The 112,393-nt window shown below is 60.8% G+C and carries 109 protein-coding genes and 2 tRNA genes (2 of these 111 only partly in view); 51 read left to right on the top strand and 60 right to left on the bottom strand.

The genetic code is table 11. The annotated features are described in order from the left end of the window. Positions 1 to 836, bottom strand: the 5' portion of a protein-coding gene (locus tag WC026_RS00825; protein WP_372708895.1) for an efflux RND transporter periplasmic adaptor subunit. 331 nt of this gene lie to the left of the window's left edge; the window shows 836 of its 1,167 coding nt (coding positions 1–836); its start codon is at positions 834 to 836; the stop codon falls past the left edge of the window. An 855-nt stretch (positions 837 to 1,691) separates the two neighbouring features. Here WC026_RS00825 and WC026_RS00820 point away from each other — a divergent pair. Further along, positions 1,692 to 2,783, top strand: a complete 1,092-nt coding sequence (locus tag WC026_RS00820) for a paraquat-inducible protein A (protein ID WP_372708894.1) — start codon at positions 1,692 to 1,694, stop codon at positions 2,781 to 2,783. 72 nt (positions 2,784 to 2,855) lie between these two features. On the opposite strand, the gene WC026_RS00815 is transcribed toward WC026_RS00820, so the two are convergent. From WC026_RS00815 to WC026_RS00800, 4 genes are all read right to left on the bottom strand, one after another. Continuing rightward, positions 2,856 to 4,571 (bottom strand): MFS transporter, encoded by a 1,716-nt coding sequence (locus WC026_RS00815; RefSeq protein ID WP_372708893.1) that lies wholly within the window; start codon positions 4,569 to 4,571, stop codon positions 2,856 to 2,858. A 327-nt stretch (positions 4,572 to 4,898) separates the two neighbouring features. Then, positions 4,899 to 5,516, bottom strand: a complete 618-nt coding sequence (gene rpsD / locus WC026_RS00810; protein ID WP_372708892.1) for a 30S ribosomal protein S4 — start codon at positions 5,514 to 5,516, stop codon at positions 4,899 to 4,901. Between the two features lie 212 nt (positions 5,517 to 5,728). Then, a complete protein-coding gene (locus WC026_RS00805) occupies positions 5,729 to 6,367 on the bottom strand; it encodes a hypothetical protein (protein WP_372708891.1) in 639 nt (212 codons plus the stop codon). 135 nt (positions 6,368 to 6,502) lie between these two features. Beyond that, the gene (locus tag WC026_RS00800) at positions 6,503 to 7,795 is read right to left on the bottom strand and encodes an RNA methyltransferase (protein ID WP_372708890.1); all 1,293 of its coding nucleotides are present in this window, start codon (positions 7,793 to 7,795) and stop codon (positions 6,503 to 6,505) included. Between the two features lie 259 nt (positions 7,796 to 8,054). Here WC026_RS00800 and WC026_RS00795 point away from each other — a divergent pair, with 259 nt between their 5' ends. Together WC026_RS00795 and WC026_RS00790 are read left to right on the top strand one after the other, a co-directional pair. Next, a complete protein-coding gene (locus WC026_RS00795; protein ID WP_372708889.1) occupies positions 8,055 to 9,272 on the top strand; it encodes an NADP-dependent isocitrate dehydrogenase in 1,218 nt (405 codons plus the stop codon). A 59-nt stretch (positions 9,273 to 9,331) separates the two neighbouring features. Next, positions 9,332 to 9,916 carry a class I SAM-dependent methyltransferase gene (locus WC026_RS00790; RefSeq protein WP_372708909.1) on the top strand — a complete coding sequence of 195 codons (585 nt, stop codon included), beginning with the start codon at positions 9,332 to 9,334 and terminating at the stop codon, positions 9,914 to 9,916. A 72-nt stretch (positions 9,917 to 9,988) separates the two neighbouring features. On the opposite strand, the gene WC026_RS00785 is transcribed toward WC026_RS00790, so the two are convergent. The 3 genes from WC026_RS00785 to recA form a co-directional block, all read right to left on the bottom strand. Then, a complete protein-coding gene (locus WC026_RS00785; protein ID WP_372708888.1) occupies positions 9,989 to 10,474 on the bottom strand; it encodes a hypothetical protein in 486 nt (161 codons plus the stop codon). A gap of 337 nt (positions 10,475 to 10,811) precedes the next feature. Further along, positions 10,812 to 13,505, bottom strand: a complete 2,694-nt coding sequence (alaS, locus tag WC026_RS00780; RefSeq protein ID WP_372708887.1) for an alanine--tRNA ligase — start codon at positions 13,503 to 13,505, stop codon at positions 10,812 to 10,814. Positions 13,506 to 13,862: 357 nt separating this feature from the next. Then, positions 13,863 to 14,996, bottom strand: a complete 1,134-nt coding sequence (gene recA / locus WC026_RS00775) for a recombinase RecA (protein WP_372708886.1) — start codon at positions 14,994 to 14,996, stop codon at positions 13,863 to 13,865. A gap of 208 nt (positions 14,997 to 15,204) precedes the next feature. Here recA and WC026_RS00770 point away from each other — a divergent pair, with 208 nt between their 5' ends. Beyond that, positions 15,205 to 15,762, top strand: a complete 558-nt coding sequence (locus WC026_RS00770) for a formaldehyde-activating enzyme (RefSeq protein ID WP_372708885.1) — start codon at positions 15,205 to 15,207, stop codon at positions 15,760 to 15,762. Positions 15,763 to 16,295: 533 nt separating this feature from the next. Here WC026_RS00770 and WC026_RS00765 read toward each other — a convergent pair. Then, positions 16,296 to 18,902, bottom strand: a complete 2,607-nt coding sequence (locus WC026_RS00765; RefSeq protein WP_372708884.1) for a response regulator — start codon at positions 18,900 to 18,902, stop codon at positions 16,296 to 16,298. Positions 18,903 to 19,071: 169 nt separating this feature from the next. Between WC026_RS00765 and WC026_RS00760 the strand changes: the two genes are divergently transcribed. Further along, positions 19,072 to 19,461, top strand: coding sequence for a flagellar biosynthetic protein FliO (locus WC026_RS00760; RefSeq protein WP_372708883.1), 390 nt, complete (start codon positions 19,072 to 19,074; stop codon positions 19,459 to 19,461). A 179-nt stretch (positions 19,462 to 19,640) separates the two neighbouring features. On the opposite strand, the gene WC026_RS00755 is transcribed toward WC026_RS00760, so the two are convergent. Together WC026_RS00755 and dksA are read right to left on the bottom strand one after the other, a co-directional pair. Further along, positions 19,641 to 19,907, bottom strand: coding sequence for a hypothetical protein (locus WC026_RS00755; RefSeq protein WP_372708882.1), 267 nt, complete (start codon positions 19,905 to 19,907; stop codon positions 19,641 to 19,643). Positions 19,908 to 20,191: 284 nt separating this feature from the next. Beyond that, positions 20,192 to 20,629 carry an RNA polymerase-binding protein DksA gene (dksA, locus tag WC026_RS00750; RefSeq protein WP_372708881.1) on the bottom strand — a complete coding sequence of 146 codons (438 nt, stop codon included), beginning with the start codon at positions 20,627 to 20,629 and terminating at the stop codon, positions 20,192 to 20,194. Positions 20,630 to 20,633: 4 nt separating this feature from the next. On the opposite strand from dksA, the gene WC026_RS00745 reads away from it, so the two are divergent. The 4 genes from WC026_RS00745 (at position 20,634) to asnB (ending at position 24,906) form a co-directional block, all read left to right on the top strand. Further along, positions 20,634 to 20,837: a hypothetical protein gene (locus tag WC026_RS00745; RefSeq protein ID WP_372708880.1), complete on the top strand. Its 204-nt coding sequence runs from the start codon at positions 20,634 to 20,636 to the stop codon at positions 20,835 to 20,837. A gap of 391 nt (positions 20,838 to 21,228) precedes the next feature. Continuing rightward, a complete protein-coding gene (locus WC026_RS00740; protein ID WP_372708879.1) occupies positions 21,229 to 22,074 on the top strand; it encodes an AAA family ATPase in 846 nt (281 codons plus the stop codon). A gap of 221 nt (positions 22,075 to 22,295) precedes the next feature. Continuing rightward, entirely contained in the window at positions 22,296 to 22,580 is a 285-nt protein-coding gene (locus tag WC026_RS00735; protein ID WP_372708877.1) for a hypothetical protein, read from the top strand. Positions 22,581 to 22,866: 286 nt separating this feature from the next. Further along, a complete protein-coding gene (gene asnB, locus WC026_RS00730) occupies positions 22,867 to 24,906 on the top strand; it encodes an asparagine synthase (glutamine-hydrolyzing) (protein WP_372708876.1) in 2,040 nt (679 codons plus the stop codon). 12 nt (positions 24,907 to 24,918) lie between these two features. Here asnB and WC026_RS00725 read toward each other — a convergent pair whose 3' ends face one another. Then, positions 24,919 to 25,602 carry a TetR/AcrR family transcriptional regulator gene (locus tag WC026_RS00725; protein ID WP_372708875.1) on the bottom strand — a complete coding sequence of 228 codons (684 nt, stop codon included), beginning with the start codon at positions 25,600 to 25,602 and terminating at the stop codon, positions 24,919 to 24,921. A gap of 165 nt (positions 25,603 to 25,767) precedes the next feature. Here WC026_RS00725 and WC026_RS00720 point away from each other — a divergent pair, with 165 nt between their 5' ends. The 5 genes from WC026_RS00720 to WC026_RS00700 all read left to right on the top strand — a co-directional run bounded on the left by WC026_RS00720 (position 25,768) and on the right by WC026_RS00700 (position 31,965). After that, a complete protein-coding gene (locus WC026_RS00720; protein ID WP_372708874.1) occupies positions 25,768 to 27,060 on the top strand; it encodes an HlyD family secretion protein in 1,293 nt (430 codons plus the stop codon). Between the two features lie 34 nt (positions 27,061 to 27,094). After that, a complete protein-coding gene (locus tag WC026_RS00715; protein ID WP_372708873.1) occupies positions 27,095 to 28,696 on the top strand; it encodes a DHA2 family efflux MFS transporter permease subunit in 1,602 nt (533 codons plus the stop codon). A gap of 595 nt (positions 28,697 to 29,291) precedes the next feature. Next, on the top strand, positions 29,292 to 30,437 hold the full coding sequence (locus WC026_RS00710; RefSeq protein ID WP_372708872.1) for a patatin-like phospholipase family protein: 1,146 nt from the start codon (positions 29,292 to 29,294) through the stop codon (positions 30,435 to 30,437). After that, positions 30,434 to 31,189, top strand: coding sequence for an acetoacetate decarboxylase (locus WC026_RS00705; protein ID WP_372708871.1), 756 nt, complete (start codon positions 30,434 to 30,436; stop codon positions 31,187 to 31,189). Before WC026_RS00710 ends, WC026_RS00705 begins: the two co-directional genes overlap by 4 nt. Beyond that, on the top strand, positions 31,189 to 31,965 hold the full coding sequence (locus tag WC026_RS00700) for a 3-hydroxybutyrate dehydrogenase (RefSeq protein WP_372708870.1): 777 nt from the start codon (positions 31,189 to 31,191) through the stop codon (positions 31,963 to 31,965). The genes WC026_RS00705 and WC026_RS00700 overlap by 1 nt, the downstream gene beginning before the upstream one ends. Before the next feature lie 22 nt (positions 31,966 to 31,987). Here the strand turns inward: WC026_RS00700 and WC026_RS00695 are convergent, their stop codons facing one another. Further along, positions 31,988 to 34,270, bottom strand: a complete 2,283-nt coding sequence (locus WC026_RS00695) for a TonB-dependent receptor (RefSeq protein ID WP_372708869.1) — start codon at positions 34,268 to 34,270, stop codon at positions 31,988 to 31,990. Positions 34,271 to 34,637: 367 nt separating this feature from the next. Here WC026_RS00695 and WC026_RS00690 point away from each other — a divergent pair, with 367 nt between their 5' ends. From WC026_RS00690 to WC026_RS00675, 4 genes are all read left to right on the top strand, one after another. Then, entirely contained in the window at positions 34,638 to 35,117 is a 480-nt protein-coding gene (locus WC026_RS00690; RefSeq protein WP_372708868.1) for a hypothetical protein, read from the top strand. Positions 35,118 to 35,206: 89 nt separating this feature from the next. Then, a complete protein-coding gene (locus WC026_RS00685; RefSeq protein WP_372708867.1) occupies positions 35,207 to 35,536 on the top strand; it encodes a hypothetical protein in 330 nt (109 codons plus the stop codon). A 151-nt stretch (positions 35,537 to 35,687) separates the two neighbouring features. Next, the gene (locus WC026_RS00680) at positions 35,688 to 36,038 is read left to right on the top strand and encodes a hypothetical protein (RefSeq protein ID WP_372708866.1); all 351 of its coding nucleotides are present in this window, start codon (positions 35,688 to 35,690) and stop codon (positions 36,036 to 36,038) included. Between the two features lie 268 nt (positions 36,039 to 36,306). Next, on the top strand, positions 36,307 to 36,945 hold the full coding sequence (locus tag WC026_RS00675) for a DUF2076 domain-containing protein (RefSeq protein WP_372708865.1): 639 nt from the start codon (positions 36,307 to 36,309) through the stop codon (positions 36,943 to 36,945). Positions 36,946 to 37,297: 352 nt separating this feature from the next. On the opposite strand, the gene WC026_RS00670 is transcribed toward WC026_RS00675, so the two are convergent. Next, the gene (locus WC026_RS00670) at positions 37,298 to 38,071 is read right to left on the bottom strand and encodes an outer membrane protein (RefSeq protein WP_372708864.1); all 774 of its coding nucleotides are present in this window, start codon (positions 38,069 to 38,071) and stop codon (positions 37,298 to 37,300) included. 542 nt (positions 38,072 to 38,613) lie between these two features. Further along, positions 38,614 to 38,688, bottom strand: a tRNA-Lys gene (locus WC026_RS00665). A 353-nt stretch (positions 38,689 to 39,041) separates the two neighbouring features. On the opposite strand from WC026_RS00665, the gene WC026_RS00660 reads away from it, so the two are divergent. Beyond that, positions 39,042 to 39,947, top strand: a complete 906-nt coding sequence (locus WC026_RS00660) for a DMT family transporter (RefSeq protein ID WP_372708863.1) — start codon at positions 39,042 to 39,044, stop codon at positions 39,945 to 39,947. Here the strand turns inward: WC026_RS00660 and tgt are convergent. From tgt to WC026_RS00615, 9 genes are all read right to left on the bottom strand, one after another. Beyond that, positions 39,922 to 41,088 (bottom strand): tRNA guanosine(34) transglycosylase Tgt, encoded by a 1,167-nt coding sequence (gene tgt / locus WC026_RS00655; protein WP_372708862.1) that lies wholly within the window; start codon positions 41,086 to 41,088, stop codon positions 39,922 to 39,924. The genes WC026_RS00660 and tgt overlap by 26 nt on opposite strands. Positions 41,089 to 41,144: 56 nt before the next feature. After that, positions 41,145 to 42,254, bottom strand: a complete 1,110-nt coding sequence (queA, locus tag WC026_RS00650) for a tRNA preQ1(34) S-adenosylmethionine ribosyltransferase-isomerase QueA (protein WP_372708861.1) — start codon at positions 42,252 to 42,254, stop codon at positions 41,145 to 41,147. 9 nt (positions 42,255 to 42,263) lie between these two features. Then, on the bottom strand, positions 42,264 to 42,671 hold the full coding sequence (locus tag WC026_RS00645; RefSeq protein ID WP_372708860.1) for a DUF423 domain-containing protein: 408 nt from the start codon (positions 42,669 to 42,671) through the stop codon (positions 42,264 to 42,266). Next, positions 42,671 to 43,147, bottom strand: coding sequence for a peptidylprolyl isomerase (locus WC026_RS00640; protein ID WP_372708858.1), 477 nt, complete (start codon positions 43,145 to 43,147; stop codon positions 42,671 to 42,673). The genes WC026_RS00645 and WC026_RS00640 overlap by 1 nt, the downstream gene beginning before the upstream one ends. Positions 43,148 to 43,284: 137 nt before the next feature. Beyond that, the gene (locus WC026_RS00635) at positions 43,285 to 43,824 is read right to left on the bottom strand and encodes a peptidylprolyl isomerase (protein ID WP_372708857.1); all 540 of its coding nucleotides are present in this window, start codon (positions 43,822 to 43,824) and stop codon (positions 43,285 to 43,287) included. Between the two features lie 183 nt (positions 43,825 to 44,007). Continuing rightward, positions 44,008 to 44,400 (bottom strand): MGMT family protein, encoded by a 393-nt coding sequence (locus WC026_RS00630; RefSeq protein WP_372708856.1) that lies wholly within the window; start codon positions 44,398 to 44,400, stop codon positions 44,008 to 44,010. Between the two features lie 21 nt (positions 44,401 to 44,421). Beyond that, the gene (gene coaD, locus WC026_RS00625) at positions 44,422 to 44,925 is read right to left on the bottom strand and encodes a pantetheine-phosphate adenylyltransferase (protein WP_372708855.1); all 504 of its coding nucleotides are present in this window, start codon (positions 44,923 to 44,925) and stop codon (positions 44,422 to 44,424) included. Positions 44,926 to 44,956: 31 nt separating this feature from the next. Then, positions 44,957 to 46,036: a phosphatase PAP2 family protein gene (locus WC026_RS00620; RefSeq protein WP_372708854.1), complete on the bottom strand. Its 1,080-nt coding sequence runs from the start codon at positions 46,034 to 46,036 to the stop codon at positions 44,957 to 44,959. Between the two features lie 277 nt (positions 46,037 to 46,313). Beyond that, complete coding sequence (locus tag WC026_RS00615) at positions 46,314 to 46,994, bottom strand: OmpW family protein (RefSeq protein WP_372708853.1); 681 nt, start codon at positions 46,992 to 46,994, stop codon at positions 46,314 to 46,316. Between the two features lie 261 nt (positions 46,995 to 47,255). Between WC026_RS00615 and WC026_RS00610 the strand changes: the two genes are divergently transcribed. Further along, positions 47,256 to 47,987, top strand: a complete 732-nt coding sequence (locus tag WC026_RS00610) for a Crp/Fnr family transcriptional regulator (RefSeq protein WP_372708852.1) — start codon at positions 47,256 to 47,258, stop codon at positions 47,985 to 47,987. On the opposite strand, the gene gyrA is transcribed toward WC026_RS00610, so the two are convergent. Further along, entirely contained in the window at positions 47,977 to 50,724 is a 2,748-nt protein-coding gene (gene gyrA, locus WC026_RS00605) for a DNA gyrase subunit A (RefSeq protein WP_372708851.1), read from the bottom strand. The genes WC026_RS00610 and gyrA overlap by 11 nt on opposite strands. Before the next feature lie 322 nt (positions 50,725 to 51,046). Here gyrA and WC026_RS00600 point away from each other — a divergent pair, with 322 nt between their 5' ends. The 3 genes from WC026_RS00600 to WC026_RS00590 all read left to right on the top strand — a co-directional run bounded on the left by WC026_RS00600 (position 51,047) and on the right by WC026_RS00590 (position 53,549). Next, entirely contained in the window at positions 51,047 to 51,655 is a 609-nt protein-coding gene (locus WC026_RS00600) for a PRC-barrel domain-containing protein (RefSeq protein ID WP_372708850.1), read from the top strand. A 150-nt stretch (positions 51,656 to 51,805) separates the two neighbouring features. Next, on the top strand, positions 51,806 to 52,177 hold the full coding sequence (locus WC026_RS00595) for a cytochrome c family protein (protein WP_372708849.1): 372 nt from the start codon (positions 51,806 to 51,808) through the stop codon (positions 52,175 to 52,177). 418 nt (positions 52,178 to 52,595) lie between these two features. Continuing rightward, complete coding sequence (locus WC026_RS00590; protein ID WP_372708848.1) at positions 52,596 to 53,549, top strand: cation diffusion facilitator family transporter; 954 nt, start codon at positions 52,596 to 52,598, stop codon at positions 53,547 to 53,549. Between the two features lie 238 nt (positions 53,550 to 53,787). On the opposite strand, the gene WC026_RS00585 is transcribed toward WC026_RS00590, so the two are convergent. Next, on the bottom strand, positions 53,788 to 54,327 hold the full coding sequence (locus WC026_RS00585) for a single-stranded DNA-binding protein (protein WP_372708847.1): 540 nt from the start codon (positions 54,325 to 54,327) through the stop codon (positions 53,788 to 53,790). A 363-nt stretch (positions 54,328 to 54,690) separates the two neighbouring features. On the opposite strand from WC026_RS00585, the gene WC026_RS00580 reads away from it, so the two are divergent. After that, a complete protein-coding gene (locus tag WC026_RS00580) occupies positions 54,691 to 55,059 on the top strand; it encodes a YkgJ family cysteine cluster protein (RefSeq protein ID WP_372708846.1) in 369 nt (122 codons plus the stop codon). Positions 55,060 to 56,146: 1,087 nt separating this feature from the next. Then, positions 56,147 to 56,542 (top strand): GFA family protein, encoded by a 396-nt coding sequence (locus WC026_RS00575; RefSeq protein WP_372708845.1) that lies wholly within the window; start codon positions 56,147 to 56,149, stop codon positions 56,540 to 56,542. Positions 56,543 to 56,593: 51 nt separating this feature from the next. Here WC026_RS00575 and WC026_RS00570 read toward each other — a convergent pair whose 3' ends face one another. Next, positions 56,594 to 57,214, bottom strand: a complete 621-nt coding sequence (locus WC026_RS00570; RefSeq protein WP_372708844.1) for a hypothetical protein — start codon at positions 57,212 to 57,214, stop codon at positions 56,594 to 56,596. A gap of 594 nt (positions 57,215 to 57,808) precedes the next feature. On the opposite strand from WC026_RS00570, the gene uvrA reads away from it, so the two are divergent. The 4 genes from uvrA (at position 57,809) to WC026_RS00550 (ending at position 62,378) form a co-directional block, all read left to right on the top strand. Beyond that, a complete protein-coding gene (gene uvrA / locus WC026_RS00565) occupies positions 57,809 to 60,886 on the top strand; it encodes an excinuclease ABC subunit UvrA (protein ID WP_372708843.1) in 3,078 nt (1,025 codons plus the stop codon). Between the two features lie 187 nt (positions 60,887 to 61,073). Continuing rightward, positions 61,074 to 61,547: a VOC family protein gene (locus tag WC026_RS00560; protein ID WP_372708842.1), complete on the top strand. Its 474-nt coding sequence runs from the start codon at positions 61,074 to 61,076 to the stop codon at positions 61,545 to 61,547. A 286-nt stretch (positions 61,548 to 61,833) separates the two neighbouring features. Further along, positions 61,834 to 62,160, top strand: a complete 327-nt coding sequence (locus tag WC026_RS00555; RefSeq protein WP_372708841.1) for a DUF4258 domain-containing protein — start codon at positions 61,834 to 61,836, stop codon at positions 62,158 to 62,160. After that, a complete protein-coding gene (locus WC026_RS00550; protein WP_372708840.1) occupies positions 62,157 to 62,378 on the top strand; it encodes a hypothetical protein in 222 nt (73 codons plus the stop codon). The genes WC026_RS00555 and WC026_RS00550 overlap by 4 nt, the downstream gene beginning before the upstream one ends. 33 nt (positions 62,379 to 62,411) lie before the next feature. Here the strand turns inward: WC026_RS00550 and WC026_RS00545 are convergent, their stop codons facing one another. Both WC026_RS00545 and WC026_RS00540 read right to left on the bottom strand, forming a co-directional pair. After that, a complete protein-coding gene (locus tag WC026_RS00545; RefSeq protein WP_372708839.1) occupies positions 62,412 to 63,704 on the bottom strand; it encodes a DUF6602 domain-containing protein in 1,293 nt (430 codons plus the stop codon). 721 nt (positions 63,705 to 64,425) lie between these two features. Then, complete coding sequence (locus WC026_RS00540; protein WP_372708838.1) at positions 64,426 to 64,722, bottom strand: hypothetical protein; 297 nt, start codon at positions 64,720 to 64,722, stop codon at positions 64,426 to 64,428. A gap of 331 nt (positions 64,723 to 65,053) precedes the next feature. Between WC026_RS00540 and WC026_RS00535 the strand changes: the two genes are divergently transcribed. After that, a complete protein-coding gene (locus WC026_RS00535) occupies positions 65,054 to 65,761 on the top strand; it encodes a carbonic anhydrase family protein (RefSeq protein WP_372708837.1) in 708 nt (235 codons plus the stop codon). A 24-nt stretch (positions 65,762 to 65,785) separates the two neighbouring features. Here the strand turns inward: WC026_RS00535 and WC026_RS00530 are convergent, their stop codons facing one another. Both WC026_RS00530 and WC026_RS00525 read right to left on the bottom strand, forming a co-directional pair. Further along, positions 65,786 to 66,064, bottom strand: a complete 279-nt coding sequence (locus WC026_RS00530) for a hypothetical protein (RefSeq protein WP_372708836.1) — start codon at positions 66,062 to 66,064, stop codon at positions 65,786 to 65,788. A 128-nt stretch (positions 66,065 to 66,192) separates the two neighbouring features. After that, on the bottom strand, positions 66,193 to 66,480 hold the full coding sequence (locus WC026_RS00525; protein WP_372708835.1) for a hypothetical protein: 288 nt from the start codon (positions 66,478 to 66,480) through the stop codon (positions 66,193 to 66,195). A gap of 254 nt (positions 66,481 to 66,734) precedes the next feature. On the opposite strand from WC026_RS00525, the gene WC026_RS00520 reads away from it, so the two are divergent. The 3 genes from WC026_RS00520 (at position 66,735) to WC026_RS00510 (ending at position 69,266) form a co-directional block, all read left to right on the top strand. Then, positions 66,735 to 67,580 (top strand): SDR family NAD(P)-dependent oxidoreductase, encoded by an 846-nt coding sequence (locus WC026_RS00520; protein ID WP_372708834.1) that lies wholly within the window; start codon positions 66,735 to 66,737, stop codon positions 67,578 to 67,580. 79 nt (positions 67,581 to 67,659) lie between these two features. After that, positions 67,660 to 67,947: a hypothetical protein gene (locus WC026_RS00515; protein ID WP_372708833.1), complete on the top strand. Its 288-nt coding sequence runs from the start codon at positions 67,660 to 67,662 to the stop codon at positions 67,945 to 67,947. Positions 67,948 to 68,084: 137 nt separating this feature from the next. Beyond that, a complete protein-coding gene (locus WC026_RS00510) occupies positions 68,085 to 69,266 on the top strand; it encodes a serine hydrolase domain-containing protein (protein WP_372708832.1) in 1,182 nt (393 codons plus the stop codon). On the opposite strand, the gene WC026_RS00505 is transcribed toward WC026_RS00510, so the two are convergent. The 4 genes from WC026_RS00505 to WC026_RS00490 all read right to left on the bottom strand — a co-directional run bounded on the left by WC026_RS00505 (position 69,263) and on the right by WC026_RS00490 (position 73,071). Next, on the bottom strand, positions 69,263 to 70,576 hold the full coding sequence (locus tag WC026_RS00505; protein ID WP_372708831.1) for an MFS transporter: 1,314 nt from the start codon (positions 70,574 to 70,576) through the stop codon (positions 69,263 to 69,265). The genes WC026_RS00510 and WC026_RS00505 overlap by 4 nt on opposite strands. A 26-nt stretch (positions 70,577 to 70,602) precedes the next feature. Next, positions 70,603 to 70,893, bottom strand: coding sequence for a hypothetical protein (locus tag WC026_RS00500; RefSeq protein WP_372708830.1), 291 nt, complete (start codon positions 70,891 to 70,893; stop codon positions 70,603 to 70,605). A gap of 78 nt (positions 70,894 to 70,971) precedes the next feature. Beyond that, positions 70,972 to 71,556, bottom strand: a complete 585-nt coding sequence (locus tag WC026_RS00495) for a hypothetical protein (protein ID WP_372708829.1) — start codon at positions 71,554 to 71,556, stop codon at positions 70,972 to 70,974. A 534-nt stretch (positions 71,557 to 72,090) separates the two neighbouring features. Beyond that, positions 72,091 to 73,071, bottom strand: a complete 981-nt coding sequence (locus WC026_RS00490; protein WP_372708828.1) for an energy transducer TonB — start codon at positions 73,069 to 73,071, stop codon at positions 72,091 to 72,093. Between the two features lie 237 nt (positions 73,072 to 73,308). Between WC026_RS00490 and WC026_RS00485 the strand changes: the two genes are divergently transcribed. After that, complete coding sequence (locus WC026_RS00485; RefSeq protein ID WP_372708827.1) at positions 73,309 to 74,178, top strand: DUF72 domain-containing protein; 870 nt, start codon at positions 73,309 to 73,311, stop codon at positions 74,176 to 74,178. Here the strand turns inward: WC026_RS00485 and WC026_RS00480 are convergent. Further along, positions 74,175 to 74,438 (bottom strand): peptidase M48, encoded by a 264-nt coding sequence (locus WC026_RS00480; protein ID WP_372708826.1) that lies wholly within the window; start codon positions 74,436 to 74,438, stop codon positions 74,175 to 74,177. The genes WC026_RS00485 and WC026_RS00480 overlap by 4 nt on opposite strands. Before the next feature lie 271 nt (positions 74,439 to 74,709). Here WC026_RS00480 and WC026_RS00475 point away from each other — a divergent pair, with 271 nt between their 5' ends. Beyond that, positions 74,710 to 74,991 carry a hypothetical protein gene (locus tag WC026_RS00475; protein WP_372708825.1) on the top strand — a complete coding sequence of 94 codons (282 nt, stop codon included), beginning with the start codon at positions 74,710 to 74,712 and terminating at the stop codon, positions 74,989 to 74,991. Positions 74,992 to 75,081: 90 nt separating this feature from the next. Here WC026_RS00475 and WC026_RS00470 read toward each other — a convergent pair whose 3' ends face one another. Further along, entirely contained in the window at positions 75,082 to 75,498 is a 417-nt protein-coding gene (locus WC026_RS00470; RefSeq protein ID WP_372708824.1) for a hypothetical protein, read from the bottom strand. Between the two features lie 216 nt (positions 75,499 to 75,714). Here WC026_RS00470 and WC026_RS00465 point away from each other — a divergent pair, with 216 nt between their 5' ends. The 3 genes from WC026_RS00465 to WC026_RS00455 all read left to right on the top strand — a co-directional run bounded on the left by WC026_RS00465 (position 75,715) and on the right by WC026_RS00455 (position 77,970). Then, positions 75,715 to 76,179, top strand: a complete 465-nt coding sequence (locus WC026_RS00465) for a hypothetical protein (RefSeq protein ID WP_372708823.1) — start codon at positions 75,715 to 75,717, stop codon at positions 76,177 to 76,179. A 136-nt stretch (positions 76,180 to 76,315) separates the two neighbouring features. Beyond that, complete coding sequence (locus WC026_RS00460; RefSeq protein WP_372708822.1) at positions 76,316 to 76,726, top strand: thioesterase family protein; 411 nt, start codon at positions 76,316 to 76,318, stop codon at positions 76,724 to 76,726. Positions 76,727 to 76,809: 83 nt separating this feature from the next. Beyond that, on the top strand, positions 76,810 to 77,970 hold the full coding sequence (locus WC026_RS00455; protein ID WP_372708821.1) for a DUF1134 domain-containing protein: 1,161 nt from the start codon (positions 76,810 to 76,812) through the stop codon (positions 77,968 to 77,970). Positions 77,971 to 78,037: 67 nt separating this feature from the next. Here WC026_RS00455 and WC026_RS00450 read toward each other — a convergent pair whose 3' ends face one another. From WC026_RS00450 to WC026_RS00440, 3 genes are all read right to left on the bottom strand, one after another. Continuing rightward, positions 78,038 to 78,835, bottom strand: a complete 798-nt coding sequence (locus WC026_RS00450; protein ID WP_372708820.1) for a L,D-transpeptidase — start codon at positions 78,833 to 78,835, stop codon at positions 78,038 to 78,040. A gap of 193 nt (positions 78,836 to 79,028) precedes the next feature. Continuing rightward, positions 79,029 to 80,477 (bottom strand): deoxyribodipyrimidine photo-lyase, encoded by a 1,449-nt coding sequence (locus WC026_RS00445; RefSeq protein ID WP_372708819.1) that lies wholly within the window; start codon positions 80,475 to 80,477, stop codon positions 79,029 to 79,031. Positions 80,478 to 80,551: 74 nt separating this feature from the next. Then, positions 80,552 to 82,228: a tetratricopeptide repeat protein gene (locus WC026_RS00440; RefSeq protein WP_372708818.1), complete on the bottom strand. Its 1,677-nt coding sequence runs from the start codon at positions 82,226 to 82,228 to the stop codon at positions 80,552 to 80,554. Between the two features lie 168 nt (positions 82,229 to 82,396). Here WC026_RS00440 and WC026_RS00435 point away from each other — a divergent pair, with 168 nt between their 5' ends. Further along, a complete protein-coding gene (locus WC026_RS00435) occupies positions 82,397 to 82,951 on the top strand; it encodes a thioesterase family protein (protein ID WP_372708817.1) in 555 nt (184 codons plus the stop codon). Here WC026_RS00435 and WC026_RS00430 read toward each other — a convergent pair. Continuing rightward, a complete protein-coding gene (locus WC026_RS00430) occupies positions 82,948 to 84,510 on the bottom strand; it encodes an NAD(P)H-hydrate dehydratase (RefSeq protein ID WP_372708816.1) in 1,563 nt (520 codons plus the stop codon). The genes WC026_RS00435 and WC026_RS00430 overlap by 4 nt on opposite strands. A 258-nt stretch (positions 84,511 to 84,768) precedes the next feature. Here WC026_RS00430 and WC026_RS00425 point away from each other — a divergent pair, with 258 nt between their 5' ends. Next, positions 84,769 to 85,107, top strand: coding sequence for a P-II family nitrogen regulator (locus WC026_RS00425; RefSeq protein ID WP_013216177.1), 339 nt, complete (start codon positions 84,769 to 84,771; stop codon positions 85,105 to 85,107). 88 nt (positions 85,108 to 85,195) lie between these two features. Next, complete coding sequence (gene glnA, locus WC026_RS00420; protein ID WP_372708815.1) at positions 85,196 to 86,605, top strand: type I glutamate--ammonia ligase; 1,410 nt, start codon at positions 85,196 to 85,198, stop codon at positions 86,603 to 86,605. A gap of 75 nt (positions 86,606 to 86,680) precedes the next feature. On the opposite strand, the gene WC026_RS00415 is transcribed toward glnA, so the two are convergent. From WC026_RS00415 to WC026_RS00395, 5 genes are all read right to left on the bottom strand, one after another. Further along, a complete protein-coding gene (locus WC026_RS00415) occupies positions 86,681 to 86,986 on the bottom strand; it encodes a hypothetical protein (RefSeq protein WP_372708908.1) in 306 nt (101 codons plus the stop codon). An 88-nt stretch (positions 86,987 to 87,074) separates the two neighbouring features. Then, entirely contained in the window at positions 87,075 to 88,259 is a 1,185-nt protein-coding gene (locus tag WC026_RS00410; protein ID WP_372708814.1) for an MFS transporter, read from the bottom strand. A gap of 70 nt (positions 88,260 to 88,329) precedes the next feature. Beyond that, on the bottom strand, positions 88,330 to 89,442 hold the full coding sequence (locus WC026_RS00405; RefSeq protein WP_372708813.1) for a pyridoxal phosphate-dependent aminotransferase: 1,113 nt from the start codon (positions 89,440 to 89,442) through the stop codon (positions 88,330 to 88,332). A 19-nt stretch (positions 89,443 to 89,461) separates the two neighbouring features. Then, on the bottom strand, positions 89,462 to 89,899 hold the full coding sequence (locus tag WC026_RS00400; protein WP_372708812.1) for a DUF1489 family protein: 438 nt from the start codon (positions 89,897 to 89,899) through the stop codon (positions 89,462 to 89,464). 73 nt (positions 89,900 to 89,972) lie between these two features. Continuing rightward, a complete protein-coding gene (locus WC026_RS00395; RefSeq protein WP_372708811.1) occupies positions 89,973 to 90,404 on the bottom strand; it encodes a hypothetical protein in 432 nt (143 codons plus the stop codon). A 201-nt stretch (positions 90,405 to 90,605) separates the two neighbouring features. Between WC026_RS00395 and WC026_RS00390 the strand changes: the two genes are divergently transcribed. The 5 genes from WC026_RS00390 (at position 90,606) to WC026_RS00370 (ending at position 94,939) form a co-directional block, all read left to right on the top strand. Further along, positions 90,606 to 91,109 carry a hypothetical protein gene (locus WC026_RS00390; RefSeq protein ID WP_372708810.1) on the top strand — a complete coding sequence of 168 codons (504 nt, stop codon included), beginning with the start codon at positions 90,606 to 90,608 and terminating at the stop codon, positions 91,107 to 91,109. Between the two features lie 92 nt (positions 91,110 to 91,201). After that, positions 91,202 to 91,693 carry an isoprenylcysteine carboxylmethyltransferase family protein gene (locus WC026_RS00385; RefSeq protein WP_372708809.1) on the top strand — a complete coding sequence of 164 codons (492 nt, stop codon included), beginning with the start codon at positions 91,202 to 91,204 and terminating at the stop codon, positions 91,691 to 91,693. A 12-nt stretch (positions 91,694 to 91,705) separates the two neighbouring features. Beyond that, positions 91,706 to 92,395: a hypothetical protein gene (locus tag WC026_RS00380; protein WP_372708808.1), complete on the top strand. Its 690-nt coding sequence runs from the start codon at positions 91,706 to 91,708 to the stop codon at positions 92,393 to 92,395. A 104-nt stretch (positions 92,396 to 92,499) separates the two neighbouring features. After that, a complete protein-coding gene (locus WC026_RS00375; RefSeq protein ID WP_372708807.1) occupies positions 92,500 to 93,831 on the top strand; it encodes a hypothetical protein in 1,332 nt (443 codons plus the stop codon). Positions 93,832 to 93,922: 91 nt separating this feature from the next. Then, complete coding sequence (locus WC026_RS00370) at positions 93,923 to 94,939, top strand: hypothetical protein (protein ID WP_372708806.1); 1,017 nt, start codon at positions 93,923 to 93,925, stop codon at positions 94,937 to 94,939. A gap of 265 nt (positions 94,940 to 95,204) precedes the next feature. On the opposite strand, the gene WC026_RS00365 is transcribed toward WC026_RS00370, so the two are convergent. Beyond that, a complete protein-coding gene (locus WC026_RS00365; RefSeq protein WP_372708805.1) occupies positions 95,205 to 95,666 on the bottom strand; it encodes an N-acetyltransferase family protein in 462 nt (153 codons plus the stop codon). Between the two features lie 243 nt (positions 95,667 to 95,909). Here WC026_RS00365 and WC026_RS00360 point away from each other — a divergent pair, with 243 nt between their 5' ends. Further along, entirely contained in the window at positions 95,910 to 96,968 is a 1,059-nt protein-coding gene (locus WC026_RS00360; RefSeq protein ID WP_372708804.1) for a polysaccharide deacetylase family protein, read from the top strand. A gap of 246 nt (positions 96,969 to 97,214) precedes the next feature. Here the strand turns inward: WC026_RS00360 and WC026_RS00355 are convergent. Continuing rightward, positions 97,215 to 97,301 (bottom strand) — tRNA-Leu (locus WC026_RS00355). A 251-nt stretch (positions 97,302 to 97,552) separates the two neighbouring features. Here WC026_RS00355 and lipB point away from each other — a divergent pair. Continuing rightward, a complete protein-coding gene (lipB, locus tag WC026_RS00350; protein WP_372708803.1) occupies positions 97,553 to 98,281 on the top strand; it encodes a lipoyl(octanoyl) transferase LipB in 729 nt (242 codons plus the stop codon). A gap of 85 nt (positions 98,282 to 98,366) precedes the next feature. Here lipB and WC026_RS00345 read toward each other — a convergent pair whose 3' ends face one another. Beyond that, positions 98,367 to 98,663 carry a hypothetical protein gene (locus WC026_RS00345; protein ID WP_372708802.1) on the bottom strand — a complete coding sequence of 99 codons (297 nt, stop codon included), beginning with the start codon at positions 98,661 to 98,663 and terminating at the stop codon, positions 98,367 to 98,369. 27 nt (positions 98,664 to 98,690) lie between these two features. Here WC026_RS00345 and WC026_RS00340 point away from each other — a divergent pair, with 27 nt between their 5' ends. Both WC026_RS00340 and WC026_RS00335 read left to right on the top strand, forming a co-directional pair. Beyond that, positions 98,691 to 98,861, top strand: a complete 171-nt coding sequence (locus tag WC026_RS00340) for a hypothetical protein (protein ID WP_372708801.1) — start codon at positions 98,691 to 98,693, stop codon at positions 98,859 to 98,861. Positions 98,862 to 98,989: 128 nt separating this feature from the next. After that, positions 98,990 to 99,838, top strand: coding sequence for a LysR family transcriptional regulator (locus WC026_RS00335; protein WP_372708800.1), 849 nt, complete (start codon positions 98,990 to 98,992; stop codon positions 99,836 to 99,838). Positions 99,839 to 99,871: 33 nt separating this feature from the next. Here the strand turns inward: WC026_RS00335 and WC026_RS00330 are convergent, their stop codons facing one another. The 11 genes from WC026_RS00330 to rpoZ all read right to left on the bottom strand — a co-directional run bounded on the left by WC026_RS00330 (position 99,872) and on the right by rpoZ (position 111,736). Beyond that, positions 99,872 to 101,890: an acetyl-CoA carboxylase biotin carboxylase subunit gene (locus tag WC026_RS00330; RefSeq protein WP_372708799.1), complete on the bottom strand. Its 2,019-nt coding sequence runs from the start codon at positions 101,888 to 101,890 to the stop codon at positions 99,872 to 99,874. 176 nt (positions 101,891 to 102,066) lie between these two features. Then, positions 102,067 to 103,077, bottom strand: coding sequence for a hypothetical protein (locus WC026_RS00325; protein WP_372708798.1), 1,011 nt, complete (start codon positions 103,075 to 103,077; stop codon positions 102,067 to 102,069). A gap of 631 nt (positions 103,078 to 103,708) precedes the next feature. Beyond that, a complete protein-coding gene (gene recO / locus WC026_RS00320) occupies positions 103,709 to 104,428 on the bottom strand; it encodes a DNA repair protein RecO (protein WP_372708797.1) in 720 nt (239 codons plus the stop codon). 36 nt (positions 104,429 to 104,464) lie between these two features. Next, entirely contained in the window at positions 104,465 to 105,403 is a 939-nt protein-coding gene (gene era, locus WC026_RS00315; RefSeq protein WP_372708796.1) for a GTPase Era, read from the bottom strand. After that, a complete protein-coding gene (rnc, locus tag WC026_RS00310) occupies positions 105,390 to 106,097 on the bottom strand; it encodes a ribonuclease III (RefSeq protein ID WP_372708795.1) in 708 nt (235 codons plus the stop codon). The genes era and rnc overlap by 14 nt, the downstream gene beginning before the upstream one ends. A 20-nt stretch (positions 106,098 to 106,117) precedes the next feature. Further along, a complete protein-coding gene (gene lepB / locus WC026_RS00305; protein WP_372708794.1) occupies positions 106,118 to 106,885 on the bottom strand; it encodes a signal peptidase I in 768 nt (255 codons plus the stop codon). Positions 106,886 to 107,057: 172 nt separating this feature from the next. After that, entirely contained in the window at positions 107,058 to 107,474 is a 417-nt protein-coding gene (gene acpS / locus WC026_RS00300; RefSeq protein WP_372708793.1) for a holo-ACP synthase, read from the bottom strand. Beyond that, the gene (locus WC026_RS00295) at positions 107,471 to 108,289 is read right to left on the bottom strand and encodes a pyridoxine 5'-phosphate synthase (protein ID WP_372708792.1); all 819 of its coding nucleotides are present in this window, start codon (positions 108,287 to 108,289) and stop codon (positions 107,471 to 107,473) included. Before WC026_RS00295 ends, acpS begins: the two co-directional genes overlap by 4 nt. A gap of 47 nt (positions 108,290 to 108,336) precedes the next feature. Further along, positions 108,337 to 108,876 (bottom strand): DUF2062 domain-containing protein, encoded by a 540-nt coding sequence (locus WC026_RS00290; RefSeq protein ID WP_372708791.1) that lies wholly within the window; start codon positions 108,874 to 108,876, stop codon positions 108,337 to 108,339. A 79-nt stretch (positions 108,877 to 108,955) separates the two neighbouring features. Next, positions 108,956 to 111,175, bottom strand: a complete 2,220-nt coding sequence (locus tag WC026_RS00285) for a bifunctional (p)ppGpp synthetase/guanosine-3',5'-bis(diphosphate) 3'-pyrophosphohydrolase (protein ID WP_372708790.1) — start codon at positions 111,173 to 111,175, stop codon at positions 108,956 to 108,958. A gap of 102 nt (positions 111,176 to 111,277) precedes the next feature. Then, positions 111,278 to 111,736 carry a DNA-directed RNA polymerase subunit omega gene (gene rpoZ, locus WC026_RS00280; RefSeq protein WP_372708789.1) on the bottom strand — a complete coding sequence of 153 codons (459 nt, stop codon included), beginning with the start codon at positions 111,734 to 111,736 and terminating at the stop codon, positions 111,278 to 111,280. A 386-nt stretch (positions 111,737 to 112,122) separates the two neighbouring features. On the opposite strand from rpoZ, the gene WC026_RS00275 reads away from it, so the two are divergent. Further along, positions 112,123 to 112,393, top strand: the beginning of a protein-coding gene (locus WC026_RS00275) for an NYN domain-containing protein (RefSeq protein ID WP_372708788.1). It continues 374 nt past the right edge of the window; 271 of the gene's 645 nt are visible here — the first part of the coding sequence; it begins with the start codon at positions 112,123 to 112,125; its stop codon lies beyond the right edge, outside the window.

Below are 112,393 nucleotides of genomic sequence, written 5' to 3'. Positions count from 1 at the left end.
CCGCGCACCAGGAGCGTGCCGGTCGCCGCCGTAATCGTCGGGGCGGCATAATCGAGCGTTCCCCTGTGCGGATAGCCCTGCTCGCTCTGCAAGCCGACCTCGACGAGGATTTTTTTCAGATCGTCGCGCGTCAAGCCCTGGGCGCGCATGCTCGAGCGGATGTCCTGAACGTCGGTCTCGCTGACGGCGAAGTTCACGTAAATCGGGTCGAGTTGAACGATGGTCGCGAGCGTCGTCGGGCTCCCGGCGCCGACCAACTGGCCGAGCGACACGTCACGCGCGGTTACGATGCCGTCGAAGGGCGCTTTGACTTCCGTGTAGCTGAGGTTGAGCTTGGCCTGCTCGATATCGACCTCGGACTGGGTCTGCTTGGCGATGGCGGCATCCTTAGCGGCCGTCGACTGATCGAGTGTCGCCTGGCTCGCGATATTCTTCGCAGCAAGATCAACCTGGCGCTTGTAGTCGGCTTCCGCCTTCTTCGTGTCGGCCTGCGCGCTCGACTGGCCCGCCTCGGCCTGCTCCAGCGAAAGCTGATACGGCTTCTGCTCGATGACAAACAGCACGTCTCCGGCTTTCACCGGATCGCCGTCGTTGTATTTGATCGCCTGAATGAAGCCCTGGACGCGGGCGACGAGCGTGGTCGTATTCACCGCCGCCGTGTTGCCCGTCGCTTCGAGATAACGGGTGACGGTTTTCTTCAGCGGCTGCGCGACTTCGATTTTGGGCGGCGGCGGCGGCACGAACGTATTCTTCTCGCCGCAAGCGGTGAGCGTCAGGGCAAATGCCAATCCGCACGCCGCTAGAATTCCTGTTTTCGACCGGAAGAGCCTAGACATCGCCAGCTTCCGAGTCACACCAGCGCCTGCCGACGCCCGTGGTTGAGTAGCGCCACCCATTGAGAGCCTGCCCGTGTTTATGCGCGAATTGAGCCGTGCCGTGACAATCGCAAGTTATGTCATTTCCGAGATATCGCATAGGCCGCGCCTTGGCGTATCCCGAAAACCACCCGCGCGAATCCCCTCGCGCACTGGCGAAGAAGAAACAGGTCAGAGGTGAATATTCCGTAGCCGCCGCAAGACATTAAATTGACGAACGAAGCACTGGCGTGCGCGTGCATCTACATTTGGCCGGGGCCGGCCGCGAATGTATGGCTGACGTTGGGGTCGCCCTTGAAGGCGTAGTTCATCTCGGCGGGAGGCTCCGTCTGTCCGCGCCTGCCGCTGTAGGGACCCCAATCGCCGCCGCTTGCGGTCTTGTAAGCGGGCCGCGCGCCGGCGTTCCCCGTCGCGCTCAGAGTTGCAGTAGCCGATCGCGCATTGGACGATCCGGTCCATATTGCGCCCTGGGGCGGCAATGGTTCGTTGGAGCAGCCGGCAAGGACAAGCGCCGCACACGCGAGCAGCGATAGATATCCGCGCCTCGGCGCTTGGGGGCGGTGTCGTTCGATATGGATCGCTGCGGAAATCACCCGTCGCCACCCTCGCAAATTCCAGACCCCTATAGCGGACTTCGGGCTCAAGGTGGAAGCGAAGATGCACGCAAAATCCGCGCCCGAAAGATTTTTGATTGCGGCCCTCCGTCTGATCCAAATGTTTGCCGGGTTGCAGCGACGCCGTCCTAATTTATGCTCATTGCCGATGTTGCCTTGGGATGGTGCATCCTAGGGTGGTGCGATTTGGGCAGAACCAGCCATGAAGCTTAGCGGACGGCGGTTTTTTCTGTCGCTTACGATCCTGGCCGCGAGCGTCTGCCTCGCCCTCGGGATCACTCTGCCGATCCTGAAGCTCACGAGCTTTACGTTCTGGACGACGGAGCATTCGCTGATCTCGACGGTGCAGGTTCTGCTCCGCGACGGGCAGACGTTTCTCGGCCTGATCGTCGTCGTATTCTCGATCCTGCTGCCAATCACCAAACTTCTATATTTGCTGCTCGTCTCGACGCTGCCGCCCGTCGAGATCGTGCGCCACCATCAACGGCTCCGAGCGCTCGAATGGCTCGGCAAATGGTCGATGCATGACGTGCTCGTGCTGGCATTGACGATCTTCTTCATCAAGAGCCAGGGCGTCTACGACGCGTCGAGCCTCAACGGCGTTTACTTCTTCACGGCGGCCGTCGTGCTGATGATCCTGTCGTATGCCTGGATCAGGACCGACGGCATGGCGGCGGCGCCCGAACTCGTGCCCGTTTTGCCTGAACCGGACGTCGGACCGGCCCAGCGCTCGCACGGCTGGCGGAATTTCGCGTTGAGCTTTCTGATCATTCTCGCGACCGTCTTTTTCGCGCTCGGCATCATCATGCCGACGATCCGCTTCACGACGATCTATGTTTGGACGAACGAGCATTCCATCCTGACGATCATGTTCGCGCTGTTCGAGAACGAGGAATATTTTCTCGCGGGCGTCGTGTTCGCCGTCTCGGTGTTCTTTCCGTTTCTCAAGCTATTCTACTTGCTGACGCTGATCACGTCGCACGACATGCCGGCGGACTTCCGCAAGCGCTCGATCGCGACGATGGAGTGGCTCGGGCGCTATTCGATGACCGACGTGATGGTGCTGGCGTTGATGATCTTCTATGTCAACTCGTCGGGCTACACGGAAGCGACGGTGTTGCCGGGCGTCTATTTCTTCGCGGCGTCGGCGCTGATGACGATGCTCGCCTACGGCTGGGCGAACGTCGATCGGCCGACGCTGCGGCGGCCAGTCGGCAGCGGTCCCGCGATCTCGCCCGATCCCGGCATCGCCATCGCGCGCGATCGTGGCCCTCGGCGACGACGACCCGCGTGAAAAGCAAAAAGGCCGCCTTTGAAGCGGCCTTTTCATATCGAGAGACCAGTCGCGCGGAAGCCGCGCGCGCCGTCAGATCGTGTGGATGTCGCGATCCTTGGTTTCCGGAATGAACAGGAAACCAATGACGGCCGTCGCCGCCGCGACCACGATCGGATACCAGAGGCCGTAATAGATATCGCCCGTGGCGGCCACCATCGCGAATGCGGTAGCGGGCAGCAGTCCTCCGAACCATCCGTTGCCGATGTGATAGGGCAGCGACATCGAGGTGTAGCGGATCTTGGTCGGGAACAGTTCGACGAGCGCCGCCGCGATCGGGCCGTACACCATGGTGACATAGAGCACCAGAATGAAGAGAATGCCGACGACGGTTGCCGCCTGGCTGCGGAAGATGTCGAAGGGATGCGCCAACTTCACGATGCCCGGATCGCCCGCCTTCGGATACCCGGCGTCGTTGATTGCCTGGCTGCCGATGGTGACCTTATCCTTCGGGTCGCCAACGGCCTTCTCGACATCGGCGGCAGGAATTTCCTTGTCCCCGATCACGACCTTGGCGGATTGTCCGGCCGGTGCGGCCTCGGTCGAATATTTGACCGATGTCTTGGAGAGCCAGTCGCGCGCCTTATCGCAATCGGTCGTGTATTTGCGCGTGCCGATCGGATTGAAAAGCGATCCGCATTCGGCGGGGTTGGCGACGACCTTCACCTGCACCGTTTCGATCGCATGGGCGAGCGCCGGATTGGCCGTCTCGGCGAGGAGCTTGAAGAGCGGGAAGTACGTCAGAGCGGCGATAAGGCAGCCCGCGAGAATGACCGGCTTGCGGCCGATCTTGTCCGACAGCCAGCCGAAGAACACGAAGAACAGCGTGCCGAACAGCAGCGACCATGCGATCAGAAGGTTCGACGTGTAGCCGTCGACCTTGAGGATGCTCTGCAGGAAGAACAGCGCGTAAAACTGGCCGGTGTACCAGACGACGCCCTGGCCGGCGACGAGGCCGAGCAGCGCCAGCAGCACGTACTTGTTGTTGGGATAGTGGAGGAAGCTTTCGGTCAGCGGCGCCTTGGAGCCCTTGCCCTCCTCCTTCATCTTTTTGAAGGCGGGCGATTCCGACAGTGACAGACGGATCCAGACCGATATCCCGAGCAAAAGAATCGAGACAAGGAAGGGAATGCGCCAGCCCCAGTCCTTGAAGGCCTCCTCGCCGACGATGGTACGGACCGCGAGGATGACGATGAGCGACAGGAACAGCCCGAGCGTCGCGGTCGTCTGAATCCAACTCGTGTACAAACCGCGCCGGCCGGTCGGCGCGTGCTCGGCGACGTAGGTCGCGGCGCCGCCGTACTCGCCGCCGAGCGCCAGGCCTTGCAGCAGACGAAGCGCAATCAAAATGATCGGCGCCGCGATACCGATCGAGGCCGCACTGGGCAGCAGGCCAACGACGAACGTCGAAAGGCCCATGATCAGGATGGTTACGAGAAATGTGTTTTTGCGGCCGACGAGATCGCCGATGCGGCCAAAGATGAGGGCGCCGAACGGCCGGACGATGAAGCCGGCAGCGAAGGCCAGCAGCGCGAAGATGTTGCGCGTCGATTCATTGTAGATGAAGTTTCCGGACGGGTCTTTCAGCGAGAAGAACTGCGCGGCGATGATGGTCGCGAGCGAGCCGTATAAATAGAAATCGTACCACTCGAAGACCGTGCCGAGCGAGGAGGCGAAAATGACTCGGCGTTCCTCGGACGAGACCCCTCTCTTGCGATCCGATCGATTGATCGATCCGGCGGTTGTCATGCGTTCCCCCTTCAGCTTTCAAGCTTTGTTGTTTTGAAATCTAAGCTGAGGGCAGTGCGGGAAGCGAATGAGTGTTGCAGCTATCTATATTCCGCTTGCAACTAACGGCGCGTCTTTTCGCGACGCATAAAAAAGCCGGCGACGAGCGCCGGCTTTGCATTTTACTTGGCGCTTGGCGACTCGCGTTCCGCGAGCCGGCCGCCAAGCGCGAACTAGCCTCACTTGGCGCTTGGCGACACGCATTCCGCGAACCGGGCGCCAAGCGCGAACTAGCCTCACTTGGCGCTTGGTAACTCGCGTTCCGCGAGCCGGCCGCCAAGCTTGAAATTAGCGCGAATAGAATTCGACGACGAGGTTCGGTTCCATCTGGACCGGATACGGCACGTCCGAAAGCGCCGGAATGCGCGTCAAAGACGCCGTCATCTTGTTGTGGTCGGCGTTGACGTAATCGGGCACGTCGCGCTCGGCGCTCTTGATGGCCTCAAGGACCAGCGCAAGCTGCTTCGCCTTTTCGCTCACTTCGATCACGTCGCCGATGCGAAGGCGGTAGCTCGGAATGGTGACACGCTTGCCGTTGACGCTCACATGACCATGGCTGACGAACTGGCGCGCCGCGAAAACGGTCGGAACGAACTTGGCGCGATAGACGAGCGCGTCGATGCGGCGCTCGAGCAGGCCGATCAGGAGTTCCGAGGTCGAGCCCTTGAGGCGCGAGGCTTCGTCGTAGGCGGCACGGAACTGGCGCTCCGAAATCGAGCCGTAATAGCCTTTGAGCTTCTGCTTGGCCTTGAGCTGCTGGCCGAAGTCGGACAGCTTGCCCTGGCGGCGTTCGCCATGCTGGCCGGGACGGCTTTCGCGGCGGTTGAGCGGGCTCTTCGGGCGGCCCCAGATGTTCTCGCCGAGGCGGCGGTCGATCTTATGCTTGGCGCGAATGCGCTTCGTCATCTTCTAGCACTCCATGAGTTATAGCCCCGCTGGCCGAAATGACCGGCGCGGCCGTTGTGGAGCGCCCCCTCCTCTACCCTCCTCAGAGAGCTGACAGGCATGGACCTTCTACAGTCCCGCCACGGGTGCGCGGAAATCAAACGCGGGCCCGAAGGCCCGCGCGGAATGGTTGATAGTGGTGACCGGCCGTCCCGTCAACGGCCTATTCGCCGCTATTTCTTCTCGACGGTCGTCCCGCCGCCGACCGAGCCGGTGGCTGTCTGTGCGCCCTGCGGAGGCTGGGCCGGGGGTTTTCCGGCGACCGCGCTCACCGGCGGGCTTGCCGCAACATAAGCCGTGATCAGCTCTTTAACCTTCTTTTTCTGCTCGTCCGTGCAGCTCTGCGCCGTCTCTTTCTTATCATCGACGACGACTTCCTTGTCGCCCTGTTTCTCGACGAGGCGGATGCGGCCGGTCAACAGCATGACGGTCGTGAGGTGGAGCTGGCTGATGTAGACCATCTGCTGCGGCGTCCACTTCTTCTTGAACTCCTCGCGACGCATCAGCGCCCGGTGGTTCAGAATCTGGTCGTCGCGCAGATCGCAAATCTGCGCGTGCGCCGACAGACGGCCGGCCTTGATGACATCCCGCGCCACATCGAGCGGCACAACGACCTGATCCTTTTTCGTCTTATCGATGACGATGACAGACCCGTCGGGCTTGGAGAATTGCTGAGGCGTCAGCGACCAAGCGTATTCCATGAACGATTTGACTGCGTGTTCACTCAGATCCTGCGCGCCTGCTGACGCAACACTCCCCACAAGCGCCAGCGCGGCTACGCCCGCCAACACCACCCCCGCCTTAATATTCATCAACATCTCCAGTTGAGCCTGAATTTTCTTACCGGTTTCCGTCGAAAGTCGTTCGACGCGGCCTCTCGCAAGCCACGTTGCATGTCGCCAGTATGCCTTTTCCCTTGGCATCGCTCAGCCCAAAACATGTCCAGATCAAGGCGTCTCACCTGGCCCTTTTCGGGCCTTGCCTTTGCCCTGTGCGAGCGTGGCAACTATGCCACGAAGAGTCCGAACTTCCTGTTCTGTCGCATTCATTCGTGTCAGTAGCGTGCGCAGGTTTTGCGCCACAACGGTTTTGCGATGCGCCGGATTGAAAAAGCCGTTTACCTCCAGTTCCCGTTCCAAATGTTCAAATAGACCAATGAGTTCTTCCTTGGTCGCGGCCCGGTCGCGGCCCATGTACAGACCTTCGCTCAAGGGCTTCTCGTAGGTTGTAACGCGGCCGAGACTGCGACCGGCGTCGCCGCGCATCCATTCGTAACCGAGAAGCAGCACTGCCTGCGCAAGGTTCAGCGACGCAAAGCGCGAATTCACCGGAATCATAATCAGCGCGTCGGCGTTGGCGACCTCGTTGGTCTCCAGGCCGTTGCGCTCTCGTCCGAAAAGAATTCCGCAGCGCTCACCGCGCGCGATCCGGGCGCGAGCTTCGGCGATCGCCTGCTCGGGCGTCAGGACGGGCTTGCGCATATCGCGCTGGCGTGCGGTTGTGGCTGCCACCCAATTCAAATCCGCGATGCTGTCCTCGAGCTTCTCAAAGGGCCGGGCATCGTCGATCACGTAGTTGGCGCCCGAGGCCGCGATGCGCGCCTTCTCATTCGGCCATCCGTCACGCGGATTAACGAGACGGAGATCGTCGAGGCCAAAGTTGGCGCAGGCGCGCGCCACCATGCCGATGTTGTCGGCGAGCTGGGGCTCCATCAGGATGACCGACGGCGTCTCGCCTTCTCCGGCGACGGGCTCGCCCTTCATATGAGCCCGGCGAAGGCCGTGGCGCAGCTTGCGGATGACGCGGCGCGCCCAGAACCAGTAATTCTCACCCGACCACTGCTTGGCGAGCGACTCGAGGCAGGGCGTCGCGATCGTCTCGGTGCCTTCGCCTTTCAGGCGGACGCGGCCGTCGCCGACGACGATCTCTTTTTTGCTCAGAATGAATTGATCGAGTGTCTCGATGCCCTGCACTTCCGTGCGCCGCTTGCAGCCTGGACACGTCACTTGATCTTCGATGCACGTGAGGCTGGCGCAGTATTGCAGCACCGGCTCGAGGGTAAGGCGCGTCAATCCCGGAACGGCGAGGGTTTCGAGTCCCTGATCGATCGACACCGAATGGCAGGCGTGCACGACTTCGGCGACGCGGGTGTCGCGAGATCCGAGCACGGGCTCGCCGCCAGCGCCGATGCGCACATCGACGGCCGTCTCGCGGTTTTCAGTATCGATCCCGGCGTTCAAATCCGTCTCCGTCTCACACTCCATCCCGTACCGGCCGCCGCAGTCATACTATAGGCGGACGCCGAGCGGTCCCCAGCTTGGAACCTTGCTAAACAAATGAGCGGCGCTTGCCCAGCCTTTGGTCTAAGCCCGGCAGGGCTTGATCCGGCTCGCGAACTGCCGCACGACTGCGGCGAAGGTACGCTTCATCGGTGCGCCCGAGACCTTTAAGGTCCGGCCAGCTCGTCCATCCTCCATTTTCGCTTGCGAGATCATCCCCATGAACAAGATCAAGGTTGAAGGCACCGTCGTCGAACTCGACGGCGACGAGATGACCCGCATCATCTGGAAGCTGATCAAGGACAAGCTCATTCACCCGTACCTCGATCTCAACATCGAGTACTACGACCTCGGCGTCGAGAACCGCGACAAGACCGACGATCAGGTGACGATCGACGCCGGTAACGCCATCAAGACGCACGGCGTCGGCATCAAGTGCGCGACGATCACGCCCGACGAGGCGCGCGTCAAGGAATTCAATCTCAAGGACATGTGGAAGAGCCCGAACGGCACCGTCCGCAACATTCTCGGCGGCGTCATCTTCCGCGAGCCGATCATCTGTACGAACGTGCCGCGCCTCGTCCCCGGCTGGACGCAACCGATCGTCGTCGGCCGTCATGCCTATGGCGACATCTACCGCGCCACCGATTTCAGATTTCCGGGCAAGGGCAAGTTGACGATCAAGTTCACCGGCGACGACGGCGCGGTGATCGAAAAAGAAGTTTTCAACGCGCCGGGCGCCGGCATCGCGATGGCGATGTACAATCTCGACGAGTCCATTCGCGATTTCGCGCGCGCGTCGCTGAACTACGGCCTCGCACGCAACTATCCCGTCTATCTCTCGACCAAGAACACCATCGCGAAGATCTACGACGGGCGTTTCAAGGACATCTTCCAGGAGATCTTCGACAAGGAATTCAAGGACGAATTCGCCAAGCGCAAGATCACCTACGAGCACCGCCTGATCGACGACATGGTGGCGAGCGCGCTCAAGTGGTCGGGCGGCTATGTCTGGGCGTGCAAGAACTATGACGGCGACGTGCAGTCCGATACCGTCGCGCAGGGTTTCGGATCTCTCGGCCTGATGACCAGCGTCCTGATGACGCCGGACGGCAAGACGGTCGAAGCGGAGGCCGCGCACGGCACAGTTACACGCCATTATCGCGAGCATCAAAAGGGCAAGGAAACGTCGACGAACTCGATCGCCTCGATTTTCGCGTGGACACGCGGGCTCGCGCATCGCGCCAAGCTCGACGGCAACGAGCCGCTGTTGAACTTCTGCAAGACGCTTGAGCGTGTTTGCATCGCGACGGTCGAGTCCGGGTTCATGACGAAGGACCTGGCGCTGCTCGTCGGACCCGACCAGAAGTGGCTTTCGACGACGGGCTTCCTCGACAAGGTCGACGAGAACCTCAAGACGGCGATGACAAAAGCTTAAGCCGTCGACCGCTATCGATAATGCGAGGCTGCCCATGACGGACACCGAGGCGGGATCGCATCGTCGGGCTCTACGAGCGGCATGCGCACACCTGGGACGCGGAACGATCGCGCAGCCTGCTCGAACGCACGTGGCTGCATCGCTTTCAGGCGCTGCTTCCCGAAGGCGGCTCGGTCCTCGACATCGGCTGCGGAGCGGGCGAACCCATCGCGGGCTATTTTGTGCGGGCGGGCTACCGGGTCTACGGCGTCGACTCGTCGCCCGCGATGATCGAGCTCTGCAGGACGCGTTTCCCCGAAAGCGCATGGGACGTCGCGGACATGCGCACGTTATCTCTCGCGCGGACGTTCGACGGCCTTCTGGCGTGGGACAGTTTATTTCATCTGACGCGGGACGATCAGCGCCGAATGTTTTCTGTCTTCCGCGCGCACGCCTCGGCCAACGCCGCTCTCATGTTCACCAGCGGACCCGGCGACGGCGTGGCGATGGGGACGTTCGGCGGCGAGCCGCTCTACCATTCCAGCCTCGCTCCCGATGCCTATCGCGCACTGCTCGATGACAACGGCTTCGAGGTCGTCGCCAACGTTTTCGACGATCCGCAGACCGGCGGTCACAGCATCTGGCTTGCGAGAAGGAGTTTTTGATTGCGCATGGAGTCTTTGTTTTGCGCATGGCGACTCGCGTTCCGCGAGCCGGCCGCCATGCGCGTAAGCGCGCTACTTCTTCTGCGCTGAGATCTGCTGATCGACGTCGGCCTGCATCTTGGCCGTCATGACGTTGAAGTCGTTTTTCAGCGTCGTGCACGCATCCTTCTCGCCATCGCAAACAACCGACATCGTGATGACGAGGTTATCGCCCTGCTGGATGGGCTTGCGGCAGACGGCGGCCGGATAGGCCGGGTGGCCTTTCACCGTGAATGTGTACATGACCGAGCTGTTTTTCTCGTCGTCGCTGTAGGCGACGTACTGCTCGCTTTTGTAGACCTGTTTCAAACCGGGTTTCGCCGAATAGCGCTCGATCAACTCTTGCGCCTTGCCGGTCGGATCGCCGCAAAAGGCCTCCGCCGCGGTTACCGTCGGACCGGCTGCGGGCATCGGCGTGGGCGCGAGCTTCACGACGGGATCATCGGCTAGCGCCGGAAGCGTTAACGCGAGAAGCGTTGCGGACGAGATAACAAAACCCAGAACACGAGAGCGATGCATATGCGAGTATCCCAGCAGGAAGTTTGCCGGGCTATATACCGAAACTTCCCGATCGTCACTCGTGAATTCCCGGCAAGGTTAGGTTTCGACGCACAAGCAAATGAGCGCCGCCCATCCATCCTTTCGTCATGGCCGCGCAGGCGGCCATCTCCGACAATTCAGATTGGAGCGATCGTCATGGAATTCAGCGGTTGAGAGGCAACACTCCTCTTGTTGAACGTCGCGTGGATGGCCGCCTGCGCGGCCATGACGGTCCGGGAGACCCGTCTCATCATTGTCTTGCGTACGATGTTGTCTTGCGTCCGATAAAATCACGGGCACGCTGGAGCTGATTTCGTCAGCCTGCTAGGCGCGCTTCGATGGCTTTCAATGCATCGCCCGCCTTCGCACCATCGGGACCGCCAGCCTGCGCCATGTCGGGACGGCCGCCGCCGCCCTTGCCGCCAAGCGCTTCGGCTCCGGCCTTGACGAGATCGACGGCGCTCCATGACTTGACGAGATCGTCCGTCACGCCGACCGCGAGGCCCGCCTTGCCGTCCTCGGTCACGCCGACGATCGCGACGATGCCCGAGCCGACCTGCTTCTTGCCGTCGTCGATCAGGCCACGCAGATCCTTGGGATTGAGACCCTGTACGGTGCGCGCCAAGAGCTTCACATTGCCAATGCTGCGGATGGCGTCAGCGCCATCAGTCGCGCCGTTGACGCCGCCACCGAGGGCGAGCTGCCGCTTGGCGTCGGCCAACTGCTTTTCGAGAACCTTGCGTTCCTCGAGGAGATGCTTCAGCCGCTCGATCAGATCTTCCGGCCGCGTCTTTAAAACGCTCGCGGCTTCGTGCACGCGCTGATCCTGCTCGTCGAGATAAGCGCGCGCGCCCTCGCCCGTCAGAGCTTCGCTGCGGCGAACGCCCGCCGCGCTGCCGCTTTCGGCAACGACGCGGACGAGACCGATGTCGCCGGTGCGCGACACATGCGTGCCGCCGCAGAGTTCGACCGACCATGCCTTGTTGGCGCCGGGGCGCATCGAGCCCATCGAGACGACGCGGACTTCATCGCCATATTTTTCACCGAAGAGCGCCATTGCTCCGGAAGCGCGCGCTTCGTCGAGCGCCATCAGCCGCGTGACGACCGGCGTATTCTCGAGCAGCACAGCGTTCGCGATGTCTTCGACGGCTTTAATTTCGTCGGCCGACATCGGCTTGGTGTGCGAGAAGTCGAAACGCAGGCGGTCGGGTGAAACGAGCGAGCCTTTCTGCGCGACGTGCGTGCCGAGCACCTGTCGCAAAGCTTCATGCAGAAGGTGTGTCGCCGAGTGATTGGCGCGCGTGGCCAAGCGACGGGCGTGATCGACTTCGATCTCGACGGCATCGCCGGCCTTGAAGCTGCCGGACTCGACCTTGCCCACGTGCACGAACAGATCGCCGAGCTTCTTTTGCGTATCCGTGACGCGGAACAGCGCGCCCTTCGCACCTTTGATGACGCCCTGGTCGCCGACCTGACCGCCGCTTTCGCCGTAGAACGGCGTCTGATTGAGGACGAGCGCGCCTTCGTCGCCGGTCTTCAATTCTTTTGCTTCCTTGCCTCCCGCGACGAGTGCCACGACGATGCCTTCAGCCGTCTCGGTATCGTAGCCCAAGAATTCGCTGGCGCCGGTCTTGTCCTTGATCTCGAACCACAGGCCTTCGGTCGCCGCTTCGCCGGAGCCTTTCCAGGCGGCCTTGGCGGCTTCCTTCTGCTTTTTCATCGCGGCGTCGAACGCCTTGGTATCGACCGCGATCCCACGCGGCTTCAGCGCGTCTTCTGTCAGATCGAGCGGGAAGCCGTAGGTGTCGTAGAGCTTGAACGCGACGTCGCCGGGGAAGACCGCGCCCTTTGTCATGCTCGCGGAGCTTTCGCCCAGGAGCTTCAGGCCGTTGTCGAGCGTGCGCTTGAATTTCGTTTCTTCGAGCTTCAGCGTTTCGGTGATGAGCGGCTGCGCGCGCACGAGTTCGGGATAGGCGTCTCCCATCTCGCGCACCAGCGACGGCACGAGATGATACATCAATGGTTCGACGCAACCGATCTGCGCGGCATAGCGCATAGCGCGGCGCATGATGCGGCGGAGGACGTAGCCGCGGCCTTCGTTCGACGGCAGCACGCCGTCGGCGATCAGGAAGCTTGTCGAGCGGAGGTGATCGGCGATGACACGGCGCGCGACGTTCAGGAACTCGGGGCCTGCGTCTCCGCCCGTTTCCTTGGCGCCGGTCTTGGCGGCTTCCTGGCGGATCGATTGGATGAGATTTTCGAAGAGATCGATTTCATAGTTGTCGTGCTTGCCCTGCAGCACAGCCGCGACACGTTCGAGGCCCATGCCGGTATCGATCGACGGACGCGGAAGATCGACGCGATCGCCGGGCGACCGCTGCTCGAATTGCATGAACACGAGATTCCAGATCTCGATGAAGCGGTCGCCTTCGGAGTCTGGCGAGCCCGGGGGACCGCCGGGGATTTTATCGCCGTGGTCGAAGAAGATTTCCGAGCACGGACCGCACGGGCCGGTGTCGCCCATCTGCCAGAAGTTGTCGCTGGAGGCGATGCGAATGATACGGTCGTCGGAGAAGCCCGTGATCTTCTTCCAGATTTTGTAGGCTTCGTCGTCGGTGTGATAGATCGTGACGAGAAGGCGCTTGGCGTCGAGGCCGAATTCTTTCGTCAGCAGGTTCCAGGCCAGCTCAATGGCGCGATCTTTAAAGTAGTCGCCGAACGAGAAGTTGCCGAGCATCTCGAAGAACGTGTGGTGGCGCGCGGTATAGCCGACGTTGTCGAGGTCGTTGTGCTTGCCGCCGGCGCGGACGCATTTCTGCGACGACGCGGCGCGCGGGATGGCGCGCGTCTCCTGGCCGGTGAAAACGTTCTTGAACTGCACCATGCCGGCGTTGGTGAACATCAGCGTCGGGTCGTTGCGCGGGACGAGCGGCGACGACGGCACGATCTCGTGCCCTTGTCTGCCGAAGTAGTCGAGAAACGAAGAGCGGATTGCGCTGACGCCAGCCATGTGTGCTTTCAAGCCTTATTCGCGGATATAACCGCCCGGACGCAAGCGTCCTTGGAACGGTTCAAGGCCGCCGTTGTAGCGGCGGCCCGTGAGGGTGTCCAGAAACGGCGGGTGAGACTGAAAGGCCGCCGCGCCGCTTGAGATTTTCAGGATTGCCGTTGCCGTGGATGGCCGCCGGTGCAGCCATGACGCGGGGGGACGTTCCTTAGTCATTCATCGGCAGTCATTCTCGGCCCGGGCCGGAACTTCAATGCAAGATTTGCCGCAAGCACAATAAGGGGCCTGCGGCGCGCCTTATACTGGGTCCCCGGCCGTCGCGCGGCGACGCGCGCTCGGCCGAGGATGACGGTATATTCGTCAGCGTTTGCCCTTGGCGATTTTCTTGGTCTCCTCATCGGGCAGGACGCCGTCCTCGTCCGGCTCCTCGCCGTCGTCCTCACCCGCGTCCGGGTTGACCAGCATCTTTTCGACGATCAATCCGGCGTTGGCGCGAATCGCATTTTCGATCTCGTTGGCGGCCTTCGGGTTTTCCTTAAGATACGTCTTGGCGTTCTCGCGCCCCTGGCCGATGCGATCACCGTTATACGAAAGCCAGGCGCCCGACTTTTCGACGATGCCGGCCTTGACACCGAGATCAATCAGCTCGCCGACTTTCGAGATGCCTTCGCCGTACATGATGTCGAACTCGACCTGCTTGAAGGGCGGCGCCACCTTATTCTTCACGACCTTGACGCGCGTCTGGTTGCCGACCGCTTCTTCCCGCTCCTTGATCTGGCCGATGCGGCGGATGTCGAGGCGGACGGACGCATAAAACTTCAGGGCATTGCCGCCCGTCGTCGTTTCCGGATTGCCGAACATGACGCCGATCTTCATGCGGATCTGGTTGATGAAGATCACCATCGTATTCGACTTCGAGATCGCGGCGGTGAGCTTGCGCAACGCCTTACTCATAAGGCGCGCCTGCATGCCGGGTTGCATATCGCCCATCTCGCCTTCAAGCTCGGCCTTGGGAGTCAATGCCGCTACCGAATCGATGACCAGCACGTCGATGGCGCCGGATCTGACGAGCGTGTCAGCGATCTCAAGCGCCTGCTCGCCCGTATCGGGCTGCGAAATCAGAAGGTCCTCGATCTTGACGCCGAGCTTCTTGGCGTACCCCGGATCGATGGCGTGCTCGGCATCCACGAACGCGCAAATTCCACCCTTCTTCTGGGCCTCCGCTATCACCTGCAGTGTCAGCGTGGTCTTGCCCGAGGATTCCGGTCCATAAATTTCAACGATACGGCCCTTCGGAAGTCCGCCGATACCAAGCGCGATATCCAGACCAAGCGAGCCCGTCGAAATTGCTTCGATGTCGATTTTATCATTAGCGCCCAGGCGCATGATCGAGCCCTTGCCATGGAGCTTGTCGATCTGTTGAAGCGCATGTTCGAGCGCCTGCTTCTTGTCCATTTTGCCCCCTTCGAGCACAGTCCAATCCGGCCGTTCCATCGTCGTCACCCTCAATATGGCAAGCGCCCTGCGCCTTCAATTAAGGATATATGTACCCTATTTGTTCCAAAGTCGTCAATCACGTTTTGTTCTTATCGCGCCTAAATAAGCGCAACTTATCGAGTGGACATGCCGGACCTAGGCTATCGCTCGCCTCTACGGCGTCATAGCCGGATGATTTCAGGAAACGCAAACGAGGTATTTGGACATGAGCGCAGCAAGCGGCCGTTTCGGAATTCGTATCGGCGAGGCCCTGGTGGCCGGCGGTCCTCCAGGCACGGCGGCGGAACCCGAGGTCGCGATCGGCGAACTGGATGGCCCCTTCGGCACGGCATTCGCGACGCTTCTCGGCGACCAGACCAAGGGCCACAGCAAGGTGCTGTCGCTGCTCAACACCGACGTCATGGTGCGTCCGCCAACGCTCTGCGTCAGCAAGGTGACGGTCGAGAACGAGCGCTACACGAACATCTTGATGGGCACCGTGCAGTACGCAACGTCGATGGGCGTTCTGGACGCGGTGCGCTCGGGCGACCTGCCGCGCGATAAGGTCGACGACCTCGGCATCATCGTGTCGGTGTGGCTCAATCCGTCGGTCGCCACGATCGAGAAGCTCGACCACAAGATCCTGTTCGACATTCATCGCAAGGCGACGGCGCTCGCTATCCACAAGGCAATGACCTATCAGCCGACGATCGACTGGCTGCTCGAGAACCAGGACAAGGTCATTCACAAATACTTCGAGAAGGGTCTCAAGGGCGAGATCTGAGGTTCGGCGTCTACCGTTCGAGCCGTTCGGAAGACAAGCATCGGCATGGCGTGGATGGCCGCCTTCGCGGCCATGACGTTATGGTTTTGATGCTATGAGCGGAACTTGAGAAGCCGAGCCAAGACGAACTCTTACGGATTATCACAAATCCGTTCGTACACCCGCAAACCCGTCATGGCCGCGCAGGCGGCCATCCACGGCGTTCGGTTCGCACATGCGGGCGGTCTTCTGATGATCAGAAGACCGCCCGTATCCTACTTCGTCGGGTCGTCCTTTGCTTTCGCAATGAGTTGTATTTGCGAAGAAGCCCATCGTGTTCCCTGCTCGTTGAGGGGAGGTGATTGCGGGCCAACCACACACGTGTAGAGCGACGCTGCTCCAAATTTTGCCGTTTTATTTGGCGGCTGAGCTTGCGAAGCCGTTCGGGAACCCAGCGGAAGAATTGCGGAAGGTCCGATATCGCGTCTGCGACGAGTCTTGTGCTGATCCCCGGCCGTCGCATGGCGCTCGGCCGAGGATGACGAAGTCCGCGCCTACTTCGCGAGTTCTTCCTTCACCTTGGCGGCGAGTTGCGGCAGCGAGAATGGCTTCGGCAGGAAGGCGAAGTTGTCGGAGCCCATGCTCTCGCGGAAGGCTTCGTTCGGATAGCCCGAAACGAAGATCACCTTGATCGACGGGTTGCGCTGCCTGAGTTCCTTGAAGAGCGCCGGGCCATCCATCTCCGGCATCACGACGTCCGAGACGACGATGTCGATCATGCCCTCGTTGGCCGCCATGATTTCGAGCGCCTCGACGCCGTCCGTCGCTTCCAGAACCTGATAGCCCTGACGCTTCAGCGCCCGCACCGCGAACTGGCGCACCTCGACCTCGTCCTCGACAAGCAGCACGCGGCCGGTGCCGGTGAGATCGGTCGCATTCACATCCCCCCGGCCAGGGTTGATCGGTTGCGGCCGCACCGGCGGCGCCTCTTCGTTGTCCTCGACGACATAGCGCGGCAGGAAGATTTTAAAGGTCGTGCCTTTGCCGAGTTCGCTCTCGGGGAAAATGAAACCGCCGGACTGCTTGATGATGCCGTAGACGGAAGCGAGCCCCAGGCCCGTGCCCTTGCCGATGCCCTTGGTCGTGAAGAACGGCTCGAAGATCTTCGCCATCACTTCCGGACTCATGCCGGTGCCGGTGTCGGAGATTTCGAGCAGTACGTATTCGCCCGGCGTGAAGCCCGCGGCCGGGCTCATGCGCTGGCTTTCGCGCTCGGTGACGTTCCGCGTGCGGATCGTCAGCTTGCCGCCGTCCGACATCGCGTCGCGGGCATTGCGGGCAAGGTTCAGGATGACCTGATAAAGCTGGTTGCTGTCGGCGCGGACATACCAGAGATCGCGCCCGGCCTGAAACTGCAGATCGATTTTCTCGCGCACCTGCGTCTTGAGCATGGCACGCATATCCGACGTCAACTCGTTCAGGTCGAACACCGAGACTTGCTGCGTCTGCTTGCGGGAAAAGCCAAGCAGTCCAGCGACGAGATTGGCGGCGCGGTACGCCGCCGATTGGATGTTCTTGATATCCTTGTACGATGGATCACTCGGGCGATGCGTCTGCAGCAACAGGTCGGAAAAGCCGATGATGGCCGTCAGCACGTTGTTGAAATCGTGCGCGATACCGCCGGCCAGATTGCCGACCGCTTCCATCTTCTGAGCCTGCGAGACCCTGTCCTCGAGCTGCTTCTGCTCGGTCGCGTCGATGACGTAGAGCGCGGCGGCGGCGCCACCCGATACGGCGGCGAGCGGCGACATGAACACGCGGCACGTAAACTGTTTCTGATCGCCCGACGTAATCTCGATCGGCTGGACATTGCCGCGCCCGGCAAGGACCTCGGCGAGCCCTTCCTCGATGCGCGTGCGCTCGCTGGTGTCGCCGGTCCGGCCCAGCGCTTCGGAGGCCAGCACGTCCTGCGCCGGACGGCCGTCGAGCACCAGGCGCATGAACGCGGCGTTGCAGCTCGCGATCCGTCCTTCGCCGTCAATCGTCGCGATGCCGAATGGCGCCGATTGAAAGAACTGCGAGGCGCGAACGTCCTGATGCGTGCGATCTCCGAGTCCGGCTGTCAGCCGGTTGATGGCGGTGATCGTGAAGCCCTGATCCGGTTGATCACCAACGGGTTCGACGAGAAGCGTCAGCGGCACCATACGGCCGTCCTGACGCGTCAGGTCGAGATCGACGACGCGCTGGTCGGCTTCCGGTATCTCGGCCATGTGCTCGAGAAGACGAGCGCCGTCGCTGCCGGCCAACTCGGCCAAGCGAAGATGGTGCGATCGAAGCGAGCCGACCGGATAGCCGAGCCAATGCTCGAACGCGGCGTTGACGTGGAGGATGGTTCCGTCGCCGGCGATCGACATGAAACCGGCCGGCATCGTATCGAAGGCAGCAAGCGCGGTTTCGAGAGTACCTACGCGCTGTGCTTCCTGCGCCTTGTCTTTCGAAATGTCCCTGATCCGCCACAGCGCAAGGCGCTGACGCGTCACGGTGCCGTCGCCATTACCGGTCGATACGAACGGGCGAACCGAAATCCTGACCCATGCCGGACGCCGGCTCGGACCCGGCCGCAGGTGGACATCCTCGTTGCGTATCTCGCCGCGCTCAGCGGCGCGCGTCAGGCGGAAGAGGGCTTGCGTCGCTTCGGGTTCGGCACTCATGACGGCATCGAGAGCGGCGAACGCTCCGGCTTCGTGGCGGCCGAACATGTCGTCGAGCGCCGCATTCGCGTAGACGACCGTGCTGTCGAGATGCGCGAGAATCTGCGGCTCGTCGCTGGCGTCGGCGGCAGCCTTGAGCAGGTCGCCCGGCGCGACGCGGGCTCCGATGCGAATGTGGCCGGCGGCGACGCCGAAAATCAGGAACATGCCGAGCATCGCCAGAACCGCGATCACGGTCAGCAGAACCGGCTTGCCGGAGCTGCTCGCAAGCAGGCCAAAAACCAAGGCGCCCGCCGCGGCAACGATCAGTGCTATAGGGAGGAAACCGCCGAACCCTTCCGCTGTGTTCAGCGGATCGATCGTGGCGGCATCGATCCTCAACGCCTCGCGATCCTTCATGGGCTCGGAATCTATCTGATTCTCGATGGCCGGGGCGTCAGTCTGGAGCATGGGAACTGGAACTCAAACGCAACTGCAACTGTGCCGCAACGAGTCGGCGCTTTTCTGTTGGCTAAGACTTCCCTCAAGAGAGTTAACATGCAGTCAACTCGCGTGTATCGATCGCACTCTCTTGCAAGATTTCGACACGCGGCATTCAGGCAACCGGCGCGAGGCACGCATGCAAACTTATATTTTCTGGACGTTGCTGTTGGTCGTGCTGGGGCTGGCAAGCGCGGGAATCGCGGTTTTCGTGCGGGCTTATTTGAATGGGACCAGCCCGTCGTCGGTTCTGTTCCGGCAAAAAGGCGAGCGCCGCCTCGAAGTCGTCGATCATGCCAGTGTCGACAGCCGCAGAAAGCTGGTGCTGATCCGGCGCGATGGCGTCGAACATCTGCTCATGACCGGCGGACCTGTCGATGTCGTCATAGAAACGGGCATTACACCGCCCGCCGCGCCACCACATGCTGAAATTTCGGCGCCCCGCGAGCGCGGAGGCTTCCGGCGCCCGCCGATGTTCGGACGCGGCGCGCAAACTCCGCCTCCGTCGGATACGGGGCCGCAGTTTTAGGGATTGAGGAATAGGGAATTGGGACTAGGTGGCGGAGGCCGGTGATCGCAGGTGAGAGCAGGCTGGTTCCACCAAACGGCATGAGGCGATTCAAATATTGCGTGCAAATCCGTCATGGCGGCGAAAGAGGCCATCCACGACCGGTTTTGCTGGATTTTGTCGTAACTGCCTCAGTCAAATTACCGCGAACCGTCGACGTCGCCGAAATCAGCCAGCGTCAGCTTGCGAAGATCGAAGGGCCTGACGGCGCTCGCGACCTTATCCTGCCGAACGATCTTCGCCGCTCGTGCGAGTGTCTTGCGCGCCGCCGGCGTATTCCACATGGCGGGGCTTGCGGTCGCGTCCACATAGGGAAGCGCATTGACCCACGATGCCGACGACAGGATGGCGCTTGCCATCGTCGCTGCCGCCGCTACCGTCAGCGTAGACGAGATCGTAATCGACACGAGCGTTACCCTTCTCTTCTTGCTCTGCGCCGGGCGACTCCCCTTCGGGGAGCCGGCCGCCCGGCGCGGACGTTGCTCTGCGCCGCCGACTTCCCTCCGGGGAGCTGGCCGCCCGGCGCGGACGTTGCGCTGCGCCGGTGCCCCTCCTCCGGGGAGCCGGCCGCCCGGCGCGAACGGCCGGGCGCACAAGCTGTGGTAGAAGAGTGTCGTCCTAATCAATTAATGGCCGGTAAAGCCGTGTCGCGGAATAGGACGGCCAAGGTCAAGTCGCGCCGTGCCCAGGCTTATTCCTCGCGGTAAACGCGCTCGCGACGCTCGTGGCGCTCCTGCGCTTCGACGGAAAGCGTGGCGATCGGGCGGGCATCGAGCCGCTTCAGGCCGATCGGTTCGCCCGTATCCTCGCAATAGCCATAGGTGCCGTCCTCGATCCGGCCGAGCGCCGCATCGATCTTGGAGATCAGCTTGCGCTGGCGGTCGCGCGTCCTGAGTTCGGTCGCGCGGTCGGTTTCCGACGTCGCGCGATCGGCGAGATCGGCGTGCTGGGTCGAATCCTCGTGCAGGATGGCGAGCGTTTCGCGCGTCTGGCGCAAAATTTCGTCTTTCCAGTCAAGCAGCCGCCTGCGGAAATAAGCCTTGTGCATGTCGTTCATGAACGGCTCGTTGTCCGAGGGCTTGTAGCCAGCAGGAAGAACGATATCTGCAATCTTTACGCGCGGAGCCATCTTCTTGTTCGTACCCTCTGACTTCTTGGACGCCGGTTTTGGCGTTGCGGCCGGCCGCGCTGCAACTTTTGCTGCCGCAGCCTTCTTTACTGCTGGTTTAGCGGCCATTGCCATCTTCTCTTTGGAAGACGGAGCCGGTTTTGCCGCCGTTTTCTTTTTGTCTGCAGCAGGTTTGCCTGCCGACGTTTTGCTGGCCTTTGCCGACTGAGCGGACTTGGCAACAGCCTTCTTATCGGCGGGTTTTCTCTTCGCCGTCTTTGCCGCGATTGTCTTGCTCATCGTCCGCCTCTCCTGAGGCTTATGCGCTCGAGCTGATAATCGTTGCCGAAGGAAACTCGATCCAAATGGAATCGGGCCCCGTTTCCGGCCGATCCTTATCTATTCGAGACGGCCTTAAGTCAAGCACGCGCGGCGGCCAATCCGCGTCTAAAAGCGACTTAATTATCGATGCAAAAACAATGGCTTGAACCGAACAGTTCTGCAGCATGCCAGGATCGGGGACGTTCGTCCTACGCCTGTCGTGCGTTTCCGTCATCTTGCCCGCCCTTTCGGGCGACCCTTAGAGTGGGAGACCACAAACTCCGAGGTCACGGCATTTCATGAAATTCGAGGGCACCTCCTCCTACGTTGCGACCGACGATTTGAAGGTCGCGGTCAACGCCGCCATTCAGCTGCAGCGTCCGCTTCTCATCAAAGGCGAACCCGGGACAGGCAAATCGGTTCTCGCCGCCGAAGTTGCAAGAGCGCTTGGCGCGCCATTGATCGAATGGCACATCAAATCGACGACGAAGGCGCAGCAAGGCCTTTACGAATACGACGCCGTTTCGCGACTGCGTGACGGCCAGCTCGGCGATGAGCGCGTCAAGAACATTGCGAACTACATCAAGCGCGGCAAGCTCTGGGAGGCGTTCACGGCGGCCGAGCGGTCCGTGCTGCTGATCGACGAAATCGACAAGGCGGACATCGAATTTCCGAACGATCTGCTGCAAGAGCTCGATCGCATGGAATTCTTCGTCTACGAGACGGGCGAAACGGTGAAAGCCACGACGCGGCCGATCGTGCTCATCACGTCGAACAACGAAAAAGAATTGCCCGACGCGTTTCTCAGGCGCTGCTTTTTCCACTTCATCAAGTTCCCCGACGCCGAGACGATGCGGCGTATCGTGGACGTGCATTTCCCTGGGCTCAAAAAACAGCTGGTCGGCGACGCGCTACGGATTTTCTACGAATTGCGCGATGTCCCGGGCCTCAAGAAAAAGCCGTCGACCTCGGAATTGCTCGACTGGCTGAAGTTGCTTCTGCACGAGGATATCGATCCCGCCCTTATCCGCGAAAGCGATCCGCGCAAGCTCGTGCCGCCACTCGCCGGAGCCCTCATCAAGAACGAGCAGGACGTCCATCTGCTCGAGCGTTTGGCGTTCATGACGCGCCGGCGCAAGGACTAGCCGCCTCGCGAACGTCCGGCTCTCATGTCACCAGGACAATCATCGAACCGGCTCTCGCAACTGCGAATTAGATGAAATTCGTTCTCTTATCGCGAACCATGTTCAGTTGCCTGGCCGCATTTCCCGCCAATCGCCTTGATTTCGGCCGGTGATTGCGCCTGAATGCCCGCACACCTACTTAACTCAGCGGTGAGACTACTTTTGCGGCTAGGAGATGTGTCATGAGAAAGTTGCTAATTGCGCTGGCTGTACTCGGCGCGCTTGGGAGCGCGGCTTGCGATAGTCAGAAGGAAAAAGCCGATAACGCTGCCGACAAGGCTGCGACCGAAAGCACGACCGCCGACAAAGCGGCGGCTGACGCCGACAAGGCGGCAACGGAAGCCAAGGAAGCGGCCGATAAGGCTGCAGCAGAGAAAGCCGCCGCAGAGAAGGCCGCTGCGGAAACACCCGCCCCAGCACCCGCGGCTGGCGACAGTACGACGCCGAGCCCAGCTCCGGCGCCCTAAGCATTTCCCGTCACCATCGGCGGTTTATTTACTGCTATTCGAAAAGGGGGCTAAGCCTTCCGGCCTAGCTCCCTTAAGATATGCGTAGTGCGTATTTGACGCGAACGGCAATTACCATTCTGTGAATTGCCGGCCATATTTAAGCCTCGGAAGCCGCTGGACGGTGACCGCTGCTATTTCGTGCGCCAGAGCTTGCTCGGCGGAACTGCGGTGATGCGGCCTCGATCTCATTTCATCGGCCGCGCTTGCTGCTCAATCACTCGCCCTCAGGAAAGTTGGACGTTGTATGTGTGGCATCTTCGGTATCATCGATCTTAAAGGGCGCCGCGCGGTTCCCGCTTCCGTGCTCAAGCGCGCCGCCGATGCGATGTACCATCGCGGACCGGACGAGGACGGCTATCTGCAACGCCCCGGTGTCGGCTTCGCATCGCGACGGCTCAGCATCGTCGGATTGGCCGACGGGCAACAGCCAATGTTCAACGAGGACAAATCCGTCTCCGTCATCTTCAATGGCGAAATCTACGACCACAACGATTGGCGCAGCGATCTGACGGCGCGCGGCCACACGCTGAAAACGCATTGCGATACCGAAATTCTTCCGCACATGTGGGAAGAGCATGGCGAAGACATGTTCGAGAAGCTCAACGGCCAGTTTGCCGTCGCGCTGTTCGACGAACGCAAGCAGCAATTCATTCTGGCGCGCGATCGTTTCGGAATTTGCCCGCTCTACTGGACACGCACGACGCGCTTCGGAAACGACTGGCTGATCTTCGGATCGGAGATCAAGACGCTGCTCGCGACCGGCATGATCGAGCCGAAGCCCGACCGGCGCGGCATCGACGCGGTTTTCAATTTCCTCGCCGTTGCAGGCCCGTTCAGCTGCTTCGAAGGCATCAACATCCTGCAGCCCGGCAAGTTCTTGAAGATCGCGCGCGGGCGTCCGGGCGAGGCCGCCAGGATCAGCGAGCACGCGTATTGGACGATGGATTTTCCCGACAAGGGACAAGAAGCGCGCGGTCAGAATGAGAAGGCGCTCGTCAATGAGTTCGAAAGCGTTCTCTATGCTGCGGTGAAGCGGCGGCTCAGGGCGGACGTTCCGGTCGCGTCGTATCTGAGCGGCGGAGTCGACTCGAGCACCGTCGTCGCGATGGCGCGAGACATTCTCGGCGCGTCGCCCGCAACCTTTACCGTTAAAATCCGCGACCCGAAACTCGACGAGACCAAGCAGGCGGCGGTGATCTCGCGCCATCTCCAGGCCGATCCAACGATCGTGCCGTGCGGCTCGGACGAGATCGTCGCGAACTATCAACGGCTGCTGGTCGCGACGGAAGCGCCGGTCACGGATACGTCGTGTACGGCGTTGATGCTTCTTGCCGGAAAAGTACATGAAAAAGGCTTCAAAGTCGCGCTGACCGGCGAAGGCTCCGACGAATGGCTCGCGGGCTACCCGTGGTACAAGATCGACCGGATAGTCGAATGGCTCGGCGCCATTTCAGGCGGCACGCTCGATGCGGCCATTCGCAAACGCTTCTTCACATGGCTCGGCTGTAACAAGGATGCCGTCGCCTACCTCGACCGCTGCGCGCCATCGGCTGGAGGCGCGCATCCGTTCCAGCGCTTTTACGATCTGCTCGGCGCATCGCGCTTTCGCTTCTACAGCGCCGATATGCTCGGCGAACTCGGCGATCACGATCCCTACGCCGATTTCGCTCCCGACCTCGGACGCGCCGAGCGCTGGCATCCCATCAATCGCGCCATCTACTGGGCGGGCCGTATCCATCTTCCCGGACAGCTTTTGAGCCTCAAGGGCGACCGCATCGCGATGAGCCAGTCGGTCGAGATGCGCTACCCGTTCCTCGACAATAACGTGTTCGATTTCGTCGCCGGGCTCGATCCGAATTGGAAGATCAAAGGGCTCCGGGAGAAATATCTGCTGCGGCGCGTCGCGGAAAAATGGCTGCCGAAGTCTGTCGCGTGGCGGCCGAAGGGCATGTTCCGTGCGCCGCTCGACGGCTTCTTCCTGCAGCAGCGGCTGCCTTACGTCGACGAGCTGCTGAGCGAAGCGTCTCTGAAGAAAACCGGATATTTCGATCCTGAGGCGGTCGCGCTTTGGCGGACGAAATATACCGAGCTGTCGTCGCGCTTCTATCAGCGAAGCTCGATGGAACTCGGGCTCGTCGCGGTGCTCGCAACGCAGCTCTGGCACCATACCTTCATCGATTCCTCACTCGCGAACCTGCCCGACTGGTACACTCTCTCGGGAGTCGAGAAAGACCCTCGCGACCTGGCGTTCGCGGAGCAGACACCTGAGGCTGCCGCCGTCTGACGACCGGCTGCGTCAGCCCGCATCCTGTGCACGATAGGCCGCGAGAAACATCGTGACCGCGGAGGCGACGACCTTGTCGATCTCCTGCTCGGTCGGCCGCTCCGTGATCGCGCCGTAGAGACGCGGACGGAAGATCAGCGACTGCACAAGCTCCAGGAATTGCGCCGCGGCGAGATAGGCATCCGGCACGCTCAACCGTCCCGCCGCAATGTGGGCCTCGATGTAGGCCGCGAGCGCGGTCGCCATGCGCTTCGGGCCGGCCTCGAAAAATTCGGTGCCGATTTCCGGCATCCGTTCGGCAACGCCGATGACGATGCGATGCGCCGCGACGACGAACGGATCGGATAGAAGCCGCATCATCTCGGTGCCGAAGTGGAACAGCGTTTCTCTCACCGGCTTCTTCGGGTCGAGGAGCGAAATCAGCTCTGAAATGTTGCGATCGCGACGCTCGGCGCAGATCGACGTGAAAAGGTGCTCCTTGTCCTGGAAGTAAACATAGAGCGTCGCCTTCGACACCTTTGCCTCGCGCGCCACGTCGTTCATGCTCGCTGCATCGAAGCCGAGCGTCGAGAAAACGCGGCCTGCCCCTTCCAATATCTGCCGCCGCTTTTGCGGGTCGGTTCCGGCTGCGGGCCGGCCCCCACGGCGTTCCGAGACTTCGGGGGATGCTTCCGGGGATACGCTGCGTATTTCCATGGCTTTGTTCCTACGTGAGCCTTACCGGCCAGCATGTTGATAAGAGAAAATATGCGAACCGAACGGTTCAGTTTCCTCTTGATATTGCCTGTTGCACGCGCTATGTCAACCCCTGAACTGAACCGTTCGGTTCATATTGCCTGTTAGTGATAAGGAATTGCGATCATGGCGCGAGGGACATTGCAGTCGGTCCTCGATCAGACTCGGGACCGGAGTCCGCATAGCCAGAACCAAGATCAGGGCGGCAGCGCACGCCTTCACTCCGTCGCCAACGACGCTCCGCAGGTTCCACCGACAACAGCCGACGCCGCGCCGAGCGCCGACTCCGGCGAACCCGCGACGGCACGCGAAACCAGCAGCGCGTCTCCGGCTGCGGACAAGCAAACGTCGAAGCCCTCGTCGCGCAGAAAGCCGATTTTCATCGGCATCGGCGCGCTCGCTCTGCTCGGCGGCGTCTGGTTCGCGTATCACTACATCACCGTCGGCCGCTTCATCGTGTCGACGGACGACGCCTATGTCGGCGTGCACATGTCGATGGTTTCGCCAAAGGTTCCCGCTTACGTCGCCGACGTGCCGGTCGCCGACAACCAGTCCGTCAAAAGGGGCGACGTCCTCGTTCGCCTCGATGACGGCGACTACCGGCTGGCGCTCGAGCAGTCGAAGTCCAAGCTCGCGACGCAGAATGCCGCGATCGCGACGTTCGATGCGCAGATCAAGGCGGCGGAAGCGGCGGCGGCGCAGGCCCGCGCCCAGATCGACGCCGCGAAAGCCAACGTCATCAAGACGGAAGCCGACTACGCGCGCACAAACGCACTGACCGCGAAGGATTACGCGACAAAGGCTTCTCTCGACGCGGCGATCGCGGCGCGCGATTCCGCGCGGGCACAGGTCAAGGCCGACGAAGCCGCGATCCAGTCGGCCGATGCCAATATTGCGCTTCTGCATGCGCAGCGCGGACAGGCAACGCAGGTCGCGAAAGAACTGCAGGTCGCGGTCGATCAGGCCGCGCGCGATCTGTCGTTCACGGTCATCCGCGCCCCGTTCGACGGCATCGTCGGCAACAAAAACGTGCAGGTGGGCGACTACGTGACGCCGGCAAAGCGGCTCGCCGCCATCATCCCGCTCGATAAGGTTTATGTCGACGCCAACCTCAAGGAGACGCAGCTTGGCCTCGTCGTCGTCGGGCAGGACGCGGACGTCGAGGTCGATGCGCTTGGCGGCGCTGTGCTGAAGGGCAAGGTCGTCAGCGTGGCGCCCGCGTCGGGATCGCAGTTCTCGCTGTTGCCGCCCGAAAACGCGACCGGCAACTTCACGAAGATCGTACAGCGGGTGCCCGTGCGCATCGAAGTTCCGGCGTCGGAAGCCAAAGGCCGGTTACGGCCGGGGTTGTCGGTCGTCGTCGACATCGATACGCGCACGACGCCCAACGCCGCCGGGCAGCAGCACGCTTCGAACTAATCCTGCAGATCGCGTTACCTGAAGGTGACGGACGATGAGCCGATCAGAAACACCAAGAACCAATGCCGCTTCCGACGTGCCGCCGGGCACGCTCGCCTGGATCGGCGTCACGCCGCGCCAGCTCGCTGGCTTCATGGCGATGGTGTTCGGCATGTTCATGGCGATCCTCGATATTCAAATCGTCTCCGCATCGCTTTCGGAAATCCAGGCCGGGCTTTCGGCAAGCTCGGATGAAATTCCGTGGGTGCAGACGGCGTATCTGATCGCCGAAGTCGTGATGATCCCGCTTTCGGGATTCCTGGCGCGGGCATTGTCGACGCGCGTGCTGTTCCTTTCGGCGGCAATCGGCTTCACCGCCGCGAGCGCACTCTGCGCGACCGCAACGTCGATCGATCAGATGATCGTCTACCGGGCGCTGCAGGGCTTCATCGGCGGCGGCATGATCCCGAGCGTGTTCGCGGTGGCGTTCTCGCTCTTTCCGCCGTCGAAGCGAAACATCGTGTCACCGATCATCGGTCTTGTCGCGACGCTTGCGCCGACGATCGGCCCGACAGTCGGCGGCTACCTCAGCAATGCCTTTTCCTGGCACTGGCTGTTCCTCGTCAATGTCGGCCCCGGAATTCTCGTCGCGATTGCGGTGTATTTCCTCGTCGATTTCGACAAACCCAATCATTCGCTTCTTAGGCGTTTCGATTTCGTCGGGCTCGCCGGCATGGCGGTGATGCTCGGCTCGCTCGAGTACGTACTCGAAGAAGGCCCGCGCTACGACTGGCTCGATGACCGTACCATCGCGACGTTCGCGGCGCTGACTGTCGTCGGCGCAATCGTCTTCTTCTGGCGCGCGGCAACCGCGAGGGAACCGATTGTCGAGCTTCGCGCCTTCCGAGACCGCAACTTTGCGTTCGGGTCGGCCTTCAGCTTCACGATGGGCGTCGGGCTTTACGGCCTGACCTATCTTTATCCGGTCTATCTCGCGCAGGTGCGCGGCTACGATGCGCTCATGATCGGCGAAACGATGTTCGTCACGGGCGTCGCGATGTTCCTCACCGCACCGATCAGCGGACGGTTGGCGAGCGTTCTCGATCCACGCGTGATGATGCTGATCGGTTTTTCGGGGTTCGCCCTCGGGACCTATTGGACCACCAGCATCACGTCGGACTGGGATTTCTGGGAACTGTTCATCCCGCAGATCCTGCGCGGCTCGTCGCTGATGCTGTGCATGGTGCCAATCAACAATCTGTCGCTCGGCACGCTGCCGCCTGATCAGTTGAAGAATGCATCGGGTTTGTTCAACCTGACGCGTAACCTCGGCGGCGCGGTCGGCCTCGCGGTGATCAACACGCTGCTCAACAAGCGTCTCGACCTGCATCTTGCACGGCTGCATGAGAGCGTTTCGTGGGGCCGCGCCGTGGCGGAGGATCAGCTCGCCAACATGCAGCAGTCCATGTCGCAAATGCTGCCCGACGGCGATCTGTCGGCACTGAAGCAGCTTGCGATGCTCGTGCGCACGCAAGCCAACGTCCTGTCGTTCGCCGATGTCTTCCTGTTTCTGACGCTGCTATTTGCGAGCGCCGGTCTTTTCACGATGCTGATGCGCAAGCCTGCGGCGATCCCCGCAGGGGCAGGAGGTCACTAGGCGCGAACACCGTTATCTCTCCCGCTTCGCTGCACTCCGGGCGGGAGAGATTTAGAGTGAGGGGCTGCCGTGTGCCCCCGTCACGGCGCCCCTCACGAAATCATCGGCTCGCGTGGATGGCCGCCTTCGCGGCCATGACGGCAAGAGTGCGGTGTCGCCCAGAGAATTCCTCATCATTCACCGAAGTTGAACAGAAGGATGAACGGCTAACGAGTGTCAGCCCATGACTCCGTCATGGCCGCGAAGGCGCCCATCCACGACACGAGGCAGCCTTTCGCGCTCGACCGATGCTTCGTTCAATCGCGAGATCATTTGCTGAGATAACGGAAGATGGGGATCGGATAGCTCTCATATCATCATGGGACTTGACTAACATTCCTGCTGTGCGACTGCGCGGCATGAAGCGGGAGGGAACACTTGCCGGTGCCGACCGTTAACGGGAATTTGACTCTGCCCAAGGGTGGACGCGTGTCATCGGCTGCGGTTCCGCTTGCCACCGGCAACGATCTGACGCATTGCAACACCGCACGACTGACATCCACATCTGCCAAGCTACCTCGTCCACAGTCCTTCCCCCCAAGGTCGATCGAGGAACATGCCAAAGCCGAAAGCCAAACGCGAAAAGACCGTGCTCGTGCTGCAAGGCGGCGGTGCTCTCGGCGCCTATCAGGCGGGAGCATACGAAACTCTTTCCGCCGCGGGCATCGAGCCCGACTGGGTGGCGGGCATTTCCATCGGCGCGATCAACGCCGCAATCATCGCCGGCAATCGTCCGGAAAATCGTGGACCTCGGCTTCGCAAGTTCTGGGATCTCGTCTCAAGCCGCCTGACATTGCCGCCGCTTGCGACCGATGACAACTCACGCAAGATTTTCAATGAAACGAGCGCGGCGCTCGTCGCCACGACGGGAGCACCAGGGTTCTTCACGCCACGCTATCCGCCGGCCGTTTTCAATCTACCCGGCACGAGGGATGCGATCAGCATCTACGATACGTACCCCCTCAAAGAGACGCTGCTGGAACTTGTTGATTTCGACATTTTGAATTCGGGCGCTGTTCAGTTCAGCATCGGCGCCGTCGAGCTCGATACCGGAAATCTCAAATATTTCGACAGCCTGCATGAGGAGATCAAGCCGGAGCACATCATGGCGTCGGGGGCGCTGCCGCCAGGTTTTCCACCGGTCGAAATCGACGGCAAGCTCTATTGGGATGGTGGCATCGTCTCGAATACACCGCTGCAATACATTCTCGACGGCGGACTACCGCGCGACGACATGACGATCTTCCAGATCGATCTGTTCAGCGCGCGCGGTCCCATTCCAAAGACGCTATTCGACGTGCAGACGCGCGAAAAGGAAATCCGATATTCAAGCCGCACACGTCTCAACACGGACTACTTCAGGGTTCTGCAATCCTTGCGGCGCGCCGTGCGAAGGCTCGACGGCGTTCTTTCCGAGGAGATCAAGGCGGGCTTCGACTGGAAGCTGTTGTCGAGCTTCAGTTGCAATGCCGCCGTCACGCTGGTGCATCTCATTCACCGGCGCGCCGCCTACTCCACGCAGTCGAACGACTATGAATTCTCGCGCTACACCATCAACGAGCACTGGCAGGCCGGGCGCGCCGACGTCGAAAGCACGCTCAACAGCGATGCCTGGAAAAATCGCGAACCGCCGAAAGACGGCGTGCTCGTGCTCGATTGCACCAAAGAGCTCCTGCCGCCCCCAATGGAGACGCAAACATGAAAATCGCCGACGTCCGTAAAACCGCTTATGCGATGCCCCTCACCAGTCCGGCGTTTCCACCAGGGCCCTATCGCTTCATCGACCGCGAATATCTGATCATCACGTATCGAACCGACAAAGAGGCACTCGAAAAAGTCGTGCCGGAACCGCTGACTTTCGACGAGCCGATCGTCAAATACGAATTCATCCGGATGCCGAATTCGACGGGCTTCGGCGACTACACCGAATCGGGACAAGTCATTCCGGTCAAATTCAACGGTGTCGCTGGCGGATATACGCACGCGATGTTCCTGAACGACGGCCCGCCGATCTACGGCGGCCGCGAGCTTTGGGGATTCCCGAAAAAATACGCACAGCCATCGCTCGGCCCGGACAAGGATACGTTTGTCGGTACGCTCGATTATGGAAGCATCCGAATCGCGACCGGCACGATGGGCTACAAGCACACGGCCCTCGATCTCAAAGCGGTCGCGAAGTCGCTTGCAATTCCGAACTACCTTTTGAAAATCATCCCGCACGTCGACGGCACCCCGCGCATTCTGGAGCTTGTCGACTACCGTCTGGAAGACGTCGTCATCAAGGGCGCGTGGAGCGGCCCGGCGGCGCTCGATCTCCGGCCGCACGCGCTGGCGCCGATCGCGGACCTGCCGGTGCGCGAGATTATTTCAGCAACGCACATTCTTGCCGATCTCACGCTAGGACTCGGCAAGGTCATCTACGATTATCTCGATCCGAAAAAGGAGCGCGCGTGATGAAACTCGACGGAAAAGTCGCCCTGGTTACGGGCGCAGCAAGCGGCATCGGCCATCAGATCGCGCGACGCTACGTCGAGGCGGGCGGGCGCGTCGCCATCGCCGATCTCAACCTGGACGCGGCCAAAGCAGCGGCGAAAGAGCTTGGCGGCGAAAAGGATGCGATCGCCGTTGCGATGGATGTCACCAAGGAAGACGAAGTCAACGCCGGGGTCGAAGCGACGGTTTCGGCATTTGGCACGGTCGACATTCTCGTCTCGAACGCCGGCATTCAGATCGTGCATCCGATCGAGGACTTCCCGTTCGCGGATTGGAAGAAACTTCTCGCAATTCATCTCGACGGTGCGTTCCTGACGACGAAAGCCTGCGTCAAGCACATGTACAAGCAGGGTTCGGGCGCCCTCATCTACATGGGCTCAGTGCACAGTCATGAAGCTTCGCCGCTGAAGTCCGCCTACGTCACGGCCAAGCATGGGTTGCTCGGGCTTGCGCGGACGATGGCCAAGGAGGGCGCCAAGCATGGCGTGCGCGCCAACGTCATCTGTCCTGGTTTTGTGCGCACGCCGCTGGTCGACAAACAAATTCCAGAGCAGGCGCATGAACTCGGCATCACGGAAGAACGCGTCATCAAGGAGGTGATGCTCGGCGAGACCGTCGACAAGGAATTCACGATGGTGACGGACATCGCCGAGGTCGCGCTATTTCTCGCCGCCTTCAAGACCAACGCAATGACTGGCGAGAGCATCATCGTCAGTCACGGCTGGCACATGAACTGACAACGATAATGACGCGCCGGGCTCAGTAGACGAGCGTTCCGAACAGGCGCGCGTTCGCGCCTGGTTGCAGAACTTCGTCCTTCTTGAACGATGCACTGTTACGGATGTCATCGTTCAAGAGGTTTTCGCCCTTGAGCCCGATGATCAGCTTCGGCGCGATGCCGCCGTCGCCGTTCAAGGTCATCGTGTAGCTGATTTCGGCGTTGACAAGCGTGTATCCCGCCGTCGGCGTTTCGTGCGGGGCGATGTCGTTCTGATTGAACGCATAGAGGGACGAAACCTTCGCCTGCCACGCGTCATCGCGATAGAAAATCCCGCCGCCGATGCGGTGCGGCGGCATGCGCGGCACATACTCGCCGTTCGAGAATTCCGCATGCACGAAATCGTACTGGCCGGAGACGCCCCAGATGCCGTTCCAGATACGGGCAACGTCATATTCCGTCGCCAACTCCACGCCATAGAACGTCGCGTCCCGTTGATTGAAGATGACTTCGTCAAGCTCGCTGCCGGAGCCGCAGGATGCAATCGTGTCGTCGCATTTTCCGCCGGTGAAATCGCGGAAGATGTAGCCGTCGAATTTCGTGTAGTAGAAAGATGAATCGAACCGCCAGTGGCCTGCTGCCTTGTTGAATCCGAATTCGATCGACTTCGACGTCTCAATGCCGATGTCGGGATTGCCGATCTCGAACGTCTCCGTCGCCTCGTGGGCGCCTTTCGAAAAGAGTTCCTGCGCGACCGGCGCGCGTTCGGCATATGTCCCCGTGAGGCGCGCCACGATGCCGTGCGGCAGGTCATAAAGCAATCCGAGGCTGCCGCTGACGGGCGTGAAGGATTTCCGTTCGGCGACGAGGCTGTTGGGTAGCGGATTCAAGATATCCACGTACATCGAACCACTGACATTATCGCTCTCGACGCGGCCGCTCGCCTGCAGCCGCAGCGCGTGCGTCAGGCGTAGTTCCTCGAATAGATAGCCGCCGATGCTATCGGTCGTGTTGGGCTCGAGCAGATTGTCGCCCTCGAAACTTATGCCGGCCAGCTGGCGATTGCTGATCTGAATGCCGGCGATGCTCGTCAACGCGCCGAGCGCGGTCGCAATGGGCACGGATTCGATTTCCGCGCGGCCTTCCGTGTATCTGTTCGTAAAGCGGGACCCTACGGCGTCGGCGCCCTCGTCGGCCTCGAAAACGAGTTCGTTGTGCGCGTAGTTGGTCCAGCCGAACCAGCCGCGCACGGCGGCAATGCCGAGATCCGGCGCACGCCATTCGCCCTTGGCGTTGATCTTGTCCTGTCCCATGTCGATGCGCGATTTTTCTTCCGCCGCTTCGATTCCGGGAACGGCATAGAGACTGTCGAAGCGCGTGTAGCTGACACCGAAAAAACCATCGTGTCCGATGACGGAGCCGCCGATGGACGCGCCGTGGCTATCGAGAAATGAGTTTTCCTGACGGCCTTCCGGCGTGTCGTAATCGTCCGCATGGCGCGCGAAGCCGTCGGCGTGGATGGCGAAGCCTTGCGAACCGGCCGTTGCCTTGAACGCGCCGTCGCGCCCGTTGTCGACGGAACTTAATCCGCCCATGACTTGCGCGGTGAAGCCGCCATACGGAATATAGGTCGGGATGCGCTGGTTTTCCGCGCTGACGACGCCACCGATGGCCTGCGATCCATAACGAACGGTCGACGGCCCGCGCGTCACAGTCACGCTATCGGCGCTGTAAGGATCGATCGGAAAAGCATGGTCTTCGCTGATGTCGGAAACGTCTCCTGTCGCTATTCCGTTTTCCTGAATTCGCACGCGGTTGTTGTCGAGGCCGCGAATGATCGGACGATTTGTACCCGGCGCGAACGTCGATCCAGCTATGCCCGGCTGCTGATCCAGCGTGTCGGTGATCGTTGCGCCATGCGTCGGAATGATATCGCGGGCATTCGTTACCGTGGTCGCCTGCGTGCCTGATTGCGGGCTTATCAGTGTGCCGGGCGGCGGCAGGATCGTCGCCGCCAAGACCGCATCTTCTCCGCCGCCTTCCACGGATGGCGGCGCTTGCGGGGGCACCGGCTTCGAAGCAGCCGCCGTCGCACCGGACGGCCCGTTCCTTTTCGGCGTGCGCGCCTTCGTCTTCGATGAGACGGCTCTTTTGGGCGCAACAACGACGACGGGCGGCAACGGAGACGCCGAGGATTGCGAGGTCTGTTCTGGCTGGCTCGTAGATGCCGGAGGCGTCTCTTGTGCCTGAGGCTCTTGAGCCATTGCTTGCGACATAGACCCAAAGGCCACGGCAAACGCCGTCAATCCGATGCACGTGCGCATGATTTCCCCCAACGACATTCCCCAACTGCAGCAACCAATGCCGCTTTAATAGTTTCGTATAATATAACATATTTAATGTGTCGAGCCGGCTCATATCGCGACGCGCGGACGCGTGCCTTTCAAGCGACAGTCTGGACTGCGAAAGCGCGGCAAACCGGCGGTTTATTTGCGCTCGAAAGTCGACATGTGAGCAACTCGCGCTCCCTAAAATGAGACAACTCAGCTATGCATCGCCGCCGCGCCGCAATTTCGAGCCAAGCCGTCACTTAGATTCCGACGCCGCGAAAACCCCGCTGGCCCAGACATGCAAAGCGGCAGCGCGATCGGCGCCGAACGCAAAAGCGATGACGAACGAAGGACCGAACCGATGAACGTCTTGAAGCTCAAGGGCCGCTCGTTTCGTCTTGGTGCTGCCTTGAGTGCGGTACTGATTTCGTGCGCCGGATTTTTGAGCACGCCGTGCGCGGCCAAGCACAAACAGCAATTGTCCGTTCCGAGCGATCCGTGCCCCAAGATGAGCAGCTATCTGATGAAACGCATCAACGATATGAAGAGCCTAAAGGCGACGATCGCCAAGGAGCAGACCGTTCCCGATACGCTCGCGGGCGTCTTCGACCTGATGCAGGGCAAACCCTACGTCGATCAGCCCAAGGCTCAAAAGCTGGCGGAGATGCGGCGCGAGGCCAATAACATCAACGATGCCATGCGCGTTTCAGGCTGCACCGTCGTCGATATCGATACCGAACTCGGGAAACCCGCAACCCCTGCTCTTCCGGCTCCCGCGCGCAAGGGAAAGAGCAATGGAACAGGCCTGGAGACAAATATCCCGCTCCGATCCTCCCATTAACTTTTTGTTTACCCGAAGCATCTTGAACTTTCCCGGTAGCCGTCTCTTGCACCGGGCTGACCATCGTGAGCTTTTCCCGAAATCTGGTCGTGACTGGAGTGCTCGCCGCGACGGCGTCCGTTATACCGGGCGATCTCGCGGCTCAGAGCCTTACGATCGACGAAACGATCACCGTTCAAACGTCTTGGATGAGCGGATATATGGGTCTTGGCGGCGGCTTAGCGCGAGCGATGCCGAAACCCACCGCCGATAAAAAGACCGTTTTGGCGGCGCCGGAGCGTCGGGTTGTACGTCGCCCGCCTGCGCAGGTCGCGCGACGTCCTATCGAGTCCAAACCGCCGATCGCACTCATCGCGGAGACGCTCGATCATACGGGCGAGAACATTGCAACGCTCGGAGCACGCGCCGAGCCGCGATGATTGTAATGCTAACGCCACCGTCCGAACCAGGAGCCTCAGTTTAACGGACGACCCGCGCCAACGATCGATTAACCGGAATTACCGTTCTCGCTGCCAGCGTCGTCCGCCGAGGCTACGTTTGCGCCGATTGTTATCGCGCCGGGAGCTGGCCATGCGGAACGCGACAGTCTTATTTATTTGCATCATCGTGCCGGGCATTCTTTCGACTTCGCCGGGCGGCGCGCACTCGATTTTGCCGCTGACGGCTCTCGAGCAAAATCGCCTTCCGGTGATTGCCGTCACACATCGCCATGACGATGGCTATGATAATATCTATGAAGATGAAGACGATCTGCCCCCGCCGCGACGCGTCGATCCTTATCCTCCGCAGCCGGACGCGGCTCCCGTTTTCGAAATTCTACCGCCTCCTCCGCCTCCGAGTTGTGGCGAGTTCCGGTATTGGAACGGCGAATACTGCGCCGATGCGCGCGTTCAGCCGCCTTATACCGGACCGCGATGGTGATCTTCGGACAATCCCGAAAATCACGTTAGACGGCGCACGCCTCGGCTTAGGCCGAACGACATAAGGCGGAATAAGCCTGTTTTGCCGTATGATCAGGCAGTGCGGTGCGCGCGCTCGTGGTTTTTGAAAATCATTCTCAGCGCCTGACACTTCGTCGACCTGACGAAAAAGTAATCGTCCAGGCGGTATTTTCACGAGCATTTCAAACCTTACATATCTACCGCCGTCTCATTTCGGCGTGGCGCATAATGGCGAAGGAACACCTGACATGGAGTCACAGGAACAACGTCTCATCGAGGATCTGTTCGCCCGTTTAAGGAGCGCGAGCGGTGCACCGAAGGATCGGGATGCGGAGCAGCTCATCAGGGATCTTCTCTCTCGCTTTCCGGACGCTCCCTACTATCTGACGCAAAGCGTGCTCGTGCAGCAGCAAGCCCTTGATCGCGCCGACGTGCGCATAAGAGAGCTCGAAGCATCTACACGAGACATGCGATCCAGCGAGCCGCGTGGGTCCACCAATTTTCTCGGCGGATCATCGGTGCCACAGACAGGCCGCAGGTCCGCGGATACGCCTTCTGAAACCGCACAGCCTGCCGCGAGCCCGTGGGCGCGGCAGCCGTCGCGGGGCGGAAGCTTTCTTGGTACGGCGCTTTCGACCGCAACGGGCGTTGCCGGCGGTATGTTTCTCGCCGACAGCATTCGCAGCCTTTTTGGCGGTAGCGGCGGCGCGGCGTCGGCCAGCGAAACGCAGGCTAAACTCGATCGCGCTCAAGACGACGCGCAAGATGCGAGAGACGATGCCGATCAGGCGCGCAAGGATCTCGCTGCCGACGATGCCGCCCAGGACGACATGCAGGACGAGCAGGATGACGACTGGTCCGACGACGACGGCAGCATGGACGTGTGAATGAGGATCAGCCTGCGCAGCACGCGCTCGCCGGTCAGATCGCCGGCGAGTTGAAGGCGTGTCGCGGGCTGTCCCATCGCAGGCTCGGTCTCAATCCGCAGTCAGTTCGGAACCAGCTGTTCAGGTCGCGCCTTATCATTTTGCAGGAACGTTCCTGACAGTCTGACATTAGCCAACGGCTTGAGATTTCCGAGATGGGAAACGATAGAGCCGCGCTCAACGATCCAGTTTTGTCGCCCCGACTAGCGAATTGGATGCGGAAATCGAGAGCGTTCTTGAAACTGGGCGCTGCCGGCGCCCGTGAACTGCAATTTCTCTCGAACGAACAGCAGGCCACGGGCGTGCAAAACAATCAAAAGCGATAATTGAGTGAAGCTCGACCCTCCTGCATGCCCGGAGAAACATGCACGTCGACAAACTCGTTGAGGTTTGTACCGTCGATTGTCGGCAGCCCGACCTTGCCGCTTCCGAAGTCAGTGTAGCGGTATTCGGCTCGCAGGGACAAGTGCTCGGTAATCCGCGTTTCAGCGCCGGCGCCCACAAACACACCGGAAAGGCTCGGCACATTTATAGTCGCTGAAATATCCGGATCGGACCCAACAACGTTTAATTTCACGTCGCTCAGAGACATGCGGCTGTAACCTCCAGCCACGTACCAAAGCGTATCGGGAGAAAAGAGATATCCCAGCCGCGCTCCGACAGACGCCTTGCCCTGAACGTCGAGGCTGGCGCGCGCTGTTAAAGGAATTCCCGGAATATCGACCGAGACGTTACTCGTCATGTCTTCAAAGTCATATTCACCGAAGGCGCCGACGACCCATTGGGCATTCACTTGATAATCGGCACCGAGAACGACCGTGCCGAAGCCGCCAGATGATCCTAATCCATTAAAAGAGGCGCGCGCTCCTGCGGCGCCCGGATCCGTGACCCCGGATCCTGGCTTGCCGTCAAATTCACTGACAAGTGAGCTAAAACCGCCGCCCACGCCGACATAGATGCCGGTCCAAGAGGTCGTCTCGGGAGAGACGGGGCCATCTTTAAGGCCCTGCGCTTGGATTACGCTGGAATGAAAAAAAAACGCTGCAATCGCGGCGATCATTGCCGCTGTGAAATTACGCGCCATCATGGTGCTCCTCGGCTTAGACAAGTCCAGCCGATGACGCGCCGCTTCGGTAAAGCGAAGATTAATCCGTATACGATGCAACCAACGCATTCAGGCATTGTTGTTGAACGTGTCTCACCAGCTTCGATCGAAAGTTGGGTTCGTCTCGATCGCGCTGGTGGATCTGCACAAAAAACCATCGTGAAGCACGGGGTTTAAAGTCGCTAACAATAATTAGACGGCAAGCATCGCCTTACACCGTCGGGTGTACGTCGCAGGAGGAACGAGCCGATCCGGCGTCCATTCTCTCATCCGACCCGAGACGGTCTGCGGAGGACGGCTTCCGTTCACCGCGAGTTGCACGCGATCGGATGATCCGGATTTCCTCGAACTGCCCGGATCGCAGGCGCGAGGCCGCAGCGAACCTGAACGGAACAACCGGGCTGGCTGCTCAGCGACATCGGGATTGCAGTCGGTTTGCGAACAGTCTGACACCGAACGTCAGACTGGCTCCGCTACGGCGAAGTCAGAATGAAATTCCGACTTCGCTAAACCCCTGTTTATAATGGTGAGCCCGGTTGGGATCGAACCAACGACCCTCTGATTAAAAGTCAGATGCTCTACCGCTGAGCTACGGGCCCCCGAAGGGGTCCGGTTACCTGCCTTTTCGCCGGAGCGCAAGTGTCGGCTCGCGCGGTGCGCAAAGATCACGGCATGCGGCCCACAGGATGGTGCTTTCAGGACAGATTTACGCACCTTGCCGGAAACTTTGAGCCCGCACTTGACTGGAGGGACGTGGCTGGATGCGTTGCCGTGACGCCTCATGGGGCGTCAGCATAGCCATTGTGCGGCGATATGGTCGCAGTATCGATACGCGCTTAAGCTTACAGACTTGAATTCCGGTTTCCCCGCCAAAGTGCTTCGAGGTCCCGCGTTTCACCGGGCACCATAGGCCTCGGCTCGGAATCTCTTCCGTTTCATTTACGGCGCACCCATGCCTGACCGCCTCAAGGCCGTTCTTCTGATGTGCACGGCTGTGTCGTTGTTCTCGTGCCTCGACGCGACGGCGAAATATCTCGGCAGCTTTCAGGGCATCCCGACGTCGGAGATCGTGTGGGCGCGCTTCCTCGGCCAAGCTTTGCTGATGGTGATCATCTTCGGGCCGCGCTCGGTTCCGGGGTGGTTCAGGACGAAGCGGCCCGGGCTGCAGATTTTGCGCTCGGTGTTCATGGTGGCGACGACGGCGTTCAACTTCATCGCCATCCAATACCTGCGTCTCGACCAGACGATCTCGATCGCGTTTCTGGCGCCGCTTCTTGTGGCGGCGCTGGCCGGACCACTGCTCGGCGAATACGTGGGATGGCACCGCGCGATGGCGATCGTTTCGGGTTTTCTCGGCGTTCTGATCGTTGTCCGGCCCGGCATCGTCGAATTTCATCCGGCATTCCTGGCGTCGCTCGTCTCGATGACGGCCTATGCGCTGTTCATGATCGTGACGCGCAAGCTCTCGGGCATCGATCCGCCGCTTGTCACGCTTTTCTACGCGCTGATCGTTGGTGTCGTGGTGGGCGGATTCTTCGCGATTCCGGAGTGGGTGTGGCCTGCGACGCCGCTCAATTGGCTGTTGCTGCTTGCGACCGGCGCGCTCGGCGGGCTCGGGCATTATCTGCTGATTCACGCCTATGGGCTGGCGCCAGCCTCGTCCGTCTCGCCGTTTCTCTATTTCCAGCTGATGAGTATGGTCGCGCTGGAATACGTTGTTTTCGGCGACAGCCCGGACCGTTGGACGCTGATCGGTTCGGGAGTCGTCATCGCGTCCGGCATCTACCTCGTGCACCGGGAACGCATCGCCCATCGCGACAGCAAGGACGCTGCTATGGAGCAGCAAGCTGCCTCGTAATCCGCGATTTCGTTTCGTCGGCCCACTCTGCGAAGCGGCCGTTCGCGATGGCTTCACGCATCGCCGCCATCAGGTCCTGATAAAATACCGTGTTGACCCACGACAGGATCATGGCGCCGAGAAATTCGCCGGACTTGATCAGGTGATGCACGTAGGCCTTGGAATAGTCGCGCGCCGCAGGGCATGAACTCAGCTCATCGATCGGGCTCATGTCTTCGGCGAACTTGGCGTTGCGCATATTGAGCGCGCCATTCCAGGTGAACGCATAGCCGTGGCGGCCATTGCGCGTCGGCATCACGCAATCGAACATGTCGACGCCGAGGCGGACGGATTCGATGAGATCGAGCGGCGTGCCGACGCCCATCAGGTAGCGCGGCTTATTTGCGGGAAGCGCTGGCAGCGTTTCGCCGAGCGTCGCGATCATCGCCTCGTGACCCTCGCCGACTGCGAGCCCGCCGACGGCGTAGCCGGGAAAATCCATCGCCACGAGCGCGTCCGCCGAACGGCGGCGCAATTCCGCATCGGTGCCACCCTGCACGATGCCGAACAGCGCCTGCCCCGCGTGCGCGCCGCCCGCCGCGCGTTGTGTCTCAAACGCGCGCTTCGAGCGTTCCGCCCAGCGCAGCGACAATTCCATCGCGCGCTCGACCTCGCGACGCTCTGCTGGCAACTCGATGCATTCGTCGAACTGCATCTGGATGTCGGCGCCGAGCAGGCATTGGATTTCAATCGAGCGTTCGGGCGACAGCATATGACGCGAGCCGTCGAGATGCGACTGGAACGCGACGCCTTCCTCCGTGATCTTGCGGATCTTTCCGAGGCTCATCACCTGGAAGCCACCGGAGTCGGTCAGGATCGGGCCGTCCCAGCGCATGAATTTGTGCAGCCCGCCGAGGCGGGCGATGCGTTCGGCGCCGGGCCGCAGCATCAGATGGTACGTGTTGCCGAGAAGGATGTCGGCGCCCGCGTCGCGCACCTGATCGGGGTAGAGCGCCTTAACCGTCGCGACCGTTCCGACCGGCATGAACGCAGGCGTGCGGATGACGCCGCGCGACGTCGTGATCTCGCCGAGACGCGCCAAGCCGTCCGTTTTTTTGAGGTGGAAGGCGAAGCGGCCGTCCGGAGTGAGATTATTTTCCACGTCTGCCTTTGCAAAATGCGTCGTGATCCTATCACCCCACCCCTAACCCCTCCCCGTCAAGGAGAGGGGAATTTCGCGGGGAATAGCAGGCTGGCGTCGCCGTAGGAATAAAAGCGATAGCCAGAGTGAATGGCGTGGCCGTAGGCGGCGCGCATGGTGCCGAGGCCGGAGAAGGCCGCGACAAGCATGAACAGCGTCGAGCGCGGCAGGTGAAAGTTCGTCATCAGCACGTCGATGGCCTTGAAGCGATAGCCGGGCGTGATGAAGATCGACGTTTCGCCCGACCACGGGGGAATGCGCCCATCATCGCGGGCAGCGCTTTCGAGGACACGAAGCGACGTCGTGCCGACGGCGACGATGCGGCCGCCGCGGGCGCGCGTCTCATTGAGCGCGGCCGCCGTCTCGGATGATATTTCGCCCCACTCGCTGTGCATCTTGTGTTCATCGGTGTCGTCGACCTTCACGGGGAGGAACGTGCCCGGCCCGACGTGCAGCGTCACGAAATGGCGCGAGATGCCGCGCGCATCGAGAGCGGCCAGCAGTTCCGGGGTGAAGTGCAGCCCGGCGGTCGGCGCGGCGACGGCGCCGTCCTTTTTTGCATAAACGGTCTGATAGCTCTGACGGTCGCGATCGTCGGCACCACGCTTCAGCGCGATGTACGGCGGCAGCGGCATCACCCCGATGGCGCGGATCGCATCGTCGAGCACGCTGCCCGAAAAATCGAATGCAAGCTCGACTTCGCCCGCCTCGCCTTTCGCCGACACGGTCGCATCGAGCGCGCCGAGAAGGCAGCTTTCACCCGAATGGCCGAAGTGCACGCGGTCGCCGACCTCGAGACGTTTCGCCGGTCGCGCGAAGGCGCGCCAGGAATTGTCGCTGACATGCTTCGTCAGGTTGAAATCGACTTTCGCCTGCGTCTCACCGCGACTGCGCACGCCTGAGAGCGCCGCCGGAATAACGCGCGTATCGTTGAAAACGAGCGCATCGCCCGGGTTGAGCAAGCCCGGAAGATCGCGGACTGTCCTGTCGGAGAGATCGGCGTCGTCACGTGCGCAGCCACCCTCGACCGGATGTACGACCAGCAGACGCGCGGAATCGCGCGGCTCTGCGGGACGCAGCGCGATGCCGCTATCGGGCAGCTCGAAATCGAAAAGATCGGTACGCATCGCGACGTGTCACCTTTTGCGCCATGCTCCCGCGATCGCGAGCACCGTGACGACGAGCCAGCTCACCATCATCAGTGTACCGCCGATCGGCGCAAGCATCTGGAATGACGCGTCGTCGATGATCGTGTGGTAGGCAATTTCGCCCGAGAAAATCGAGGCTCCGGTAAGCATCAGGGCGGCAACGGCCTGCCACAGACAGGGGCGCGAGGCGCGGAACGGCAAGGCCACGAGGGCGACGGCCCCAGCGGCATGAAGCGTCAACATCGTCGCCGCCGTCGCAAGCGACGCGCTCGGGTACTTGTGCGAGGCGGCTGCGGCGAGCGCGACGCCAGCAGCGCCGGCAAGGCCCGCCCAGGCGAGAATGAGAAAAGGCGCGCCGCAAAGCGCGCCCTTGGTGGTGTCACAAGAGTCCGTCATCACGCCGCATCCGAAGCGACGCGAACCGTGATCATCTTATCCGGGCTCGCCGGCGGCTCGCCCTTGTTGAGCTTGTCGACGTTCTCCATGCCGGAGATGACCTTACCCCAGGCGGTGTATTGCTTGTCGAGGAAGCGGGCGTCGTCGAACACAATGAAGAACTGGCTGTTCGCGGAATTCGGATTCTGTGCGCGCGCCATCGAGCAGACGCCGCGAACGTGCGGCTCGGCGTTGAATTCGGCCGGAAGGTTCGGCAGCTTCGAGCTACCGGTTCCACGGCCCTGCGGGCAACCAGTCTGCGCCATGAAGCCGTCGATGACGCGATGGAACACGATGCCGTCGTAGAAGCCTTCGCGCGCCAGCGTTTTAATGCGTTCGACATGCTTCGGCGCGAGATCAGGACGGAGTTCGATCACAACCGGACCCTTGCTCGTCTCGATCAGCAGTGTGTTCTCGGGGTCTTTGTAGTCAGCCACTTGCAGTTCCTTTCAGTATTTCTTTCGCTCTCCCCGTTCGCTGGGGAGGGTCAGGGTGAGGGGCAGCCGCCTGCTCTAAGCTAGTTGCCGCCCCTCTCCCCATTCCAAGCGCAGAGGAATGGGGAGAGGGAGTTTTTCTACTCGACGTAAACTTTCACCATCGTGTCGGGAGCGTCGACTGTGCCCGAGCCCGGCTCGCCGCGCTTGATCTTGTCGACGTTCTCCATGCCCGAGACGACCTGTCCCCAGATGGTGTACTGGCCCGTCAGACCGGAGCAGCCTTGATCGTTGAAGCAGATGAAGAACTGGCTATTCGCCGAATTCGGATCCTGCGTGCGCGCCGCGCCGACCGAGCCGCGCTTATAGGGCTCCCGCGAGAATTCGGCGGGAAGATCGGGAAGCTTCGAACCGCTCATGCCGGTGCCGGTCGGATCGCCGGTCTGCGCCATGAAGCCGTCGATCACACGATGCCACTTGAGGCCGTTGTAGAAGCCTTCGCCAGCCAGCGTCTTGACGCGCTCGACGTGCTTTGGCGCGAGATCGGGCCGGAGCTGGATGACGACCTTGCCGGTCTTCAGCTCGATAACGAGTTTGTCGCCCGCCGCGCGAGCCGACGTGCCGGCGAGGCACGTCATGGCAAACACGGACGCGAGGGCAAGATATAGAAAGCGGGTCATGGCGCTCCTCATGATGTCTTGGAGGTTTTCCAGAGGCGGGCTGTTGCCGCTCTGTCGTTGCAGCCGGCAGTGTTGTCGCCCTTATGGCGATTTGACGGCCTGATCGCAACCCTTGGACAGTGTTGCGGCGCTTGCGCCGGGCTTCGGCGCCATGACGAGCGCCGCAGTTCGCGACCCTGCCGCCTATCGATGTGATTTCATGCCGCGCGAGCGACTGAGGGGTGGCGTCGGTTCCGGCGGCGCCTCGGATCGCTTCTGGCGTTCCTGCGGCGCGGCCTCGAACGTCACGAGAAAGCGCGGCATGTCGTGCACGATGCCCGCGGGCAAAACCTGCACACCTTCGCGCACGAGGCGTGCGAATTGCTGATCGCGATGCGGACCCCGGCCGATCGCGCCACCCTTCGCGACGACGCGATACCAGGGGACGAAATCGCGCTCGTCTTCCGACAAGCTCGCCAAGCGCGCCTGAACGAATGCGGGCGGCTCGCCAATCTTTTCAGCCAGTACATCGAACGTCGTCACGCGACCCGTTGGAACGGCGCGAACGAGCGTCAGCAGATCGGCTCTTTTCGACATGGCGTTGACCCGTACCAAAATCTATTTCGACTTGGTGGACTTGGCCTTCAGGCGCTTCAGCACGTCCTTGGAGACGAACGGCGAAGGATCGCCGCCCATCGAGACCACCGCGCGCACGAGGTTAGCTGCGATGTGGCGCACGTGCGGAGACGCGGCGACGTAGACAGTCTGAATGTCCGGCGCCATCTCGCCGTTCATGCCCGCCATCTGCATTTCATAGTCGAAGTCCGTGCCGTCACGCAGCCCGCGAACGATCACTTTCGCCCGGTGCAGAGCCGCAGCATCAACCGCCAATCCGGAAAAGGTCACGACCTCGATTTTCGTTTTTGTGTCGCGCGCGATGGGGCGAACTTCGTCCTCAAGCATCGCGATGCGATCGTCGGTCGAAAACATCGGGGCCTTGCCCGGATTGATGCCGATGCCGATGATCAGTTTGTCGAGCAGGCCTGCCGCCCGCCGAATGACGTCGGTGTGCCCGAGGGTCACGGGATCGAAGGAGCCGGAATAAAAGCCGATGCGGGTCATGCTCGCTTGTAAGGGCGCAACCGATCCGAGATCAAGCCGTCGCCGCTTCTTTAGAGGAAGTCTTAAGCGTCCGCTTGATCAGGGCCGAGACAATCGGCCGTTTGCGCAAGGCGGCCAAGAAACGGCGACCCTCACGCGTGCGGGTCCAAGGCTCCAGCGGGGGGATGCGGTCCGTCGCACGATAGTAGCGCTTGGCGAGGCTCAGGCTGAGCAGGGCGACGGCTGCGCCGGCGCAAAGGTCGATGATGTAGTGGCCGCCGACCGGGACAGTCGAAACGAACATGACGATGTTCAGGAGAATACCAAACACGCCGATGACCGGCACGCCGCGCCAGGCGATTGCGAACAGGAGGGCGGACGCCGCGTGATAGCTCGGGAACTCGACGATGCCGCTGAATACCATCTCGCGCGAACCGGTGCGCAAACCTTCGATGAGCTTCGGCTGCTCCCATGGCATGACGTTGATCGCGTCGGGGAAATCGGCGGGCGTGAAATGGAAGTACCAATAAGGTCCCATCGCCGGAATGAGGAAAAATCCGAACATCGTGATGGCGAGCGTGATGGCCGATGCGGTGATCATCAGGCGCAGGCGCTCGGGATCGGCGGCGGTCAGGGCAAGAAGCAACGCGACCGGCTGCCAGAGATTGCTGGCGTAGACGTGGCACAGCACGCGTGAAAGCTCAGGGTTGTCACGAAACCAGAAGGCCATCGCGATCCAATCGATCCCCATCCTGCGGTCGATCTCGGCGAGCGCCGCGTCTTGCAGCGGCATTGCCATGGCGGCGAGCGCGGAGCACAGCGGAGGAACGATCAGAAAGGTTGCGGTTAAGATCGCAGCCGTTTCCATGATCAGCGCCGGACGCAGCCAGCGCGCGCCGGTCAATCCGGCGGCAAGCGCGAGCAGAATGACGAGCTGCGCGGAGAGCAGAAACGGCGCATAATGGAAACCCATCGCAATCGACAGGATGGCGAGCAGTCCAGCGCACCCCGCCAGGACCATCCAGGCGAGACGGCTCGAGCGTTGCCACAGCTCGGGGATGCCGGCGCGAAGGTAAGCCCATGCGACTTCCCACATCGGCTTCGGCAACGCGGTGAAAGACGCAATACTCATGCACGGCCCCGCTACTGGACGGGTTGTTTGTGGCAGAGAAGCCTGAAAGGCGCGTTAAGGCTGGCGGGGTTTTTTGAAATCTTGAGAAGGTCAATAAATTCAATATCTTAAAATCACAAATCGAAGCGGACAAACGTCAGCTATCGCTGGCGTTTGTCCGGGGCGCGGCGGCTTCGTGAAGCTGGTGGCGGGCGCGACCTTGGAATGCGCAAATAAACGAGGCCCGGATTTCCCCGGGCCTCACGATTAGCAATCGCATGTTTGGCTGCGTGCCACGCTATTTAAGCGGCACGTCCGCCGAACGCGTTCCGAGGATATCAGAGAGATTGAACCGATAGCCGAGACCGACCGACACGATGAGCGGGTCGACCGTCACGTCCGCCTTGACGTTGGTGCCCTTCCAAGACGCGTCCGTGTCGAGCCAGACTTTCTTGATGTCGGCGTTGAAGTACCAGCCTTGTCCGAGCTCGACATCGACGCCCGCTTGCAGCGCGAAGCCCCAGGAATCGTCGAGCTTGATTTTGGCTCCGCCGAGGTCGCTTTTTCCGCCGTCAAAATAGTGAATGTATTGGACGCCCGCGCCGAGGTAAGGCTTGAAGCCGCCAACCGGATCGAAATGGTATTGGAGCGTCAGGATCGGGGGGAATGTCCAGAAGCTTCCGAGATCCGTGCCTTTCAAGTCCGCGCGCCCTTGAGCTTCGAAACGCGCGAAGCAGCAGAACAGTTCGGCTGCGATGTTCTTGGTGAAGAAGTGCGTCAACGTCAGAGTCGGAAGCACGTCGGTGCTGACGTCGGCATCCGCGTTCGGATCGATGTTGACCTTCGCGCTCGCGTCCGGAACCACCACGGTGCCTTGCACGCGGACGAGAGTATCTCCGCTATAATTGCCAGCTCCCGCAGGTGCCGCGATCAACGATAACCCAAGCGCAAGAAGCACGCCGATTGCTTCTCTCTGCATTGTCTAACCCCCATTTGCTTTGTCAGTCCCCACCGCGAATCGCGAGCGACCCGGCAGTCTGACGAGGGTTATCGATGCGGCGCGGCACCGTGCCTACGGCGATGCAGAGCCGACTTCTGACGGAGATCAGACGACGGGCGCGATAATCGCGCATGTGACACCCGCGCCACGGAATTTGTTGATATCGATCAAAATTTTGCGGATGCGCCCAGCCGATAACACAGGTCTCAACGAAACCCACTCGCTGCGAGTCACAGCACGATGTCGTCCTATGAGACCGCAGCGAAGATTCTCGACCGCCTGCTATCGGGCGATCGAGCAAACATTTTTGCGCCGCTGCAGAAGCGCGCCCAACTCGTCCGGCTCGGCAATCGCTATGCCATCAGCGCGCTCGGCTCGGGTTTCGTCTATATCGTCGCTCGCGGCGTCGTCTGCGTTGAGAGCACGGTGCATCCTGGCGTCCATGCCGTCACCGCGCTTCTCTATGAGGGCGACGTATTCATTCCGGAGCTTCAACCTCCGTTGCCCGAGCTGACACTGACGACGCAACGTCCTTGCGAATTCTGGAAGCTGACGCTGACGGCGCTGGCCGAGGAATCGGAACGAAACTCGCAACTTCGGAAGGCTCTCTTTCTGCTTCCGCAGATGCGGAATGCGAGATCGCAGCTGCATATTGCAGCCATGTCGGGATTAAACTCAGAAGAGCGGATCGCGGCCGTTCTCATCGAAATCGGCGCGCACATCGGCATGCAGGCAGGCGGCGCGATTTCCTTCGACCTGCCGCTCTCGCGGAACAACATCGCAGACTATCTGGCGCTCAATCCCGATACGGTCTCGCGAATCCTGTCGTCACTCGTGAATGACGGGATCATCGAGCGCCGCGGCCGGTTCCAGGTGACGATCCGCGATTGGCAGGCACTTGTTGCGAAGTGCCCGCTGAGCGACGCGATCATCCGGCTGCACGGAGCAGGGAAACCCCTGCTCACTGGCTGACGTCTTCGCGCTCCTCGTCCGACACGTCCTCGGTGATGCGCTCGACGGAGACGACTTTCTCCTCGGCTTCCGTCTTGAAGATGCGCACGCCCTGTGTGTTGCGTCCGGCGATCCGGATACCGTCGACGGGGCAGCGGATCAGCTGGCCGCCATCGGTGACGAGCATGATCTGGTCCTTCTCGTCGATCGGGAACGACGCGAGCAAGCGGCCGTTGCGATCGTTGACGACCATCGCGACAATGCCCTTGCCGCCGCGCCCCGAGGTGCGGAACTCGAACGATGATGAGCGTTTGCCGAAGCCTTTGCTCGAGACCGTCAGCACGAACTGCTCGCCAGCCTGCATCGCCGTGAACCGGTCCGGACTGAGCGTCACCGCGTCGGCGTTGACCTCCTCGGCGTCGGCCTCCGCGACGGTCTCGATCTCGTCGGCGTCCTCCGAACGGCGCAAGGCACTGGCCTGCTTCAGATAGGCGGCGCGCTCCTCGGCCGATGCTTCAAAATGGCCGAGGATCGCCATCGAGATCACTTCGTCGCCGTCGCCGAGCCGGATGCCACGAACGCCGGTCGAGTCGCGCCCCTTGAAGAGCCGGATCTCGTCGCTGATGAGAAAGCGGACGCATTGGCCGTCGCCGCTCGTCAACAGCACGTCCTGATCGGGTTTCGCGATCGCGACCTGCACGATGCTGTCGCCTTCATCGAGCTTCATCGCGATCTTGCCGTTGCGATTGATGCTCTCGAAATCCGCGAGCGCGTTGCGCCGGACGTTGCCGGAACGAGTTGCGAAGATCAGCTCCAGCTCACCCCAGGTCGAGGAATCTTCCGGCAGCGGCAGGATCGACGTGATCACCTCGTCCTGTGCCAGCGGCAACAGATTGACGAGCGCCTTACCGGGAGACTGTGGCGAGGCGGGCGGCAAGCGCCAGACCTTCATGCGGTAGCACATGCCGCGTGACGAGAAGAACAGCACCGGAGTATGCGTCGACGTCACGAACAGCTGGGTGACGAAATCCTCGTCACGCGTCGACATGCCAGAGCGACCCTTGCCGCCGCGCCGTTGCGCGCGATAGGTCGCGAGCGGCACGCGCTTGATGTAGCCCTTGTGGCTGACCGTGACGACGCAATCCTCGCGCTGGATCAAGTCCTCGTCCTCGACCTCGCCCTCGATGTCGACGATTTCGGTTTTGCGCGGCGTTGCGAACTCGTCCCTGATCGACTGAAGCTCGCCCTTGACGATATCTACGACGCGCGCGCGCGACGCGAGGATCGCGAGGTACTCGCGGATTTCGCTGGCGATCTTGTTCAGTTCGTCGGCGATCTCGTCGCGGCCGAGGGCGGTCAGGCGGGCAAGGCGCAGTTCGAGAATGGCTTTCGCCTGTTCCTCGGAAAGGCGGTAGGAACCCGTCGCAGACACTCTGTGGCGCGGGTCGGCGATCAGCTCGACCAGCGGCACCATGTCCTTCGCCGGCCAATCGCGCGCCATCAGCTGCTCTTTGGCTTCGGCGGGAGACGCGGACGTGCGAATGAGCTTGATTACCTCGTCGATGTTGGCGACGGCAATCGCCAAGCCGACGAGCACGTGGGCGCGGTCTCGCGCCTTGTTGAGCAGATGCTTGATGCGCCGCGTGACGACTTCCTGGCGGAAGCTCGTAAATGCCGAGATGAAATCCTTCAGCGTCAGGCTTTCCGGACGGCCGCCGTTGATCGCCAGCATGTTGGCGCCGAACGTCGTCTGCAGGTCGGAATACTTGTAGAGGTTGTTCAGGACGACATCGGCGACCGCATCGCGCTTCAGCTCGATGACGATGCGGATGCCTTCGCGGTTGCTCTCGTCCCAGAGATCGGAGATGCCTTCGATTTTCTTGTCGCGCACGAGATCGGCGATTTTTTCAATCAGTGTGCGCTTGTTCACCTGATAGGGAATTTCGCTGACGATGAGGGCTTCGCGATCCTTGCGGATATGCTCGACCGTCACGCGGGCGCGCATGATGATCGAGCCGCGGCCCTTGTGATAAGCTGAAAGAATTCCCCCGCGACCGAGAATGAGGCCCGCCGTCGGAAAGTCCGGGCCTTGAATGAACTGCGAGAGTTCGTCGATGCCGATCTCGGGATTGTCGAGGTCAGCGATGCACGCGTCGATGACTTCGCCGAGATTGTGCGGCGGAATGTTCGTCGCCATGCCAACCGCGATACCGCCAGCGCCATTGACGAGCAGGTTCGGAAACTTGGCGGGCAGAACGGTCGGCTCTTGAATGGTGCCGTCGTAGTTCTCGCGATAATCGACCGTATCGTTATCGAGATCGTCGAGCAGGAAGCTCGCGACCTTGGCGAGACGCGATTCCGTGTAGCGTTCGGCTGCCGGCGGATCGCCGTCGATCGAGCCGAAGTTTCCTTGACCGTCGACCAGTGGCACGCGCATCGAGAAATCTTGAGCGAGGCGTACGAGCGCGTCGTAGATCGCGAGGTTGCCGTGCGGGTGATATTTGCCCATCACCTCGCCGACGATGCGCGCCGACTTGACGTATTTCTTGTTCCAGTCGAGTCCGAGCTCGTTCATTGCGAACAGGATGCGGCGATGCACGGGCTTCAGGCCGTCGCGTACATCGGGCAGAGCGCGCGAGATGATGACGCTCATCGCGTAGTCGAGATACGACTTCTTCATCTCCTCCGCGATGGAGACGGGACGTATGTCGCTCGGCTCGCGGCCAGCCGGTCTTTCGTCGTCGCTGTTATCGGTCAAAGTCTCAACTTTCTTGGAGGCAAATCGCGGCTGCAGCGCGGACGTTCGGCTGGCGCGGGAAGATGTTCGATACTATACCGGAAACAGCGCCGGAATGCTATCGGCGCGGCGACATGACGCGAATTCATGCGGGAAAATTTTATACGCTATTTCAATATGTTATTTGAGCCATTTTAGGTGAGACCGAGCGCGAGCGGACTTCATCCGGACACAGTCGAAAGCTACTTGCTCGGCCGTGCAGATTCGGGATTTTCGTGGGTCTCGATCGAACCGGCGGCGCGGCGCCGACGAGCCACGTACTCCACCTGAAAAGGACCTTTCAATGAGCCCAAAACTCTTCGCCCTCGCCTTCCTCACGCTTTCCGCCGGAGCGCTTCCGGCACTCGCCGACGACATCTTCCTTACCGAACAGAAGCCGACGGAATATCTCGCGAAGGATCGTCTCATCGGCATCAACGTTCATAACGGCGACGGCAAGGTGATCGGCGACGTCGAGGATCTCGTCGTCGACGGCGACAACAAAATCGTCGGCGCGATCATCGGCGTCGGCGGGCTTCTCGGCGTTGGCGAGAAAAAGATTGCCGTCAGCCTTCCGTCGCTCAACATCGAGGCGACCGACAAAGGCATCGTGATCACGTTGCCAGCGGCGACGAAGGAAGCTCTGACGGCCGCTCCGGCCTACAAGCGCGCCAACCCTCCGAAGGGCTGGCTGCAACGCGCCGCCGAAAAGGGTGAAGAGATCCGCGACAAGTCAGGCCCCGCCTACGAGAAGGCGAAAGCCGCCGCCAAAGACGCCTACGAGTCGGCGAAGGAAACGGCTGGACCCGCGATCGAGAAGGCCAAGCAGGAAGCCCAGGACGCAATCGCCAAGGCGAAGGAAGCGGCGCAGCCGACGACCCAACAGCCGCCTGCCGAGGCACCAAAGAACTAAGGCGCGAAACCGAATTTCCCTTTTAAACTCCACGTTTACCCCGGCGCGGAACGGCGCCGGGTTTTTTTGCGTTCTTTTCCTATCGAACGTTACCGTTTTTGCGCGGCCGCTGTCCGCCGAATTCCCGGACGGCCGAGAAAGGAACGACGTATGCCTCTATTTGCCATAGCTGCCGCGCTGACCGTTTCAGCATGGCTCTCACAAGCTGCCTTCGCCGCCGATCAGACTTCGGGCGAGCAGTTGTTCAACAACAACTGCCGCACGTGCCATTCCTGGAAGGAAGGCGATAACCGGCTGGGCCCGAGCCTGCACGGTGTCGTCGGACGGAAATCCGGTGCTTTGCAAGGGTTCAATTATTCGCCATCGATGAAGCAAGCGAATCTGACGTGGGATGACGGCACGCTCGACAAGTTCATCGCCAATCCGGACGGCGTGGTTCAAAGCAACATTATGAAGCCGTTCAACGGCATCACAGACGCGGCGACGCGGAAGCAGATCATCGAATTTCTGAAGTCGAAGTGATTGGGCGCGTGCGGATGCGAGCATCGCGAATAGCGAACGAGCCACCACCGTCATGGCCGCGAAGGCGGCCCATCCAGGGCAACACGAAGACATTCATCGAATGATCCTGGCTGGCCAGGTTAAGCCCCGCCGCGACGTGAGAGGGCGCGCGTCAGATGGGGTTTGCGTCCGGCGCGCGCCGTTATTCTAATCTCGTCATGGCCGCGAAGGCGGCCATCCCCGACAAATTCTCCTAGCGAATTCATTAGTTCCACACCTTAAAGGGTGTTGACGGTCGCGTGGATGGCCGCCTGCGCGGCCATGACGATAGATGTGAGAGCGGGTCGACTTCAGTCCGTTAATGCAGCCGAACATTGGCAGTAGACGCCTGCGGCTGGTGTCGGCTACGCATGGCCGCCCAGATTTGTGGAGGGTGAGCGTGGCGTCGGGCGGGTCAAGATCAGTCGTTCTGATTGCACTTGGGTGCAACTTCGGGATTGCAGCCGCGAAATTCGTTGCGGCGGCCTGGACGTCCTCTTCCGCAATGCTGTCGGAAGCCATCCACTCGCTCGTCGATACCGCCAATCAGGGTTTGCTCCTATTTGGGATCTCGCGCGCCAAGCTGCCCCCCGACGAGCAGCATCCGTTCGGCTACGGCAAGGAAATTTACTTCTGGAGCTTCATCGTCGCGATGGTGCTGTTCTCGCTTGGCGCGGGCGTCGCCATCTACGAGGGCGTGCTCAAGATTCTCGATCCTCATCCGCTGCAAAACGTGAAGGTGCTGTACGCGGTCCTCGGCGTTGCGATGGCTCTTGAAGGCTATTCATTGCTGAAGGCCGTGCGCGAATTCAACGCGCGGCCGGAGCCGCGGCACGGATTTGTCGAAGCGCTGCGGCGTTCGAAAGACCCGAGCCTGTTCGCAATCGTGCTCGAAGACATAGCTGCGATGCTCGGTCTGACGATCGCTCTCGTCGGCACGCTCGTCACGCATCTCGGCGGTTTCAACAGAGCCGACGGCTTTGCTTCAATTCTGATCGGTCTGGTTCTCGCGGGCGTTGCCGCGTTCATGTCGATCGAGATCAAATCGCTGATCGTCGGAGAGGCGGCGTCGCGCGTCGTGCAGGCGGGGATCCGCGAGATCGTCGCGAGCGAGATCGGCGGCGACGGTCCGATCCGCAAGATCAACGACCTGCGCACGATGCACCTTGGACCGCATGACGTGCTCGTCACCGCGAGCGTCGATTTCCAGGACGGCATCAGCGCGCGAACGGTGGAAGACACGACCGGGCGTTTGCAGGCTGCGATCAAATCGCGTTTTCCGGAAGTGCGGCACCTGTTCATCGAGGGGCAGTCGGAGGAGGCGTTCAAGCCCGCATCCGTGACGCTGCATTAGCGCCCGGCGATGGTGCCAGCTTCGTCATTCTCGAATGGGCGAGCTTGCGACGCCGTTCGGCAATCCAGCATAAAAAGTGCCGAAGGTTCAATTTTGTGTCTTCGACGAGTCTTGCGCTGGATTCCCCGGCCTTCGACGCAGCTTCGCTGCGCTCGGCCGAGGATGACAGCGCTTGGCGACTCCGCTTTGAGTTGGCGCTTGGCGACTCGCGTTCCGCGAGCCGGCCGCCAAGCGCAAACTAAAATGGAATTTCGTCGTCGAGGGCCTTGTCGAAGCCGCCCTTGGCACCGCCGCCACCCGTCTTCGAGGAAACCCGGCGCGGCTCACTCCCACTTGAACCCTGGCTTGAACCCTGGCCAAAGCCGCCGTCGGTTCCGTAATCGGGTCCGCTTTCCTGCATGCCGACGGATGCACCACGGCCGCCGGAGGCACCATCAAGCATCGTCAGCGTGCCGTTGAACCCCTGCAGCACGACCTCGGTCGAATACTTCTCGGCGCCGCTCTGATCGGTCCACTTGCGCGTCTGCAGCGCGCCTTCGATGTAAAGCTTCGAGCCCTTCTTCACGTACTGCTCGATGACCTTGCACAGCGGCTCGCTAAAGACGACGACGCGATGCCACTCGGTCTTTTCCTTGCGCTCGCCCGTCTGCTTGTCGCGCCAGGTTTCGCTTGTCGCCAAACTCAGGTTGGCGATCGGCCGCCCGTCCTGCGTGCGGCGAATTTCGGGGTCCTTGCCGACGTTGCCGACCAGAATGACCTTGTTGACCGAACCTGCCATTCGCAGTCTCCTTGAAACTTGTTTTGAACTTCAGACGCGGGCTGCGTCAGTGGCCAGACTCATCCGACATGAACGCCGCAGCATCCTAGTTGTATCAGCTGCAGCACCGCAGAATCTCTAACCGACATTAGAGGCTAGGCCACCCAGCTTCCTCAGATCATTTGCCGTTGTCCACGATTTACACACATCTAGCGTTCTCTTTATGTTCCAATATAGGGAAGCCTTGGCAACAGCGCAAGAGGATTCGGATCGGATAGGCTCGCGGCAACCCGCGGCCGCTTGACTGGCGAAGGCTATCGGCTAAGGCGATTGTTCAGAACACACGCGCGTTCGCCGCGCACGACCGGAGCGTCAAAGCCGCAGATGGCTCACTATAATTGCCTGAAATGCCCGGGGTACTGCTGCTCGTATCCGGTGATCGCGCTCAACAAGCGCGACGTCGAACGCCTCGCGAAATATTTCAAGGTCACGTTCAACACGGCGAAGAAGCGCTACACGCGCGAGGGCCATGGCCACAAATATCTGATGCGCCGCAAGGGCGACAAGCATTACGGCCGCATCTGCCAGTTCTTCGACACGAAAGAACGCCGCTGCACGATCTATCACGGACGCCCGCGCGCCTGCCGTGAATATCCGGGCCACGGCCGCTGCGGCTACTATGATTTTCTGATGCACGAGCGCCGCTGCCAGAACGACGACACGTTCGTCGCCGTTACCAATCACAAGGATTGAAGGTTGCGTTTGCGCCGGGCGACCCTCCTTCGTCGAGCCGGCCGCCCGACGCGTTTAAATTTTTTCCTCCCGATCATTGATAGCAACACGTATGTGGGCCTCTCTTTCGTCCAGACAGAGACAGGATCGCGAACACCTGATTCCTTGAAAGCCCTGATCTGATCTTCGACGCTTGGCCATGAATGGTTCGTCGGCTGAGGCGTCGATATCTTTTTCATCTATGGCTTCGGCTTCAGCCGAGCGCCGACGGTGTGGCCCGCGAGGCAGACAACGGCGATTGGCAATAGCCAAACCCAACACAGGCGGACAAATGCCGCAACAGATTGAAACACGACGGGCGGAGATGTCTGTAGCGTGGATGGCCGCCTTCGCGGCCATGACGGGAGAGATAGGAATCGCGACTGATCTTCTATGGGCACGACAGGACAAATGTGCGCGCCGCCGCTTCGGCGACAGTCGTGCTTGGCGGCCGGCTCCGCGAAGCGGCGTCGGAAGCGACAATCGGAAAAAGATAAACCCCGCCGCATCCTCGGATGCGCGCGGGGTTCTTTTTACCTTCGATGGTTCGCCCAGACTAAAACCGGGCTTTTGATGCGAGGCTCTGGCTTGCCTTTACGGCAACCTCCCTCGTGCGATAGATCCAAATTGTGAACGTGACAGCTATCATGAACGCGGCCAAATTCTCGAGAGCGCCCGTCAAGCTGCTGACCTCGTGAACGTTAATCCTCGAGGTCCCGATATATGATCCGGTGGAGTCATCTCCCTCCTCGATTGTTTCGCCGAGTCACGCTTACTGCCTTATTCATCCGGCTCACGGGACTTTACAAACCACATGTGCCGAACAACTCGCCTTGGCGATCACTGCTCATCGACCCCATCGGCCGAGATGCCTTTGCGATCCTTGGCGACAGCAGCACCGTCACAAACTAAATCTGTGCCTCAAATGCGGTGTCGTCAAGACGTCATCTGTGTGAATGTGATTAAAAATATTCCACGCCCGCACATGATCCCTGTGCGGTGCATTTTATATTTTCAGAAGTAACAACGACATAACGACTACGACATAACGACTGAGAGGCTGCATTTGATGACGGAACATCACGCGACCGGCAGTTGCCTTTGTAAAGGCGTGGTTTTCGAAATTACCGGAACGCTCAGTCCCGTGCTCGCGTGTCATTGTTCACAGTGTGCAAAAACAAGCGGAAATTTCGCTGCAATGACCTGCTGTGCGCATGACAATCTAAAAATTCTTTCCGACGAGACATTACGTTGGTTCCGATCGTCGGAGACGGTCGAACGTGGTTTCTGCACTCGCTGCGGCGGCAATTTATTTTGGAAGCAAACTGGAAGCGGCGATGTCTACATCACCGCAGGCACGCTAGATAAACCGACCGGTCTCAAAATCGCCGAGCACATCTTCGTTGCATCGAAATCAGACTACTATGACCTGACAGACAATCTTCCGCAGAAGGACGAATGGTGACGCACGGCGGCGGATTTCGAAAAAACGCGTCGCAGTGCGCCGTCACGATCGTTATTTGATCGGACATGCCTTGTCGCACGGCACCGTTTCGCTCTTCTCGACCGAGCCGCGGAAAATCGAAACCGTTTCGCGCACGCATTGTCCGCCCGACTGCACGACGCGGATGATGTTGTCTCCGGATTTTGCCTGACAAAGAACTGACATATCTTGCGCCACCTCAAACGGCTGGCTGGCATCGGCGGCATTCTCCGATGCGAGTGCGCGCGGCACTATCAGGTCGAGCAGGCTCGCCGTATGCGACGTCAACGGCTTGGGAAGCCGGTCGAACGCAATCCACTCGTAGTTCACCTGGCCCTTCGGTCCATTGACGCGGATCGAGATGTCGCCGGTCTTCGGGCAGCTGCCGACCTCGACGCGCGCGGTGCCTTGCGTAACGAGCCCGCGGTAATCGATCTTGCATCCGAAATTCTTTTCCAGCAGCGCCGCCTGCGCGAGGCGATGATCGACCTGGCTGAACGGCACATCGTTCTTCCAGGAGAAATAGAGATTGCGCGCGGTCGGGATGGCCGCCGCAACCGAAACGGCGAGCACGAGCAGCTTGATGAGCGTCAGCGTGCGGTTCACGGGATGCGCAGGATTCGAAAGATTGAGCCGGGACGACGCGTCGCTCATTGCAAGTACCCTCATTGAAAACCAAGCCCGCGAAAGTTTCCGAAACCCATAGGATGGCGTCAAGGCTGAATGGCGTCGTTTTGCTGACAGGCGTGTGAACGCGGAGCGCAACGAACAGCGTTCTGCGGTGCGCAGCGATGCCAGGGTGCAACATTCTGCCTTCGCATCGCTCCCCCACGCCTAACCCGTCCCGCAAGGGGGAGGGAAATAGAGCGCGAACACTCGTTGCCACTTCTCCCCTCCCCTCGACGGGGAGGGGTCGGGGGTGAGGAGCTTGGCGGATTGCAGGAATTGACTTTGCGACCGGCGCGGCCGGGCTGGCTTTTGTCGAGCCGGCCGATATCGCTCCCGAACCTTTACCCCTACCCCTAACCCCTCCCCGCAAGGGGGAAGGGAACGGAGAGGCGTGTCTTCAATTCCGTCTCCGCATCCCGCAAGCGGGAGGGGAATCCCTCGCGTTTCGAAGGCGACATGCGCCATTTCCAGCACGCAAAAGGCCAAGCCCTTGAAAAGGGGGGCGTCTCGCATCATTTTCCGTCGCTTGCGTGGGGTCGCATTGCGGCGCCCCCCGCCCTTCGGGTAGACCGTTGCCCTATGAAATCACCGACAAAAAAGCTGACCGCCCGCCCCGGCTCCGAATTGATGAAGACGATTCACGTGCGCGGCGCGCGTGAGCATAATCTGAAAAACGTCGATCTCGAAATTCCGCGTGACGCGCTCGTCGTCTTCACCGGGCTCTCGGGTTCGGGAAAATCGTCGCTCGCCTTCGATACGATCTATGCGGAGGGGCAGCGCCGCTACGTCGAAAGCTTGTCGGCCTACGCGCGGCAGTTTCTCGAGATGATGCAGAAGCCGGACGTCGATCACATCGACGGGCTGTCTCCTGCGATTTCCATCGAACAGAAAACGACGTCGAAGAACCCGCGCTCGACGGTTGGCACTGTCACCGAGATTTACGACTACCTGCGTTTGCTGTTCGCGCGCGTCGGCGTTCCCTATTCTCCCGCAACGGGGCTGCCGATCGAAAGCCAAACCGTTTCGCAGATGGTCGATCGCGTACTCGCTCTCCCCGAGGGCACGCGGCTGCTGCTGCTCTCTCCCGTGGTACGCAGCCGCAAGGGCGAATACCGCAAGGAAATCGCCGAGTGGCAGAAGAAGGGTTATCAGCGCCTCAAGATCAACGGCACCGTCTACGACATCGGCGATGCACCGAAGCTCGACAAGAAATACAAGCACGACATTGACGTCGTCGTCGACCGCATCGTGGTGAAAAAGGACTTGGGAACGCGCCTCGCGGATAGCTTCGAGCAGGCGCTGAAATTATCCGATGGTCTCGCCCTCGCGGAGTTCGTCGATAAGCCGCTCTCTTCGGTTGCGCCCGGCGACTCCCCTCCGGGGAGCCGGCCGCCGGTCGCAGACAAGGAAGTCCTGCGCAACAAAAACGAGACGCATGAGCGGATCATGTTCTCGCAGCGCTTCGCGTGTCCGGTGTCGGGCTTCACGATCGAGGAGATCGAGCCGCGGCTGTTCTCGTTCAACGCGCCTGCCGGCGCCTGCCCAACGTGCGACGGCCTCGGATCGGAGCTTCGCTTCGAGCCGGATATGGTCGTGCCGGACGGATCGCTGTCGCTGGAAAAAGGCGCGGTCTATCCTTGGGCGAAGACCGGCGTTTCCTCGCCCTATTACGAGCAGACGCTGGAAAGCCTCGCCAAGCACTACAAGGTGTCGATGAAGACGCCGTGGGAAAAGCTGCCGAAGCATGTGCAGCTCGCAATCCTATTCGGTTCGGGCGACGAGGATATCGTCTTCACCTACTGGGACGGCACGCGCAACTATTCGACCGAGAAGCCGTTCGAGGGCGTCATCGGCAACATCGCGCGGCGCTTCAAGGAAACCGATTCCGATTGGGTGCGCGAAGAACTCTCGCGCTATCAGGCGGCGCATCCGTGCGAAGTGTGCGGCGGCTATCGCCTCAAACCGCAGGCGCTTGCGGTCAAGATCGGCGGCAAGCACATCGGCGAAGTCGGCGATCTCTCGATCAAGGCCGCCAACGAATGGTTCGCCAACGTCCCGAAGACCTTCACGAAGCAGCAATCGGAAATCGCGACGCGCATCCTGAAGGAAATCCGCGACCGGCTGAAATTTCTGAACGACGTCGGCTTGCAATATCTGACGCTGTCGCGCGCGTCGGGCACGCTGTCGGGCGGGGAGTCGCAGCGCATCCGCCTTGCATCGCAAATCGGCTCGGGGTTGACCGGCGTGCTCTACGTGCTCGACGAGCCGTCGATCGGGTTGCATCAACGCGACAACGACCGCCTGCTCGATACGCTGAAGCACCTCAGAGACATCGGCAACACCGTCATCGTCGTCGAGCATGACGAGGATGCGATCATGACGGCCGACCATATCGTCGACATCGGACCCGGCGCGGGCATTCACGGCGGCCGCGTCATTGCGCAGGGTTCGCCCGCCGACATCATGGAGTCGCCGGAGAGCATCACGGGCGAATACTTGTCCGGCGTGCGCTACGTACCGACACCGAAAAAGCGCCGCGCGCCGGATCCGAAGAAGCTGTTGACCGTGACGGGCGCACGCTCGAACAATCTCAAGAATGTCACCGCATCGATCCCGGTTGGGCTTTTCACGTGCATCACCGGCGTCTCGGGCGGCGGGAAATCGACGCTGCTGATCGACACGCTGTTCAAGGCCGTGGCGCGCAAGCTCAACAATGCGAAAGATCATCCGGGCGAGCACGACAAGATCACCGGCATCGAGCATTTCGACAAGATCATCGACATCGATCAGTCGCCGATCGGGCGCACGCCGCGCTCGAACCCGGCGACCTATACGGGCGCGTTCACGCCGATCCGCGAATGGTTCGCGGGCCTGCCCGAAGCGAAAACGCGCGGCTACGAGCCGGGGCGCTTTTCGTTCAACGTGAAGGGCGGGCGCTGCGAGGTCTGCCAGGGCGACGGCGTCATCAAGATCGAGATGCACTTCCTGCCGGACGTCTACGTGACGTGCGAGGAATGCAAGGGCAAGCGCTACAATCGCGAGACGCTCGCCGTCACGTTCAAGGAAAAGTCGATTGCCGATGTGCTCGACATGACGGTCGAGGAAGGCGCGGAGTTTTTCAAGGCCGTGCCGTCGATCCGCGACAAGCTTGAGACTTTAGCGCGCGTCGGCCTCGGCTACATCAAGATCGGGCAACAGGCGACGACGCTATCGGGCGGCGAAGCGCAGCGCATCAAGCTGTCGAAGGAACTGTCGCGGCGTGCAACAGGCCGCACGCTGTATATCCTCGACGAGCCGACGACGGGTCTGCATTTCCACGACGTCGCGAAGCTGCTCGAGGTGCTGCACGAGCTTGCGGATGCGGGCAACACCGTCGTCGTCATCGAGCACAATCTCGAAGTCATCAAGACGGCCGACTGGGTCGTCGACCTTGGCCCGGAAGGCGGCGACGGCGGCGGCACCATCGTCGCGGCAGGCACGCCCGAGGACGTGGTGAAGGTGAAAGAGAGCTACACCGGGCAATATCTGAAGCCGGTGCTGGCGCGCAGCAAGTCCGCGCCCGGCGGCAGGCTCGCGGAACGCGAGTCGCCGGGCGCCAACAAAAATTCGGAGTCGGAAGCCGCAAACAAAAAAGCGAAGCGGCAGGCGGCGGAGTGATCCTCCTTCTCCCCGCGAGCGTTTTTCGGCATCCTCGGCCGAGCAATGCGAAGGCCGGGGATCGAGCGTAAGATTCGTCGAAGACGCATTATTGCCTTCGGCGCTTCTTAATGCTGGCTCCGGAACGGCCTCGCACGGTCAACCGTTGAGCAATGACGAGTGTGAGCGCGAACAACGGAGGAAACTGATGGCCAAGAACACCGTTTGCGTCTGGTACGACAAGGACGCCGAGGCCGCGGCGCGCTTCTATGCCGAGACGTTCCCCGATAGTTCCGTCGGTTCCATCCACCGCGCGCCGAGCGACTTTCCATCGGGCAAGGCGGGCGACGTGATCGTCGTCAACTTCACCGTCGCGGGAATCCCGTGCATCGGGCTCAACGGCGGCCCGGCCTTCAAGCACAGCGAAGCGTTCTCGTTTCAGATCGCCACCGACGACCAGGAAGAGACCGACCGCTACTGGAACGCCATCGTCGGCAACGGCGGCCGGGAGAGCGAATGCGGCTGGTGCAAGGACAAGTGGGGCGTCAACTGGCAGATCACGCCGCGCGCACTGACCGAAGCGCTGGCCATCGGCGGCGACGAAGGCAAGCGTGCGTTCGAAGCCATGATGACAATGCGGAAGATTGATGTGGCGGAGATTGAGCGGGCGCGGAGGGGGTGATTCAGCCCCTTGAGGCTGACGTATCGGACGGTTTTGTTCGCGGCGAACAGCTTCATCCACAGAGAACCACAGTCTCACGCCCAACTGCCTGGCTACTAAACGAAAAAGACAGTTATCGCATCCGACAAAAACCGACGGTTTCCGTGTCGTGAGACTTTTAAGCTCTTGATGCGAAACGACTGACATCTGATTTTAAATCAGAGGTCATCGAAATCCGTTCCTTGAAACCTCGATCAACGTGCCTCAGACGTTCGAGCAATGGCACGGCTCTGGGGGGACATGGCGCATGGAGCAAACGACATTTAAGGCGATTTGCGAACTCATTGCACAAAGAAAGGTCCGGGTTTCAGCACATGCCTTCACCCGCTGCTCCAATCGGGGCATTCTGACGACCGACGTCATCGCCAAGGCCGCTCTGGGCTCGCCAATCGAAGACTACCCTGACTACCATGTTGGCCCCGCCGTTCTTGTGTTACAGTCCGACAGCACCAATTTACCCATTCACGCCCTTTGGGGCTTGGAAAAGGGAACGAGGGAGCCCGCTGTCTTGGTTACGGTCTATCGGCCCGATCCAGATGCGTGGATGCCGGACTTCAGGACGCGCAGACGATGAAAACAAAATCCACCATCGAACTCGTGCGCGAAGGACATTACGCCGCCGAAGTCGACGTTACGCAAATCGAGACGGATAGCGAGTGGTCGCCCTACTACGCATTGGAAGACATCGAGAAGCTCGATCGAGTCCGTTTGGCGCTCCGTCGCGGCGACCTCAAAGCCGCCGCGAAGCTTGCGCGCATTTATGAGTTACGGCCGATTTCGGCGGCGGAGTAATTATCTCTTCGCGCGGAAAATGCTGCGAGTTGATCAGCCTTCCAGACTCCTTGGTCGCAAATCAATGTTTTGAAAAACCCATTCGCCGGTAAGCGTAGCATTCGACGAGATCTGAACTTTGCCGTCGGGCGTGAAAATCGTTAACAGAGTTTCGGCAATCGGGCGTAGCGTATATTCGCCATCCCAAACAAGAATACGGCGCGCCACCAATCTGTTTATCAGAGACATTTTACCCACCCCCTCACTACGCGCAAATTCATCTAGCATTTCATCCCGAATATCGATATGGCCATTTTCTGTTGCGGCAATTGCCACGGCCCATTCGAATGTCTCAATAGAATCAGGCGTCCAAAGTTCTGCTTCGAATTCAGCTAAAACCTCCGGCGACAAATCTACAATTTCGTAAATCCATCCCCATTTTTCATCTTCAATCTGACGAACCTTGCCGCGCAATAAAGGTAATAATCGTTCCTTTGAAAGATTGGCGTCTTCAGGAAGCTGGATCTTAAACCGATTTTCCAGGCGCGACCAAATTAGCTCAATGAGAATTCTAATCGGATTTTCCCCATTCGATGCAACAATATTCCATAAATCTCCTTCCTTCGGCGCGACATAAGGAAACCCATTCAACTTAACTAGAGAATTTGAACTTGCAACGATGAGATTCGGAATCGAAAATGCACCGATATTGTCGATATCGGCAATATTGCTCTCGAGAAAATCTACAAATCCGGCACGGAGGGAATTCTCAGTGGCAAAGCCCTCATAGCCGAAGATAATTCGGACAGGCGCGAGATATTCTATAATCATCAAATGAAAGACTATCTTTTCAAGCCCCTTAAGATCAGCGCTTTTGTCGTAAGAGGATATATATCGTCCTGAAAACTTGGCAAAAGCTGTTAGGACAAAATCGACATCAACCTTGGTTGAAGATTCGCCCATGAACTTCGTAAACATGCGGTAGACTATTCGTTGTTTTAAGATGGCATCCTTCATCTCCGCGCCGTACAGATTCTTTTTAACCTCTAAAATCGCAATTACATCCGCAATATGCCATACGTATGAATCTATGTGCGGCAATTTTCGACCGTTACCCGTCACCAACATACAATCGATCTGAGGACTCAGAAAGCCGTCAATACCCTCAACAAATCCATTAACCACCTGTAAGTTCAGTGATGGAGGTATTGCACGATCCAAAATTTCTTTGGTCAAACCTTCATACATTGCACCAATGGTAGGAGCATGCTTGATACCCTGCTTTGAAATATTAGCAGCTTCAGCCGCCATCAATTCTCGTAATAGATCAGCAACGTCCGAAATCATCTGCGCCTCTGAATCCGACTGATCATGGCCATCTTTTGAGAACAAAAAAGCACTCTACAAGCATTTCTGAGGGCCGGTGGCACTTTTAATTGCGCCGCCGGCTTTCCTTCGTCCAACCGACCATACAAAAATATTATCCCCGCTCTCTCTTTTGTTTGCGCATCGCGACTCCGCTCCGCGGAGCCGGCCGCGATGCGCGGAGCACCGGACTCGCTGCGGTATCTCGCAAAAATCTTATTCCCGGTGTTGCGGGCTGATCGATAATCCCCTCACCCATCCGGCAAGGGCATCGCGTGAGGCGTCGCGCGAGGCTCGGGTGGGGCAGCCCGACCCGCTCGCGTCACGCGCGCGATGCGGACAAGGCGACCGGCCAAGTCCGCACGGCATGAGAGAAACCGTGTGCGGAATATCCCGCTTCCTTAAGTGGCCTGATCGGAACCCTGTTCTCGGTCTGTCACGGAGCGGACCGGTTCCGAGACTTGAATTGCGAAGACCCACGCCGCGGAACCCGTCCGCTTCGTGCTTTACTCTTTTGTTTGCGCCATCCGACTCCGCTTCGCGGAGCCGGCCGTTGACACATGCCTGGTGCTTCTTTCTTCACGACGCGCCGGGCGGCCGGCTCGACGAAGGAGAGTCGCCCGGCGCAAACAAAAAAGCCGAACGGAGATTTTCCGCCCGGCTTCTATTGATCAGATCACGTTCCGTCGGCGCGGGTGTCCGCTCACGGGCAGAACCAGATCGGGCCGACGATCACGCAGCCGCGCGAACGCCAGTTGTGGGGGCGATGGCTATAGCGATGCCAGCCGCGATAGTTGCGGTGCCGGTAACGGTGATGGTTGTAACCGCCGCGACGAAAATGGCGATTGCGATAGTGTCCACGGCGATGCTGGACGAGTTCTATGCCACTCTGGGTCTGGCTCAGTCCCGCGAGCCCCGCCGGTGCGGGCGCAGCCGAGGCCGCCGAACTGCCGAGTGCAGTTCCCAGTGCCAAAAATCCAATAAGTGCAAGACGCTTCATCACGAGTTTCTCCTAGCTGTCGTGATTTGGATCGATGCCGGACGGATCATCGCGACGGCACCGATTACGCAGCAAACGCATCATTGCGGCGTGCCGCATTCACTAAAAACGCTTGCGGCGCGAAATTCCGTCGCTTTCTCCTGGTCGCGACGAGTGACACGCCGATTGCGGTGTCTTAACCAAGGGGTTTAGCCTGCGCGCGGCGCGTCCTTGGCTCTTATTCACTCTGTCCAGAAACTGTTTCGCAAGCTTCGCAATACGATTATGCCGTATTAATGCGCCGAGATTAGAGACGCCGATCAGTCCAATTGATGTTCGAGGAGGACGCACGATGCTCTCACGACGACATTTCTGCTGCAGCGGCCTGATGGCTGGCAGCCTTTTGACGCTTGATCGGGCGTTCGCCGCCGATCAGTGCGCGGCTCTGACCTCAGAGCGGCAGGCAGCCCTCAATCCGGACGACGCCTTGGCGAAGCTCAAGGCCGGGAACGAGCGCTTCGTCTCGCGCAACATGCGCAACTGCGATCTCCTCGAGCAGGTGCGGGCAACGTCCGTTGGGCAGTTTCCGTCCGCCGTCATCGTCGGCTGCATCGATGCGCGCGTGCCGCCCGAACTCGTGTTCGACCAGCGCATCGGTGACATCTTCAGTGCGCGGGTCGCCGGAAACATCATCAACGACGACATCGTCGGCAGCTCCGAGTTTGCGACCAAGCTCGCGGGCGCGAAATTGATCGTCGTGCTCGGCCATAGCGGGTGCGGTGCGGTCAAGGGCGCAATCGACGGCGCCGAGCTTGGCGAGCTGACGCAGCTTCTCGCCAAGATCAGGCCCGCGGTCGACGCGAATAAAGACGCGCCCGGCGATCACACCTCGAAGAACGCGGATTTCGTGCAGCAGGTGGCGATCACCAACGCCAAGCTCGCGGCCGAGAACCTGACCAAGACGAGCGGCGTGCTTCGCGATCTCGTCGCGGAGAAGCAGCTCGCAATCGTCGCCGCGATGCACGACATCGCGACGGGGCGGGTGACGTTTCTGGAGTGACAGTCTGCGGCTAGATTCGCGAGCTCAGTATCGGCCGGGTCCGTAATAGCCGTCCGGCCCGATGTAAATGCGCATTCCGGGGCCGCGACGGCCGTAATCGAAATCACGCACGTAGCGATCGCGGTAGTCGGCATTGCCGCCGTAACGGCGGAGCTTTTCGCGGTCGAGCCGATTGAGGTAATAGCCGGCGCGTTCCTTGGCGCGGGCGCCTTCGACTTCGGCAATCATGTCCGCCTCTGCGACGGGCATGCCAAACGTCACGGCTAATGCTGCGCTCACGGCAGCGGTCCATATCCGGTTCATGACAACTCCTCGACTGCGCGTTGCAGGCATCAGCTTAGCGTCGCAATGCTATACTGTGTGTAAACACGCGCTTACGGCCCCGGCGGTTCCCAGGAGCGATCCCGGGGGCCGCGATGGTTAATGCTTGCCTACTCGCGCAAGACCGAGCGGATCTGATCCTCATACTGCGTCACGGCCTCCAAGGCGCGGGCTTTCATGACGGGGTCGGACTTGTGGCCTGCGGTGAAGCCCTCGATAGCGGCGCGCGCATTGTTGACGATCTGCCCGGCGGCGCCTTGGGGATTCATCTCGCGGCTCGCGATCTTCTGCAAAAGCTGCGTGAGGATGACGCCCGTCGCAAGCGATAGTCCCGAAAGTTCGGCAACTTCGCGCTTCAGGTCCGCGAGGACTTTTTCGGTGGTGCTCGATTCAGCCATGATTCCAACTCCGTGCGCAGGATTTCCGGGCCGTAGCTAGTACGACGGCGGCGGGCGCACAAGATAGGGCATTTTGGTGGCACCTTGCGACTCCGCTTCGCGGAGCCGGCCGCAAGGTGCAGCGGGTGGGTGGCACCTTGCGACTCCGCTGCGCGGAGCCGGCCGCAAGGTGCAGCATTCAGGGTGGGCTTCCTAGATTTTCATAAAAGGGAATAGGCTATCGAGAAAACCTCGACACGGAGCGCGCCATTCAAATGCCAACGGTTCTCATAACCGGGACTTCATCCGGATTCGGCCTCGTCACGACGGTCGAGCTTGCAAAACGCGGCTGGAACGTCATTGCAACGATGCGCGACCCCGGCAGGCGCGCGGAGCTCGATCGCGCCATCGCGACGGCGAACGTTGGAAAGCTCGTCCGCGTGGAACAGCTCGATGTCACCGATCCGCAATCGATCGACAAGGCAACCGCCGGTTTTAATGCCAACGGACAGCCTCTCGACGCTGTTGTTCACAACGCGGGCGTCGCCGTAGGCGGAGCGTTCGAAGACCTGACGGACGCTCATGTCCGGCATGTCATGGAGGTCAACTATTTTGGCGTGCTAGCGCTGACGCAACGATTGTTGCCCGGATTCCGAGCGCAGCGGCGCGGGCGCATCGTGATCGTATCGAGTGAATCGGCGTTTGCGGGCCAGCCTGCCAACTCGCCCTATTGCGCATCGAAATGGGCCGTCGAAGGCTGGGCCGAGGCCATCGCGTATGAGCTCGAGCCTTTCGGCATCGAGATCATTCTCATCGAACCCGGCGCGTATCGAACCAATATCTGGGAAAGCTCGCCGCGCGTACTGCCGGAAACAAGCGCTTACCGACCTCTGCTGCGCCACCTCGAACTCACCGTCGATACTTACGTTGCAAAATCTGCGCGCGATCCTGTCGAGGTCGCTAAGGCGATCGGAAATGCGCTCGACGCGCCGCGCCCGCGCTTTCGCACGGCCGTCGGCCCGACCGCAAAATTCATGCATCTCGCGCGCGGCAAGCTTCCGTCACGCGTCGTGCGCAAGATTTTCAGCCGCTTTTTCGCGCTTCACAAAGTGCGGTGGTGATAGCGGCGCATCATTCTGCAGTCGACTGATTGCGTGCGGCGAAGCGCCGATTTTCGATGATACAAAACAGGAGTTTCAAATGGCGATCGATTATTGGATCGGAGCGGGTGTCCTGGTTGCGACGGCCGCGACGGATGCCGCCTATGTCATGTTCACATCGTCTGTCGTCTCAAGGCGAGCGCTGGCGGCCGCGAACTGGAGCAGCGTCTGGTACATGCTCTCTTCGTTTGCGGTCATCAGCTATACAAACAATTGGATTTATGTCGGATTTGCCGTCGTCGGCTCATGGATCGGCGCTTATCTGACGCTCAAATACTTTCATCGCGAACCGAGCCATCCGCCGGCGCCACTGCAGCCGAAGGTTTGAGCGGCGATCGATTGCGTAAATTTTTACGCATGTTTTTGGGATTGAGGAAGCATATCCGTTATCTGCCTCCGCTATCTCAATAGCGCCCTTCCTCGGCATGCACCCCTCCCTCCGGTGCGCACCCTCTGGAGAATTCCATGTCTCACATTGCGAAAGTTCTGGCGCTTGCGGGCATCGTTGCTTTCTCGAATGCGGCACGGGCGGACGGTGTTTTATCCGACTTACTTGAACCGATCCGCGCGCAATACGAGCTACCGGCGCTCGCGGCGGCCGTCGTCAAGGATGGAAAGATCGTCGCTCAGGGCGCGGTCGGCGTGCGCGTCCTCGGCAAGGATATTCCCGTGACGCAAGAGGATCGCTTTCATTTGGGATCGGACGGCAAGGCGATGACGGCGACGATTGCCGGGATGATGATCGATGAAGGCAAGCTCCGGTGGGATTCGACCATCGGCGAAGTGCTCGGCCCTATCGTTCCCGGTCTTAAGCCGAAATTTGCCGCGATTACTCTTGAGCAGCTTCTTTCGCACACGAGCGGAATCCCGAGCGATACGGAAGACTTGCTCAAGCTCTATTTCAACGCGGAGGCTTTCGATTACACGCTGACCGCATACCGGCTACGGATGATTTCCGAATGGAATTCGGCGCATGATCTGAGCGTGCCTTCTGGCTCGACGTTCCAATATTCGAACCTTGGCTACGCGATCGTCGGTGCGATGATCGAGCAGGCCTCGGGCAAGCCTTGGGAAGAACTGATCACAACCAGAATTTTCGAACCGCTCGGCCTCAAGTCGGCGGGACTCGGGCCGCAGGCGACGTTCGGAAAATACGATGCCGCGATCGGTCATGCCGTCGACGAGAACGGCAAAGTTACGCCGCGTCCGTGGGGGCCTTCGGCCGATGGTCCGGCCGTCGTCGGGCCTGCAGGTATCGCACACATGAACGTCGCGGACTTCGCAACCTGGGCCGGCTGGAATGCCGGCGAAGGCAAGCGCGGACCGGCTCTGATCAAACCGGAAACGCTGAAGCGGCTGCATCAGGCGCACATCAAAACCGAAATTCCGCATCCCAAGCCCGGCACGCCGAAAAGCGGAAGCTATGCCTGCGGGTGGGGACTTTCGCACTTCGATTGGACGGACAAGCCGGTGTTGATCCATACCGGATCGAATTCGATGAATCTCGCGATGATCCTCGTCGACGTCGAGCATGACGCCGGCATCGTCGCTGTCACGAATTTTCCAGGTGAGAAAGCCGACGCCGCTCTGCTCGCAGCCACAAAAGAGCTTTATGCGCGCTACGTGAAAGCCAAAGCCGCGCCCTAGGACGACGCCGAGCCGCGCTCGCTCGTCCCAGTACGCTCCGGTTGAAGCGGGTCACGGGCGCGCGGCTCAGACATTGCCGCGCGCGTGGGTTTGACAGCGAAGAGACAAAGGCCCGCAACGAAGATCAGCAGGCTCGCAGCCTGGAAGGTCGTGCCGAAGGGCACGTGCTGTTCTTTCAGCATACCGCCGACATAGGTCATCACGCCGCCCGCCGTCGTGCCGACGAAGTTCAACAATCCATAAGCGGTCGCACGATGGCGGAAGTCCGTCACGGTGCATGCGGCGGGCATCAGGTTCGCGTCGAGAAATCCTTGCGACATGCCCGCGACCAGCACGCACGCGAGAATGATCGGGATGTATTCAACGGCGCCAATCGCAAACAGGCATGGCGCCGCGATCATGAATCCAATCGCGGGGACGAGCGCACGCGCCCGCTCATTCCAGCCCGACCACCAATCGGAAATGTTGCTGGCAATCAGCATGCCGACGAATGCGGCGCCGTTGAAGGCCATCGGTCCGTATATGCCTGCCCAGGCCTGACTGACACCAAGCTCGGAACGGAAGAACTCCGGTAGCCAGTTTCGGACCGGCCAATACGCGGCGCCGTTCAACAGGTTCATTGCGAGCAGGAACTGAAAGCCGCGTGTCGTCAGCAGGGATTTGAATGCCGTGGTGAATGCAGCAGACGGGGATGCCTTAGCGGACGCGATTTCGGCACGCGTCTCATCGCTGAAGGTCTGCGGGCGTGGGAAAATGATCATCAGCACAAGCGCATAGGCGACGCCGATGGCTCCCATAATTAGGAAGCCGGTGCGCCAGCCGAACATCTCGGCAAAAGCTCCGCCAAGGCCGCCCAGCGCAGAGCCTGCGTAGACGCCGCTCAAGTGCAGACCTGTGGCGCGGCTGCGTGTCGGCCCGCGATGGTATTCGACGATCAACGCGACGGCGGCCGGCATGTAAAACGCTTCGCTGACGCCGAGCATCGCGCGGGCCGCGAGCATGCCTTCGAACGACGTCACGATGCCGGTGACGAAGGTTGCCGCCGACCAGATGAGAAGGCTCGCGATGATCACGGGACGCTTGCCGAAGCGATCGGCCACGTAGCCCGCGATCGGTGAGCATATTCCGTAAATCCAGAGAAATACGGAGGAGAGAAGCCCGAAGCGTTCGTTGCCGATCCCAAGGTCGCCCTTGATCGGGCCGGGCATCGTCACAACCAGTTGCCGATCGAGATAGTTGAAAGTTGCGACAAACCACAGCAGGCCGACAATCGCCCATGCTCCCCGGCTCAAGCGGTCGGCCCGATGCATTTATTCCCCCGTGGCGCTGAGAGCGCTCAGCGTAGCTTATAGCAATTTTGGAAAACGCGCGGCGTGCGCGTCACGTCATACCCCGTGAGGCACTGCACGAGGTACGGCTGAGCGGAATTCTTGAAGAGGATGAACGTCGAGCGATTATCAGCGTTGCTCGCATACCCCGCAACCTCCCAACCGGATTGCAGAAGCTGCTCGATCGAGCCGGCGGGCTCATCCGCCGCGGGGTCCGCGTATGCAGCGGCGGCGCCCATCGTTGCGGCGATCGTCGCGAACGCAACACTGCTGCAGCCGGTCATCCACGACGTCATCATGTGCTTCCTTCGCTATCCGCGCTGATACTAAACGGCGGTGGACGGCGGCGCGAGGAAGATCGTGTTTTCGAAACGTCATCAAATGGCGGGCAATCGCCGACCATACCCATCGGACGCCTGAAGGAACGGCATGTTACAACCCATCACCGTCACAACCGCCGCTTGCCAGGGCACGAGCAAAACGAGGCCGGTATCAAAATAATTCACCGCAGGATAAAGCAAACCCAAAAATGCGCCGGTGACGGTGACTGTTGCCGCGACGGATCTGCGCCGAAGCGCGGGCACAGCGAAAGCGGCGCCCACCCACGTGACGGACGCGCCGACGGCTCCGGCGAGGACGCCTGTCAGATAGGACCTGTAGGCCGGCGCAATGTCGATCGTGTCGGGCGGCGGCCGGTCAATCAGGATCGCGAGGTTGACTGCGGCTTCCCACGCGATCCACGTGACGAGAACCGCCATCATCGACGCGCCGAGAGATGCTTGCCCCCAGCGCCACACGGCAAAGCCTACTACTAAGCCGAACCATAGCCCGGTCAGCACCATGTAGGCCCCGGGATTTGGAGCATCGCCAAAGCCGGAGCCCATGACGGTCGCGCCGAGACTGCCGGACACTGCACCGAGCGTGGCAAGAACCAGGACAGGATGTCGATCATGACGCGTCATGGGGAATTCATCCGAGGCAACGAGCAATCCGTGCTTGCCATGGCGCTCTTCGAGGATGGCTAGACGATGGTCGACGTGCGGAACGCAATGCTACTTCGGCGCAAATCCCGATATTTGCGAGCAGAGCACATCTGAATGTTTCTGTCCGCCTCTCGCCATTCGCACGCTGTGAAACCGAGTTCGGTTCTGCGACGTGTGGATTTGAGGTGACATCATTTCAAAAGGGCGAGCGAACCTTTGAGCACAAAGGAACGGACGCGAGTTGCGCGACGTTGACGATCCGAATGTGCATGACGACAGTCGCAATACTCAAACCGGGAGGCATGCATTATGAAAATTTGGACTTTGTCTCGCCGCGCTGGCGCTTGGTGCATGCCGGCGCGAAACGCCTGATTATACCCCGATGAAACTTGGCGGGTTGGGCACTGCGCAAACGTCAAGTCAGCGCTAGTCGCGCACTCGGTAAGATCGTCGCAATATCCTGATGCCGACCAGAACGGACGAAGCGTTCGGCAAGAGCTTCGTCCGTTTTTCTCAATCGTAGATGTACGTCACCATGAACGTGCGATCGGCCAGATTGGAGCCGGTCGGCGGGATCGGATAGCTCGTCTGCTGAGCCGCGAACACCACGTCCTGATTGAGCGTCGAATTTTTCGCGCCGGATAGCAACTTTACTTCAACGACGTTGCCCGTCTCCGACAAAAATATTCTGATCGTGACGCGGCCGTCGACATCCATCAGCTGTGGCATCGTCTGCTGCAATGCGCGGATTACACCGCGCGCGAAGGCATCGTTCAAGCCGGAACGCGTGATCCCGGGCGGACGCTGCAAACCTGCCGACCGGCCACCGCCAAACGACGGCTGCATCAGATTTTTCGGCGTCGACAGGTCGAGCGACGCCACTTTCTTCTGCGGCTTTTTCGGTGCCGGCTTGGGCGCCGCCTTCGCCACCTCATCCGCAGCCTTGGGTTTCGGCTTCGGCTTTTCCTCGCTCTTCACGTTCGCAGGATTTTCGTTCTGCAACGACAAGAGATCGGATGAGTCATCAATGGGATTCGGGTCTGCTTCTTTGGCAGCCTTCTGCTCGGGCTTTTCGACAGGCTTGGCATCGTCCGGCGGCTGCTGAGCGGGCTCCGATTTCGTTTCCTGTTCCTGCGGCTTCGGCGGCTCAGGCTCAGGCGGCTGAGGCTCTTGCTTCGCCTCGGGCTGCGGACGCGGCTGCTCGGGCTGCTGCTGTTGTGCCGGCTGCGGCGGCGGACCGGGAGGCGGCTGCGGCTCCTCGGCGACCGTGGCTCTACTCTCGAGATCGGCTTCGGTTACGAGCGACACGCTGATCGCGTTGTCGGCACCATTCTCATCGCCAACGCGCGTGGTCTTGCTGGTCACGGCACCGACGAAAAGCGACGCGTGAAGCACAGCCGCACACGCCAACGCAATCCAGAAATTGCGTTCGCGTTTGTTGCTTCCACCCCACCGCGCGAAGCCGGCGGTTGTGAGATCAGCCGTCTGATCCATTCCCCTCCGCGCCGATCCCCGTGGATCGGCCCAGCTCAAAGATTACCCGGTTGCCCGCATGCGAGCCAGAAGTGTTACATAAGCGGCGGAAATCGCCGCGACATTTGCTGTGGTTATCGCGTCCGCGTGCGCCGTGAGGTCGCGGATAGAACGCGATTCGCTCACGTGCCCCTCGTTTTCATGGGCAGCGAACGGAAGTTTTTCGAAACGGACTTGAACCGCGACTGGGAGCCGTCGATGCCCACCCGACACAACGATCCCCCGCATGCGCCAGAAAAAAGTGGCAAAACCACGAAAAGGGGCAAAATTCGAGCCGGTATCGGCGGCTGGACGTTCGAACCGTGGCGTGGCGTCTTTTACCCGGACGATCTCACGCAGGCCAAGGAACTCAGCTACGCGAGCCGGCACCTGCCGGTGATCGAGGTCAATGGCACCTATTACAGCACGCAAAAGCCGCAGACGTTCGCCCGCTGGGCCGCGGAGACGCCGGACGACTTCATCTTCACGCTCAAGGGGCCGCGCTATGCCACGAACCGGCGTGAGCTTGCGGAAGCGGGCGAGTCCATTTCGCGATTCCTGGAATCAGGCATCACAGAGCTTGGCGGAAAGCTCGGCCCCCTGCTCTGGCAGTTCGCGCCGACGAAAAAATTCGATGAAACCGACTTCGGGGCGTTTCTCGATCTGCTTCCGGAAAAATTCGACGGACGAAAGCTGCTTCACGCCATCGAAGTCCGACACGATTCATTCTCGACGCCGGCGTTCATCAAACTCGCGCAGAAGAAATCCCTCGCGATCGTGTTTGCCGACCATGTGAAATATCCGGCCATCGCGGACGTTACCGCCGATTTCGTTTACGCACGACTGCAGACGGGCAAGGATGATATCCCGACGGCCTACACGCCCAAGGCACTCAACGAATGGGCGGCGCGGGCGAAGGTCTGGGCTGAAGGCGGGGTGCCGGACGATCTGCCGGTCGTCGACCGAGATACAAAACCAAAGCAGAGAGCGCGCGATACCTTCGTGTTTTTCATTCACGAAGGAAAGGTTCGTGCGCCGCACGCGGCCATGGCGTTCATGGATCGTGTTACGCGCAAATCCCGCGCTTAATTACCCGTCCGCCGTTTGGCGCGGACGCGTTGAGGTCTGACTGTGCCCGTCTTACGCTGGCGCGCATCGAGATACCGCGCGCCTGGATAGTTGCCGCTCGGCGCACCCCAGGTGCGGATCAACTCGGCGTCGTATTCGCTGACGAGGCCGGCGCGATAGTTGCCGCGCGCATGTTCAACCTCGAAGAGCGTCTGCGCTTGCGCCGCACTTGCACAGAGACCTGCCGCAGCAATTGTTCCCAGAAAACCGATGCGTCTCATCGTTCGTACCATTGTTTAAACCGACCTCGTTGACCAGATCTCGGGGCGAGAGCGATGATGTAGCCTCAAATAGTAATCCAATTCTTCCGATCATATCATGTTGACTGCTGCCGATCGCCCACGCGGATAGTATCGCGAGAAGCATAACGGAATGTTGTCCGCCTCGACCTTGCCACGTTGCTGCAGCGAATCTGGTAAAGAGAAAAAAGAATCGGGGTTCGACGCTTTCGCTGCGCGCCCTCTCCATGCTGCATCAACGACGGAGCGAACCATGTCGGACCGGACACAACTCGCAATTGGCCGCAACTCCATTTCGGTCCCGCGCTTGACCAAGCGTGCGGTTGAAGCAGGCGCCGCAACCGCACTCACATCGTGCGTCGCGCTAATCATTCTCGTGTTGAACAACGTGCTGACGGGACGTGGCGGCTGGGTGAACGGATTCGACGTTTGGTACTCGTACATGCGTCAGCCTGCGATCCTGGGTACGATGATCCTGACAGCTTTGACGACGTCGCTATTCCTGGCCTGGCAGCGTGATCGCGGCGCGCGCTGAGTCCAAGGCAATATTTCCCGCAGCCAATGAAAAAGGCGAGGCCAACGCCTCGCCTTCGGTCTGTTCGGCCATGATAAACCAGCAGAAACCTCAGCTCTTCAGCGCGGAGTTGCACTTGCTGTAATAACCGCCGCCCTTCTGAATCCACTTCAAGCCGCCGTTGCCGTTGGTGGCTTTGTTGGCTTTGTATTGGTCGAGACACGTATGCATGCGGGCTTTGCCAGCCGACTCTTTCGCGTATTTGGAATCGACCGACTTCGGAAATACAGCACCGCCCGCCGTGGTCGTTGCCGGCTTGGCGTCAGCCTTCGTTTCCGTCGCGGCTTCGGCTCCGGCGCATTCCGTCTTGCGGAAGTCGTTCCATGATTTGCCGTTCAAAGTGCCGGCCGTTTTTGCAGTCTGGTATTTTGTGCTGCATTCTTTACTTGTCAGGGCCGAGCTTGGTGCAGCCGTGGCGAACGCAAAGGCTCCGAGCGCAGCTGCGGAGAGGAAAATGCGAGAGATCATCTGTAGTCTCCATTAGACGGCGGCGAGGCGCAGACAATCGCGCTCGGCGGGTCGGACACCTGCTAGTGGACAGGCCGTGTCGTTTTACTCCTAACGGACAATCCGGCAAACATATAAGCTTCTGGCAGGGTTGCCGAAATACGAAAGACTTGTACTTACGAAAAAGTATATTCATTCCTTCAAGATCGCGCGTTCCGACGCTCGAACTGCAGTCGCATGAACCCGGACAGAGCCATGCTCGCCCCAAGACATTCAGCCGGACATTCAGCCGGCCTGATCCTCGGTTTCGTCGCGGCCTTGGTCGCCTGGCCATGCTTCGCCGCGGCGCCATCCGAGACCGAGCCCACGGATGCGGCACGCTCGGCCGTCGCCCAAATGACTCCGCAGGACGTCGGCTCCCGCTACGGGCAGGCGCTCGGCGCCATTGAAATCTGCCCGGGCGCGCAAACGACGGTCAAGGTGCCGGCTCTCAACACGATTTATACTGGCGCCGAAATGCAGGCGTTCCAGGCGCAGGCGTCGAGAATTTTCAATGCGTGGATCAAGCTCAAGCAGTGCGCGACGGTCGACGATCCGAGCGAATGCCGGGTGGTGATCGAAGAGAGTTGCGCTGCCGCGACCATCGAGATCGGGCCTTCGGGAACTGTCTTCCCGGGGCTGCTCGATGGCGTGCGGCGGTAGGCTTGGTAAATCCTTTGTCAGCCTGCGCAGAGCGGGAATTTCGCTCTGAAAAGAAGCGAAGATAGGCCCCTTTTCGAAATCATTTGCTCCGCCCGGCGTTGCCCGCTATGGCCGGTTGCCAAAAAGGGAGCCGAACATGGCGGATCTATCGAAATTGCGGATCGGCTCGATCGGAACGGCAAGCGCTCTGGTGGTCGAGCAGCGTCTCGCACCGGCGATCGGCAGCGGCAGCGCCCCAGTTTTTGCAAGCCCGATGCTCATAGCCGTGATGGAAGCGGCGGCGGTCGATTGCATCGAAGCGCAGTTGCCGGATGGCCACCAAAGCCTGGGCGTGCATCTCGACGTCGCGCACGCCTCACCGACACCGCTCGGATTTACCGTCACGGCCACCGCGACACTCAAGTCCACCGATGGCCGCAAACTGACGTTCGATGTCGTTGCGAGCGATGGTATCGATCAGATCGGGTCGGGCTCGCACACGCGCGTCGTGGTCGATACGGCGCGGTTCATGGCTCGGTTAACAGCCAAATCCCTGCAACGACCCTAACAAAGTTCCGTCAGCCCTTGAGACGACGGAATCAGGACGTATGCTTGCGGAACATCGGCGTCTGCTTCTGGAGCTTCTAATCGATGCGACCGGGTCTTTTCTCTGCCGCGACCATTCTCTCGCTCATCCTGCTCGGAATGCCCGCTAGGGCCGCCGACTGCACGGCAAACGATTTTGCCGAGGTTGTCGACCAGTCCGGAGCAAGCCTGCGTGTTTTGACGCTCGACGCGCAGCCAAAAATCCAGGAGCGCCTCCGCCGCTACAAGGCCGCGAAGAAGCTTTCCAACGAAAGCTCCGAGGAAACGGCGCTCGAGACGGTCAGAGATTCAACCCTCGACGACCTCGATAAAAAAAGCGCCGACCTGCTGCTGACCGTCGACTCGCTCGGCCGCGTGCCCGATGGGGCGGTGCCCGATTGCTCCAAGCTCGAGCAGGTGAGGACGGCGGCGGCCGAGCTCAATAAGGTCATCAAGGCAAAGTCCGATTACATGATCCGGCGGCTCGACGAAAAAATCGCCGAGGCGGAACCGCAGGCTCCGCCAGCAAAGCCTGAGCCGGCCGCGTCCGCCGAAAAAGCCAAGCCTGAGAAGCAAGCCACGGCCGCGCCTCCGAAACGCGCCGAACCGGCTCCGCCTGTCGCCAAGCCTGCCGCGCCGTCGACTTGGACCGCCGATACGAAACCCGATGACTCCTACAACGCGCCAAACCTCGCGATGCGCGAGCAAGGCGGCCCAGCTTTGCCTGCGCCAACCGAGGCGGACGGGTATTCGATCGACGAAGTCCGCGAAGCGACGCGCGGATTCTTCGGCACGATCTCGACCAACCTCGCAAGTGTCATCGAGCATGCCTTCAAGGAATTGGGACGGCCGACAGCGTATGTGCTGGGCACCGAAGGTGGCGGCGCGTTCTTCGCGGGTCTCCGGTTCGGGAAGGGCTCGCTCTACATGCGCAACGAGCGTGACGTACGCGAGGTCTATTGGCACGGCCCGTCGGTCGGCACCGATTTTGGAGCCTCGGGATCGCGGACGCTGTTCCTCATCTATCGCATGGGCAATTCCGACGACCTCTACCGCAACTTCACCGGCATCGACGGGTCGGCTTATTTTGTCGGCGGCGTTGGCCTCACGTTGCTTAAAGGCGGGCAGGTCATCATGGCGCCGATACGGTCAGGAGTCGGCGTACGGCTTGGTGCAAACCTCGGGTACGTGCGCTTCACGCGACAGCCGACGTGGAACCCCTTCTGACGATCAAAATAAAAGGCCCGGTCAAATGCCGGGCCTTTTGGATTTCACGTCTATTGCGGAGCCAATCTCAGTAGCCGCTGGCGTAGTTGGAAGAGACGCGCCGCTGAGCTTGCCGGTAGACATATTCCCCGTTCTTGCGCCGATAGACTTTCATCAGCTTGCCGTCGATGTAGACGTAGCCCTTCGGGGCTTTCTTGCGGGCGAAGCGCGGGTCGTAGGCGGAATCGGAGCTGTTATCGCCCCAGAACCAGCTTCCCTGATTGTCAGCGTATCTCGATTTGCGATCTTCATCGTTGCGGCTCGCAATCTGGGCGCCGCCTTTCCAATTCGGACGACCGTGAACGCTGACGCGCGTCCGGCCCAAGCCGTGCCGTTGCACGAGATTGTAGAATGTCGCGGCGTTGCCCGGAGCCAGCCGAATGCATCCATGCGACGCCGGATTGCCAAGATATTTCGTGTGATAGGTTCCATGGACGGCGACGCCGCCATTGATGAAGACGGCGTGCGGCATCGGCGCCATATCGTATTTGCGCGAGTACCACATCTTCGCAGTCCATTGCGGACGAAAATTTCCGGTCGGTGTCGCGAAGGCGGCGACCCCTGATGAGATCGGCCAGCTGTAGCGTGCCTCGCCGTCGACCTTGACCGTCATCGTCTGACGCGTGAGATCGATCGAAGCGGTGAGCGTTGGCGGCAACGGCTTCGGTTTCACCGCAGGTGCCGGAGCTTCCGATTTCGCTGCGTCCTGCTCTGGCGCCGATGCGGCGCTGGCGGCGTTTTCGCTAGTTCCAGCCTCCTGAGCAGCAACAGGAACAACCGGTAGAACAGCGACCAGCAACGCTGCCAAGGTACGTGCGCGCAACATAACTCTCTCCCTACGCAATACGCGGAGCCCATCTATCTCTATCACACTATGAGATCGAGTAAGCCAGATCGTGCCTGTTATCGGGGAATATTCTAAACCAGATCCTTACGGGCGACACATTGCGCAGGCGCCCCTCGCGCAAGGGTGTCTTGAACCGACTTTGCGGCCACGAATTCCCTAAAAACCACGTTTTTTATGGCGACTTTTTAATCAGTTCGTAGCCTGCAAGCGCGCGGGCGCGGGCCTCGCCATGCTCGACGATCGGGTTCGGATATGATTTTCCGAGTTTCACACCGGCTTGCGCGAGTGTATCGGCATCGCCTTTCCAGGGTGCATGGACAATTTCCCGGGGCAAATGCGCGAGTTCAGGCACCCAGTGCCGGACATATTCGCCGTCCGGATCGAATTTCTCGCCCTGGAGGACCGGGTTGAATATACGGAAATAAGGCGCAGCGTCCGCGCCAGAACCGGCTACCCACTGCCAGCTCGCTGAATTGTTTGCGAGATCGGCATCGACGAGGGTGTCCCAAAACCAAGCCTCCCCGCTTTGCCAGGGAATGAGGAGATGCTTGATGAGAAACGACGCGGCGATCATACGCACGCGATTGTGCATATAGCCCGTCGTCCATAGCTCGCGCATCCCGGCATCGACGATCGGGTAGCCTGTTTGCCCGCGTTGCCAGGCCTTCAGACGCTTCGCGTCCTTGCGCCAGGGAAAGCCCGCGAATTCCTTGCGAAACGGCTTGTCCGGCAATTCTGGAAAATGAAACAGAAGATTGGCGGAGAACTCGCGCCAAAGAAGCTCCTTCAGAAATGTCTCCACCGATTTGTCAGAGCCATTGGTTTTGCCGCCCGCATGCACCGCCGCATGCCAGCAGGCGGCAGGCGTAATCTCGCCAAAAGCAAGGTGCGGCGATAACCGGGAGGTGCCGGACTTCGCGGGATCGTTGCGGTCTTGCGCATACGATTTCAGCGCGGTTCGCACAAAATCGGAAAGCCGCGCGCGCGCGCCGGCTTCGCCCGGCTGCCATGCGGCCGCTAGTCCCTTCGACCAATCGGGCTTCTCAGGATGCAAGGACCAGTCGCGCAGGCGTTCGCTTTTCGGCTGATGTCCAAGGCTCGTGACGCGTTCCGGCGGGCGCACGGCTTTTGCCGGAACAACGACTTTCATGAAGGCGCGAGAGAAGGGCGTGTAGACTTTGTAAAATCCGCCTTCGGCGTTTCGCATGTCCTCGGGCTCGCGAAGCAGGCGACCTCCGAAGCGGTGAAACTCAACGTTTGCCTCGCCCAGTTTTGTTTTCAGGCGCTGCTCAAGAACGACCGCCCAAGGCTCATAGCTGCGGGTGACATAAACGGCGGCGGCTCCCGTTTCCTCAACGAGGCGCAGCAATTCCGTCTCGCTGTTGCCTCGCCGGAGCACGAGGGGACTGCCGCTGCGCGCGAGATCGTTGGAAAGCGCGGCCAAACTTTCGCCAAGCCACCAGCGCGATGCGCCGCTCATCTTCCAGCAGTCCGGCGACACATCGTCGAGAATGTAGAGCGGAAGGATGGGAGCGCCGGTGCGGACAGCCGCCGCGAGCGCCGCGTGGTCGCCAAGCCGCAGGTCGTTGCGAAACCAGAGAACGATGGGCTTGTCGTGCATGGTTTTAACGCAGAGCCTCAAGCCGTTGGATTCGGATAACGCCGTCAGTGCGACTGCGTTCTTGCGGCAAGGCGTCAGTTTCCGAACAAGAAGTCGAAAATCGTCTTGGGCTTGGCGGAGCGCCGCTGACGAGACTCTCGTGATTCCCAGGACTCGTACCGCCGTTGTGGAGCGGTTGTCGCCGCAGCGACGGCGACGGTACGAAGCTGGTATTCGTCGGTTACGCCGTCAACGCTTGCGACTTGCAGGTGATCGCCGTCCCACGTCCAGGTTGCGACGCGCGCACCCTGCTTGTTCGGCTGAATTGCGATCACCTTTGCCGCCGCAATATCGACGATGGCGGCGAGTTCGGTTTCCTCGGGGCCGTTTTTGCCCGCGACGCTGCCGCCGGAGAAGCGCAGGACACCGTAGCTCGCGTAGGGCGGGGTTTTGACCTCCCACTCAAGAAGCTTTGGCAAGCCGTCGCCGATCATTTCCAGCGGCACGCGAATCTGGCCGTAGTCGTCGCTCACGGCAAAGTACGCCTTGCCGTTCTGCACGACATGCCACTTCGGAATGTCGAGGCCGGCGAGCGGTTTCTCATCGCCATCATCGACGGGCGCGCCCAATCGTTTCAGAGCATCGGCCGCGAACTGCCAGCTCGGCTTCAACTGTAGTACGCGCCGGAGATCGGCAATCGCGGTATCGGCATGGCCGCTCGCTTCCGCGATCTCGCCGCGCGCCCAAAGGCCCTCCGGCGAATTCGGATCGAGCTTGATGGCGGTTTCGACGTCTCGCGCGCCAATGTCGGGCTGGTTGTTCTGCTTGTAGACGACGGCGCGGAACGCATAGGCGACCGGCGAGCGCGGATCGAGTTCGATGGCGCGGTTCAAATCCGCATAGGCATCGTCGGAGGCTTCGGCGAAGCTGTTGGCGAGGCCGCGCCCTTCGAAAGCCGCGCTCGCGTTGGCGTCAAGCTCGATGGCGCGAGAAAAGTCTTTCAGCGCCGACGCGGTATTTGCATTCAGCAGGTAAGCGTATCCGCGGACGACATAAAGTTCGGTGTTGTTGACGTCGAAGGCGATGGCGCGGGACAAATCCTCGATCGCGTCATCGCGGAGCCCGATGGTCATGCGCGCTTCGGCGCGATTGCGGTAAGCGGAGGCAAAACGGGCGTCGGCACTGACGGCCCGCGAAAAATCGCGGATGGCGGCGTGCGGCTTGTCGGTTGCTAGATATGCGAGACCGCGCCCGGAGAGCGGCGGCGCGCTGGACGGCATCAGCTCGATCGCCTTCGTAAAATCGCGGACCGCGACCTCCGGCTTGCCGAGCTTCATCTCGGCGTTGGCGCGATTGGAATATGCGGCCGCATATCCGGGCGCGAGCACGAGCGCGCGGTCGAAGTCCTTCATCGCCTCGCCGAGCTGTCCGACAGCGACGAGCAGATTGCCGCGATTGTTGTAGGCGACGGGATACTCGGGGAACAATTCAACGGCATGGTTGAAGTCTTCGAGCGCCAGCTTCGTCTGCCCGAGACGGGCGTTGGCCACGGCGCGATCGTTGAGAATCGTGGCGCGGCGGTCGTTGGCGAGGCCGGTATCGCGCAGCGCTTCCGTATAGGCCGTCACCGCAGTCGCGACGTCGCCGCGAACCATCTCGGCAGCACCCTGCTCGGCTGCTGACGGTTGCGGCACGCCGTCGGCGGCCTTCACTCCGCCTGCGACGAAAGCCGAAGCAACGAGTATCTGCGCGAAACGTGCGAGCCGCGGCATTCTTGTCGTCACCTTTCCTGCCGGACATCAAGCGATTCGCCGTACTGTCCTCTTAAAGTGCGATTATGGCCCGGCGGCGAGCAATCGCGAACAGCCGCGGCAGTCGGCCCTTTTGACTATAGGTAGAGCCCGCGTGACGCTGCAAGCCTCGTTTCGGAGACCGGTTCGATGAACCTCTGGCTGAGGCTTTTATGGCTCCTGCTGACGGCGCGGTGGCGCGGGCCGCTTAGCCTGCCGCGCGAGTCGTCGACGCTGCGTTTCCGGGTGTGGCCGCACGATCTCGATCTTTCGTTTCATCTCAACAACGGGCGCTATCTGACGCTGATGGACCTTGGTCGGCTCGACGTCATGGTGAGGTCGGGTCTCTGGCGCGAGGTGCTGCATCACAAATGGACGCCGATCGCGAGCGCCGTCACGATACGCTTCCAGCGCGAGCTTCGCCCGTTCCAGACGTTCCGGCTCGATACCAAGTTGCTCTGTTGGGACGCGAGCCTCGTCGTGATGGAGCAAATCTTCGTCGTCGACGGCGGGCCGCGCGACGGTCAGGTTGCGGCGCGGGCGCTGTTCAAGGGCGGACTTTACGATCGTAAGGTGCGGAAGTTCGTCGAGATCGCGCGGCTGATGGCGCTGCTCGGCGTCTCGGAGACGAGTCCGTCCGCGACCGCCGAAGTCGAGGCGTTCCTGCACGCCGACGATCAGTTGAAGCAAGCGGGCCGCGTTTAATGCCGTTTGCGGCTGTAGAGGTCGGCGAGGACGGGCGGCAGCATCTCGGGCAAATCTTCCGCGATCAGGCCGATGCCGAAACGGCGCGAGCATTCGCCGTGCAGCCAGACCGCCGCGCACGCGGCTTCGAACGCCGGCATGCGTTGCGCCAAAAGTCCGAGAACGAAGCCGGCCAGCACGTCGCCAGATCCGGCCGTCGCAAGCCAGGCGGGCGCATTGGCGTTGATCGCCGCACGGCCTTCCGGCTCGGCGATCACCGTGTCGGTGCCCTTGAGGATCACAATGGCGCCGGATCGCTCGGCTGCGTGCCGCGCGCGATCGAGCTTCGAACCTTTGACGTCGCCGAACAGGCGCATGAACTCGCCGTCATGCGGCGTCATCACGACCGGCGCGGAGCGAGATTTGATCGCGGCGAACAGGCTGTCGGCGTTCAACGGCTTGTTGCTGTTGCGCACCAGGAAGCCCATGCCGGACTCGGCGCCGTCATGATCTTTGTCGCCATCGGCAAACGAGGTCAGCGCATCGGCATCAAGCACGACCGACGCCGACGATTTCAGGATTGCGAGAACGTCCGCCGCCGTTTCGGCTCCGACGGAGGCGCCGGGTCCGATTAGCACGGCATTGCGCCGCGTGTCGGCAAGAAAGGCGGTGAGCGCCGCAGGCCCCGCGACCGAGCGAACCATGATTGACGTGACTTGCGTGGCGATGATGGCGGTCGCCGTGGCGTTGCCGACAAGCGTCGCGACGCCGGCGCCCACTCTCAGCGCTCCGCGTGCGCCGAGGCGTGCGGCGCCAGTCTGCAGAGCAGGTCCCGACACGACAACGGCATGGCCGCGATCGTACTTGTGGCCACCGTCCTTGGGCCAGCGGAACGAAGAGAGCCAGAGTGGCGTCAGGTTTTCGTGCACCGCAGGCTTCAAGGTTTCGAGCACTTTATCCGGTATGCCGATCTGAGCGACGATGACCTCACCGCAGAGATCGCGGCCCGGCATCAGAAGGTGGCCGGGCTTCTTGCGGAAGAACGTCACCGTCCTGCGCGCCTGAATGACCGGCCCGTCGCTTTGCCCTGTCGAGCCATTCAGCCCGCTTGGGACATCGACGGCGATCACCGGAATGCGGCTGTCATTGACGGCCTGAACCAGTTCGGCGGCATCGCCATCGAGCGGACGCGAAAGCCCGGCGCCGAAGAGCGCGTCGATGACGATGTTCATGCTTTGCAGCGCGTCGGGCGATGCCGGGCGAATGGGCAGCGGCCAGCGACGCGCCATCTCGGCCGCGTCGCCCTTCAACGCGGCGCGTTCGCCAAGAAGAAAGACACGGACGTCGAAACCGCGATCGCGCAAATGCCGGGCCGCTACGAAGCCGTCGCCGCCATTGTTGCCGGGTCCGCAGAGGACGGCGATCCGCGCGCTCGGCCGGGCCAGATCAGCGGCGAGCTTCAATGCGGCCTCGGCGACGGCGCGGCCAGCGTTCTCCATCAGATCGAGGCTCGGGACGCCCCCGTCTGCGGCCAGCCGATCGGCCTCGGCCATCTCGGAAGTCGACAAAAGCTCGTTCATGCGCTGCGCTCGATCCTGGGTTTGCGACGGTCATGGTGCCGCGTCATCATCTGCCGCCTGAATTTAAAGCACGCGGCTTATTTTTTAGGCGTATAAGTCGGAGGTGGCTGGCTCTCAACATTCTCGACCGCAGCTAAGCCATTGACTTTTCCGGCATTCCTTATCAGTGCCAAGACTGGCACGGCCCCTGCTAGCCATTCGGCCATTGGGCAGGCGTGGGCCGCCATTTGACATCCTGTCCATCATCAAGGGGCGAAAATGAAAAAGATTGAAGCGATCATAAAGCCCTTCAAGCTCGATGAAGTGAAAGAAGCGCTACAGGAAATCGGCTTGCAAGGCATCACCGTGATCGAGGCCAAGGGGTTCGGCCGCCAGAAAGGCCATACCGAACTTTATCGCGGCGCCGAGTATGTCGTCGACTTCCTACCGAAAGTAAAAATCGAGGTCGTGTTGAGCGACGAGATGCTCGACAAGGCCGTCGAGGCCATTCAAAAGGCCGCGAAGACGGGCCGCATCGGCGACGGCAAAATCTTCATTTCGACCATTGAGGACGCCATCCGTATCCGCACCGGTGAATCCGGCCGCGACGCAATCTAACACCGCACAACCATTTCCGATTTGAGAGATCAATCGGTCAACTCGGCTCGCCCGGAGCCGTAACGCATTGCAAGACAGGGGAGTGTCTATGAAGAACGCAAGTGACGTCCTGAAATTCATCAAGGACAAGGAAGCCAAGTTCGTGGATTTCAGATTCACGGACACCAAAGGCAAAATGCAGCACGTGACGGCCGACATCAGCTGCGTCGACGACAGCGTGTTCAGCGACGGCTATGCCTTCGACGGTTCGTCGATCGCCGGTTGGAAGACGATCGAAGCGTCCGACATGACGCTGATGCCGGATCCGACGACGGCGCACGTCGATCCCTTCTTCGCGCAGACGACGGTCGTTCTGTTTTGCGACGTTCTCGAGCCGTCGACGGGTCAGCCCTATGAACGCGACCCGCGCTCGATCGCCAAGAAGGCCGAAGCCTACATGATGTCGCTTGGCCTCGGCGACAAAGTCTACTTCGGACCCGAAGCTGAATTCTTCATCTTCGACGACGTCAAGTTCTCGTCCGACATGTACTCGGTCGGCTTCAAGGTCGATTCGAACGAGCTGCCGACGAATTCGTCGGCCGACATCGAGATGGGCAACCTCGGACACCGTCCGCGCGTCAAGGGCGGTTACTTCCCGGTTCCGCCGATCGACAGCTGTCAGGACATCCGCTCGGAAATGCTGTCCGTGCTTTCGGAAATGGGCGTCGCGGTCGAGAAGCATCACCATGAAGTTGCCGCCGCCCAGCACGAGCTCGGCGTCAAGTTCGGCCCGATGATCATGATGGCCGATCATATGCAGATCTATAAATACGTCGTGCACAGCGTCGCCCAGGCCTACGGCAAGACGGCGACGTTCATGCCGAAGCCGATCTTCGGCGACAACGGCTCGGGCATGCACGTCCACCAGTCGATCTGGAAGGGCGGACAGCCGATGTTCGCGGGCGACAAGTACGCCGACCTTTCGCAGATGTGCCTCTACTACATCGGCGGCATCCTGAAGCACGCCAAGGCCATCAACGCGTTCTCGAACCCGCTGACGAACTCCTACAAGCGCCTCGTGCCGGGTTACGAAGCGCCCGTTCTGCTCGCTTATTCGGCGCGCAACCGTTCGGCGTCGTGCCGCATCCCGCACGTTTCGAATCCGAAAGCGAAGCGTGTCGAAGTTCGCTTCCCCGATCCCGGCGCCAACCCCTATCTCGCATTCACGGCGATGCTGATGGCGGGCCTCGACGGCATCCAGAACAAGATCGATCCGGGTCCTGCGATGGACAAGAACCTTTACGACCTGCCGCCGGCCGAGCTTGCGAAGATCCCGACGGTCGCGGCTTCCTTGCGCGAAGCTCTCGACAGCCTCGACAAGGATCGCGACTTCCTCAAAGCGGGCGGTGTCATGAACGACGACATGATCGACGCTTACATCGCGCTGCGCATGGAAGAGAACATGCGCTACGAGATGACGCCGCATCCGGTCGAGTACGACATGTACTATTCGGTCTGAGGCGGCCGACAGTTTCCAGGCACTACCCTCACGGGCGGCTCGAAAGGGCCGCCCTTTTCCGTTCTGGCGGGAGCGTCAGTAATACAGCAGCACGCCGGCGCACATCGCGATCAAAACGTAATAGAAAAACTGGCGCTCGCGGACGAGGAACCATGTCACCACGCGGCGCGGGATATCAGCCCAGTTGTATCGGCCGAGCGAGCCAAGCATCAAGCCGAACACCAAGCCCAACATCACCGAGTTGAATTGCAGGCCGTCGGCCAGGGCTTTGAGATTGTCTGGCGCATGTCCGGACACCCACGGCAGAAGCGCAATAAGAAGCGCCGCCGTCATCGCACCGAAAGCCAACACAGAAAAAAAAGAAAGAACCGATCGCATCATCGCACGCACCTTGCGCGGGGCTGAGCCACTGCACAAAGCAGGCTCCGTTTCGACCTTTGCAAGCTAGCGCGACGACGCAAACAATCTGTTAACCACGCGCAGCGGCGCGGCGCTCGCGCCTTTCGAGGAGCACGACCGCGACACCGCAAACGATCATCAGTCCGGTCATGATCGCGACGAAGCCGTTGACCGGCGATACGGTCATCGCCACGCCGGCGGCAAAGGGACCGATGATCGAGCCGCCCTGATACATGAGAAGGAATGCGGCGTTGGCGGCCGCGAGATCTCCTGGCCCGATGCGCTCTCCAATGACCGCGAGGCCCAATGTATAGAAGCCGAGGATAACGCCCCCGATCAGGAAGGCGACGACCCGCGCCGCGTCGAAATTTGTCAGGACGAACGGCAACAGCAGCACAAGCAGAACGAACGCAACCGCGAGGCCGAGCGTTACGGCATGGCGCGAGACCTTGTCTGACAACCAGCCAATCGGGAACTGCAAAGCGATGCCGCCGATGGTCATCGCACTGAGCAGACCCAGCGCTTCGTTCTGTGACAGCCCGGCCGCGAGCCCAACGTTTGGAATGAGCGACAGGTTGGTGATTTCGGCGAAACCACCAATGAACGCTGCCGCCATCGCGGCCGGCGCCATCCGGAGAGCAGAGATCGCATGGTGCGACCCGTCATGGCAAAATTCCGGCGCAAACTGACGGGCCAGCAAGATCGGCAGGGTCGCAAACGCCGAACCTACGCTGCCGACGATGAACGGCCACGGCCCGTCGAGGCCGAGATTTTGCAAAACGAACGGACCGGTCGCAAACCCCGTGAAGAACACGATCGCATAAACGGCGATGACCCGGCCGCGCGTCGACTCCTCCGATACGGAATTGATCCACGTCTCGCCCGCGAGCCATGGTAGCGCAAAACCGACGCTCATCAGCAATCGGATGATCAGCCACGCCGAAGGCGATTGGAATGCATAGAGCGCAGCAAATCCAGCGGCGCCGACGAGGCATCCGAATGCGATGGCGGTGACTGGGCCAAGCCTCATGACCACGCGCGGCAAAATCGGAAGAGCCAACAGCACGGCAATCGCAGGCACCGCGCCTGCGAGCCCGATCATCCATTTGGGCTGAGCCCAAGCCTCGAACGACAAAGCCGTCAGCGGAAACCCGATGCCGAATGAAAGACCGACGCCGAACGCCGTCGCGGTGACGGCGGCAAGACTGAGAAGGCGCTGAGCGGCGGTAAGGCCGAGTTCGTTGGTGCTTGTCATCCGGTTCCCTTAGCGGCCCAGACGCGCGCTGTCTTCATTCCCGAGGTTGTCATGGGTGCGACTGAGGGCTCTATGACAACTGGTGCGCGTCCTCGATCGCCGCCGGTAAAGCGTCGGCGAAGACGTCGAGATCATCGTCGCGGCCGCACGATACCCGGATGCAATGGTCGATGCCCTCGGCGATGGGTTTACGGACGAAAACGTCGCGATCGAGCAGTCCCTTCAGCACACGCTGCGCAAAGGCGCCGTCGCGACCGCAGTCAATCGCGACGAAGTTCGCGCCGGATGGCAGCGGGGACAGGCCGTGCGCCGATGCGATCGCGGCGATGCGTTCGCGCGCGGCAGCAATCGAGCCAACGACGTCACGCAGATAGTCTTGGTCCCGAAGCGCAGCCAGCGCCCCGATCTGCCCAACGCGGTTGATGCCATAATGATTGCGGACCTTATCGAAGGCTTCGATCACGCTGCTTTCGCCGATCGCGTATCCGATGCGGGCTCCGGCCAATCCGTAGGCCTTCGAAAAGGTCCGGTAGTGCACGACCTGTGAATTGGAAACGTCGATCGGCGGAGCGGTTCCGGCCGGTGCGGTCTCGACGTAGGCTTCATCGAGGATCAAAAGCGTTTCGGGCGGAAGGGCGCCGATGAATCGCGCCATCTCATCTGCCGGCAACCAGCTTCCCATCGGATTGTTCGGATTGGAGACGTAAAGCAGGCGGGCCGACACGGCTTTCGCCGCTTCGATGAGGCGCGGGATGTCTTCGCGCTTGTCGCGCATCGGAACGAGATTGAGCGAGCCGCCATGTGCGCGCACATGGAAATTGAAGGTCGGATAAGCGCCGTCGCTGGTCACGACCTCGGCGTCAGGCGTCAGAAACATCGTGCACGTCAGGCCGAGCAGACCGTCGATGCCTTCGCCGACGACCACGTTCTCGATTGCGACACCGTGATGGGCCGCAATCGCGGAACGCAACTCGAAATTCTCGGGGTCGGAGTACTTCCAGTTTTCGGCGGCCGCTTCGCGCATCGCGGCGACGGCTTTTGGCGACGGCCCGAAGACGTTTTCGTTGGCACCGAGGCGAGCGGCGAAAGGCCGTCCACGGGCGCGCTCCAGCGCTTCGGGTCCGACAAAGGGAACAAGCTTGGGCAGCGACGCGATGGTTGGCGCAAAAGGCGGGCGGGACATTGCTTCTCAGCTGGTTGCTTCAGAGGAGGCCGAGATCGGCGAGCTTCTTTCGCATCTCAGCCGGCATGACCGCAACCTGATCCCTTTTACCGCCTTTGAGATCCGGCGGCGCGTCCTCGTCGTCGAGATAGCGCCAGCCCTGGAAAGCACGGCGCGGCGTCGGCCGCACGGGAATAAGCGGAAGCGCCAATTGGATATGGCAGCACGGCGTGCCGTCATCCCTCGTCCCGTCTTCAAGTCCGACGAGCTTCTGGCGAACGAGGATCGTACCGCGGATCACCCAGTAGAGAGAACCGCCATCGAGCAGGTCGTCGCGCCGTTTCGGGAACTGATACGTCGGATGATAAACGCAGGCTTTGCCGTCGCGTGACTTGCACTGCCGGTTCTCGCGCTGCCAGTCCGCGAGGTCTTCGATTGAGCTTGCGCCGACGCAGAGCTTGACGAGATGCAGGGTCATGCCGGTTGTTGTGCTCCCGAGGCGGCTGGACGGCAACTCGCCTGTCCACAGCTTATCCGGACTTCGATGCGGCTCAGGGCTTGGCCATGCACGTTCCAGGATACTGCGCGAACATCGGCTGGCCGAAGAGCCCGAAATGGCGCGAATGCACGGCCGGATAAGCCCCGGTCGCAGGATCGCGGTCATAAATGGTGGTGAGGTTCAGAAAGCCTTCGTTCGCGACTTCCAGGAAGGTGTTCGCGTTCAAGGCGCGCACGATCTTGAGCGTATTGGCGGACTTGCCATCAAGGATGAGTGTGGCTGACTGCTTGTCGAGATCTATGTTGCTGATTTCAAACTTGAGATCCTTCGGCGGTTCGGAGCGGAATTTCCCCGACTCATACGTCCAGGAATGCCCCGTGGCGAAGTCGCAGGCGAAATGCGCCGGTCCAGGCTCATCCGCCAGCGACGGCGATCCCGCCGCGACAACGATGAGTGCCAGCAGCGCCATGCGCACGATCGACATCTCGCGTATCCCCTCCGAACAAAGCGTCGCGCAGACGGGCCGCCCGCCCTCCTGCTCCGATAATCTTAGTGAAATCAGAGGCGTGCAACCAGCGCAAATCTGCCGGCCCAAAAGCGGCTATGCGTTGGCGTACTCCGGGTTTGCCTTTAGCCTGCCCCGGAATCATGTTGAACGTCGCTTTTAGCGCCTGCCGGAGTGCGAATGCGTTTTCTCACCTCGCTCAGTCTGATCACGGTCGTCGTGCCTCTCACGCTGGTGGCGGGGGTCGGTAGCTCGTCGATCATCGCCAGCGCCTACGCAAAAAATTCGTGGCGCGACGGCGACCACGGCGCGGGCTATCAGGCCCCAGTCGACGACAAAAAGCTCAACTGCAAGCAGCTGTCCGGACGGACGCAGGTTCTGATCCTGCAGCTTCGTGGGTTTGGCGAGCGGAAGCAGGCATCGGGCGTCTCGCGCGGCTTGCAGACGATCTTCTCGTCGACGGTCGGGACGACGGCGACGGGGCGCGATCCGGACGGCCAGCATGCGACCGATCTGAAGCGTCTCCAGGATTATAATCAGCGTCTCGCAGCGGCGGGCTGCAAAAGCTTCGACCTCGATTACGAGCTCAAGCAAACTGATCCGCTTGTTTCGCCAGTGCCCCGGATCGCGCCGCCCAAGAAAAGCAAGGCGCCTGCCGACACGGGCCAAAAGAAGCAGCCCTGACAGAGCGCGCCGGGTATCGAGTCCGCTTGCGTCGTAACACACCAGTCACCGGCCCGGCTGGCGTTCGCCGCGTTTGGCTGTAGATTGCCGTCATGACCGAACAGAACGCAGACGCGACGCCGATCGAGCGTGCGAACAATTTTCCGTGGCCGCCCGTCCTGCTGGTCGTGCTGATCGCAGCGGCATCACTCGCAACGCGAAATTGGCCGCTCCCTTGGCCGGGAATGAACGACAGTCCGGCGCACTGGATCGGCATCGGCTTCGGCGTCGCCGGCGTAGCGCTGATCGTCTGGAGCATCCGGACGCTGACCAGGAACGGGACGACGTTTCATCCCGCTGGAGCATCCAGCGTGCTGGTGACTTCCGGACCATTCAGGCGTTTTCGGAACCCGATTTATCTCGGCGACATGCTGGTGCTGCTGGGAACAGCCGAAATCACCAAGTCGGTCTGGTTCGTCGGCGCGGCGCTGATTTTCGCGATCCTGGTCACGATCCTGCAGATCATCCCGGAGGAACGTCATCTCGAACGCCAATTCGGTGACGCGTACCTCGATTATAAAGCGCGGACGCGCCGCTGGATTTGATGCAGACTTGCGATGAGCACCGACTATGCGGAAATGGAGCGGGATTTCGTCGCCAGCCTCAAGGAGGACACTGGCCGGGATCTCGCGGCCTGGATGATCGCAATCCGGGGCTGCGGGCATAGCGACCGTAATGCGATCATCGACTGGCTTCGGCACCAGGGGTTTCAATTCTCCTGGGCCTCCTGGCTGGAGCGCATCCATCACAACGGCGGGCGGCTGATCTATGGCGGCGATCCCGGCAGCGTTCCCCCGCCAGCGCGCCCAAGGCCGCCGGAGGCGACGCGACACGGTCCGCGCCCGTTCGAGATTGTCCAGAGGCCATCGCCGCCACCGCGCGAGCTGAAACCGTCCGCGCCGCCGCCGCGCTCGGGTATCGAACGTCTGCTTGCCGATGCAAAAGGTCTACGCCCGCTCGCCGACCTCGTGCTGCGCGAAATCGGGCGCGCCATTCCCGGCGCCGAATTCAATGCCCAGGGCTCCTTTATCGTCATCGGAAAACCGCAACCGTTCGCGGCACTCCTGCCGTCTCCCAAGGCGCTCAGGCTCTACGCCAGTTTTGGCGCCGCCGGCATTCATCGCGCTAAACCTGCGGACGCGGTTAACAAATCCGCTTCGACGTTTCCCGACGTGCTGTTGCTCGACGATGCGCGCAGTATCGACGAGGATTTTCTAAGGTTGATCAGGATTGCGGCACGGCTGTAGCCTCGCCCAGTATTTGAATGCATTTGGATTTGTTGCATCAACGACGTTAGCGCAACATTGATTTGCCAGAATTTTCGGTGCCATTGATGCCGACGGAGGCGCCCATGTCGGTTCAGCGACGGCCCGCGATGGCCTTATGCCTCGCGCTTATTGCAAGTGTGGTCGTTCCAACCGGCGCCGCCGCACAGGCGGCGAAACGCGACGCCATCGCCGACTGGCTGAAGGCGCGCGAAACCAACACGCCGTCGCCGATCGATCCAACAGTCAAGAGCGATACGCTCAGTCCTTCGGCTGCCGCCGCCAAGGCTGCAGCCCAAGACCCGCGCGACGGCGATGTTCAATATGAGCAAGCCAAGGCGCTGATGGCGGCGGTGGATGCCGTGCTCAAGGACGCGGCCGATTCCCGCGCCGGGGCGAGCAAGCTTCCGAGCCGCGACGACTACATCATCCCGCCATTCTGGAAGGAAACGCGCGAAGACCGCAACACCAAGGTGCGCGATCTTCTCGACGCGGCACTCGGGATCGTCACCAACGCGCCGGTCGTCGACGTTCAAAAAAAGCTTGATGTGCTGCGCCATAACATTCGCGATATCGAAGACCAGAACGTCAAGCTGAAGGAAAAACAGCTCGTCGCACCGAAAGAGGCGAACTTCCCCGGCGTCCTGACGGATACCGTCGATTCGATCGAAGCGCAGATCGCGGAAAACCTTAAGCGTATCGGGGCGAACCGCGCCGAGATCAAAAAGGAAAAGGGCGAAATTGGTGCGGCGCTCAAGGCGGCCGGCATCGAACTGCAGCCCGAGCAGGTCGACCTGCTGCTCGACAGCGTGCTCTCGGGCGACCTCATCCGCCTCGTCGCCGTCTTCAACGCCGCCAAGATGATCGACGGGCAACTGGCGAAGCTCATCGGCTCGACGGGCGACAACATGGGCGCGGCTCGCCGCTATTTTGCGATGCATGCGGCGCTTTTCGCGATGCTCGTGCAGGCCCAGGACGCGACAATAGCAAAGATCGATACGCAGTATCTGCCGAAACTCGAGGCCATCATCGCGGATATCGCGGCGGCGCGGCGGCGGACCGCCGATCTCCTGAAGGCCGAGAATCGCCCGGACCAGCAGCGGGCGCTCGAATCGAATCGCGACAGCCAGAAGATTGCCGACTCGGCAGCGCAGACCTACCGCCGCTACCTGCAGCAGCAGCGTGAGCAGATCGCAAAGGCGCGGCTCAAGGCGTCGCACGATCTCAAAATCGCGGATAATACGTATGAAACCGTCGAAGCCAGCGTTCAGCTGCGCGACCTGATGCGTGAAAGTTCGACGTCGTTCGAGGCGATCCAGAAGCTCGAATCACCGAGCCTCGACCAGATCTTCAAGAACGAGGAACTGCGCAAGGAGTTCGAGGACCTGACGCGCAAGCTCGATGCGCCGGCGAGCTGAAGATCTATCAACAGCTGCCCGACCGCTGGGCTTCTGTTTGCGACGCGTATCGACTATGTTCCGCATGAGAACTAGTGCGATAGCTCCGAAAGTGAGCACTTCTATAATGGTATTTCACGGACGCATTCCAGAGAGCTCGGCCGCGACGAAGACGTTTGACGCGCTTCGCATCGAGGGCCGCGTTCTCACGACACCATCGCGGACCATCCCGATCGCGAACATCGCGACGGTTTCCGTCGGCACCCATGTCGCGCCGAAGCCGACCCTTCTCTATTGGGGACTCGCTGCGCTTTTCCTGGTGATGACATTCGGGTCGATGCGGCCAGACCTATCGTTTGGTCCGCTTGCGCCAACCGGGGCCACCGTGCTCCTGAGCTTCATCACGCTCGCCTTCGCGGCGCTGGCGCTGAAGCGGCAAGACAAGACACCGTATCTGCTGATTTCGTCGAATGATGGCGTGCTGTCACGCTTCGCCGCGCCCGATAGCGCAATTCTCAACGAAGTGCGCGGCATCCTAACCGAGAAGATCAATCGCGGAGACGACACGATCGCTTTCTCGATCGATTTCGAAAGCGGGCAGATCGAGAGCCTCGCAGGGGGCAAGACCAGCCTGCCGCCGCAACGCGGCCATAACGGCGCTGCGCATGCTCAAGCCGCGGTCGCGGCGCCCGGCGAGCGGGTTTCGCCGCAGCACGATGTTCCCCGCACTCGACCGCCCGCTGCTTCCGACGCGGCGCGCGGCGCACCCCGGCAGATCCGCACCCAACCGGCGCTTCCCTCGCCTGGAAACGGGGCCTCACTCGGCAACGGAGCGTCGCCGTACAACGGAGCTGGCTCTCCCGCAGCCAGCTCGTTCGTCGACTACAGCACGGTGCTTTCGGCGATCGTAGAAATGCACCGCTTCTATGCGCGCCAAGCTAACACGCAGCATCTCGAACAGCGGCTTTCCGAGCTTGAACTCCTGATGCGCGCGGGAACGCCGACGGCGACACAAAAGGCGCGCCTGCGCGAGCTCTCGAACGACATGTCGCAAATCCTGCAGGCTTACCCTCAGGCGGTCGAACTCTTCGACCACATCGGCGGCTTAGTTCCCGGCGGACAGCACTAGAGCCTTTCCGCTTTCCGCTTTCCGCTTTCCGCTTTCCGCTTTCCGCTTTCCGCTTTCCGCTTTCCGCTTTTCGTTGAATCGCGGATCGGCTCTAGGTTTTTGTTTCGTCGTGCTTCTTATCGGAAAACCGGTGTCCACTTTTCCGGAAGCACTCTTTGCTCTGTCGTGCTTCTTGTCGGAAAACCGGTGCCCACTTTTCCGGAAGCACTCTTCGTTTTGTCGTGCTTCTTATCGGAAAACCGGGGTCCACTTTTCCGGAAGCACTTTAGCGGCGATATTGTACGAATTCGGTCAGTACTCCGAGGCGATCATAGAGCGTCCGAGCAGTCGCATTCTTGGCTTGCGTCGCCCAATATGTGCGGGATGCGCCGCGCCGGTCGGCTTCGGCATAAACGGCCTCGATCAACGCCCGCCCGATGCCCTTTCCACGCGCTTCCGGCGCGACGAAAAGGTCTTCGAGGTAGCAATACCAATCGCGTGCCCATGTCGAACGATGGAAAACCAGGTTCGCGATGCCGAACGCGCGATCATTCCCGGTCGCGATGAGGGCGATCATGTTGTCCTCTCGCGCCAGCAACCGCTGCCACGCTGCTGCGATAATATCGTCCGGCACCTCCTCTTCGTAAAATGCGATGTAGTCGCGAAAGAGCCGGAGCCAGTCCTCGTAGTCGTCGGCGGTAACTGGGCGAACCTCGATCTTCATGGAGCCAGTGTCGACGTCAGCCATGGCGTTGCAAGTCCTGATCAAGTTTAGAGCCGGCAATGGCCGTTCGGCACGCCACGGACCGGATGGAACAAATGCGGCAGGGCGCCGCGCGAATGGCAGCATCTACGCTATAAACCGCTCATTATCGCGGCTATTGGGTCACAGTGCGAGCGCCGATAGCGGCGAGACAACCGCGCATTCGTTGAACGTTCATATTCACCCCCCTAAAAGTCGCCGTTCGGACCGGTAAACAAGTAGGATCCCATGCGGCACACTTCACTGTCCGTCATCGCTGTTGCGGCGTTGCTTTCGCTGGCAGCCGTTCCCTCAGTTTACGCAGAAATCGAAGCCGGTGGCGCGGTCAAGGCGGATGCCTGCGCGGACGATGGGAAGACGCTCGGTGTGTCGCGCACGGTCGAGATCGATACCGCCGGCGGACCTGCGATCGGCGGCGACCAAAAGGGCGCGGCGCAGTTTCTGAAGGACGGTGAAGTCGTCCTGACATTCGACGACGGCCCGGTGAAATCCAGCACGAGGGCTATTCTGAAGGCGCTCGCCGATCAGTGTACGAAGGCGACCTTCTTCATGGTCGGACAGATGGCGCTGTCGGATCCTGCCATGGTTCGCGAAGTTGCCGCGGGCGGAAATACGATCGGCACCCACACCTGGTCACACAAGAACATGCGGTTCGCCAACACCAAGGCGATCGACCAGCAGATCGAAAGCGCCATCTCCACGGTGTCGAAAGCCAATGGAGCGCCGGTTGCGCCGCTGTTTCGCTTTCCCTACCTGAGTTCGAGCCGACAGGCGGATGCCTACCTCAAGAGCCGGCATATCGGTGCTGTCTGGGTCGACGTCGATTCGAAGGACTACCTGACGCGCAATCCCGATGTCGTCAAAAATCGCATTCTCACGCAGCTTGCGACGACGAAGAAAGGCATCATTCTGATGCACGACATCCACGCCTGGACCGCGAAGATGCTGCCCGGGCTGCTTGCCGCGCTTCACGAAAAAGGCTTCAAGGTCGTCCACCTCGTCGCTAAGGCGCCCGTCGAAACGATCGCGTCTTATGATGCGGCAGCGGAAAAGGCGATTGCGTCGAAGACGGCCGCGAAGGCTGCCGATCCGATGGCCGAGCGTTCCGTCGTCTGGTCGATGACGCCGCCTCCCGGCGCGAAGCACAAGCCGTCGAAGGCCGCGAAGAAAGTGCAAGCCAAGCCGTCGATCGTCGAAGACGTGCCCGCTGCTACGCCGGCCAAGGCGCGGAACTCCGGAGCGCCGAAAGACGAAGCTCCACTCTGGCAGTTCAACTTTTTCAACTGAGCAGACGACGCCTCGGCGAATGAGCGAGTGGCGGGGCGCCTTCGTGGAGGCGCTCGCCTGGGCTGAGCAGCGATGCCTGCGCAAAGCCACCCGTAGGGAGAAAATCGACGCGCCCGATATTTCTCGCGACCCGGGCTTGCGCGTGCTCAAGGCTTCGCGAGCGCGCGCGCTTGCATCGTCCTTTGAGGGACTGTTGAACGTGGAAGGTGGGGGCTTCCGGGATGACCAATGGCCTGGCGAGCCATATGGTGCGGTTGAGAGGACTCGAACCTCCACGCCGTTTCCAGCGTTACCACCTCAAGGTAGTGCGTCTACCAATTCCGCCACAACCGCAGACCGGACCTTAAGGCCCGGCTATCGCAAGCATAGGAACCACCGAAGCAATCCCAACCGCGAAGACGCCCGACGTAACAGAGCGGTCTGGCGAACGCAAGCGCCAGATTGGCTCTGGCGGCAATCATGATGACAGCAGCGCATGAATAGGAACCGCGGCAGGCTCGCGCAGGGGAAGCCGGAGCGCACATTCCGTCAGGCAACAGCATAGCGGGCTGGCGATCGATCGCCGCCTGCCATACATAATAACTATGTTTTCCAGCGATTCCCGCGCTGCTCCAGGTTCCGCGCCCGCGGTCGATTGGGCGATCAGCGATCGTCCGATCGAATATCCTTTTGCGCTCGACGCCATGCGCAGTCGAGCTGCGGCAATCCGCGACAACGGGTCTCCCGAGCTGATCTGGCTTCTCGAGCATCCGCCGCTCTACACGGGCGGCACCGGAGCGAAAGACGATGATCTCCTCAATCCCTCGGCGCTGCCGATCTTTCGAACGGGGCGCGGAGGCCAGTTCACCTATCACGGGCCGGGTCAGAGGGTCGTCTATGTGATGCTCGACCTCAAGGCGCGGGGGTTCGATATCCGGGCCTTCGTCACGCGGCTCGAAGCCTGGATCGTCGGCACGCTGGCTCAGTTCAACGTCACAGGCGAGACGCGGCCGGATCGCGTTGGCGTCTGGGTCAAGCGCGCTTCATCGACTGGCGCCATCGAAGAGAAGATCGCGGCCATCGGACTTCGCGTCAGTCGCGGGATCACGACGCATGGCTTGAGCATCAACGTCGATCCCGACCTTTCCCACTACGACGGTATCGTTCCGTGCGGGATCCGCGACTATGGCGTCACCAGTCTCGCGGGCCTCGGCTTGCCGGTCACGAACTATGATGTCGACGTTGCATTGAGAGCGAACTTCGAGCGCACGTTCGGGGCGACGAAGCGTGCCGAGCCGCCGGAGGCGGGTTCCGAGAATTCCCGTGCGAGGTGATTACTAAGTTTCTGAACTGAAAAAGAAAAGGCGCCTGTATCCTGAGGGGATACAGGCGCCGAATGCACGTGCCGTAATCTAATCTCTAGTTATTTCGCTCTCCGTTGACCGTGTCGCTGCCACCGGTCGGCGCTACCTCGATCTTCGAAGAATCATAATAGAGAAAACCCCCTTCGACCGAGACGCTTTCCGAGCCTTGAAGCTCGTACTCGTCTTTCGAATTGTCGTTGAGGCGGATGATGCAGCCCTTCCGACAGACCCCATCGATCACCTTGCCGGACGGCAAAACCTCGTCTTGGCGAGAGGGCCCCTCAGTGATGGTGAGTTTGACGTCCTTATCACTGCGGTTGGTAATCGTGGCTGCGGAAGCAGCCGAGGTCATAAGAAGAGCTGCGATCGTGCAAACCGTATGCTTTGGAATATCGATACGGCGGCTCCCACGATCACGGCAGAAAGTCATTATTTCTTTTTCTTCTTAGCTGCCTTTTTGGCAGGAGCTTTTTTGGCGGCTTTCTTTGCAGCTTTAGCCATTGTGGATCGTCCTTCCGTTTTGATCGTTGACAGACGCGTGCGTCTGTAGACCCGACTCGAGTCGAGTCATTTTCGACATTATAAACTTCAAGACATTGCACAAACGAAATTTGATGTTTGGTGATATCGAAAATGTCGATAGATAAGTTTTTATCTCAGATGTGAAGTTCGAACCCAATGGACGTCAATCTCGCTCGCACATTTCTGATTGTTGCTGAGACGGGCAGCTTCGTTGACGCTGCGCGAAAGCTCAACATCACGCAGTCGACCGTCTCAGCTCGAATTAAAGGACTCGAAGATCTGCTCGGACGACCGCTGTTCACGCGTTCGAAGTCCGGCGTCGAACTGACGGGGGCCGGCGAACTCTTTCAGAAACATGCGCTGGCGCTGGTGCGCGTCTGGCAGCAGGCGCAGCTTCAAGTTTCCCTTGCAGATCAGCATCCGGAGCACATTTCGGTCGGTGCGCCGCTCAGCCTATGGAACGGATTTCTATTGAAGTGGGCGTCGGGGCTGAGGGCGAATATCCCAGGCATCGCGCTCTCGGCGACGGCGGGCGCCTCGTCTCAGTTAAGCCCGCGTCTGATCGAGGGAACGTTGGATCTCGCCGTCATGTATCGCCCGTCGCTGCCGCCAGGTCTCACCATCGAACACCTGTTCGACGAGGAATTCGTCCTCGTGTCTTCAGCCAAAGCCGGGGGACGCCGCACCGTCAGCGATTATCTGCTCGTCGATTGGGGCATCGATTTCGTGCAGGATCACGCCGCCGCTTTCCCCCAGCACGCCAATCCCGCCATCAGCCTCGATCTCGGACCGATGGCCCTCGACTACCTGCTCGCCAATGAATGCTCCGGCTATTTTCCAGCGCGCATGGTGAAAAAACTCATCGCGCGCGGCCGCGTGCGGGAGCCGAAAAGGGCCCGCAAGTTCATTTATCCCGTGTACATGGTCTACCCGGAGGCGCGGAACGAAGAGGCTTTCGAGCCCATTTTGCGCGGGCTTCGGCGCGCCGCAGCCAAGTTCAACTAGCTGCGGGGCACTGTCGCTGATCGTCGTTTACTTTCAGGCGAACTCGATGATCACTGCGTCGACGGCCAGGCTATCGCCGGCTTGCGCGCTGATCTTCTTCACCTTGCCGTCGCGTTCGGCCTTCAGGATGTTTTCCATTTTCATGGCTTCGACGACGGCGAGCGCGTCGCCCGCCTTCACATCCTGGCCCTCGGTGACGTTGATGGCCTTCACGAGGCCCGGCATCGGGCACAGCAGATATTTCGACATGTCGGCCGCGACCTTGACCGGCATGAGCGCCGCGAGTTCCGCTTCGCGCTCGGTGTAAACGAAGGTCGGCGCCTGCATGCCGCGATAGGATAGGAGCATGCCGTTCGCGATCGGACGGACCTGCACGGCGACGGCGACACCTTCCACGGTGCCGTGCCAGACCGGCTCGCCGGGCCACCAGTCCGAGGTGATCTCCAGCGTTTTCGTCGGCTCACCACCGTCGTTCAAGATCGAGATATAGTAAGGCCCCGGGATCGTGCCCATCGCTTCAAGCACGACCTTGGCTTCGCCGACCTTGACGATCCGGCGCTTGGCGAAGCTGATCGATCGGCCCGCCATTTGATGCGTGATGTCGCGGCGGCGTGCGTTACCGAGGTGATCGATCGCACCGGCGACCGCGGCGAGCGTGATGAGATCGGCCCCTTCCGGCGCGCGGGGTTCGAAGCCGTCCGGAAATTCTTCCTTGATGAAGCCGGTCGAGATTTTGCCGGAGCGCCAGCGCGGATGCTGCATCATGGCGGCGAGGAACGGCATGTTGTGCTGGATGCCATCGATATAGAAAGCGTCGAGCGCGCCGGCCTGGGCCTCGATCGCGGCGGCGCGGGTCGGAGCGTGCGTCACGAGCTTGGCGATCATCGGATCGTAGAACATCGAGATCTCGCCGCCTTCGAAGACGCCGGTATCGTTGCGAACCGTCACGCCGTCCTTCTTGCCTTCGGCCGGGGGACGATACTTCACGAGGCGTCCGATCGAGGGCAGGAAGTTGCGGAACGGGTCTTCGGCGTAGACGCGGCTTTCGACTGCCCAGCCGTTGAGCTTGATGTCGGCCTGCTTGAAGGGAAGCTTTTCACCGGCTGCGACGCGGATCATCTGCTCGACGAGGTCGATGCCCGTCACGAGCTCTGTCACGGGATGCTCGACCTGCAGGCGGGTATTCATTTCCAGGAAGAAGAAGGAGCGATCCTGGCCGGCAACGAACTCCACCGTGCCGGCGCTGTCATAGCCGACCGCCTTCGAGAGCGCGACGGCCTGCTCGCCCATCGACTTGCGGGTCTTTTCGTCGAGCAGCGGCGAGGGAGCTTCCTCGAGCACTTTCTGATTGCGGCGCTGGATCGAGCATTCGCGTTCGCCAAGATAGACGACGTTGCCGTGCTTATCGCCCAGCACCTGAATTTCGATGTGGCGGGGATTTTCGATGAACTTCTCAACGAAGCAGCGGTCGTCTCCGAACGACGACTTCGCTTCCGAGCGCGCAAGCTGGAATCCTTCCTCGGCTTCCTTGGCGTTATAGGCGATGCGCATGCCTTTGCCGCCACCACCGGCGGAGGCCTTGATCATCACCGGATAACCGATCTCGTTGGAGATCTTGACCGCCTGCTTGGCGTCGCCGATTTCACCGAGGTAGCCGGGAACGGTTGAGACCTTGGCGGCGGCTGCCGCTTTCTTGCTCTCGATCTTGTCGCCCATCGCGGCGATCGCCCTGGGATTGGGACCGATGAAGACGATGCCATGCTTCTGAAGGGCGAGCGGGAATGCTTCGCGCTCGGACAAAAATCCGTAACCGGGGTGGACCGCCTCGGCGCCGGTCGCCTTGCAGGCCTCGATGATCTTGTCCATGAGCAGGTAGGATTGCGCTGCCGGCGCCGGACCAATGTGAACGGCTTCGTCGGCCATCTCGACGTGGAGGGCGTCGCGATCGGCGTCCGAATAGACCGCCACCGTCTTGATGCCCATCTTGCGCGCCGTCTTGATGACGCGACAGGCGATTTCACCGCGGTTTGCGATCAGAATTTTCTTGAACATGGGCCGTCCCCGGTCTTTGCCGTGATTGTTTGTTTCGCTGCTCATGGGAATGCAACGAGCCGTTCTAGAGTGTGGCGGGAACGACGTAAACATGGCAAGGCGGCGCTGGACCTCCCGGACCTGCGATCACCTGCCGCATAAAACGGCTTTAGCCTGGACTTTCGTCGCACCGGCGCTCAGGCGGCGGTGACCAGCCGCGCCACGGCCTCGCTGAGAGAGGGGTGGATTTTTGGGCTTTCCTGCTCCAGATATTTCACCAGCGCCGTTTCGCTGGGGCTCAAACGCCCGTCGCGACCCAGGCGGCTGACGAGCCAAGCCGCCTCGGCCTCGGTAATCTCTTCGTTGGTGATGATTTGGATCCGCTGGTGCTCGAGCCGCGCCAAAGCGCGCTCTTCGCTCGTCTGGTCCTGATAGGCGTCCTGGATCGACGCGAGATTGGCGCGAACCATCGAGAGAAGCGCGGCGAGCACGGACGTTTGCTGGTCCGGCTCATGCAGGCTTGCTTCCTGGCGCAGCGCTTCCTCGCGCGAGGGAACCCGATAGCCCGACGCCGCCATCATGACGTTGGCGATCGCCTTGACGAAAAAGTCCGTCCAGACCGGATTGGGTTTCTGATCGGCGACGGCTTCATCGATGTCGAACAGGACGTCGGCCTCGGCGCGGGTGATCGCGATGTGACCATCGCCGCCGAACGCGTAGATCATGCGGCGGAGCAGATCGACTTCGGCTTCGGTGATGGCGCCTGCGGAGAGAGACTTGCCAGCCCGCAGCGGACCATCGCCATGAATGACGGCGGCCTTGACCTGCTCGAGCGCGAATTTGACGAGACTGACGGGAGCCCAACGCGCCTTGTCGAGAACATTGACCAGCAGCTCGAGCTCGGTCTTGCTGTCGACGCGGCCATCATGAGAGATGCGCTCGATCAGCCAATGGGCGTTGTCCGCCGTCAGATAGCCTTGCGGCTTTTCCTGAAAGACGACGTAGTCGGTGACGGCTTCGATGAAAAAATCAGCCCAGTCGGCCGGACGCTCGCGACAAGCGTCGTTGAGATCGAAGATGAGCCCGGCCTCTTCCGCAGTGACGATGCCGTCCTCGTAAAACACCTGCCGTAAGGCGCGTAAATCCGAACCTTCAAGGCTCCCGCGATTTACGATTTCCCCAACCCGAAGCGACTGCAACCCACTCATCGGTAACCCAACCCCAAGCGCCGGCAACTGCGGTTGAGAGTAGGGTCCTATGCTTAATCGCGGATTAAAGGCTGCGCGAAAATTAAACGATGGCCAATATGGGCATTCCGATGCGGCTCAGCGGCAACGGCACAGGCAATGGCCGTGCGGCGGCAGGAGATCGAGGACCGCAGCCCCAAGCTGCGATCCTCGTTCATTCCTGCAGCGCTCCCGCAAGCGCAGCAGGAAACATGTCGAGCGCTAATGGACCTCTATTTCTGTCACTGCGGATGAACCGTTGCTGAAGGGCGTCGGCGACGGCGTGGCATTTCCAATTTTTAATGTCGGCGTCGAACGGACGCGACACACGAGAACCGAATGCCGGCGGCTGGCGACATAAAAAATTATGGCCCGTCCGGCGGGGGGCTGCCGGACGGGCCTATTCGGCCGTTTACGCTTGCAGTCTAGGAGCGCGAACGCAAAAGACCGGTAGAAGCTCTTTGCGGAGACGGGGGGAAATCTCCGCAAAGCGATGGCTGACTGCGTAGCGAGAGATCCCGCGATCAACTCGCACGCAGTCAATCTATGAACGGGCGTGCGCGGAGTTTCCGTCGCCGAATTCTCTTTGCGCAGCCCGTCGCTTCGAAGGAGGTCACTGCGCGAGATGCGCCAACAATCGCGAGCGCGGCTGCGGCAGGCTTTGTCCGCGCGGGAGCAGAATGCGCGTTTCAAGAAAATGTCCCGTCAGCGCAAAGCCTAAGCGGACGTCGTCTTCGGTCACGTGACCCGATCTATTCTTGGTCAGAAATGCGGGAAGCGGAAGCAGCCTATCCCGGTATGGTTCGCCTGCGGACGCTGATACGGCGCGTCCCGTTCGCGGAGAGACATAGATCAGCTGGTCGTTGCTGCCCGTCGCCGCGCATTGGCTGAGGTCGAGACCAAATCCTAATTCGTCGAGGAGCGCCAGTTCCCAGCGCACCATGAGCGCCGGCCAAACCGTTGCGTCATTCAAGAAGCCCAGAACAAAAAGGGTGATTTCGTAGAGGTTCGGATGCGGGTCGCGCTCGGGCAGCAGGCGCGTCAACGTCGTCAGCGTCGAGAGCGCCGCAAGGGCTGCGGCATCGTCGAGCGTTTCGGCCGCAAAGGCGCGGCGCATTTCAATCGTCACATGGCCGAGCTGATCGGCAAGTCGCGCCTTCCAGGTTGCGTCAACGTGATTGCCGGCTTGCAGAATGGGACGGAGGCGGCGCGACCGGCCGCCGTGAACGAGGCCGAGGTGGCGGCCGTGCGTCCGCGTCCACAGTTCTATGACCGCCGCCGTTTCACCGTGCGGCTTGACCGATAGAACGATGGCTTCATCCGTCCATTGCATAATTCAGAGATCGCCATTCGGAGATCGTCGGGCGCCTCACGACTTCGGGAACGGCAGGCCCATCTCGCGGTAGCGTTCCGGGTCGCTTTCCCAATTCTCGCGCACTTTGACGAAGAGGAACAGATGCACGCGATGACCCGCCATTTCCTCGATCGAGCGGCGGGCGGAACTTGAAATTTGCTTGATGGTCGCGCCGTTCTTGCCGAGGACGATCTTTTTCTGCCCGTCGCGCTCGACATAAATCGTCTGCTCGATGCGTGCCGAACCGTCCTTCAGCGTCTTCCAGCTCATCGTTTCGACGGTCGTCGTGTAGGGAAGCTCCTGGTGCAGATAGCGATAGATGCACTCGCGCGTCATCTCGGCGGCCTGCGTGCGCATCGGAACGTCGGTGACGTCGTCTTCGCCGTAATGCCAAGGACCAACGGGGACGGCTCCAGCGAGATATGTGCGCAGATCGGCGACGCCTTTGCCATCGAGCGCCGAGACCATGAAGATCCGGTCGAAGGCCAGTTCCTGATCGAGACGTTTCGCCAGCGCCAGCAGCTTCGGCTTGTCCTCGACCCGATCGATCTTGTTCAGAACGGCGACGCGCTTCATGCGCGCCGTTTTCAAACGCTCGACGATCCCCATGACATCATCGTCGGGACCGGCGGCGGCGTCGATGACCAGAAGCACGGCGTCGGCGTCCTCGAGACCGCTCCACGCCGCATCGATCATGGCGCGATCGAGCCGGCGCTTCGGATTGAAGATGCCGGCGGTATCGAGAAATACGATCTGACTCTGACCCTCGACGGCAATGCCACGGATCGGCGCCCGCGTCGTCTGCACCTTGTGCGAAACGATGGCAACCTTGGTTCCGACCAGCGCGTTGACGAGCGTCGACTTGCCCGCGTTCGTCGGCCCGAGCACGGTCACAAATCCACAACGCCGTTCGCCGGCTTCGGACGCTCCGTGCGCTTCGTCAGATTTCGCCAAGACGGCCTCCTTCTCCCTCGCGGGTTAAAAGTGCCGTGGCAGCGGCTTGTTCCGCGATGCGCTTCGATGCGCCTTCGCCTTGAGCAGGCGCACGTCCGGCAATGATGACTTCGGCGGTGAATCGCGGAGCGTGATCCGGCCCCTTGCGCGATACGACCGTATATTTCGGCAGCGCCAGACCCTGGCCTTGCGCCCATTCCTGCAATGCCGACTTGGCATCGACCGCAACTTCCGGCACGGGCTCCGACTGCTCTTGCCAAAGCTTGCGAACGACGGTGCGAGCCTTCTCGAAACCGACGTCGATGAAAACGGCGCCGAGCAACGCTTCCGCGGCGTCGGCAAGAATTGTCGTCTTGTCGCGCCCGCCGCTGTCGGCTTCGCTTTCCGACAGAATGAGATGCGCGCCGAGGCCGATGTTGCGCGCGACCTTGGCGCAGGCTTCGCCACGCACCAGCTGGTTATAGCGGCGGGCAAGCTCGCCTTCGCTCGCCTCGGGATATTGCTGATTCAGGATCTCGGCGATCGCAAGCCCAAGCACGCGATCGCCGATGAATTCCAGGCGCTCGTTATCGAAGCGCGCGATTTTTCCGCCGCGAACGCTGGCGTGCGTCAAGGCCCGCTCCAAAAGACCGGGGTCCTTGAAGCGATGCCCGAGCTTGGTTTCAAGCTCCTTGAATTTTCGAGGTCTCAACATGTGTCTGTGCTGGTAGCGGTTTACCGCACGAGATGGAAGAACCTGTTCCAGCGGATGTCAAATGGCCATGTCCATGGCGACCACCAGCGGAAGGCGTCCGGCTCATCGACATCGGCGGAGAAGAAGATGATCTCGGCCCGTCCGATGAAGTTCTCGTACGGAACAAAGCCAACGCCATAGCGGGACGACTGGACCCGGCTGTCGGTGGAGTTGTCGCGGTTGTCGCCCATCATGAAGTAATGGCCGGGCGGGACTTTATAGACGCTGGTATTGTCGTAGGGGCCGTCCGGATCGCTGTCGAGAACGTCGTATTTGACACCGTTCGGAAGCGTCTCCTGATAGACGGGAATAGCCCGCTCCCGGCCTTCCTCGCGCGTCGTGAACGTACCCGCCGCGACCTTCGGCACCCCCTGCCCGTTAATAAAGAGCTGGCCGCTCTTCATCTGGATTTCGTCGCCCGGAAGGCCGATGACGCGCTTGATGTAATCGGTCGAATTGTCTCGTGGCAGCTTGAACACCGCGACGTCGCCACGCTTTGGCTCGGCGCCCCAAATCCGGCCGGAGAAAAGATCCGGACTGAAGGGAAATGAAAACTTGCTGTAGCCGTAGGAGAGCTTCGACACGAAGAGGTAGTCGCCAACGAGAAGCGTCTCCTTCATGGAGCCCGACGGTATATTGAACGGCTGGAAGAAGAAGATGCGAACGAGCATCGCGATCGCGAGCGCTTCGACGACGATGATGAGGGTTTCCGACCAACTCGATCCCGACGTCTTGGTACCAATGCTCATTCAGGGAGGCTCCTCTGCGCCGCCGAGCGGCATCGGCCGGACTCGATTTATGTCAGCGGTTCGCTATAGCGAGTTTGCCAAAGGCCCGCAATGAAACGCGGCAACATGACAAAAACGTAAGTGAAAACAGTAGGTCGCACCCCTCGTGCCGGGCATGGCGAAATTTGACGGCTCAGCCTGGGCGGACGTCGTCGCTGGCGACCGCGGAGATCACGACGAATGCCTCGGCCAGCGGATATTCATCCGTCAAGGTGACGTCGATGCGGGCCGTAAAGCCTTTCGGAGTGAGCATCGCCAAATGGCGGGCGGCGCCGCCTGTCAGAGCCAGGATCGGGCGGCCGCTCGGCGCGTTAACGACCCCGATATCGCTGAAATAGACGCCGTTGCTAAAGCCCGTCCCCAGAGCCTTCGTGGCAGCTTCCTTGGCCGCGAAGCGCTTGGCGAACGTGCGGGCCGGGTGTGCGCGCGACAGGGCTTTGCGACGTTCCTCCTCCGTGAAGACGCGCAGCAGGAAACGATCGCCATAACGCTCGATCGTTTTTTCGATGCGGCGAATATCGCAGAGGTCATTGCCGATGCCGAGGATCATCGATCGGACCGACCCGTGCGCGCAACGTCATCCCGCGCTTCATCCATCAACAGCCGCATACGCCTGACGGCTCCCGACAGGCCGCCGAAGATTGCTTCTCCGATCAGGAAGTGGCCGATGTTAAGCTCGACAATCTCCGGCATCTGGGCGATCGGCTTGACTGTGTTGTAGGTCAATCCGTGACCCGCGTGGACTTCGAGACCAGCAGAGGCGGCAGCCCGAGCGGCTGTCGCATGGCGCTCGATTTCTCGCGCGACGCCAGCCGCGTCATGCTCGAGCGCCAGATTGCAATAGCGGCCCGTATGAAGCTCGACGATGTCGGCGCCGACATTCGCGGCCGCTTCGATGGTCTTGATATCGGGCTCGATGAACAGCGAAACGCGGATGCCTGCGTCCTGGAGTTTCGCGACAAAGGGCTGCAACGTCTTGACGCTGCCCTGCACGTCGAGGCCACCCTCCGTCGTCCTTTCCTCGCGACGCTCGGGCACGAGACAGCACGCATTCGGCACGTGACGGATCGCAATTTTGAGCATCTCGTCCGTTGCCGCCATTTCGAGATTGAGCGGCCGCGTCAGCTCGTTCTTGAGGCGCGTTATATCGGTGTCCGAGATGTGGCGGCGGTCTTCGCGAAGGTGCGCGGTGATGCCGTCGGCGCCGCCTTCGATCGCGAGATGCGCGGCGCGGAGCGGGTCGGGATGCACGCCGCCCCGCGCATTGCGCAGCGTTGCAACGTGATCGATGTTGACGCCGAGCCGCAGCGGAGCGCGACGCGCGGCAGCGATTGCGGATTTTTCAGATTTATGAGGAGCAGGCACGATCTTGGGCCATCGGAATGTCGTTACGGGGGACCGGCGTCCGCCGGTCAGCGGGCTCTACGACGTTTCTGAAAAACGCGCACGGCCTGTCGGGTAGGATAGTAACTAAATACGGCTGCGATCAAGCCGACGAGCAGTCCGCCGATGACCAGCGGCTCGATAATCGGCGACAGACTGACGACCGCGCTGTCGAGCGACCGGGACGGGGCCATCAGTGTCGCGCTCAGCGCGTTGGCGCTCTGGACGAAATGCTCGGCGGCATAGGCTGGATCATCGCCCAGCACCCAGACGCCGGCGACGTAGGATGCGCTCCAGATCGCGGGCCAGCTCAACGGATTGCCGATGAATGTCCCGAGCAAGGCGGCGGGAATGCTGACACGCAGCAGAAACGCAATCGCGCCCGCGAGCGCCATCTGGAAGCCGAGAAACGGCGTGCACGCGGCGAAAACTCCGGCCGCGCATCCCAGCGCAACTTCGTGCGGCGTCGCGCGGAGCCTCAGAATACGGCGCCAATAATAGATGAGATGCTTGCGCAGGGGCACCAGCTTCAGCGCCCACCTACCGGCAACATCCGAAGCAACTGACACCCTATCTCGCAAACTGCGATGGACCATCGTACGCCCTGTGCCGGCTCTCCTACGCGCCCGAACCTAGGCGCAGATTAAGCTACTCGAACAGACGTTCAACCTTCGCGACGGAAGATTTCGCCCTGAGGCCTGCGATAATGTGGTTCAAATGCACCAAATCGAAGACCTCAAGCTCGATGTGCATGACCGTAAAGTCCGCTGCACGCTTCGCCATCCTGATGTTATCGATATTGCCGCCGGTCTCGCCGATAATCTTGGCGATTTCGGCCAGCGAGCCTGGCGCATTAAGGGCAGTTACGCTGATTCGCGCGGGAAATCGCTGCGGATGCTCGGGATCGACGTCCCATGTCGCATCGATCCAGTGGGCTTCCTCATATTCCTTGAGGCGCGGCGAATGGATCTGAAACACGCGGATGCCCTCTCCGGGGGCCATGACGCCGACGATCCGATCACCGGGAACGGCGCCGCCCGGCTCGAAGCGGACGGGAAGGTCCTGACTCGGGCCGCCGATTGAAATCGTTGCGGCATTATCGATTTCCGCAGTGCGGAATTTCAGGCTTTCGATCTTTTCGATGTTGAACCAGCCGTCCTGCGCTTGCGCGCGGCCAAATCTGCGGCTCGGTTTATAGCCTTCGTCGATCGGACTTGCGCCCGTCTGGGGCATGATCGCGGCGAGGATATCCGGCAACACGACGTCGTTGCGACCGACCGCCGCCAGAAGCTCGTCGGCCGACTTGAACCCCATCTTGGGAGCGGCGGCCTTTATCTTCTCTTCGGAATAATCAATCTCCATGCCCGCCAGCGTCGAGCCGACGAGCTGACGGCCAAGCTCGATGAAGCGTTTCCTCTCGGCTTCGCGCGCCGCGCGGCGGATCGCCGCTCGGGCGCGCCCCGTGATGGCGAAGGCTTCCCAGGCGGCCGAGCGCACGTGGCTCTTCGATGTCTCGATCACGACTTCATCGCCGTTACGCAAATGCGTATCGATCGGCACATGACGGCCGTTGATGTAAGCGGCAATGGCTTCGTTGCCGACGTCGGTGTGGACGGCGTAGGCAAAATCGAGCGGCGTCGCCCCGCGCGGCAATGCGATGAGGCGTCCTTTCGGCGTGAAGCAGAAGACCTGATCGTGAAAAAGCTCGAGCTTCGTGTGCTCGAGAAATTCTTCCGGATTGGCCGCTTCGAGCAGCGAGGAAATCATCACCCGGAGGCGCCCGTAGGGACTGTCGTCGGCGTCTTCGTCGGAGCCGCTGCCGTTCGCCTGATACTGCCGGTCCTTGTAGAGCGCATGGGCGGCGATGCCGTATTCGGCGATATGCTGCATTTCGCGCGTTCGGATTTGCAGTTCGACGCGCTGATGGCGCGGACCGTAAACGGTCGTGTGAATGGACTGATAGTTGTTGCGCTTCGGCGCCGAGATATAGTCCTTGAAGCGGCCGGGCACCGTGCTCCACGTGGTGTGGACGATGCCGAGTACCCGGTAGCAATCCTCGATCGAGTCGACGATGACGCGAAATCCGTAGATGTCGGAAAGCTGCTCGAGGCTGATCTGCTTGTTTTCCATCTTACGCCAGATCGCGTAAGGTTTTTTCTCGCGCCCCGCGGCTTCCGCCTTGATACCGGCGTCGGCGCATTTGTGCGCGATCGCGCGCCGAATTTCCTCGACGAGACCACGATTGGGCTGGCGCAATTCAACCAGCTTTTCCGTCACGATCTCGTAGGCTTGCGGATGCAGCCAGCGAAAGGCGTGATCCTCGAGTTCCTCGCGCAGCGCCTGCATGCCCATCATGCCCGCGAGCGGCGCGTAGATATCGAGCGTTTCCTCGGAATTGCGCTGACGGCTCTCGGGCTTCATGTGCTCGAGGGTCCGCATATTGTGAAGTCGGTCCGCGAGTTTCACCAAGAGGACGCGGATATCGGTCGAAATCGCAATCAGCAGCTTGCGGAAATTCTCGGCCTGCTCCGCCTTTTTGGAAACGAGGTCGAGGCGCTTTATCTTCGTCAGGCCGTCGACGAGGCTGCCGATCTCGGCCCCGAACATCTGGTCGATCTCGGCTCGCGTCGCGTCGGTATCCTCGATGACGTCATGCAGCAGGGCCGTTGCGATCGTGGCGTCGTCGAGCTTCAGCTCGGTGAGGATGGCGGCGACTTCGAGAGGATGGGAAAAATAGGGCGCGCCTGACGCACGCTTCTGATTGCCATGCGCCTTCATCGCGTAGACGTAGGCGCGATTGAGCAGCGCCTCGTCGGCCTTTTGATCGTATTTGAGAACCCGCTCGACGAGTTCGTACTGCCGCATCATGACCCGCCGCACTCCTTCCGGGCGCAAGCGTACCTGAATCTGCGGCGCAGATTAAAGACAAACGGGGTGCGGCTATGCGATGGAACCGTCCGCGCCACCGATTTAGCGCGAGCGGTCCCGCGGATCGCGATCACGTTCGCGCTCCCGTGGGCCTGCGCCCGATCCGATGTTCGCGGACGGCTCGAGCGGGGTCATGCTTTCGAGACCACGCAGAAGCTGCTCTTCCGTCATCACGTCGACCTGCGTATCGCTTGCCAAGTCATCGCGGCCGAGCATCGGCGCGCGGCGATCCGGCGGCAGAAGCGGTGCGGCGACGGCTTCCGGCTCGTCGACTTCGGTGTTCTTCTGGATCGAGGAAATCAACGTCTCGCGCATGTCGTCGGGCGAAATGGTTCGTTCGGCGATTTCGCGCAACGCGACGACCGGGTTCTTATCGTCATCAGGTGCGATGGTGATGGCGCTGCCGTTGGTGATGGCGCGAGCCCGGTGTGCCGCAAGGAGAACCAGCTCAAAACGATTAGGAATTTTGTCGACGCAATCTTCGACAGTAACGCGAGCCATGAGGGCTGACCTTCCCTTGGTTTAACTTCGGCTGCTCAAATGGAATGAGGGCGCACACAATCTCTCGGACCGCTTCGCAGCGCCACGTTCCTGCTTGTTTCGCACCTTAGCGTGTAAAACGCAAGATCACTTGATCGATGTCGTTGCACGAAGTTCCAGGTTATCGTTGCGTCGTTCCGGGTTTCGAGCCACAAATTGACCAGACTATTTGTCACAATTGTTAATCGTGACGATAATCTGCTATCGATGTATCTACGCTGTAGAAGCGCTTTGACTCCCTGCCCGACACGGCTTTCGTCGCGGACGAGGATGACTTTTCCCCTCAATGCCCCCTGGCGACGTTGTTGGACATTGTTTAATTATTGAATTGGCATCAGGGATCGGCCATGCATTTTTATCCGACGGAACGTATCGCATTATTCATCGACGGCGCTAATCTTTATGCGACCGCCAAGTCTCTTGGTTTCGATATTGATTACAAGCGCTTGCTGGGGCTTTTCCGGCAGAAGGGGCAGCTTGTCCGGGCCCTCTACTACACGGCGCTGGCCGAGGAGCAGGAATATTCCTCGATCCGTCCATTGATCGACTGGCTGGACTACAACGGCTTCTCGATGGTGACGAAGCCGACGAAAGAATTCACCGACGCGACCGGCCGCC

This window comes from Hyphomicrobium sp. (assembly GCF_041674905.1).
Taxonomy (GTDB): Bacteria; Pseudomonadota; Alphaproteobacteria; order Rhizobiales; family Hyphomicrobiaceae; genus Hyphomicrobium_B.
Note: the sequence above shows the minus strand (reverse complement) of the source record. Positions and strands in the feature narration are given on the sequence as shown.

Excerpts from the sequence above, each read along its gene's own strand:
- WC026_RS00325 (WP_372708798.1), bottom strand. The coding sequence starts at position 103,077 with ATGAGTGGGTTGCAGTCGCTTCGGGTTGGGGAAATCGTAAATCGCGGG.
- WC026_RS00545 (WP_372708839.1), bottom strand. The coding sequence starts at position 63,704 with ATGATTTCGGACGTTGCTGATCTATTACGAGAATTGATGGCGGCTGAA.
- WC026_RS00525 (WP_372708835.1), bottom strand. The coding sequence starts at position 66,480 with ATGGCTGAATCGAGCACCACCGAAAAAGTCCTCGCGGACCTGAAGCGC.
- WC026_RS00805 (WP_372708891.1), bottom strand. The coding sequence starts at position 6,367 with ATGAATATTAAGGCGGGGGTGGTGTTGGCGGGCGTAGCCGCGCTGGCG.
- WC026_RS00635 (WP_372708857.1), bottom strand. The coding sequence starts at position 43,824 with ATGACCCGCTTTCTATATCTTGCCCTCGCGTCCGTGTTTGCCATGACG.
- WC026_RS00510 (WP_372708832.1), top strand. The coding sequence starts at position 68,085 with ATGTCTCACATTGCGAAAGTTCTGGCGCTTGCGGGCATCGTTGCTTTC.
- WC026_RS00620 (WP_372708854.1), bottom strand. The coding sequence starts at position 46,036 with ATGAGTATTGCGTCTTTCACCGCGTTGCCGAAGCCGATGTGGGAAGTC.
- WC026_RS00365 (WP_372708805.1), bottom strand. The coding sequence starts at position 95,666 with ATGGCTGACGTCGACACTGGCTCCATGAAGATCGAGGTTCGCCCAGTT.
- WC026_RS00725 (WP_372708875.1), bottom strand. The coding sequence starts at position 25,602 with ATGGAAATACGCAGCGTATCCCCGGAAGCATCCCCCGAAGTCTCGGAA.
- queA (WP_372708861.1), bottom strand. The coding sequence starts at position 42,254 with ATGCGTACCGATCTTTTCGATTTCGAGCTGCCCGATAGCGGCATCGCG.
- WC026_RS00555 (WP_372708841.1), top strand. The coding sequence starts at position 61,834 with ATGGAGCAAACGACATTTAAGGCGATTTGCGAACTCATTGCACAAAGA.
- WC026_RS00345 (WP_372708802.1), bottom strand. The coding sequence starts at position 98,663 with ATGACCTCGGCTGCTTCCGCAGCCACGATTACCAACCGCAGTGATAAG.
- WC026_RS00390 (WP_372708810.1), top strand. The coding sequence starts at position 90,606 with ATGCGTTTTCTCACCTCGCTCAGTCTGATCACGGTCGTCGTGCCTCTC.
- WC026_RS00765 (WP_372708884.1), bottom strand. The coding sequence starts at position 18,902 with ATGCTCCAGACTGACGCCCCGGCCATCGAGAATCAGATAGATTCCGAG.
- WC026_RS00560 (WP_372708842.1), top strand. The coding sequence starts at position 61,074 with ATGGCCAAGAACACCGTTTGCGTCTGGTACGACAAGGACGCCGAGGCC.
- WC026_RS00770 (WP_372708885.1), top strand. The coding sequence starts at position 15,205 with ATGAGCGCAGCAAGCGGCCGTTTCGGAATTCGTATCGGCGAGGCCCTG.
- WC026_RS00360 (WP_372708804.1), top strand. The coding sequence starts at position 95,910 with ATGCGGCACACTTCACTGTCCGTCATCGCTGTTGCGGCGTTGCTTTCG.
- rpsD (WP_372708892.1), bottom strand. The coding sequence starts at position 5,516 with ATGACGAAGCGCATTCGCGCCAAGCATAAGATCGACCGCCGCCTCGGC.
- WC026_RS00585 (WP_372708847.1), bottom strand. The coding sequence starts at position 54,327 with ATGGCAGGTTCGGTCAACAAGGTCATTCTGGTCGGCAACGTCGGCAAG.
- WC026_RS00330 (WP_372708799.1), bottom strand. The coding sequence starts at position 101,890 with ATGTTCAAGAAAATTCTGATCGCAAACCGCGGTGAAATCGCCTGTCGC.
- WC026_RS00720 (WP_372708874.1), top strand. The coding sequence starts at position 25,768 with ATGGCGCGAGGGACATTGCAGTCGGTCCTCGATCAGACTCGGGACCGG.
- dksA (WP_372708881.1), bottom strand. The coding sequence starts at position 20,629 with ATGGCTCCGCGCGTAAAGATTGCAGATATCGTTCTTCCTGCTGGCTAC.
- WC026_RS00705 (WP_372708871.1), top strand. The coding sequence starts at position 30,434 with ATGAAAATCGCCGACGTCCGTAAAACCGCTTATGCGATGCCCCTCACC.
- alaS (WP_372708887.1), bottom strand. The coding sequence starts at position 13,505 with ATGGCTGGCGTCAGCGCAATCCGCTCTTCGTTTCTCGACTACTTCGGC.
- WC026_RS00550 (WP_372708840.1), top strand. The coding sequence starts at position 62,157 with ATGAAAACAAAATCCACCATCGAACTCGTGCGCGAAGGACATTACGCC.
- WC026_RS00520 (WP_372708834.1), top strand. The coding sequence starts at position 66,735 with ATGCCAACGGTTCTCATAACCGGGACTTCATCCGGATTCGGCCTCGTC.
- glnA (WP_372708815.1), top strand. The coding sequence starts at position 85,196 with ATGAAGAACGCAAGTGACGTCCTGAAATTCATCAAGGACAAGGAAGCC.
- WC026_RS00405 (WP_372708813.1), bottom strand. The coding sequence starts at position 89,442 with ATGTCCCGCCCGCCTTTTGCGCCAACCATCGCGTCGCTGCCCAAGCTT.
- WC026_RS00495 (WP_372708829.1), bottom strand. The coding sequence starts at position 71,556 with ATGACGCGTCATGATCGACATCCTGTCCTGGTTCTTGCCACGCTCGGT.
- WC026_RS00580 (WP_372708846.1), top strand. The coding sequence starts at position 54,691 with ATGGCTCACTATAATTGCCTGAAATGCCCGGGGTACTGCTGCTCGTAT.
- WC026_RS00740 (WP_372708879.1), top strand. The coding sequence starts at position 21,229 with ATGAAATTCGAGGGCACCTCCTCCTACGTTGCGACCGACGATTTGAAG.
- WC026_RS00435 (WP_372708817.1), top strand. The coding sequence starts at position 82,397 with ATGAACCTCTGGCTGAGGCTTTTATGGCTCCTGCTGACGGCGCGGTGG.
- WC026_RS00645 (WP_372708860.1), bottom strand. The coding sequence starts at position 42,671 with ATGACGGACTCTTGTGACACCACCAAGGGCGCGCTTTGCGGCGCGCCT.
- WC026_RS00670 (WP_372708864.1), bottom strand. The coding sequence starts at position 38,071 with ATGATGGCGCGTAATTTCACAGCGGCAATGATCGCCGCGATTGCAGCG.
- WC026_RS00285 (WP_372708790.1), bottom strand. The coding sequence starts at position 111,175 with ATGATGCGGCAGTACGAACTCGTCGAGCGGGTTCTCAAATACGATCAA.
- WC026_RS00465 (WP_372708823.1), top strand. The coding sequence starts at position 75,715 with ATGAACCCGGACAGAGCCATGCTCGCCCCAAGACATTCAGCCGGACAT.
- WC026_RS00475 (WP_372708825.1), top strand. The coding sequence starts at position 74,710 with ATGTCGGACCGGACACAACTCGCAATTGGCCGCAACTCCATTTCGGTC.
- WC026_RS00715 (WP_372708873.1), top strand. The coding sequence starts at position 27,095 with ATGAGCCGATCAGAAACACCAAGAACCAATGCCGCTTCCGACGTGCCG.
- WC026_RS00410 (WP_372708814.1), bottom strand. The coding sequence starts at position 88,259 with ATGACAAGCACCAACGAACTCGGCCTTACCGCCGCTCAGCGCCTTCTC.
- WC026_RS00455 (WP_372708821.1), top strand. The coding sequence starts at position 76,810 with ATGCGACCGGGTCTTTTCTCTGCCGCGACCATTCTCTCGCTCATCCTG.
- recO (WP_372708797.1), bottom strand. The coding sequence starts at position 104,428 with ATGCAATGGACGGATGAAGCCATCGTTCTATCGGTCAAGCCGCACGGT.
- WC026_RS00600 (WP_372708850.1), top strand. The coding sequence starts at position 51,047 with ATGAGCCCAAAACTCTTCGCCCTCGCCTTCCTCACGCTTTCCGCCGGA.
- WC026_RS00400 (WP_372708812.1), bottom strand. The coding sequence starts at position 89,899 with ATGACCCTGCATCTCGTCAAGCTCTGCGTCGGCGCAAGCTCAATCGAA.
- WC026_RS00490 (WP_372708828.1), bottom strand. The coding sequence starts at position 73,071 with ATGGATCAGACGGCTGATCTCACAACCGCCGGCTTCGCGCGGTGGGGT.
- WC026_RS00430 (WP_372708816.1), bottom strand. The coding sequence starts at position 84,510 with ATGAACGAGCTTTTGTCGACTTCCGAGATGGCCGAGGCCGATCGGCTG.
- WC026_RS00415 (WP_372708908.1), bottom strand. The coding sequence starts at position 86,986 with ATGATGCGATCGGTTCTTTCTTTTTTTTCTGTGTTGGCTTTCGGTGCG.
- WC026_RS00515 (WP_372708833.1), top strand. The coding sequence starts at position 67,660 with ATGGCGATCGATTATTGGATCGGAGCGGGTGTCCTGGTTGCGACGGCC.
- WC026_RS00470 (WP_372708824.1), bottom strand. The coding sequence starts at position 75,498 with ATGATCTCTCGCATTTTCCTCTCCGCAGCTGCGCTCGGAGCCTTTGCG.
- WC026_RS00675 (WP_372708865.1), top strand. The coding sequence starts at position 36,307 with ATGGAGTCACAGGAACAACGTCTCATCGAGGATCTGTTCGCCCGTTTA.
- WC026_RS00530 (WP_372708836.1), bottom strand. The coding sequence starts at position 66,064 with ATGAACCGGATATGGACCGCTGCCGTGAGCGCAGCATTAGCCGTGACG.
- WC026_RS00460 (WP_372708822.1), top strand. The coding sequence starts at position 76,316 with ATGGCGGATCTATCGAAATTGCGGATCGGCTCGATCGGAACGGCAAGC.
- WC026_RS00335 (WP_372708800.1), top strand. The coding sequence starts at position 98,990 with ATGGACGTCAATCTCGCTCGCACATTTCTGATTGTTGCTGAGACGGGC.
- WC026_RS00595 (WP_372708849.1), top strand. The coding sequence starts at position 51,806 with ATGCCTCTATTTGCCATAGCTGCCGCGCTGACCGTTTCAGCATGGCTC.
- WC026_RS00690 (WP_372708868.1), top strand. The coding sequence starts at position 34,638 with ATGAACGTCTTGAAGCTCAAGGGCCGCTCGTTTCGTCTTGGTGCTGCC.
- WC026_RS00700 (WP_372708870.1), top strand. The coding sequence starts at position 31,189 with ATGAAACTCGACGGAAAAGTCGCCCTGGTTACGGGCGCAGCAAGCGGC.
- lepB (WP_372708794.1), bottom strand. The coding sequence starts at position 106,885 with ATGAGCATTGGTACCAAGACGTCGGGATCGAGTTGGTCGGAAACCCTC.
- WC026_RS00680 (WP_372708866.1), top strand. The coding sequence starts at position 35,688 with ATGCGGAACGCGACAGTCTTATTTATTTGCATCATCGTGCCGGGCATT.
- WC026_RS00395 (WP_372708811.1), bottom strand. The coding sequence starts at position 90,404 with ATGTCGATCGTGCGCATGGCGCTGCTGGCACTCATCGTTGTCGCGGCG.
- WC026_RS00375 (WP_372708807.1), top strand. The coding sequence starts at position 92,500 with ATGTCGGTTCAGCGACGGCCCGCGATGGCCTTATGCCTCGCGCTTATT.
- WC026_RS00450 (WP_372708820.1), bottom strand. The coding sequence starts at position 78,835 with ATGTTGCGCGCACGTACCTTGGCAGCGTTGCTGGTCGCTGTTCTACCG.
- WC026_RS00380 (WP_372708808.1), top strand. The coding sequence starts at position 91,706 with ATGAGCACCGACTATGCGGAAATGGAGCGGGATTTCGTCGCCAGCCTC.
- WC026_RS00820 (WP_372708894.1), top strand. The coding sequence starts at position 1,692 with ATGAAGCTTAGCGGACGGCGGTTTTTTCTGTCGCTTACGATCCTGGCC.
- WC026_RS00425 (WP_013216177.1), top strand. The coding sequence starts at position 84,769 with ATGAAAAAGATTGAAGCGATCATAAAGCCCTTCAAGCTCGATGAAGTG.
- WC026_RS00440 (WP_372708818.1), bottom strand. The coding sequence starts at position 82,228 with ATGCCGCGGCTCGCACGTTTCGCGCAGATACTCGTTGCTTCGGCTTTC.
- WC026_RS00710 (WP_372708872.1), top strand. The coding sequence starts at position 29,292 with ATGCCAAAGCCGAAAGCCAAACGCGAAAAGACCGTGCTCGTGCTGCAA.
- WC026_RS00785 (WP_372708888.1), bottom strand. The coding sequence starts at position 10,474 with ATGCATCGCTCTCGTGTTCTGGGTTTTGTTATCTCGTCCGCAACGCTT.
- WC026_RS00570 (WP_372708844.1), bottom strand. The coding sequence starts at position 57,214 with ATGAGCGACGCGTCGTCCCGGCTCAATCTTTCGAATCCTGCGCATCCC.
- WC026_RS00815 (WP_372708893.1), bottom strand. The coding sequence starts at position 4,571 with ATGACAACCGCCGGATCGATCAATCGATCGGATCGCAAGAGAGGGGTC.
- asnB (WP_372708876.1), top strand. The coding sequence starts at position 22,867 with ATGTGTGGCATCTTCGGTATCATCGATCTTAAAGGGCGCCGCGCGGTT.
- rnc (WP_372708795.1), bottom strand. The coding sequence starts at position 106,097 with ATGTTGAGACCTCGAAAATTCAAGGAGCTTGAAACCAAGCTCGGGCAT.
- WC026_RS00535 (WP_372708837.1), top strand. The coding sequence starts at position 65,054 with ATGCTCTCACGACGACATTTCTGCTGCAGCGGCCTGATGGCTGGCAGC.
- rpoZ (WP_372708789.1), bottom strand. The coding sequence starts at position 111,736 with ATGGCTCGCGTTACTGTCGAAGATTGCGTCGACAAAATTCCTAATCGT.
- WC026_RS00610 (WP_372708852.1), top strand. The coding sequence starts at position 47,256 with ATGTCGTCCTATGAGACCGCAGCGAAGATTCTCGACCGCCTGCTATCG.
- WC026_RS00760 (WP_372708883.1), top strand. The coding sequence starts at position 19,072 with ATGCAAACTTATATTTTCTGGACGTTGCTGTTGGTCGTGCTGGGGCTG.
- WC026_RS00500 (WP_372708830.1), bottom strand. The coding sequence starts at position 70,893 with ATGATGACGTCGTGGATGACCGGCTGCAGCAGTGTTGCGTTCGCGACG.
- WC026_RS00630 (WP_372708856.1), bottom strand. The coding sequence starts at position 44,400 with ATGTCGAAAAGAGCCGATCTGCTGACGCTCGTTCGCGCCGTTCCAACG.
- WC026_RS00340 (WP_372708801.1), top strand. The coding sequence starts at position 98,691 with ATGCTTTGGAATATCGATACGGCGGCTCCCACGATCACGGCAGAAAGT.
- WC026_RS00660 (WP_372708863.1), top strand. The coding sequence starts at position 39,042 with ATGCCTGACCGCCTCAAGGCCGTTCTTCTGATGTGCACGGCTGTGTCG.
- coaD (WP_372708855.1), bottom strand. The coding sequence starts at position 44,925 with ATGACCCGCATCGGCTTTTATTCCGGCTCCTTCGATCCCGTGACCCTC.
- WC026_RS00695 (WP_372708869.1), bottom strand. The coding sequence starts at position 34,270 with ATGCGCACGTGCATCGGATTGACGGCGTTTGCCGTGGCCTTTGGGTCT.
- WC026_RS00485 (WP_372708827.1), top strand. The coding sequence starts at position 73,309 with ATGCCCACCCGACACAACGATCCCCCGCATGCGCCAGAAAAAAGTGGC.
- WC026_RS00385 (WP_372708809.1), top strand. The coding sequence starts at position 91,202 with ATGACCGAACAGAACGCAGACGCGACGCCGATCGAGCGTGCGAACAAT.
- WC026_RS00540 (WP_372708838.1), bottom strand. The coding sequence starts at position 64,722 with ATGAAGCGTCTTGCACTTATTGGATTTTTGGCACTGGGAACTGCACTC.
- WC026_RS00795 (WP_372708889.1), top strand. The coding sequence starts at position 8,055 with ATGAACAAGATCAAGGTTGAAGGCACCGTCGTCGAACTCGACGGCGAC.
- WC026_RS00735 (WP_372708877.1), top strand. The coding sequence starts at position 22,296 with ATGAGAAAGTTGCTAATTGCGCTGGCTGTACTCGGCGCGCTTGGGAGC.
- uvrA (WP_372708843.1), top strand. The coding sequence starts at position 57,809 with ATGAAATCACCGACAAAAAAGCTGACCGCCCGCCCCGGCTCCGAATTG.
- WC026_RS00445 (WP_372708819.1), bottom strand. The coding sequence starts at position 80,477 with ATGCACGACAAGCCCATCGTTCTCTGGTTTCGCAACGACCTGCGGCTT.
- WC026_RS00505 (WP_372708831.1), bottom strand. The coding sequence starts at position 70,576 with ATGCATCGGGCCGACCGCTTGAGCCGGGGAGCATGGGCGATTGTCGGC.
- acpS (WP_372708793.1), bottom strand. The coding sequence starts at position 107,474 with ATGATCCTCGGCATCGGCAATGACCTCTGCGATATTCGCCGCATCGAA.
- lipB (WP_372708803.1), top strand. The coding sequence starts at position 97,553 with ATGTTTTCCAGCGATTCCCGCGCTGCTCCAGGTTCCGCGCCCGCGGTC.
- recA (WP_372708886.1), bottom strand. The coding sequence starts at position 14,996 with ATGGAACGGCCGGATTGGACTGTGCTCGAAGGGGGCAAAATGGACAAG.
- WC026_RS00615 (WP_372708853.1), bottom strand. The coding sequence starts at position 46,994 with ATGCAGAGAGAAGCAATCGGCGTGCTTCTTGCGCTTGGGTTATCGTTG.
- WC026_RS00480 (WP_372708826.1), bottom strand. The coding sequence starts at position 74,438 with ATGAGACGCATCGGTTTTCTGGGAACAATTGCTGCGGCAGGTCTCTGT.
- WC026_RS00575 (WP_372708845.1), top strand. The coding sequence starts at position 56,147 with ATGACGGAACATCACGCGACCGGCAGTTGCCTTTGTAAAGGCGTGGTT.